General features: G+C 60.7%; 113 protein-coding genes, 1 other RNA gene, 3 pseudogenes and 1 riboswitch (1 of these 118 cut by a window edge). Of the genes and pseudogenes, 78 read left to right on the top strand and 39 right to left on the bottom strand.

Annotated features, from left to right (window positions below; translation table 11 throughout):
* From fliM to C3F12_12050, 15 genes are all read left to right on the top strand, one after another.
* Positions 1-222, top strand: the final stretch of a protein-coding gene (fliM, locus tag C3F12_12120; protein PWB43977.1) for a flagellar motor switch protein FliM. It extends 780 nt beyond the left edge of the window; only the last 222 of its 1,002 coding nucleotides appear in the window; the start codon falls outside the window, past its left edge; its stop codon occupies positions 220-222.
* A complete protein-coding gene (gene fliN, locus C3F12_12115; GenBank protein ID PWB43976.1) occupies positions 128-1,159 on the top strand; it encodes a flagellar motor switch protein FliN in 1,032 nt (343 codons plus the stop codon). Before fliM ends, fliN begins: the two co-directional genes overlap by 95 nt.
* A 17-nt stretch (positions 1,160-1,176) precedes the next feature.
* Positions 1,177-1,761, top strand: coding sequence for a flagellar biosynthetic protein FliO (locus C3F12_12110; protein ID PWB43975.1), 585 nt, complete (start codon positions 1,177-1,179; stop codon positions 1,759-1,761).
* Positions 1,761-2,492 carry a flagellar biosynthetic protein FliP gene (gene fliP, locus C3F12_12105; GenBank protein PWB43974.1) on the top strand — a complete coding sequence of 244 codons (732 nt, stop codon included), beginning with the start codon at positions 1,761-1,763 and terminating at the stop codon, positions 2,490-2,492. Before C3F12_12110 ends, fliP begins: the two co-directional genes overlap by 1 nt.
* 13 nt (positions 2,493-2,505) lie before the next feature.
* On the top strand, positions 2,506-2,775 hold the full coding sequence (fliQ, locus tag C3F12_12100) for a flagellar biosynthetic protein FliQ (GenBank protein PWB43973.1): 270 nt from the start codon (positions 2,506-2,508) through the stop codon (positions 2,773-2,775).
* 42 nt (positions 2,776-2,817) lie between these two features.
* Positions 2,818-3,624 carry a flagellar biosynthetic protein FliR gene (gene fliR, locus C3F12_12095; GenBank protein ID PWB43972.1) on the top strand — a complete coding sequence of 269 codons (807 nt, stop codon included), beginning with the start codon at positions 2,818-2,820 and terminating at the stop codon, positions 3,622-3,624.
* Positions 3,611-4,687 carry a flagellar biosynthesis protein FlhB gene (gene flhB, locus C3F12_12090; protein PWB43971.1) on the top strand — a complete coding sequence of 359 codons (1,077 nt, stop codon included), beginning with the start codon at positions 3,611-3,613 and terminating at the stop codon, positions 4,685-4,687. Before fliR ends, flhB begins: the two co-directional genes overlap by 14 nt.
* Positions 4,687-6,780: a flagellar biosynthesis protein FlhA gene (gene flhA, locus C3F12_12085; GenBank protein PWB43970.1), complete on the top strand. Its 2,094-nt coding sequence runs from the start codon at positions 4,687-4,689 to the stop codon at positions 6,778-6,780. The genes flhB and flhA overlap by 1 nt, the downstream gene beginning before the upstream one ends.
* Positions 6,770-7,942 (top strand): flagellar biosynthesis protein FlhF, encoded by a 1,173-nt coding sequence (gene flhF, locus C3F12_12080; GenBank protein PWB43969.1) that lies wholly within the window; start codon positions 6,770-6,772, stop codon positions 7,940-7,942. The genes flhA and flhF overlap by 11 nt, the downstream gene beginning before the upstream one ends.
* The gene (locus C3F12_12075; protein PWB43968.1) at positions 7,939-8,799 is read left to right on the top strand and encodes a hypothetical protein; all 861 of its coding nucleotides are present in this window, start codon (positions 7,939-7,941) and stop codon (positions 8,797-8,799) included. The genes flhF and C3F12_12075 overlap by 4 nt, the downstream gene beginning before the upstream one ends.
* A gap of 81 nt (positions 8,800-8,880) precedes the next feature.
* Positions 8,881-10,260, top strand: coding sequence for a hypothetical protein (locus C3F12_12070; protein PWB43967.1), 1,380 nt, complete (start codon positions 8,881-8,883; stop codon positions 10,258-10,260).
* A gap of 1 nt (position 10,261) precedes the next feature.
* Positions 10,262-10,558 (top strand): hypothetical protein, encoded by a 297-nt coding sequence (locus tag C3F12_12065; protein ID PWB43966.1) that lies wholly within the window; start codon positions 10,262-10,264, stop codon positions 10,556-10,558.
* A gap of 28 nt (positions 10,559-10,586) precedes the next feature.
* Positions 10,587-11,165 (top strand): hypothetical protein, encoded by a 579-nt coding sequence (locus tag C3F12_12060; protein PWB43965.1) that lies wholly within the window; start codon positions 10,587-10,589, stop codon positions 11,163-11,165.
* Positions 11,143-12,027, top strand: coding sequence for a hypothetical protein (locus tag C3F12_12055; GenBank protein ID PWB43964.1), 885 nt, complete (start codon positions 11,143-11,145; stop codon positions 12,025-12,027). Before C3F12_12060 ends, C3F12_12055 begins: the two co-directional genes overlap by 23 nt.
* Positions 12,008-12,649, top strand: a complete 642-nt coding sequence (locus tag C3F12_12050) for a hypothetical protein (GenBank protein PWB43963.1) — start codon at positions 12,008-12,010, stop codon at positions 12,647-12,649. The genes C3F12_12055 and C3F12_12050 overlap by 20 nt, the downstream gene beginning before the upstream one ends.
* Positions 12,650-12,746: 97 nt before the next feature.
* Here C3F12_12050 and C3F12_12045 read toward each other — a convergent pair whose 3' ends face one another.
* The 5 genes from C3F12_12045 to C3F12_12025 all read right to left on the bottom strand — a co-directional run bounded on the left by C3F12_12045 (position 12,747) and on the right by C3F12_12025 (position 21,776).
* Positions 12,747-13,046: an FhlB domain-containing protein gene (locus C3F12_12045; protein ID PWB44021.1), complete on the bottom strand. Its 300-nt coding sequence runs from the start codon at positions 13,044-13,046 to the stop codon at positions 12,747-12,749.
* Positions 13,047-13,176: 130 nt separating this feature from the next.
* Entirely contained in the window at positions 13,177-14,742 is a 1,566-nt protein-coding gene (locus C3F12_12040; protein ID PWB43962.1) for a hypothetical protein, read from the bottom strand.
* Between the two features lie 139 nt (positions 14,743-14,881).
* A complete protein-coding gene (locus C3F12_12035) occupies positions 14,882-15,475 on the bottom strand; it encodes a hypothetical protein (protein ID PWB44020.1) in 594 nt (197 codons plus the stop codon).
* A 291-nt stretch (positions 15,476-15,766) separates the two neighbouring features.
* A complete protein-coding gene (gltD, locus tag C3F12_12030) occupies positions 15,767-17,212 on the bottom strand; it encodes a glutamate synthase (GenBank protein PWB43961.1) in 1,446 nt (481 codons plus the stop codon).
* Positions 17,205-21,776, bottom strand: a complete 4,572-nt coding sequence (locus C3F12_12025; protein ID PWB44019.1) for a glutamate synthase large subunit — start codon at positions 21,774-21,776, stop codon at positions 17,205-17,207. Before C3F12_12025 ends, gltD begins: the two co-directional genes overlap by 8 nt.
* Before the next feature lie 249 nt (positions 21,777-22,025).
* On the opposite strand from C3F12_12025, the gene C3F12_12020 reads away from it, so the two are divergent.
* Positions 22,026-24,578, top strand: coding sequence for a hypothetical protein (locus C3F12_12020; GenBank protein ID PWB43960.1), 2,553 nt, complete (start codon positions 22,026-22,028; stop codon positions 24,576-24,578).
* A gap of 31 nt (positions 24,579-24,609) precedes the next feature.
* Positions 24,610-26,019: a hypothetical protein gene (locus tag C3F12_12015; protein ID PWB43959.1), complete on the top strand. Its 1,410-nt coding sequence runs from the start codon at positions 24,610-24,612 to the stop codon at positions 26,017-26,019.
* Positions 26,020-26,071: 52 nt separating this feature from the next.
* Here C3F12_12015 and pcaD read toward each other — a convergent pair whose 3' ends face one another.
* The 3 genes from pcaD to leuC all read right to left on the bottom strand — a co-directional run bounded on the left by pcaD (position 26,072) and on the right by leuC (position 28,979).
* Entirely contained in the window at positions 26,072-26,857 is a 786-nt protein-coding gene (gene pcaD, locus C3F12_12010) for a 3-oxoadipate enol-lactonase (GenBank protein PWB43958.1), read from the bottom strand.
* Positions 26,858-26,982: 125 nt separating this feature from the next.
* Positions 26,983-27,579: an isopropylmalate isomerase gene (locus C3F12_12005; GenBank protein ID PWB43957.1), complete on the bottom strand. Its 597-nt coding sequence runs from the start codon at positions 27,577-27,579 to the stop codon at positions 26,983-26,985.
* Positions 27,576-28,979 carry a 3-isopropylmalate dehydratase large subunit gene (gene leuC, locus C3F12_12000; GenBank protein PWB43956.1) on the bottom strand — a complete coding sequence of 468 codons (1,404 nt, stop codon included), beginning with the start codon at positions 28,977-28,979 and terminating at the stop codon, positions 27,576-27,578. Before leuC ends, C3F12_12005 begins: the two co-directional genes overlap by 4 nt.
* A 271-nt stretch (positions 28,980-29,250) precedes the next feature.
* Here leuC and C3F12_11995 point away from each other — a divergent pair, with 271 nt between their 5' ends.
* The 25 genes from C3F12_11995 to C3F12_11875 all read left to right on the top strand — a co-directional run bounded on the left by C3F12_11995 (position 29,251) and on the right by C3F12_11875 (position 54,830).
* Positions 29,251-29,568, top strand: a complete 318-nt coding sequence (locus C3F12_11995; protein PWB43955.1) for a nucleotidyltransferase domain-containing protein — start codon at positions 29,251-29,253, stop codon at positions 29,566-29,568.
* A gap of 155 nt (positions 29,569-29,723) precedes the next feature.
* Positions 29,724-29,984 (top strand): hypothetical protein, encoded by a 261-nt coding sequence (locus C3F12_11990; protein ID PWB43954.1) that lies wholly within the window; start codon positions 29,724-29,726, stop codon positions 29,982-29,984.
* Positions 29,965-30,378 (top strand): pilus assembly protein, encoded by a 414-nt coding sequence (locus C3F12_11985; protein ID PWB43953.1) that lies wholly within the window; start codon positions 29,965-29,967, stop codon positions 30,376-30,378. Before C3F12_11990 ends, C3F12_11985 begins: the two co-directional genes overlap by 20 nt.
* A 233-nt stretch (positions 30,379-30,611) precedes the next feature.
* On the top strand, positions 30,612-30,992 hold the full coding sequence (locus tag C3F12_11980) for a hypothetical protein (protein PWB43952.1): 381 nt from the start codon (positions 30,612-30,614) through the stop codon (positions 30,990-30,992).
* A gap of 181 nt (positions 30,993-31,173) precedes the next feature.
* Positions 31,174-31,674, top strand: coding sequence for a hypothetical protein (locus tag C3F12_11975; protein PWB43951.1), 501 nt, complete (start codon positions 31,174-31,176; stop codon positions 31,672-31,674).
* A 91-nt stretch (positions 31,675-31,765) separates the two neighbouring features.
* Positions 31,766-33,271, top strand: a complete 1,506-nt coding sequence (gene lysS, locus C3F12_11970) for a lysine--tRNA ligase (GenBank protein ID PWB43950.1) — start codon at positions 31,766-31,768, stop codon at positions 33,269-33,271.
* Positions 33,261-34,511 (top strand): lipoprotein-releasing system transmembrane subunit LolC, encoded by a 1,251-nt coding sequence (locus C3F12_11965; protein ID PWB43949.1) that lies wholly within the window; start codon positions 33,261-33,263, stop codon positions 34,509-34,511. Before lysS ends, C3F12_11965 begins: the two co-directional genes overlap by 11 nt.
* Positions 34,504-35,184 (top strand): lipoprotein-releasing system ATP-binding protein LolD, encoded by a 681-nt coding sequence (locus tag C3F12_11960; GenBank protein PWB43948.1) that lies wholly within the window; start codon positions 34,504-34,506, stop codon positions 35,182-35,184. The genes C3F12_11965 and C3F12_11960 overlap by 8 nt, the downstream gene beginning before the upstream one ends.
* 75 nt (positions 35,185-35,259) lie before the next feature.
* The gene (locus C3F12_11955; protein PWB43947.1) at positions 35,260-37,692 is read left to right on the top strand and encodes an ATP-dependent Clp protease ATP-binding subunit ClpC; all 2,433 of its coding nucleotides are present in this window, start codon (positions 35,260-35,262) and stop codon (positions 37,690-37,692) included.
* A gap of 147 nt (positions 37,693-37,839) precedes the next feature.
* The gene (bamA, locus tag C3F12_11950; GenBank protein ID PWB43946.1) at positions 37,840-40,125 is read left to right on the top strand and encodes an outer membrane protein assembly factor BamA; all 2,286 of its coding nucleotides are present in this window, start codon (positions 37,840-37,842) and stop codon (positions 40,123-40,125) included.
* A gap of 19 nt (positions 40,126-40,144) precedes the next feature.
* Positions 40,145-40,696: a hypothetical protein gene (locus C3F12_11945; GenBank protein ID PWB43945.1), complete on the top strand. Its 552-nt coding sequence runs from the start codon at positions 40,145-40,147 to the stop codon at positions 40,694-40,696.
* Between the two features lie 24 nt (positions 40,697-40,720).
* Positions 40,721-41,800: a UDP-3-O-(3-hydroxymyristoyl)glucosamine N-acyltransferase gene (gene lpxD / locus C3F12_11940; protein PWB43944.1), complete on the top strand. Its 1,080-nt coding sequence runs from the start codon at positions 40,721-40,723 to the stop codon at positions 41,798-41,800.
* Positions 41,797-42,279, top strand: a complete 483-nt coding sequence (gene fabZ, locus C3F12_11935) for a 3-hydroxyacyl-[acyl-carrier-protein] dehydratase FabZ (GenBank protein PWB43943.1) — start codon at positions 41,797-41,799, stop codon at positions 42,277-42,279. Before lpxD ends, fabZ begins: the two co-directional genes overlap by 4 nt.
* Positions 42,276-43,052: an acyl-[acyl-carrier-protein]--UDP-N-acetylglucosamine O-acyltransferase gene (locus C3F12_11930; protein PWB43942.1), complete on the top strand. Its 777-nt coding sequence runs from the start codon at positions 42,276-42,278 to the stop codon at positions 43,050-43,052. Before fabZ ends, C3F12_11930 begins: the two co-directional genes overlap by 4 nt.
* A 94-nt stretch (positions 43,053-43,146) precedes the next feature.
* On the top strand, positions 43,147-43,947 hold the full coding sequence (locus C3F12_11925; GenBank protein PWB43941.1) for a DUF1009 domain-containing protein: 801 nt from the start codon (positions 43,147-43,149) through the stop codon (positions 43,945-43,947).
* A 132-nt stretch (positions 43,948-44,079) separates the two neighbouring features.
* Positions 44,080-45,036 carry a UDP-N-acetyl-D-glucosamine dehydrogenase gene (locus tag C3F12_11920; protein PWB43940.1) on the top strand — a complete coding sequence of 319 codons (957 nt, stop codon included), beginning with the start codon at positions 44,080-44,082 and terminating at the stop codon, positions 45,034-45,036.
* Positions 45,037-45,041: 5 nt separating this feature from the next.
* Positions 45,042-46,214, top strand: a complete 1,173-nt coding sequence (locus C3F12_11915) for a lipid-A-disaccharide synthase (protein ID PWB43939.1) — start codon at positions 45,042-45,044, stop codon at positions 46,212-46,214.
* The gene (locus C3F12_11910; GenBank protein PWB43938.1) at positions 46,214-46,909 is read left to right on the top strand and encodes a hypothetical protein; all 696 of its coding nucleotides are present in this window, start codon (positions 46,214-46,216) and stop codon (positions 46,907-46,909) included. Before C3F12_11915 ends, C3F12_11910 begins: the two co-directional genes overlap by 1 nt.
* Positions 46,893-48,212, top strand: a complete 1,320-nt coding sequence (locus tag C3F12_11905) for a 3-deoxy-D-manno-octulosonic acid transferase (protein PWB43937.1) — start codon at positions 46,893-46,895, stop codon at positions 48,210-48,212. Before C3F12_11910 ends, C3F12_11905 begins: the two co-directional genes overlap by 17 nt.
* Positions 48,209-49,333 carry a tetraacyldisaccharide 4'-kinase gene (lpxK, locus tag C3F12_11900; protein ID PWB43936.1) on the top strand — a complete coding sequence of 375 codons (1,125 nt, stop codon included), beginning with the start codon at positions 48,209-48,211 and terminating at the stop codon, positions 49,331-49,333. The genes C3F12_11905 and lpxK overlap by 4 nt, the downstream gene beginning before the upstream one ends.
* Entirely contained in the window at positions 49,330-50,295 is a 966-nt protein-coding gene (locus C3F12_11895; GenBank protein PWB43935.1) for a lipid A biosynthesis acyltransferase, read from the top strand. The genes lpxK and C3F12_11895 overlap by 4 nt, the downstream gene beginning before the upstream one ends.
* The gene (waaF, locus tag C3F12_11890; GenBank protein ID PWB43934.1) at positions 50,214-51,944 is read left to right on the top strand and encodes a lipopolysaccharide heptosyltransferase II; all 1,731 of its coding nucleotides are present in this window, start codon (positions 50,214-50,216) and stop codon (positions 51,942-51,944) included. The genes C3F12_11895 and waaF overlap by 82 nt, the downstream gene beginning before the upstream one ends.
* Positions 51,941-53,080, top strand: coding sequence for a lipopolysaccharide heptosyltransferase I (locus C3F12_11885; GenBank protein ID PWB43933.1), 1,140 nt, complete (start codon positions 51,941-51,943; stop codon positions 53,078-53,080). The genes waaF and C3F12_11885 overlap by 4 nt, the downstream gene beginning before the upstream one ends.
* Before the next feature lie 36 nt (positions 53,081-53,116).
* On the top strand, positions 53,117-53,920 hold the full coding sequence (gene amrB / locus C3F12_11880) for an AmmeMemoRadiSam system protein B (protein ID PWB43932.1): 804 nt from the start codon (positions 53,117-53,119) through the stop codon (positions 53,918-53,920).
* Positions 53,921-54,047: 127 nt separating this feature from the next.
* A complete protein-coding gene (locus C3F12_11875) occupies positions 54,048-54,830 on the top strand; it encodes a hypothetical protein (protein PWB44018.1) in 783 nt (260 codons plus the stop codon).
* Positions 54,831-54,868: 38 nt separating this feature from the next.
* Here C3F12_11875 and C3F12_11870 read toward each other — a convergent pair.
* The 15 genes and pseudogenes from C3F12_11870 to C3F12_11800 all read right to left on the bottom strand — a co-directional run bounded on the left by C3F12_11870 (position 54,869) and on the right by C3F12_11800 (position 67,003).
* Positions 54,869-55,375: pseudogene (locus tag C3F12_11870) on the bottom strand (type III restriction endonuclease subunit R).
* Positions 55,263-55,616, bottom strand: coding sequence for a hypothetical protein (locus tag C3F12_11865; protein PWB43931.1), 354 nt, complete (start codon positions 55,614-55,616; stop codon positions 55,263-55,265). The pseudogene C3F12_11870 and the gene C3F12_11865 overlap by 113 nt, the downstream one beginning before the upstream one ends.
* On the bottom strand, positions 55,603-55,914 hold the full coding sequence (locus C3F12_11860; GenBank protein PWB43930.1) for a DNA polymerase subunit beta: 312 nt from the start codon (positions 55,912-55,914) through the stop codon (positions 55,603-55,605). The genes C3F12_11865 and C3F12_11860 overlap by 14 nt, the downstream gene beginning before the upstream one ends.
* Positions 55,915-56,027: 113 nt before the next feature.
* A pseudogene (locus tag C3F12_11855) lies at positions 56,028-56,270 on the bottom strand (hypothetical protein).
* Positions 56,271-56,428: 158 nt separating this feature from the next.
* Complete coding sequence (locus C3F12_11850) at positions 56,429-56,734, bottom strand: hypothetical protein (GenBank protein ID PWB43929.1); 306 nt, start codon at positions 56,732-56,734, stop codon at positions 56,429-56,431.
* A 551-nt stretch (positions 56,735-57,285) separates the two neighbouring features.
* Entirely contained in the window at positions 57,286-57,531 is a 246-nt protein-coding gene (locus tag C3F12_11845; protein PWB43928.1) for a hypothetical protein, read from the bottom strand.
* Between the two features lie 47 nt (positions 57,532-57,578).
* Positions 57,579-58,628, bottom strand: a complete 1,050-nt coding sequence (gene selD, locus C3F12_11840) for a selenide, water dikinase SelD (protein PWB43927.1) — start codon at positions 58,626-58,628, stop codon at positions 57,579-57,581.
* Positions 58,629-58,647: 19 nt separating this feature from the next.
* Positions 58,648-59,259, bottom strand: a complete 612-nt coding sequence (locus C3F12_11835; protein PWB43926.1) for a phosphatase PAP2 family protein — start codon at positions 59,257-59,259, stop codon at positions 58,648-58,650.
* 15 nt (positions 59,260-59,274) lie between these two features.
* Positions 59,275-60,321: a hypothetical protein gene (locus C3F12_11830; protein PWB43925.1), complete on the bottom strand. Its 1,047-nt coding sequence runs from the start codon at positions 60,319-60,321 to the stop codon at positions 59,275-59,277.
* Positions 60,233-61,258: a glycosyltransferase gene (locus tag C3F12_11825; protein ID PWB43924.1), complete on the bottom strand. Its 1,026-nt coding sequence runs from the start codon at positions 61,256-61,258 to the stop codon at positions 60,233-60,235. The genes C3F12_11830 and C3F12_11825 overlap by 89 nt, the downstream gene beginning before the upstream one ends.
* Positions 61,259-62,782: a hypothetical protein gene (locus C3F12_11820; protein PWB43923.1), complete on the bottom strand. Its 1,524-nt coding sequence runs from the start codon at positions 62,780-62,782 to the stop codon at positions 61,259-61,261.
* A gap of 76 nt (positions 62,783-62,858) precedes the next feature.
* Positions 62,859-63,335 carry a 5-(carboxyamino)imidazole ribonucleotide mutase gene (purE, locus tag C3F12_11815; GenBank protein ID PWB44017.1) on the bottom strand — a complete coding sequence of 159 codons (477 nt, stop codon included), beginning with the start codon at positions 63,333-63,335 and terminating at the stop codon, positions 62,859-62,861.
* 94 nt (positions 63,336-63,429) lie between these two features.
* Positions 63,430-64,707, bottom strand: a complete 1,278-nt coding sequence (locus C3F12_11810; protein PWB43922.1) for a phosphoribosylamine--glycine ligase — start codon at positions 64,705-64,707, stop codon at positions 63,430-63,432.
* A 23-nt stretch (positions 64,708-64,730) separates the two neighbouring features.
* Positions 64,731-66,299 carry a bifunctional phosphoribosylaminoimidazolecarboxamide formyltransferase/inosine monophosphate cyclohydrolase gene (purH, locus tag C3F12_11805; GenBank protein PWB44016.1) on the bottom strand — a complete coding sequence of 523 codons (1,569 nt, stop codon included), beginning with the start codon at positions 66,297-66,299 and terminating at the stop codon, positions 64,731-64,733.
* Positions 66,300-66,331: 32 nt separating this feature from the next.
* Positions 66,332-67,003: a phosphoribosylglycinamide formyltransferase gene (locus C3F12_11800; GenBank protein PWB43921.1), complete on the bottom strand. Its 672-nt coding sequence runs from the start codon at positions 67,001-67,003 to the stop codon at positions 66,332-66,334.
* 257 nt (positions 67,004-67,260) lie between these two features.
* Here C3F12_11800 and C3F12_11795 point away from each other — a divergent pair, with 257 nt between their 5' ends.
* The 13 genes from C3F12_11795 (at position 67,261) to sat (ending at position 79,277) form a co-directional block, all read left to right on the top strand.
* Positions 67,261-67,710 carry a transcriptional regulator gene (locus C3F12_11795; GenBank protein ID PWB43920.1) on the top strand — a complete coding sequence of 150 codons (450 nt, stop codon included), beginning with the start codon at positions 67,261-67,263 and terminating at the stop codon, positions 67,708-67,710.
* A 33-nt stretch (positions 67,711-67,743) separates the two neighbouring features.
* Positions 67,744-68,658: a cysteine synthase A gene (gene cysK, locus C3F12_11790; GenBank protein ID PWB43919.1), complete on the top strand. Its 915-nt coding sequence runs from the start codon at positions 67,744-67,746 to the stop codon at positions 68,656-68,658.
* Between the two features lie 18 nt (positions 68,659-68,676).
* A complete protein-coding gene (locus C3F12_11785; protein ID PWB43918.1) occupies positions 68,677-69,825 on the top strand; it encodes a thiamine biosynthesis protein ThiF in 1,149 nt (382 codons plus the stop codon).
* A gap of 17 nt (positions 69,826-69,842) precedes the next feature.
* Complete coding sequence (locus C3F12_11780; protein ID PWB43917.1) at positions 69,843-70,859, top strand: hypothetical protein; 1,017 nt, start codon at positions 69,843-69,845, stop codon at positions 70,857-70,859.
* A 48-nt stretch (positions 70,860-70,907) separates the two neighbouring features.
* Positions 70,908-71,135, top strand: coding sequence for a hypothetical protein (locus C3F12_11775; GenBank protein PWB43916.1), 228 nt, complete (start codon positions 70,908-70,910; stop codon positions 71,133-71,135).
* Positions 71,136-71,156: 21 nt separating this feature from the next.
* The gene (locus C3F12_11770) at positions 71,157-71,405 is read left to right on the top strand and encodes a hypothetical protein (protein ID PWB43915.1); all 249 of its coding nucleotides are present in this window, start codon (positions 71,157-71,159) and stop codon (positions 71,403-71,405) included.
* Between the two features lie 51 nt (positions 71,406-71,456).
* Entirely contained in the window at positions 71,457-72,392 is a 936-nt protein-coding gene (gene cysM, locus C3F12_11765; protein ID PWB43914.1) for a cysteine synthase B, read from the top strand.
* 25 nt (positions 72,393-72,417) lie between these two features.
* Positions 72,418-72,891 carry a hypothetical protein gene (locus C3F12_11760; protein PWB43913.1) on the top strand — a complete coding sequence of 158 codons (474 nt, stop codon included), beginning with the start codon at positions 72,418-72,420 and terminating at the stop codon, positions 72,889-72,891.
* Between the two features lie 240 nt (positions 72,892-73,131).
* Positions 73,132-74,073, top strand: a complete 942-nt coding sequence (locus C3F12_11755; protein PWB43912.1) for a hypothetical protein — start codon at positions 73,132-73,134, stop codon at positions 74,071-74,073.
* A 29-nt stretch (positions 74,074-74,102) separates the two neighbouring features.
* Entirely contained in the window at positions 74,103-75,950 is a 1,848-nt protein-coding gene (locus C3F12_11750) for a ferredoxin--nitrite reductase (GenBank protein ID PWB43911.1), read from the top strand.
* A gap of 68 nt (positions 75,951-76,018) precedes the next feature.
* Positions 76,019-77,002 (top strand): hypothetical protein, encoded by a 984-nt coding sequence (locus C3F12_11745; GenBank protein ID PWB43910.1) that lies wholly within the window; start codon positions 76,019-76,021, stop codon positions 77,000-77,002.
* A 263-nt stretch (positions 77,003-77,265) separates the two neighbouring features.
* Positions 77,266-78,051 carry a phosphoadenylyl-sulfate reductase gene (locus C3F12_11740; GenBank protein PWB43909.1) on the top strand — a complete coding sequence of 262 codons (786 nt, stop codon included), beginning with the start codon at positions 77,266-77,268 and terminating at the stop codon, positions 78,049-78,051.
* 32 nt (positions 78,052-78,083) lie between these two features.
* Entirely contained in the window at positions 78,084-79,277 is a 1,194-nt protein-coding gene (gene sat, locus C3F12_11735; GenBank protein PWB43908.1) for a sulfate adenylyltransferase, read from the top strand.
* A gap of 76 nt (positions 79,278-79,353) precedes the next feature.
* On the opposite strand, the gene C3F12_11730 is transcribed toward sat, so the two are convergent.
* Complete coding sequence (locus C3F12_11730) at positions 79,354-80,025, bottom strand: hypothetical protein (protein ID PWB43907.1); 672 nt, start codon at positions 80,023-80,025, stop codon at positions 79,354-79,356.
* 111 nt (positions 80,026-80,136) lie between these two features.
* Here C3F12_11730 and C3F12_11725 point away from each other — a divergent pair, with 111 nt between their 5' ends.
* The 4 genes from C3F12_11725 to C3F12_11710 all read left to right on the top strand — a co-directional run bounded on the left by C3F12_11725 (position 80,137) and on the right by C3F12_11710 (position 82,475).
* Positions 80,137-80,376 carry a FeS-binding protein gene (locus tag C3F12_11725; protein ID PWB43906.1) on the top strand — a complete coding sequence of 80 codons (240 nt, stop codon included), beginning with the start codon at positions 80,137-80,139 and terminating at the stop codon, positions 80,374-80,376.
* A gap of 59 nt (positions 80,377-80,435) precedes the next feature.
* A riboswitch (SAM riboswitch) is annotated at positions 80,436-80,558 on the top strand.
* A 75-nt stretch (positions 80,559-80,633) separates the two neighbouring features.
* Positions 80,634-80,870, top strand: coding sequence for a hypothetical protein (locus C3F12_11720; GenBank protein PWB43905.1), 237 nt, complete (start codon positions 80,634-80,636; stop codon positions 80,868-80,870).
* 1 nt (position 80,871) lies between these two features.
* Positions 80,872-82,125, top strand: a complete 1,254-nt coding sequence (locus C3F12_11715) for a threonine synthase (GenBank protein PWB43904.1) — start codon at positions 80,872-80,874, stop codon at positions 82,123-82,125.
* A gap of 71 nt (positions 82,126-82,196) precedes the next feature.
* The gene (locus tag C3F12_11710) at positions 82,197-82,475 is read left to right on the top strand and encodes a molybdopterin synthase sulfur carrier subunit (GenBank protein ID PWB43903.1); all 279 of its coding nucleotides are present in this window, start codon (positions 82,197-82,199) and stop codon (positions 82,473-82,475) included.
* A gap of 24 nt (positions 82,476-82,499) precedes the next feature.
* Here C3F12_11710 and C3F12_11705 read toward each other — a convergent pair whose 3' ends face one another.
* The 5 genes from C3F12_11705 to C3F12_11685 all read right to left on the bottom strand — a co-directional run bounded on the left by C3F12_11705 (position 82,500) and on the right by C3F12_11685 (position 85,832).
* On the bottom strand, positions 82,500-83,057 hold the full coding sequence (locus C3F12_11705; GenBank protein ID PWB43902.1) for a hypothetical protein: 558 nt from the start codon (positions 83,055-83,057) through the stop codon (positions 82,500-82,502).
* A 13-nt stretch (positions 83,058-83,070) separates the two neighbouring features.
* The gene (locus C3F12_11700) at positions 83,071-83,523 is read right to left on the bottom strand and encodes a hypothetical protein (GenBank protein PWB43901.1); all 453 of its coding nucleotides are present in this window, start codon (positions 83,521-83,523) and stop codon (positions 83,071-83,073) included.
* A gap of 120 nt (positions 83,524-83,643) precedes the next feature.
* Positions 83,644-84,600, bottom strand: coding sequence for a 4-hydroxy-3-methylbut-2-enyl diphosphate reductase (locus C3F12_11695; protein PWB44015.1), 957 nt, complete (start codon positions 84,598-84,600; stop codon positions 83,644-83,646).
* 240 nt (positions 84,601-84,840) lie between these two features.
* On the bottom strand, positions 84,841-85,089 hold the full coding sequence (locus C3F12_11690) for a transcriptional regulator/antitoxin, MazE (protein PWB43900.1): 249 nt from the start codon (positions 85,087-85,089) through the stop codon (positions 84,841-84,843).
* 332 nt (positions 85,090-85,421) lie between these two features.
* On the bottom strand, positions 85,422-85,832 hold the full coding sequence (locus C3F12_11685) for a hypothetical protein (protein ID PWB43899.1): 411 nt from the start codon (positions 85,830-85,832) through the stop codon (positions 85,422-85,424).
* 212 nt (positions 85,833-86,044) lie between these two features.
* Between C3F12_11685 and C3F12_11680 the strand changes: the two genes are divergently transcribed.
* The 16 genes from C3F12_11680 (at position 86,045) to C3F12_11605 (ending at position 103,081) form a co-directional block, all read left to right on the top strand.
* Positions 86,045-86,821, top strand: coding sequence for a LamB/YcsF family protein (locus C3F12_11680; GenBank protein PWB43898.1), 777 nt, complete (start codon positions 86,045-86,047; stop codon positions 86,819-86,821).
* Positions 86,709-87,488 (top strand): allophanate hydrolase, encoded by a 780-nt coding sequence (locus tag C3F12_11675; protein PWB43897.1) that lies wholly within the window; start codon positions 86,709-86,711, stop codon positions 87,486-87,488. Before C3F12_11680 ends, C3F12_11675 begins: the two co-directional genes overlap by 113 nt.
* Positions 87,475-88,563 carry an urea amidolyase gene (locus C3F12_11670; protein ID PWB44014.1) on the top strand — a complete coding sequence of 363 codons (1,089 nt, stop codon included), beginning with the start codon at positions 87,475-87,477 and terminating at the stop codon, positions 88,561-88,563. Before C3F12_11675 ends, C3F12_11670 begins: the two co-directional genes overlap by 14 nt.
* Complete coding sequence (locus C3F12_11665; protein ID PWB43896.1) at positions 88,547-89,005, top strand: hypothetical protein; 459 nt, start codon at positions 88,547-88,549, stop codon at positions 89,003-89,005. The genes C3F12_11670 and C3F12_11665 overlap by 17 nt, the downstream gene beginning before the upstream one ends.
* A 119-nt stretch (positions 89,006-89,124) precedes the next feature.
* Positions 89,125-90,123: a galactose-1-phosphate uridylyltransferase gene (galT, locus tag C3F12_11660; GenBank protein ID PWB43895.1), complete on the top strand. Its 999-nt coding sequence runs from the start codon at positions 89,125-89,127 to the stop codon at positions 90,121-90,123.
* 276 nt (positions 90,124-90,399) lie between these two features.
* A complete protein-coding gene (locus C3F12_11655) occupies positions 90,400-90,738 on the top strand; it encodes a transcriptional regulator (GenBank protein ID PWB43894.1) in 339 nt (112 codons plus the stop codon).
* Between the two features lie 84 nt (positions 90,739-90,822).
* Entirely contained in the window at positions 90,823-92,238 is a 1,416-nt protein-coding gene (glnA, locus tag C3F12_11650; protein ID PWB43893.1) for a type I glutamate--ammonia ligase, read from the top strand.
* 202 nt (positions 92,239-92,440) lie between these two features.
* Entirely contained in the window at positions 92,441-92,866 is a 426-nt protein-coding gene (locus C3F12_11645; GenBank protein PWB43892.1) for a hypothetical protein, read from the top strand.
* 98 nt (positions 92,867-92,964) lie between these two features.
* Positions 92,965-96,105 (top strand): bifunctional [glutamate--ammonia ligase]-adenylyl-L-tyrosine phosphorylase/[glutamate--ammonia-ligase] adenylyltransferase, encoded by a 3,141-nt coding sequence (locus C3F12_11640; GenBank protein PWB43891.1) that lies wholly within the window; start codon positions 92,965-92,967, stop codon positions 96,103-96,105.
* Positions 96,106-96,119: 14 nt separating this feature from the next.
* Complete coding sequence (locus C3F12_11635; GenBank protein ID PWB43890.1) at positions 96,120-97,313, top strand: arsenic-transporting ATPase; 1,194 nt, start codon at positions 96,120-96,122, stop codon at positions 97,311-97,313.
* Positions 97,306-97,551: a hypothetical protein gene (locus tag C3F12_11630; protein PWB43889.1), complete on the top strand. Its 246-nt coding sequence runs from the start codon at positions 97,306-97,308 to the stop codon at positions 97,549-97,551. The genes C3F12_11635 and C3F12_11630 overlap by 8 nt, the downstream gene beginning before the upstream one ends.
* A 48-nt stretch (positions 97,552-97,599) precedes the next feature.
* Positions 97,600-98,505: an NAD-dependent epimerase gene (locus C3F12_11625; protein ID PWB43888.1), complete on the top strand. Its 906-nt coding sequence runs from the start codon at positions 97,600-97,602 to the stop codon at positions 98,503-98,505.
* 90 nt (positions 98,506-98,595) lie between these two features.
* Positions 98,596-99,011: RNase P RNA component class A (gene rnpB / locus C3F12_11620), an RNA gene on the top strand.
* A 453-nt stretch (positions 99,012-99,464) separates the two neighbouring features.
* Positions 99,465-99,875, top strand: coding sequence for a hypothetical protein (locus C3F12_11615; GenBank protein PWB43887.1), 411 nt, complete (start codon positions 99,465-99,467; stop codon positions 99,873-99,875).
* Between the two features lie 77 nt (positions 99,876-99,952).
* Positions 99,953-102,772, top strand: coding sequence for an acyl-phosphate glycerol 3-phosphate acyltransferase (locus tag C3F12_11610; protein ID PWB43886.1), 2,820 nt, complete (start codon positions 99,953-99,955; stop codon positions 102,770-102,772).
* Positions 102,773-102,865: 93 nt separating this feature from the next.
* A complete protein-coding gene (locus C3F12_11605; protein ID PWB43885.1) occupies positions 102,866-103,081 on the top strand; it encodes a hypothetical protein in 216 nt (71 codons plus the stop codon).
* A gap of 58 nt (positions 103,082-103,139) precedes the next feature.
* Here the strand turns inward: C3F12_11605 and C3F12_11600 are convergent, their stop codons facing one another.
* Together C3F12_11600 and C3F12_11595 are read right to left on the bottom strand one after the other, a co-directional pair.
* Positions 103,140-104,231: a hypothetical protein gene (locus C3F12_11600; protein PWB43884.1), complete on the bottom strand. Its 1,092-nt coding sequence runs from the start codon at positions 104,229-104,231 to the stop codon at positions 103,140-103,142.
* A gap of 34 nt (positions 104,232-104,265) precedes the next feature.
* On the bottom strand, positions 104,266-104,742 hold the full coding sequence (locus C3F12_11595; GenBank protein PWB43883.1) for a hypothetical protein: 477 nt from the start codon (positions 104,740-104,742) through the stop codon (positions 104,266-104,268).
* A 223-nt stretch (positions 104,743-104,965) separates the two neighbouring features.
* Here C3F12_11595 and C3F12_11590 point away from each other — a divergent pair, with 223 nt between their 5' ends.
* The 3 genes from C3F12_11590 (at position 104,966) to C3F12_11580 (ending at position 106,660) form a co-directional block, all read left to right on the top strand.
* On the top strand, positions 104,966-105,517 hold the full coding sequence (locus C3F12_11590; protein ID PWB43882.1) for a hypothetical protein: 552 nt from the start codon (positions 104,966-104,968) through the stop codon (positions 105,515-105,517).
* On the top strand, positions 105,504-106,307 hold the full coding sequence (locus tag C3F12_11585; GenBank protein PWB43881.1) for a hypothetical protein: 804 nt from the start codon (positions 105,504-105,506) through the stop codon (positions 106,305-106,307). The genes C3F12_11590 and C3F12_11585 overlap by 14 nt, the downstream gene beginning before the upstream one ends.
* 137 nt (positions 106,308-106,444) lie before the next feature.
* Complete coding sequence (locus tag C3F12_11580) at positions 106,445-106,660, top strand: hypothetical protein (protein ID PWB43880.1); 216 nt, start codon at positions 106,445-106,447, stop codon at positions 106,658-106,660.
* A 335-nt stretch (positions 106,661-106,995) separates the two neighbouring features.
* On the opposite strand, the pseudogene C3F12_11575 reads toward C3F12_11580, so the two are convergent.
* From C3F12_11575 to C3F12_11540, 8 genes and pseudogenes are all read right to left on the bottom strand, one after another.
* Positions 106,996-107,466 (bottom strand): annotated as a pseudogene (locus C3F12_11575) (hypothetical protein).
* Positions 107,467-107,504: 38 nt separating this feature from the next.
* Entirely contained in the window at positions 107,505-110,150 is a 2,646-nt protein-coding gene (locus C3F12_11570; protein ID PWB43879.1) for a type III restriction endonuclease subunit R, read from the bottom strand.
* Positions 110,151-110,381: 231 nt separating this feature from the next.
* Complete coding sequence (locus C3F12_11565; GenBank protein PWB43878.1) at positions 110,382-110,684, bottom strand: hypothetical protein; 303 nt, start codon at positions 110,682-110,684, stop codon at positions 110,382-110,384.
* On the bottom strand, positions 110,671-110,955 hold the full coding sequence (locus C3F12_11560; GenBank protein PWB43877.1) for a hypothetical protein: 285 nt from the start codon (positions 110,953-110,955) through the stop codon (positions 110,671-110,673). The genes C3F12_11565 and C3F12_11560 overlap by 14 nt, the downstream gene beginning before the upstream one ends.
* Positions 110,956-110,976: 21 nt before the next feature.
* Positions 110,977-112,596: a site-specific DNA-methyltransferase gene (locus C3F12_11555; GenBank protein ID PWB43876.1), complete on the bottom strand. Its 1,620-nt coding sequence runs from the start codon at positions 112,594-112,596 to the stop codon at positions 110,977-110,979.
* 15 nt (positions 112,597-112,611) lie between these two features.
* Positions 112,612-113,280 carry a hypothetical protein gene (locus C3F12_11550; GenBank protein PWB43875.1) on the bottom strand — a complete coding sequence of 223 codons (669 nt, stop codon included), beginning with the start codon at positions 113,278-113,280 and terminating at the stop codon, positions 112,612-112,614.
* Positions 113,281-113,282: 2 nt separating this feature from the next.
* Positions 113,283-114,377 (bottom strand): chromosome segregation protein SMC, encoded by a 1,095-nt coding sequence (locus C3F12_11545; GenBank protein ID PWB43874.1) that lies wholly within the window; start codon positions 114,375-114,377, stop codon positions 113,283-113,285.
* A gap of 36 nt (positions 114,378-114,413) precedes the next feature.
* On the bottom strand, positions 114,414-114,631 hold a 218-nt coding region (locus C3F12_11540), incomplete at its 5' end, for a hypothetical protein (protein PWB43873.1).

Genomic DNA, 114,631 nt, shown 5'->3' with positions numbered 1-114,631 from the left:
CGAGCGTTGCTTGGATCGATCCCGTTGACGGTCCATGAACTCAGCCGTCTCAACGTCGGTGATATCGTACGCCTGGATATGGGAGCGTCGTCCCTCGGCGTCCTTGAGGTGGAGGGGGTCCCGAAATATGTCGTCAAGGTCGGGACCTCGCGCAGAAAGCGGGCTGTTCAGCTTGTCGCGGATATGTCAGAGGGGAGATCGACGAATGGCGTCCACCACTGACCAACACAATCAGGCGACGTCCTCGGCATTGGAGCGGCACGGGAAGCTCGTCTGTGAGGCCGCATCCAAGGTCTTCTCGGCCCTATGCGGTCGGCCGGTCCAGCTTACGGTGGATCGGATGGTTCCGGGATCGCCCTCGACGCTGAACCCGCTGCTGCCTGGACCGTGCATCGGCATGACGATACGGGCGACCCAGGGTCTTGTCGGGACGCAGCTCTTGATCTGGCGGGCGTCCGACGCCGTGACCCTGGCGCACCTGATTCTGGGAGAGGAGCCCGCATCGGGGGCGGAATTGTCTGCGGATTGCCGTGACGCGCTCTCGGAGGCCGTGAATCAGATCAGCGGAAGCCTGGGCACCGCGATGCGAAGCGCGTTAGGGAGACCGGTGACCTTCGAGGCGGAGGCTGTGGCGGACGGGGTCGAGGCCGGGGCCTGCCTTGCGGTATTCCGCGACGAGGCGCCCGCTCCGTGGCTCTGCGTGGCACGTATCATGCGTGACGGTTCAGTGTCGGGGGAGGCGGTGTTAGTCGTCTCCCCGTCTCTGCTGCCGGATGCGGAACAGGTTCAGACCGATAACGATAGCGTGACGGCGAAGGAGGGTGCGGTGTCTGCAACGTCTGCCTCAACTCACAGTCCGTTTGTTCCCCTGAGCGGGGGGGAGCAACGGGTCGGATCTACCAACGGAATCGATATGCTGCTCGACGTCAATCTTCAGGTCAGCGTGGAACTTGGCCGGACCCGGCTTCAGATCCGGGAGATCCTCCAGCTCGGGCCGGGATCGATTGTCGAACTGGATAAACAGGCCGGCGACGCGGTGGATATCCTGGTGAACGACAAGCCGATCGCGAAGGGCGAGGTCATCATCATCGACGAGAACTTCGGGGTCAGGCTGACCAGTATTACGAGCGTCGCCGATCGGATCAAGAACCTGCGATGAGACGGAAACGGGGTGTAATGTGGGTGGCGGTTGTACTCTGGTTGATAGCGGTGCCGTCATCCGCAGGGAGCGCCGAGTTGCCGCAAGGCGCACAGGTGAGCGAGCCGGCGTCGATTGTCGATCCCCAGCCGCTTGATCTGCCGAGCTATCGCGATCCAGAAAGTCCGCTGCCGGAGGCGGGGGTGACCTCGCAGGTCTTTACCGCGCTGGGGACCGTACTGGGTGTCCTGGCGCTCGGCGTCTACCTCTATAAACGGGTTGTGCTGCGCGGGCCGCGCGGCGCCAGTCGGGACGGGACGGTCCGGATCCTCGGTCGGACCTATCTGGGCCCGAAGGAATCGTTGTGTCTCGTACAGGTCGGAACCGACGTCTTGCTGTTGGGTCACACCGGTTCTGGGATTACGCTCTTGCATACGCTTCCGTCGAGCGTCCTAACTGCGCCGTCCGACGGCGGCGTCGATGAGGCATCCATCGGCCCGATGGAGGGAACCGAGCATCGCGCTCCGTCGGGATGGGCGCGAGAACGGAAGGGTGCGCTGGACGGGCTGGAGGGTCGGTTGAGACGACTGAACAGGCTGTGGGGATCCGGAGGTGCGAACTGATGGGGGCCGGACTGCTGGTTGCGGCGTCGCCGCTCGTTGCGGGATCCTCCTCGTTTGTTCCGCTCCCGCAACTGCCGTTGGTAACGGGCGACACGGGGGGTACGGAGCCGACGATGGCCGTACAGATCGTCATCCTGCTGACGCTGTTGTCCCTGGCGCCGGCCCTCGTGATCATGCTGACCTCGTTCTCCAGGATCATCATCGTCCTCTCCTTCCTGCGGACGGCCATGGGGACCCAGCAGATGCCGCCCAATCAGGTCCTGATCGGACTGACGCTGTTTCTGACGCTGTTCATTATGGCGCCGGTGGGCGAGCAGATCAATCGGGAGGCGCTGCAGCCCTATCTGAGTCGGCAGCTTTCTCAGGAGACGGCGCTCGAGCGCGCGATGCAGCCGCTTCGGGCGTTCATGTTCAAGCAGACGCGGGAACGGGACCTGGCCCTCATGGTCCATCTGGCGCGACTGGAGCGTCCAAAAGACCGCGCAGCCGTCCCTACGCGGGTGCTGGTGCCGGCCTATGCCATCAGTGAACTGCGGACCGCCTTTCAGATCGGATTCGTCCTGTTCATCCCCTTCCTCGTGATCGATATGGTGGTCTCGAGCGTGCTCATCTCAATGGGGATGCTGTTTCTTCCCCCTCCGGTGATCTCGTTTCCGTTTAAGTTGCTGTTGTTCGTCCTGGCCGACGGGTGGCATCTGGTGGTGCGCTCGCTGGTGATGGGATTCCAGTGAGGCGGAGGTCCGCATGAATCCACAGGTCGTCCTTGATCTGGGCACGCAGGCCTTGCAGCTTATCCTGCTGCTGTCGGCGCCCATTCTGGCTGCCGGCCTCATTATAGGGCTGCTGGTCAGCATCTTTCAGGCGGTGACCTCGATCCAGGAGGCCACGCTCGCCTTTGTTCCGAAGATTGTGGTGGTGTTCGTGGCGCTCATCCTCTTTTTGCCGTGGATGATGAAGACGATGCTGTCATTTACCGCATCGCTGCTCATCAATCTGCCGCTATACGGACGGTAGCGATCACATGGGGCTGACGATGCGGTACGGGGCCTTGGGAGTATGACGATGGATCCGATGGTGGTGTCCGCCTGGAGTTCGCCGTCGTTTCTGTTGGTCCTCTTCCGTCTCGGGGGTCTGTTCCTCTCCGCGCCGATCTTTGCAGGCAACCACCTTCCCATCTCCTTCAAGGCCGGTTTGGCCCTCTGCCTCGCCGTCAGTCTCTACCCGTTGCTCGGTCACGGCGTCCTCCCTGCGCGCGACGTGGAGCCGTTGTCGTTGCTGCTGAGCATCATGGGGGAGGTTGCGGTCGGGGTCGTGATCGGGCTGGCGGCGCGACTGCTGTTCGTGGGGATCAGTCTGGCGGGGGAGATGGCCGGGGTACAGATGGGCCTCGGCATCGCCAACGTCATTGATCCGCAGTTCCCGCAACAGGCCTCAGTGGTCGCACAATTCCTGGAACTGATGACGGTACTTACGTTTCTGACGCTCCATGGACACCACGCCTTTCTGGAGGCGATCTGGGCCAGCTTCGACTCGATCCCGCTCGGGATGTTTTCCGGGGCGGCGGCTGCTGGGGCCGCCTCGGTTCTGGTCGCGTTGTTCGGCAAGAGTCTGATCCTGGCGGTCAAACTCTCCTCCCCAATCATGGTGGCGGTGCTGATTACCAACGTCGCCATCGGGCTGTTGGCGCGGGTGGTGCCGCAACTGAATTTCTTCGCGTTCGGCCTCACGGTGACCTTTGTCATCGGTCTGCTGGTCCTGCTGGTCTCGTTCCCGCTCCTTATCCACCTGATCGGGATCAGCCCAGGCCAGGTTCGCCTCGAACTGTTTACACTGCTGCGGAGCCTCTCATATGCCACCAGATGACGGTAAGGAGCGGACTGAAGCGGCGACAGGTAAACGTCGCCAGGAGGCCAGGGCCCGCGGCCAGGTTGCGCGCAGCCAGGAGATCAACTCGGCGTTGCTGTTGCTCAGCGGCACACTGATCTTCTACCTGCTCAGTGACACGCTGGTGGCCAACCTGGTCGAGTTCATGCGCCATCACCTGGGACGAGACCTCGGCGGCGAACTGACCGTACCGCGGGTTCATCAGGCGATGCGCAGTACCTCGTTGCTGATGGCGGCGATGCTCGCGCCATTTATGGGCGCGTTGGTTGTGGTGGCCTGCGCCGCGAATGTTGCGCAGGTCGGCTTCATGGCGAATTCGACCGCCTTGTCGCTGAAGTGGGAGCGGTTGAACCCAACGGCAGGATTCGGACGACTCTTCGGGCCGGGGCGGATGCTTGCGGAGTTGGTCAAGTCCTCCCTGAAATTCCTCCTGGTCGGTTTTATCGTCTATCGGACGCTCAACGGCCATCTGTCGGAGATCCCGCTCCTCCTCGATATGACCCCGATGCAGACGCTGACCTGGTTGGGTCGGATCTGTTTTCAACTTGCGCTCCGCGTCAGCCTGGTGTTTCTGGCGCTGGCCGCCATGGATTACGGCTGGCAGCGGTGGCAGTTCGAGAAATCGATCCGGATGACGCGGGAAGAGGTGAAGGAGGAGGCGAAGCAGACCGAAGGTGATCCGGTCATCAAGGGACGAATCAAGAGTCTGCAACGGCAGGCGGCCATGCAGCGGATGATGGCGGATGTCCCGAAAGCGGACGTGGTCGTCGTGAACCCGATCCATTTTGCGGTGGCCATGCGGTACGATGCGACCTCGATGGAGGCCCCGACGGTGGTGGCGAAGGGCGCCAGACTGGTGGCCGAACGGATCGTCGAGACGGCCAGGGCTCACGGGGTTCCGATTGTGGAGGATCCCCCCCTGGCCCGCGCCCTGCACAAATACGTGGCTATCGGTCGACAGATTCCGATCCATCTGTATAAGGCGGTGGCGGAGATCCTGGCCTATGTCTATCGGATGAGCGGAACACGAAAGAGGGCGTGATGAAAGCGACCCACGCCGTACGTCTGACGCCGTTATTGCAGGGTGATGTCCTGGTCGCGCTGGCCAGTATCGGCATCCTCCTGACGATGCTGGTGCCTATCCCGCCGCTTCTCCTCGACCTCCTGCTTGCCGCCAACATTACGCTGGCGCTTCTGATCTTCGTCCTCTCGCTATATATCCTGCGCCCGCTCGATCTGTCCGTGTTTCCGTCGCTCTTGCTGGTGCTGACGTTGTTCCGTCTGTCGTTGAACGTCGCCTCAACACGCCTGGTCCTGTTACACGGCAATGAAGGCACGGCGGCGGCAGGCCGCATCATCAACGCGTTCGGGAGTTTCGTAGTGGGTGGCAGCTACATCGTAGGGGCGGTCGTCTTTGGGATCCTGGCCGTGATCCAGTTCATGGTCATCACCAAGGGCGCGGGGCGAATCGCCGAGGTCTCCGCCCGCTTCACCCTTGATGCCATGCCTGGGAAACAACTGTCGATCGATGCCGAGTTGAACGCCGGGCTGATCAACGAGCAGGAGGCTAGGGCGCGCAGGCTGGAGATCTCGAGGGAGGCCGACTTCTACGGCGCGATGGACGGCGCCAGCAAGTTCGTTCGAGGTGACGCGATCGCCGGGATGATCATTATCGCGATCAATATCCTGGGTGGTTTGGCCGTCGGCGTCCTGCAAAACGGGATGGATCTGATGGAGGCGCTGCAGACCTACACGCTGCTGACGGTCGGCGACGGTCTGGTGGCGCAGATTCCGGCCCTGGCGATCTCGACGGCGGCCGGTATCGTGATGACGAGGGCCGCCTCCGAAGCGGAGCTCAGTTCCACGCTGGGCCGCCAGATACTCTTTCACCCCAAGCCGCTCGGAATTACGGCGGGCGTCCTCCTGTTTGTCGGGCTGATTCCGGGCATGCCCTTCCTGCCGTTCTTCATGGTGGCGGGGCTTGTCGGCGCCGTTGCGTATTCCAGGGTCAAGACCCGGTCGTCAAAGGGTGGACGCGGCGACGGGGAGAGTGGAGAGGAGGGATCGGTGGCGCCATCGGGTCCGGAAAAGGTGGAGACGCTCCTGCCGCTCGACCTGTTGACGTTGGAGGTGGGGTACGGTCTGATCCCGCTGGTGGACGCAAGCCAGGGTGGAGACCTCCTGGATCGAATCAAACTGATCCGCCGCCAATTCGCCCTCGATATGGGGTTTGTGGTCCCGCCCGTCAGGATCCGCGACAACCTGTCGCTCAGACCCAACAGCTACAGTGTCAAGATCAAAGGGGTGGAGGTTGCGCAGGGCGAGGTCCTGGTCGGGCACTTCCTGGCCATGGACCCGGGGACAGCCCAGGAGGCGTTGGATGGGATCGAGACCCAGGAGCCGACCTTCGGGCTGCCGGCACGGTGGATCAGTGCGGCGCTCAAGGAGCGCGCTCAGGTCGTCGGCTATACCGTCGTCGATCCCTCGTCGGTTGTGGCTACCCACCTGTCGGAGATCATACGAAGGGAGGCGCGGGAGTTGGTTGGTCGGCAGGAGGTGCAGGCGCTTCTCGACCACATCAAGCAGACCCATCCCGCCCTGGTGGATGGGATCATTCCCGCTCAGCTTTCGTTGGGCGCCCTGCAGCGGGTGTTGCAGGGGCTGTTGATGGAGGGGGTGTCGATCCGGGATCTTCCGACGACCCTCGAGGCACTGGCCGATTACGCGCCGTACACCAAAGACCCGATCTTGCTGATCGAATATGCGCGACAGGCGCTGGCCAAATCGATCTGTCGATCGCTCATGGCGCCGGACGGCGGGTTGGCGGTGCTGACGCTCGGACCGTCCATCGAACAGGCGTTGGCCGATGCGGTCATACAAAATGAGCAGGAGAGCTATCTGGCGCTGGAACCCAGACTGGCGCAGAAGGTGGTCGAGGCCGTTGCCAAAGGGGTGGAACAGACTCTGCCGCTTTCCGGGCAGCCGGTCTTCCTCTGTACGGCCGCGGTCCGCCCGCACCTGCGACGCCTGATCGAACGGTATCTGCCGCAGGTGACGGTCCTGTCGTACAGCGAGATCGGACCGCGCGTATCGGTGAAGGTCCTCAAAATGGTGGAGTTGTCCGATGCATCTTAAGCGATTTCGCGCCGCAACGATGGATGAGGCGTTACGCCAAATCGGGGAAGAGTTGGGCCCGGAGGCGGTCATCCTGCACACCAAGAGCATTCCGCTCGCCGATGGTCTGTCGTTTACCCGACGACAGGGGGTGGAGGTCATGGCGGCGCTGGACGGTGATCCCCCCAAAGTGTCAAGTGTCAAGTGTCAAGTGTCAAGTATTGACTCAACACTCAACACTCAACACTCAACACTCAACACCCCAACTGCTGAAGCGACGGCGCCGACTCCACCTGAGCTTGAGATATTGCGACGCGAGCTTGAGCAGGTCAAAGGGATGATATCCGGTCTCTACGGCCGAGGGCCCCTGCCGCCCGATCTGTCGCCTGCGCTCGGCCGGATCTACTGGTCGTTGCTGGTCCAGGAGGTCGAGGAGGGAGTAGCCCGTCGGTGGGTCGCCTCCGTGAGGGATGGACTTCGAGAGGCGGCATCCTCCGACGCGGCGCCGGTGTCGTCCGTGCTTGCCGAGGTGTTGGCTCGAGAGGTCGTCAGGACGCCCATATCGTACGCGGGTTCCGGGCGTCGGGTCGTAGCGCTGGTGGGGCCGACGGGGGTCGGCAAGACCACAACGATCGCCAAGCTGGCGGCCGCGTGTCATTTCCGTGAAGGGAAACGGGTGGCGCTGATCACCACCGACACCTATCGGATTGCCGGCGCCCAGCAACTCAAGAGTTACGCCGAACTGATCGGACTGCCCTTCTGTGTGGCGCCGCTGCCGGCGGATCTGAGGCGGGCATTGACGAACGATCGAGATGCCGATGTGATCTTTATCGATACGGTTGGACGGAGCGCCAGGCGGCAGGACCAATTGGAGGAGTTGGCGACCTATGCCCGCCGCGACGACGGATACGAGGTCCACCTGGTCCTGAGCGCAACCACCAAGCGGGCCGACCTGCTGCAGGCCGTCGAGGGGTACAGGCCGCTTCATTTCAGTTCCATTATTGCCACCAAGATCGATGAAACCGCGACCGTAGGGCCGATGTGCGAGGCCGCACTGGCGGCGGCTGTTCCCATTTCGTATTTTACAACGGGTCAAGAGGTTCCGGACGATATCGAAGAGGCGCAGCCGTTACGGCTGGCGCGGCGTCTGGTCGGTGAGTCGGAGCGCAGGGAGGAGGGATGAGGCAGGTGCAGGATCAGGCATCGAAGCTTCGAGAGGGTATGACCGCCACCGAGGGCAGACTCCGAACGATTGCGATCACCAGCGGCAAGGGAGGCGTCGGCAAGACCTCCTTGGCCGTGAATCTGGGAATGCTGTTGGCCGGGGAAGGGCGCCGTGTAGCCCTGTTCGACGGCGATATGGGTCTTGCCAATGTCGACGTGCTGTTGGGGTTGACGCCGAAGTATACGCTGCGCCACGTCGTCGAAGGACACAGGGAGCTTCGCGACATCATGCTGCGTGGGCCGAATGACCTGTACGTCATTCCGGCGAGCCGGGGGGTCGAAGCGATGGCCAATCTCGCCCCCGCGGAGCAGGCCACGCTGTTGGGACGATTGGGACAACTGGAGGGGCTGGTCGACATCCTGTTGCTGGATACCGCAGCGGGCATCTCGCCCAACGTCCTCAGCCTGCTGCTTGCGGCCGACGAGACGATCGTCGTCACCGTTCCGGAACCCACCGCCATCACCGATGCCTACGCGGTGATCAAGGTCCTGTCGCGCCACCGCGCCGATCCGCGCGCGGGCATCCTGATGAACATGGTGGACGGGGCCTCGCAGGCCGAGGCGTTGTTTGAGCAGTTGCGGCGGGTCATCCGGCACTTCCTCAAGGTGGAGGTCCGCTTTGTGGGCCATGTCCTGCGGGATGAGTGCGTGGGCCGGGCCGTTTGCGAGCAGAAGCCGTTCTCGGTCTGTTTCCCCTATGCGAAGGCCTCGCGCTCGCTGGCCGAACTGGCGCGAACGTTGACGGCATCGGGCTGCCACGCGCCACAGACGGAGCCCTTCTGGGATCGAATGGTACATTGGGCCGCGCACCTGTAAAAAAGGTGGATAGACTGTAGGCTGTAGGGGTTGAGCCTAACAGGCTACAGTCTACAGCCTAAGCTCCTGTTCTGAGGAACCATGGACATTACGCGGGACGACTGGAGAACATATCGCCGGACCAAGGATCCCGGGCTGAGGGATCGGTTGATTACGGCGTATATCGGTCTGGTGCGCCAGGTCGCCGGGCGGCTCTCGCTGCAATTGCCGTCATGCGTCGAGCTGGACGATCTGGAAAGCGCCGGCGCGGTGGGCCTGATGACCGCTGTCGAACACTATGACCCCGACCAGCCGTCGGAGTTCGCCACCTATGCCCAGCACCGGATCCGCGGCGCGATTCTCGACGATCTCAGGGCGCAGGATTTCGCGCCCCGTTCGCTCCGCGCGAAGGCGCGGGAGATCCAGCAGACACTGCTGCGGTTGGAGGCCGACCTCGGACGGGAACCGGGCGATGACGAGGTGGCCGCGGCGCTTGAGATCGATCTGGAGAGTTACTGGCGTACCCTCGGAGAGATCCGGGGGATGGTGTTGATGTCGCTCGATGAGCCGGGCGTTGAGGCCGACGGTTCGGAGAGCGATCGGCCCATGTGGGAGCTGCCGGATACCGTGTCTCGCGATCCGTCCGTTATGACGGTCCGTAGGGAGCGTGTGCAGCTTCTGGGCCGCATCATCGAGGGGCTACCGACTCAGGAGCGGATGGTGCTTACCTTGTATTACGTCGAGGAACTCACGATGAAGGAGATCGGTCGTGTGCTCGAGGTCTCGGAATCGCGGGTCTCACAGATCCATACCTCTGCCATACTCCGGATGCGGGCGCGACTGCTTCAGATCAGGATCCGCCGGGAGGACCTGATGACCGAGGAGAGCGTGACCTTTACGCTTCGTGAGCTGGTATTGGCCGTGTTCTTGAGCGCGGGTCTGCTGGTTGGAGGATGCGCATCGTCGACCCCTCCGCCCGTACCTCAGCCGGTCGTCATCCCCAGGGAGGGTCGGACTGTGGTGCTGCCGGCGTTGGTGTCCGTCGAGGATCGACCGTTGGTCGAGGAGGTGGCCAGGCTCTTCGTTCTTGAGTTGTCGCGTGCCGGGATCGACGTCCGGGGACCGGACTGGCTGCGGGAGGAGGCCCGATTGCGAGGCTGGGAGTGGCGCATCGACCACTCGGTCTCAATCGACGACCCGACACCCGACACCCGACACCCGACACCCTTCGTCCCCGCAATCGACTGGGCTGCGCTCGGGGTCCGACGGGCCATCGTCGTCGATCTGTACGGTGTTGATCAGTATTGGGACGGAACGGCCAGGGTGACGAGGGTTGGGGTTGAGGCAAGACTTGTGGCGCTGCCGGCCGGCGCGTTGCTGTGGGCCGAAAAGATCGCACCGGGAAGCGCCGGGACGGCCGGCTGGTCGTTTGAACGTGCGACCCGCATCGCGGTGCGAAGGCTAGTGGAGAGTATCCGGTGATATGGTGTCGATGATGGACGGTCTGTCTCGGGTCAACGAGTCTGTGCCGGATGTCGGCGCGCTGCAGCGCGTATCGGAGTCGCGCGGGGATGGGAAGGACACGCCGCGAGGGACGCCCCGGCGCAGGCCGAAGCGGGGTGGGTCCGGTGCGGCGACGGCATCGGGTGACCGGCCGCTGCCGCCTGGGCCGGCTGAGGGGCAGTCTGTTGATCAGGAATGCTCAGAAGCCTGCTACAGTCGGGAGCAGACCATCACCTCGATCCCGCCCAAGGGTCGGCTCATCGATATCGCAATCTGAACAGCGACCGTGATGAGAGGAGTGGCACATGAGCAATTGGATCGCGTCGATCGTAAGGGACGTTGATACCTATTTCTTTACGCTTGGAGCGCAAGAGGCCGTCGTGCTCGGCCTGCTGACCGTCGCGTTGGTGAGCCTCTGTGCGGCGTTCGTTCTGGTGAGACGACGACTGCATGGGGCAACCCTGCACGCAGAGCCAGCGAGCGTTGAGACCTGCAGAGAGGCGACGCCTGCGGCCGCCGACCTGGCGGCGGCGCAGGCAGAACTGCGAGAGCTGGTTCGGGAGTTTTCGGCGCTGGCAGCGCAGGTGCTGCGAACGGCCGACCGGTATCAGGCGCTTCCGCAGCGACCGGAGGCGGGGGGGGCGGCCCTGCAACTCCTCGACCTGGGCCTCAGCCCTGCCGAAGCGGCTCGGGCGACCGGGATGACGATGGGGGAGGTGGCGCTGCTGATGAATCTTCGGAAGGCGAGGGCGTCGATGCTCCATCTCCCGGCGATGGCCTCGGTCGGGGCGGATGGTCCGACGGAGAACATGAGCCGCGGTCACGACACGAGCGACGGCGGTTCGGCAGAGGAGAACGGGAATGGACGTCAGGTGGGCTGCTGAGCGCCATGCGGGGGCGGAAGGTCCGATCGGGAATGCCGGTAGGCCCGACCGCGTCGAGCTGGAATCAAGCAGGTCACGGTTTCCGCATCTGCTGACCGAGGCCGGCGCCCGGATGGACGAGACAGCGAATGGGCGTGACGTTGCGACGGCGACCGACGCGCGAACCATTCGCATCGTCCGTCCCGGCGATACGCTATCCCACATGGTCCAGGCAGCGTTGCGTGAGAGCGGTGCCTCGGCGGATGTCGAGATCCTCTACCGCACCGTCGGTATCGTCGCCAGGGCCAATCGGCTGACCGATCCTGATCGCATCCGTCCCGGTCAGGCCATCGATTTCTCCGCGGTACTGTCCGGCACGAGGGGGAGCCGGCGCGATATCGGGCTCCATCGTCATGCAGCGGTTGCAGAGGCGAGTATACCCCCCGCCGGCATCCTGCACGGCCTGAGGGCCTTGATGCAATCGTTCGCGGGTCGATTGAGCTCCTCATTCGGTCCTCGAATCGATCCGGTTACCGGTGTGAGGGCCTTTCATGCGGGGGTCGATATCAGAATGCCGGCCGGATCGCTGGTCTATCCGGCGGCGCCTGGCCGGGTCATCTTCAGCGGGCGAACGGTCGGTTACGGTAATCTGATTGTCCTGGCGCACACGGGAGGGTTCACGACGTCGTATGGCCACAATGCGTCCAATCTGATTCCGGTCGGGGTTGTGGTGGATCGGGAAATGCCCATTGCCGTTGTCGGCGCAACGGGGAGGGCCACCGGACCGCACCTGCACTTTGAGCTTCGCAAGAACGGCTACCCCATCGACCCGATGGTCGGAAGTCCAGAATCGGAAGACAGACGTGAGCAGCAAGATCTGTAAGGATCTGAAGGTGAGGGTCGAATGGACCGATCCTCCCGCTTCGATGACGGGGACCATCCTGCGCGCCGATTCGCAGACACTGGTTGTGTCGCTGGCGCCTGAGGGGGTTGGGGATCGGCCGGCGACATCCTTGCGTGCGGCGAAAACGGTGCGGATCTCTGCGGCGGCCGACGATGCCCTGTATTGCTTTGACTCGACGCCGCTGCAATCATCCGGCCTCTTGCTGCATCTGACGCCCCCACGGGAGATTTGCAGGGTTCAACGTCGGGAGGATGTGAGGCAACCGTGCCTGTTGGACGTCGAGTTGGTCATACCGAGAGGCGGGCAGAAAACGGCCACGTCGCGCGCGACAGCGGTCAACATCAGTCGCGGCGGGTTACTCATTGTGTTCGACGGGCGCCTCGGGACAGGGGATACGGTTCAGCTCTCGATGACGCTGCCCGGCGGCGAGCCGCCCATCCGGGCCGACGCGATGGTCGTGCGGACCGAACCGTTTTTACGTCTTGGGCAACAGCGATTGAGGGTCGCACTCCGTATTACGGGTCTGCCGAGGCCGGACGAGCGACGGCTGTCCCAGTTTATTACGCGGTGCCAGGTCAAGGCGCGCAGCGGCGTCGCGTAAGGGCGTACGGGCGCCTTCCATTGAGCGCGTGTGGCAGCTATCCGGGCGATTGAACGTCTCTGGATGGATCGCGCAACGAGGACGGTGATACGTTGGATTACCGCTTCTGCGCGTTGACTCGATACACAAAAGCCAGGATCTCGGCGACGACCGCATACAGCTCCGGCGGGATGACCTCGCCGATGTCGAGTCTGGCGAGGACTTCCACCAGATCCGGATCCTCTTTGATGTACACGCCGTGCGTCCTGGCGAGCGCGATAATCTTTTCTGCGATGTGTCCGCGGCCGGAGGCGACGACCTCGGGCGCCGCGTATTCGGCAGCGTCGTACTTCAGGGCGACGGCCCGCTGCACGTCAGGTGAAGATCGTCGGCGTCTAGCCACGGGTCGGTTCTCCATCCTTCGCAAGATCTCTGTTTGGCTCGTCATTGCGAGCGACCAACGGGAGCGCGGCAATCTCAGCGTTCTTAAGATTGCAGAGAACGGTGGGATTGCTTCGTCGCTGCACTCCTCGCAATGACACAACTCGCTACGCCTGTACGTCGATCTTGAACAGACTAGGCGAGGACTCGCCTTCGACGGGCGCATCAGCCGAGCGAGTTGTGACGCTGCGTATCGAATCTACGGTATAGCCGATTTGTTGCAGACGCCCTTCCAGCTCATGCGACGACTCCTGGAATAGGTTTGTCGCGTCCTGGCGTGAGCACTCAATCCGGCACCGCAGATGCTTCCGGTACAAATCTACATGGATATCGACTGATCCTAAGGAGCTCATCTGAAGCAGAAACGCCAGGTGCGCATTATCGGGGTTCACCCGCTTGTGGCGGTCTTGCTGCTGGTAATAGAGTCGCACCTCGGCGGTATCGGTCGCGTCCTGGCCGGCGGCGGCGATCGGCAGATGGAACAGGTAGTAACCCTGGACCTGGTTAGGCGGAGGCATGCCGGCGTTCGTGAGTTGATCCGCTTCAATCACCGAGATGAGTTCGCGGATCGTCGTCTGAAGTGCATGGAGCGTCGGCACGGCCGCATGGTGGTGCGGCAACTCGGCGGCAGCGTGAGCCAGCGTATCGTCGAGACGGGCGAGCTGCAGCCGGAAGTCGTAGGTCGCCTCTTGAGGGCGGCGTTGCGTCGGCGATGGGAGCGTATGGCGTGTATCCGCTTGTGCAAGCTCCGGATGGTCCTCTGATGCCGGCAGTGGTGTGATGATGACGGCCTCTGTCTTTGTGGCGGGTAGCTGTATGCTTGTCCAATCGGTTGATCGGTCGGGAGGAGAGACGACCGTATCGGGTTCTGTGAGCAGCCGCGCGAGACGCGCTTCTGTAGGTGTGCCGGTCTGATCCAGCACCTGGCGGATCAGCGCGGCAGATGCCTGGCCGCCGGCATGGTCCGGCATGAGCAGCGGCAGATCCTGCAAGACCTGTTGTACCAGGGCGAACAGGGGCCGCGGTAGCGCCGCGAGCGTGCTGTCTTGCGCCGTCAGCAAGATCAGCTCAACCAGTTGAGTTGCGAGTGTTTGCACACCAGCGCCAAGGCCGTTCGGCTGCCGCAGAGCGGCCTGTGCCAGTTCCAGACTCTGGGGTGTAACGGGGAGATCCCTGACCATAAGAAAGATCGCCGCATCAGCCTCCTCGGCCGTAGGGGGCCGGATGAATGAGAGCGCGTTTCGTGCGGCGAGTACGATCCTATTGGTGACCGGGAGCGCTTGGCGGATCAGTGCGCGGGCGATCAGTAGGTTGATGGGATCTGCCGCCAATCGTTGCTCGGCGAGCAGTTGAGTCACGTCTTGGTCGGTGAACGCTTGATGGGCTCGCGTCGCGCTGTCGGTCTCTAAGGCGATCTGCAGGGTCATTCGATCCGGCTGGACCTTGCGTACGACCAGGTCCAGGACCTGTCCAACCTGGACCGGTAGCGGGCTCTCGGCCGCGATTTGCTCCCCCAACAGCGCGATCAGTATCTGGCTGCCTCGTACCGCAAGTACTCGACCACGAAGCACCTGACCCGGCTCGAGTCGCGGGAGCGGGACGCTCACCTCGCGCAGAGGCGCGGTGAGGGTCTGGAAACGGGCGAGTAGAGCCGAATCGATCCTTGCTGTCACAGAGGCTTCTCCCGCGCAGGCTATTCAGTGACGTAGATATGCGGCGATACAACGCCGGTCGGCGTAGATATCGCTCTACATCTATTATCGACGAGCTGTGGACACGACTTGATAGAACCGTGGGCCGCGTGCGAATATGTTAGAGATAAATCGTTCGTCGGGCCATCCCGCGCTCCCATTTGGTGTCTGTGTTGTCATCGAAGAGGAGCGCCTCGTCGGCTGAAACGATCTCCCAGGCTCCCGCCTCGATTTCGGCCTCAAGCTGACCTGACGCCCAACCCGCATAACCCAGCGCAAAGAGACTCCGGCGTGGTCCGGTTCCATCGCCTATGGCGCGGAGAATCTCCGCCCTTACCGTTACGGCAATGCCGTTCCCTACGACCTCTGTACCCTCGGACTTATAATCGGCCGTATGTAAGACGAATCCTCGTTGTGGCTCGACCGGCCCTCCAAAGTGTACGCGGATCTCTCCTGTGACCCCGGTGCCTTCTAACCCGGCTTGTTCCAGTAGTTCGGATAACGGTGCCTTCCCCATCGGTCTATTCACGATGAGGCCCATCGCTCCCCCTGCATCATGGTGAACCACATAGACGACGGAGTGAAAGAATCGCGGGTCTCGAAGTTCATCCCTGGCGACCAGAAGCTGACCGGTGAGCGGGGCGCGCTGGGCGGCAAAGGCTACCCCTGCAGAGGTGCCTGCATACGGGACATTCGATTGTGATGTCAGCAACATCACCATGGCGACTATGCCGGCAAGTCGCCACGACAGGGAGTCGGTCTTTGCGGAGCGAGACACGTCCTTCCGTCCCTTGGGCGGTTCTGAGGTGTTAGAACTCGGTGTAGGAAAAATAACCACTGGTATCGCTCCGAGCCGCCCGGTTCTCAATCTCCAACGCCCAACATTACAAGTATAGCAAAAGTCCGGCCGTCTACCGGAGATTTCCTCCGTAGCCGGGGTTGGGCCGGGTCGAAGAAGCCCCGAGGTCCGGATGAAGAATTGTGAGGAGGAGAAGGCCGGATGAGGTTATGGGAGCGGGGCGGGCAGGGCGGAACAGCCCATGAGGTAGTGGTCGATGCCGCGGGCGGCGCTGCGGCCTTCGGCGATGGCCCAGACGATGAGCGATTGGCCGCGCTGCATGTCGCCCGCCGTGAAGACGCCCGGCACGCTGGTCATCCAGTTCTCTTCCCGCCAGACGTTTCCGCGATCGGTCAGCCTTACACCAAGATCGCTGAGCAGTCCGGTCCGCTCTGGACCCAGGAAGCCCATGGCCAGCAGGATCAGATCGGCCTCTATTTCGAACTCGGTTCCCGGAATTGGCTTGAACGCCATCCGACCGTTTTCGTTCGTCATCTCGACCCGATGGGCGTGCAGTCGCTTCACCTGGCCGGCCTCTCCCGAGAAACTCGTCGTCGAGACCGAAAACTCACGGATGCCGCCCTCTTCGTGCGCGGACGAGGTCCTGAAGACGACGGGCCACTGGGGCCAGGGATTTTCGGGCGCACGTGTGTCCGGCGGGCATGGCAGCAACTCGAATTGGCGAATGGAGAGTGCGCCCTGGCGGATGGCGGTTCCCAGGCAGTCGGCGCCGGTATCGCCGCCGCCGATGATGATGACGCGCTTGCCGCTCGCGGTGATGAACGCGTCATCGGGAATGGTATCGCCTTGGCAGCGTCGGTTCTGAAGCGTGAGGTACTCCATGGCGAAGTAGATCCCGCGCAGTTCGCGTCCCGGGATCTTCAGGTCGCGTGGTGCCGTCGCGCCCCCGGCCAGCAGGATCGCATCAAATTCACGCCGCAGCTCATCAACGGGTACGTTGACGCCGACATTCGCATTGGCCCGGAACTGGATCTCTTCCTTCTGGAGCTGGTCCAGTCTCCTCTCCAGGACCCGTTTTTCGAGTTTGAACTCCGGGATCCCGTAGCGCAGCAGGCCCCCGATCCGGTCGGCCCGCTCAAAGACCGTCACCCAGTGGCCGGCTCGGTTGAGCTGCTGAGCTGCCGCCAGCCCTGCCGGGCCTGAACCGATCACAGCGACCTTCTTGCCGGTGCGGACGGCAGGCGGCTCCGGCCGGATCCATCCAGCCTCGAAGGCGTGTTCGACGATAGCCAACTCGATGGCCTTGATCGTCACCGGATCGTTGTTAATGCCCAGGACGCACGAACCCTCGCAGGGTGCGGGACAGGCCGTCCCGGTAAACTCCGGGAAGTTGTTGGTGGCGTGCAGACGCTCGATGGCGTCCAGCCACCGGTCGCGATAGACCAGGTCGTTCCAGTCTGGGATGATGTTGCCCAGCGGACACCCCTGATGACAGAAGGGGACACCACAGTCCATGCAGCGCGCCCCCTGTCGCTTCAGGGTCTCCGCCGGCCACGGCAGCATCACCTGTTGCCAGTCACGGACCCGCTCCGAGACAGGCCGGTACGGCTGCTTTTCGCGCTTGAATTCGATGAAACCGGTCGGCTTACCCATGGGCGCCCACCATGACCGCCTGCTCCCAGGGGATCCCTTCCAGTTCAGCCCGTTTGAGCGCCTTCATCGCCCGCTTGTAGTCCTTGGGAATCACCTTAACAAATCTCGCCTCCATCGCCTGCCAGTCCTTCAGGATTCGGTCGGCCACGGTACTACCGGTATAGTGGACGTGCCGGTGCAGCAGCGACCGGATCTCTTCGATGTCCTCAGCCGCTTCCAGCGGCTCGATATCGACCATGCTGACATTGCAGCGGTTCTTAAAATCGCCGGTCTCGTCCAGCACGTACGCGACACCGCCGGACATCCCGGCCGCAAAGTTACGCCCGGTCCCGCCGATCACGACCACGCGGCCGCCGGTCATATACTCACACCCGTGGTCGCCGACCCCTTCGACCACCGCATGGGCGCCGCTGTTGCGTACCGCGAATCGCTCGCCGGCGACCCCGCGAAGATAGACCTCACCCTTCGTGGCGCCGTACAGCACCACGTTGCCGACCAGGATGTTCGCCTCGGGAACGAAGGTGGCCCGGCGAGACGGGAAGACGATAATCTTTCCGCCGGACAGCCCCTTTCCGAGATAGTCGTTGGAGTCGCCCTCCAGGGTCAACGTGATCCCTCTTGGGGCAAAGGCGCCGAAGCTCTGTCCGGCCGAGCCCGTAAAGTGGATCCGGATCGTATCATCCGGCAGTCCCTCGCCCCCATAGCGGCGGGTCAGCTCTGAACCCAGGATGGTGCCCACGGTTCGGTTGACGTTGCGAATCGGCAGGTGGAGTTCTACCGGCTCACGCCGCTCCAGCGCCGGTCGGCAGCGCGGGACGAGCGTGGTCATGTCCAGCGACTGCCCCAGCCCGTGATCCTGCTCCCGCACCTTGCGCGTGGCGACCTCAGGACCGACCTCTGGCCGGTACAGGATCGATGAGTAGTCGAGCCCTCGAGCCTTCCAGTGATCCACGGCCTTCTTCATCTCCAGTCGATCCATCCGTCCGATCATCTCGTCTAAGGTGCGGAAGCCGAGCTGTGCCATCAGCTCGCGTACCTCTCGGGCGACAAAGCGGAAGAAATTTTCGACGTGCTCGGGCTCACCGGTGAAGTTCTTCCGCAACTGGGGATCTTGAGTTGCGATCCCCGTTGGACAGGTATTCAGATGGCAGACACGCATCATGATACATCCTATCACGACCAGCGGAGCTGTCGAGAAGCCGTACTCTTCAGCGCCCAGCAGAGCAGCGATGACGACGTCGCGTCCGGTTTTCATCTGCCCATCGACCTGGACGACGATCCGGTCGCGCAGCCTGTTCATCACCAGCACCTGCTGGGTCTCGGCCAGGCCCAGTTCCCAGGGGAGCCCCGCGTGCTTGATGGAGCCGAGCGGCGACGCGCCGGTGCCACCGTCGTGACCGGAGATGAGGACGACATCGGAGAACGCCTTGGCCACGCCGGCCGCGATGGTACCGACGCCGACTTCCGCAACAAGCTTCACATGGATTCGCGCGGTTGGGTTGCTGTTCTTCAGGTCGTGGATGAGCTGTTTCAGGTCCTCGATGGAGTAGATATCGTGGTGCGGCGGCGGCGAGATCAGCCCGACACCGGGCGTTGAGTATCGCACCTTCGCAATCCAAGGATAGACCTTGGCCCCGGGAAGTTGTCCGCCCTCGCCGGGCTTGCTCCCCTGCGCCATCTTGATCTGAATGTCGGTTGCATTGACCAGATACTCGCTGGTGACGCCGAAGCGGCCGGAGGCTACCTGCTTGATAGCGCTGCGACGCCAGTCGCCGTTGGGATCAGGGATAAAGCGGGCCGGGTCCTCTCCCCCCTCGCCGGTGTTCGATCGGGCGCCCAGCCGGTTCATGGCGATGGCAATGGTCTCGTGCGCCTCCTGGCTGATGGAGCCGTACGACATGGCCCCCGTCGCGAAGCGCTTGACGATCGATTCGACCGGCTCAACCTCGTCCAGCGGAATCGGCCGATCGGCCAACTTGAGCCCGAACAGTCCGCGGAGTGTACACAAATTGTGATCGTGATTGTTGATCTGCTCCGCATACTCTTTAAAGATCGCGTACTGGCCGGTACGGGTCGAGTATTGGAGTTTGGCGATCGTCTCAGGGTTCAACAGATGGGCCTCGCCGTCCCGCCGCCACTGGTACTGCCCGCCCCACTCCAGGTCGGGGTGGCCGACAGGGCGATCGGGGAAAGCGCGGCGGTGTCGAAGGATCACCTCGTCGGCCACCACATCGATCCCGATACCGCCGATCCGGGATGCGGTCCAGGTAAAGCATCGATCCACGAACGCCTTGTCGAGACCGATCGCTTCGAAGATCTGGGCGCCGCGATACGACTGGATCGTTGAGATCCCCATCTTGGAGATGACCTTCAGGACCCCCTTGTTCAGCGCCTTGATGTAGTGCTTGACGGCCTTCTTATGGTCCAGCCCGGGGAGCAGCCCCTCGTGGATCATGTCATCGAGGGTTTCGAAGGCGAGATAGGGATTGACCGCGCCGGCGCCGTAGCCGATCAGCAGCGCCGCATGGTGGACCTCGCGCGGCTCGCCGCTCTCGATGACGAGTCCAACCCTCGTCCGCGTCCCCTCCCGGACTAGATGGTGATGGACGCCGGCGGTGGCGAGGAGGGCCGGAATCGGTGCGAGATCTTTAGAGACGCCGCGATCTGAGAGGATGAGAAAGGTATAGCCGTCGGCAATGGCCTGGCTGGCCTTTCGGCACAGCTCTTCCAGCGCCCGCTCCAGGCCGCTGCCGCCGTTAGCTACCGGGAACAGCATCGGCAGCGTGATCGACTTGAACCCCGGCAGGTCGACGTAGCGGATCCGCGCCAGTTCCTCGTTATCCAGGACCGGGGTCTTCAGCTTGATCTGCCGGCAACTCTCGGGCTCCGGCTTCAGCGGGTTCCGCTCCGGGCCGATGGTCGTGGCCATCTGGGTGACCAGTTCCTCGCGGATGGCATCGAGCGGCGGGTTGGTCACCTGCGCGAAGAGCTGCTGGAAGTAGTCATACAAGAGGCGAGGGCGGTCGGAGAGGACGGCGAGTGCCGCATCGTTTCCCATCGAGCCGACCGGCTCCTCACCCTTGAGCGCCATCGGGCTCAGCAAGAGGCGCAGGTCCTCATGGGTGTATCCAAAGAGCTGCTGTCGTTGCAGCACCGTCTCGTGATCCGGCTCGTGGACGTGCGGGGGCGCCGGAAGCGCCTCCAGCGGGACCAGGTACTGTCGCAGCCACTCCTGGTAGGGGTGTTCGGCGGCAAAGGCGTGCTTCAGCTCCGCGTCGTCGATGATCCGACCCTGGGCGGTATCCACCAGGAAGATCCGGCCGGGGTGCAGGCGCTCCTTGATCAGGACATTCTCGGGTGCGATATCCAGCACCCCGACCTCGGAGGCCATCACGACGAGGCCGTCCTTGGTAACGTAGTAGCGGGACGGACGGAGGCCGTTGCGATCCAGCACCGCCCCGATCACGGTGCCGTCGGTAAAGGCAATGGAGGCCGGTCCGTCCCACGGCTCCATCAGGCAGCCATGGTACTCGTAGAAGGCCTTACGCTCCTCGCTCATCGATTCGTGGCCGCTCCAGGCCTCCGGAATCATCATGAGGATCGCATGGGGCAGGGGCCGACCGGCCATCACCAGAAACTCCAGGACGTTGTCGAAAACCGCCGAATCGCTGCCGCCCTCCAATACGATCGGGAAGATCTTTTTCAGATCCGGCAACAGGTCGGACTCGCACAGCGCCTCGCGGGCGCGCATCCAGTTGATGTTGCCCCGCAGTGTGTTGATCTCGCCGTTGTGCGCCATGTACCGGTACGGGTGGGCCAGCGGCCACGAGGGGAAGGTGTTGGTAGAGAAGCGCTGATGGACGAGTGCCAGCGCCGATTCGACCGCCGGGTCCGTGAGGTCCGGAAACGTGGCTTCGATCTGATCCCCTATCAGCATCCCCTTGTAGACCAGCGTATTGGAGGAGAGGCTCGGGATATAGAAGAGCCTTCGCTGCGGCAGGGTCGAGCCGTACACGATATGCTCGACCTGTTTCCGAATCACATACAGCGTCCGTTCGAACGCCCGGTCGTCTTGGATAGCCGGGTTGCGGCCGATAAAGATCTGCTTGAAGGTCGGCTTGGCGGCCTTGGCGCTGGGGCCGATCGGCATATCATCGGTCGGGACGTCCCGCCATCCCAGGAGCGTCTGTCCCTCATCCAGGATGATCTCCTCGAAGGCGGCCTGGCATTTGGCGGCCTGTGACGGATCGGTCGGCAGGAAGACCAATCCGGCACCGTAGTGCCGCGGGGCGGGCAGGGCCATGCCGATCCTGGCACACTCGCGGGCGAGAAAGGCGTGGGGCATCTGAATGAGGATGCCGGCGCCATCACCCGTGTTCGGCTCTGAGCCGGACGCGCCGCGGTGCAGGAGATTCTTCAGGACCGTTAATGTCTGCCGGATAATGGCGTGGGATTTGCGTCCCTTGATGTCCACCACAAAGCCGACACCGCAGGCATCATGCTCATAGGTCGGGTCGTACAGGCCCTGTTGGGGCGGGATACCGTATGGGGCTACAGACACCACATCTGTCTGGTCAGTCACGCAATTCTCCTTCTATCTTCCGGTACTCGATCAATGACCAATTGTCATCAATATAGCCGAAACTGCATGGTAAGTCACGTGAATTACAGCCATGCTGGGCAGTAGGACATGTACTCCTTCGCGGGTCCTTCCTGAGGATGAGAGTCAGACTGGCGGCGGAGATCCTCATACAGATGTAGCATAGTTTGATAGCGTTCTTCGATCCCGCTGTCAAGTGGAAAGTCTCACATCATGGTAGATCAAGAAAAAACGATCCATGCGGGCCGGCGAGAGCCCATCTTGCATCTCCGGGTGATGGGCGTTAGGGTTATAATAGATGCGATGAGTACGAAATGGCTTACAGCTGCGAGCAGCGGCATGAAAGCGGTGATTGCTCGGTTCACTATTGCCTTGCAACATCGGCGGGAGTGGGCCCACGAGCTCAAGAAGGCGGTCCAACCGGCTGCTCCGTTTCTGTCGGCCCTTTTGCTTCTGGCCGTTCCCATCCTGTCTGGTGGGTTGCTGGCCCTCTACCTGAACGGCTTCTTCACATGGCCGGACTTTTCGCGGATACAGGATCGCCGCGCAACAAGCATGGTGTATGCCGAGGACGGCGAGTTGCTGCGAGAGTACTGCACCTACTGCCGGGAGATCGCAACGCTGGACGAGATGGGATACGTCCCGAAGTTGGCGGTTCTGGTAGAGGATAGGTCGTTTGAGAAACGGCTGGGGCCGGTCAGCGGTTGGGGTATTCTGCGGGCGTTGTGGCAGGATCTAAAGACGCTTAGTTTCCAGCAGGGGGGATCAACGATCACTCAACAGGTCGCCCGCATCCTGTTTGCGGAAGAAGAGCTTCGTCGTGAGCAGGAGAGCGGGACCCTGAGTGCCAAATTATGGCGGAAGGGGAGAGAGCTCTGGTTTGCGATGCTGCTTGAAGGGCACGTGGATAGACGTACAATCCTCGAGTTATACCTCAATAATGTCTTTTGCGGACATGGGCGGTATGGGGTCAAGGCCTGCAGCCAGTATTATTTCCGCAAGGAGCCGGCCGAGTTATCGATTCCGGAGGCCGCGATGCTGATCGGGACATGGCGGACCCCGCAGGCCTCCCCATTCATCAATCCGGAAGAGGCGTTGAGGCTTCGTGGTCGGGTGCTGGACCAACTTGCGGGTGAACATCTTATCACTAAGGCGCAGGCAGCGGAGTGGCAAGCGCTTCCGCTTCCGCAGCGACACGAATACGACCAATGCCGGGCGCTCCACGCCGCCGAGTTCGTACGGCGACGGATCGTTCAGACGGCACGGCTGGTCGATCAGGGATTGAAGGTCCATACCAGCATTAACTGTAGCTGGCAGCGTGCAGCCGCCGACGCCCTTCGTGAGTCGATGGGGACGATGAAGGCCCGAAACCCCGCATTGACCGATTTATGGGGGGTGGCGGTTCTCATCGATGCGAGAACGGGGGCCATCAAGGTGTTTACGCAGGAGCCGACATTCCCGGCGAATGAATATCTGCTGAATCAGATGAGGCGTCACTGCGGATCGTCCTGCAAACCGTTTTTCTATGCGACCTGGATCCTGAAGGGCGGGAGGTTGTCGTGTCAGGACCAGGGCTCGGGACCCTGCCAACTGGACGATTCCTACGAGACTGCAGACGGGAAGTCGGCGCTCTCTCTCGCAATGGGTCGGGGCAGGGGAAGGCACCGTATTCAGAATTTTCCGTATGAATCGCTGGCGCGATATACCGGTATCAGCGAGCCGATTCGTTGCCTGGCCGAATCGCGAAATGCCTGCACCATGAGCGCAATTCGGGACGTTCGAAGCGCTGTCCGAGGTTCCCGGGTACCAAGACTCGTCTATAAAGAGGAGATCCTTGCGCTGATGGCCCGACTCGGCATCCAATTGCCGACGATGGATCCGGAGCGCGCCCGGCGAGAGGGGATCGCGCTGATTGCGTCGGAGGTCGCTCAGCGGTTCGGGCTGCCGGAGCACGTCATCGATCCGGGACTGACGGTTGCCATCGGCTCGATCGACGTTTCGCCCCTCGATATGGCCGTCGCCATGGCCGGACTCATGGGCAGCCGCGTGGAACCGTACGCCATCGAGGAGATCGAGGGGCCGTCCGGTGACGTAGTGTACGATACTACGCCGAAAGCGCCCGAGAATGCCTTTCAGAAAATTGTCGAAGAAAAACTGGCGGTGAAACTTCAATTGGAAAAGGTCCGGAACGGTGTCAGTGGCGAGTTAACCGTCGAGGAGAAAACAACGATCGAGGCTGATGCCAAACAGGAAGCCGAGAGGCTGGCCTTGGCCATCATTCGAGGGCTTCGTGCGCCCATCGAGCTTGCGCACGGCACCGGGAAGCTGGTGACGACGGGAGATCCGAGCCGCGGCATCCCCAGGCTGGACTTCCCGGTGATGGGCAAGACCGGGACGGCCACCAACGAGGCAGGGGAAACTACCGATAACTGGTTCTACGGCTGTTCGCCATCCTACTGTATGGCGGTATGGATCGGGCGGGAGAAAAAACTGCCCATGGAAACAGTCGTCGAGACGCCGAGCGGTCGGACGCTCAGAGTGCAGGAGACCGGAGGCCGCAACGCGCTCCCCGTATTTATCAAGACGATGCGGGCGGTCTATGCACATCGCCCCACAGAGCAGTTCCCCGAGGCGACGGATCCAAAAAAACCCTTCGTCTTCCCACTCCCGCTCTCCGGCTCTCCACTTACGATGCCGGAGGGAGAGACGGGCGTGCCGCACATTCAAGAAGACGAGACTGCCGAGGACGATCGAAATGGCTTCTAACAGATTGCATCGTGTGTCGCGGGGTAGTGGGATGGGGAAGTGCGAAGAAAGTCTCTCGCTCCAATTTGGGGAAGAGGACAACGGTGAGGATGGCCTCATCGGGTATGTTGGAGTCATTGTGGTGTGTATGGTTATCGTCCTCATCGGGTTGCTCGCACCCGGCGATCACGCGGCGGCCGAGCCGATGCTCCTGGAAAAGATCAGAGAGGCGCGAAATCGAGTGGATGGGCTGGAGTTAACCCATCAACTTACCACGGTCCAAGAGGTTGTGCCCGCGACAAGGCGACCGAAGAGATCGGGACGACAACCCGCCGTTCGGTATGCCGGATATCAAATGCTCAGGCGGGATGTGGCGCTTGTCGGGTTAAATCTCAACACCGGGGAGTTGAGGGATTTCATATTTGAGGAAACGGTACCGTTAGACCATAAGAAGCGTCTCCAGGCCAGGCCTCCGCAGGTCATCGCCCGCGACGACGCCTGCGAATTGATCTGGCGCGGCGGCAGCCGCTGGGGCTTTAACAGGGATCTGTTGCTCAACTGCAATGGTGAAGAGTTTGTCATTGTCAATCTGACGATGTGGACATCGCGTACGCTGCGTACGGTACTGACCGATCAAAAAACCGGCAAACGGAGATGCCGCCAGGGGTCGGCCGAATGGCAGATCAGCTCTTATGTCCCCTATTCTCCAGAACTGCACACACCGGCGGTGATAGAAGAGGGTTACAGGTATTTGGAGGGAGCCATCTTGCAAGCGCTTCAAGAGTTGGACGATCTCAACGTCACATCCAGGGCGTTTCCGGGGCAGAACTTGAGTGAAATAGCCCCAGTTGAGTTCATCCATGCGCTTCTCGTCAATGAGCATATGGATCCGGGCGAATTCAAGAAAAACGAGAGCAATGGGATGCTCTCTCGGCTTATCGAAAAATATTGGGTAGAGATCGCCGTCAACCGGGACTCGGCGTTCAGGATGAGCGTGTCTCCTGCCGGAGCAGTGGGCATCAGCCAGTTTATCTGCCCTACCTACGCCCGGATTCTTGACGAATTTCCCGAGGTCAAGCTTGACCCGGTGTTTGTGCGCGGCATGCAAGACCATGTCAACGCTGTCAAGGCCTCAATAACCCTTTTTGACTCTGACATGTCGCCCTGGTGGACTCCAACGACCAGAAAGATCTGTGCCGCTTCGGCTGAAGCACTCGAAGACTGCTGGGCCGCTTCCTATAACGGTGGCCCAAACCGATTAAACAGGGTGATTGCGAGGCGCGGCAAGGACTGGATCAAGAAAGAATCCAGGGTTGGGAATCCGCGCCGCAACCGTGCTTCCCGACTCAAAGAAGAAACCTACACCTATCTCGCCAAGCTTGGCAGCATACGAGCGTATCTCTCGGCGCTCGATATGAACAAGCATCCGGCTTCCGGCGAGCCTTCGAATGCGAATGAATGAGGCGCTCATGATCTTAGCGGTCTCCTCCGGAGAGGGTGGAAACCCCTCGCCTTCAGGCAACCTTGTTGAGGAACGTCAGTAGGGCGCAGTTGAACGCCTCCGACTGCTCCAGATTGCACAGGTGCGATGCCGAAGGGAGGATGGCCAACTCGCACGAGGGGATGGCCGCGTGAATTTCCTGTGCCATGGCGACGGGAGTGCCAGGATCCTGCTCGCCAGAAATAACAAGGGCTGGGCACCGAACCTCGCTGAGTCGATCGGTGACGTCGATGGTGGGAATCGCGTAGCAGCAGCCGATATAGCCTTGGGGCGGCGTACCCCGGATCATGGTACGCACCCCATCCATCACATCCTGATGATGCTCTCGAAACGGGGCCGTAAACCACCGTTCCAGTGCCGCCTCGACCATCGGTTTCATCCCGTTCGTTTCCACCGTGCGGATACGTTCCGTCCAGGCCGACCGGGCGGTCTCCGGATAGCGGCTGGTGGTGGAGCAGAGGACCAGGCTGCGAACCATCGACGGATATTTCAGTGCGAAGATTTGACCGATCATGCCGCCCATGGAGATCCCTACGAAGTGCGTTGCCGTAACGCCAAACTCGGTGAGTAGTCCGTGTAGATCATCGGCCATCTGTTCCAGGCTATACGGACCAGCGGGGGCGCTGGTTCCGCCATGCCCTCGGATGTCGTATCTGAGGACCCGAAAGTGTGCGCTGAGGACCTGAGCCTGCGCCTCCCAGAGGGTAAGATTGCATCCGAGGGCATGGCTCATCGTCACCACCGGACCCTCCCCCTCGATGATGTAATTGATATCGATGCCGTTGGCTGTGAGCTTCATCCTGTCTCCTGTTCACCCTCCCCTTCATTCCCTCCCATCAAGGGAGGGGAGATTTTTTTAAAGTCCCCTCTCCCCTTGCGGGAGAGGGATAGGGTGAGGGGTCTGTGTATCGACTTTATGCGCTCTCAGTAGCCGGTGACGTAGGGAAGAGATCGGGCGATCCGATCGATGGCCTCTTCCGCCTCCAACAGAACACCCGTCGCGTTCCAGGTTCCCGTGAGGAGCTGATTGCGGGGACCATCCGGGATCATGGCCGGGACGCCCCGATCCTCAAAGCGCACCAGCCGTTCTTCCAGGTCGAGTAGGACCTCCTGCGCAGGACACGTTGCGACGGCCTCTTTCAGTCCGGCGATGTGCTCTCTGTCCAGTGTCAGGCAGGCCAGCCCGATGGCCGTACAATTGCCGAAGAAGATCTCGGCGAACGACTCACCCACGATGCCCCGAATGCCCCAACGCCTGAGCGCCTCCGGCGCATGCTCTCGTGATGAGCCGCAGCCGAAGTTCTGGCCGACAATCAGGATTGTTGCGCCGCGGCAGCGATCCCGGTTGAACGGGTGATCCGGTATTTGGCGGCGGTCGTCTTCAAAGGCATGCGCTTCGAGTCCCTCAAAGGTGACGCATTTCAAAAAGCGGGCGGGAATAATCCGGTCGGTATCGATATCATTACCGGACAGCACAATTGCGCGGCCTGCGATCCGACGTCGAATGTCGTCCTGTCTCACGACAGCATCTCCCGGACGTCGACAATCTGCCCTCGGATGGCCGCGGCTGCCACCATGGCCGGGCTCATCAGGAGGGTGCGACCCGTCGGGCTTCCCATGCGTCCCTTGAAGTTCCGGTTACTGGACGCGGCACAGAGCTCCCGGCCGGTCAGCTTATCCTCATTCATCCCAAGGCAGAGCGAACAGCCGGCCTTCCGCCACGCGAACCCGGCAGCGAGAAAGATCTCGTGCAGCCCCTCGGCTTCAGCCGCCTGAGCCACCGCCTGAGACCCGGGCACGACGAGGGCTCGGATCCCCGTTGCCACCCTGCGCCCCCGGACCACCTCGGCCGCCACGCGCAGGTCGGAAAGGCGGCCGTTCGTGCAGGAGCCGATAAAGGCGACATCGATGGGAGTCCCCGCGATCGGCCGGCCCGGTGTGAGCGCCATGAAGGCCAGCGCCTCACTGGAGGCGGCTCGGTCTCCATCAGGCGCGTCGTTCGGATGGGGGATCGGTTCGGTTACCCCGATTGATTGTCCGGGATTGATCCCCCAGGTGAGCATAGGTTCCATCGAGGCGGCACCCAGGCGGACGACGTCATCGAAGGCGGCATCGGGATCGGTTGCCATATCCTTCCACCAGGCGACAGCCCGGTCAAACGCCCCGCCCTGCGGAGCGAACGGCCGCCCCTTCAGGTATGCGAAGGTCGTCGCATCGGGGTTCACGTAGCCGACGCGCGCCCCGCCCTCGATGCTCATATTACAGATGGTCAGGCGTTCCTCCATTGACATCGCCTCAATAGCGGATCCGGCATACTCATAGGCGTATCCCACCCCCCCATTCACACCCAGCCTCCGGATGATGCTGAGAATCACATCCTTGGCATAGACGCCCGGGGCTAGCTTCCCCTCTACGCGAATCTGACGGAGCTTTGGCTTGGCCATGGCGAGACACTGTGTGGCCAGGATGTCCCGCACCTGGCTGGTGCCGATACCGAAGGCGAGGGCACCCATGGCGCCGTGGGTGGAGGTGTGGCTGTCGCCGCAGGCGATCGTCATACCCGGCTGGGTGAGCCCCAGCTCAGGTCCCACGACATGGACGATCCCCTGACGCCCGCTGTCCAGGTCGAAGAACGGAACGCCGAACTCCTTGCAGTTTCCCGTCAAGTGGACCGCCATCACCTCGGCCATGGTGTCGGCAAAGGGTCTGGTCTGCGAGGCAGTAGGGACGATATGGTCGATGGTCGCGAAGGTTCGATCCGGATAGCGGACCGTGAGCCCCGCCTCCCGCAGCATCTGAAACGCCTGCGGGCTGGTTACTTCGTGGATCAGGTGCAGGCCGATGAAAAGCTGCGTTTGTCCCGTAGGCAGCGTCCGGACCGTATGCGCCCGCCAGACCTTGTCAAGTAGTGTCTCCGCCATAACGATCGTATTGTGCCAGATGAATCCGTTGCGCGCAAGTAGTGTGGGAATGAGACGAGACCGGCACCATCGCAGATATCCTCTCTGTGGGCCGACCGGCCAGATCGTTGACAATGCATTAGAAAGGCGAGACAATCACCGGCGTCCGAAAAAATGTTTTGAGTGCGCCGTAGACGGGGTTGAGAAACGAAACCCCGCTTAACCTGATACGTATAATACACTTTGCTGTATCGAGCACAGTTCTGGATGGTGAGGAGCAAGGAGGTAGCGTATGACGGCGGATGCGGCGATTCAGACGATGGTTGACCGGATCGTGCAGCGAGTTCATCCAGTGCGCGTCATTCTCTTTGGCTCGCATGCTCGAGGATCAGCCGTTCCGGAGAGCGATGTCGATCTGCTCGTCGTCCTGCGAGAAGTAGTGGACAAGCGGCGCACAACGGTGGAGATACGCCGTGCTCTCGGCGACCTTCCGGTCAGCAAGGACATCATTGTGACGACGCCAGAGGAAATCGCTCGTCGCGGCGATCTCGCCGGCAGCGTGCTGCGGCCCGCGTTACGCGATGGCAAGGTCGTTTATGAGCAGCAGTGAGCTGCTCGACGAGGTGCGCCGCTGGCTGCGTTTTACCTGGGGGGCTTTCGGATCTGCTGTAAAGCGGAAAACTCCAAAGAAGGTAATCTTGACAGATATATGGAAAGCTGTAAAAATATATTTGTGACATTCCATACGCGAGAAAGGGGAAAGCCATGAAAACTACCGTCGAGATTTCTGATGAGCTCTACCGGCACGCTAAAGCCGAGGCGGCCTTGCGCGGCCGCAAGCTCAGAGAGCTGGTGGAGGAGGGTTTGCGTTTGGTGATCCAAAGCCCACGCGATCGGGCCACCCGGCCCACGCTACAGGAGCTTACGCAGAAAGCCTGCGGAGTGGTAGATTCCGGCATTCCGGACCTCGCCTCCAACCCAAAACATCTCGCAGATTTTGGCCGCCATGCGCGCCGCCATCGCTGATACCGGCCCGATTGTGGCGTTACTCGACCGAGCCGAGCGGTATCATGCTTGGGTGGTGGAACGCCTGGCTGAACTGGAGGCGCCACTGTTGGTGTGCGAACCCGTGCTGGCGGAAGCAATGTTTCTGCTCGCCCGGTTACCGAAAGCACAGGATGCCGTGTGGGACATGCTGGAGAGTGGCGCGGTTCGAATCGCCTTGCACATTGAAGACGAGATTGGCGCGTTGCGGGCGCTTCACCGCAAGTATCGAGATCGGCCAATCTCTCTCGCTGATGCATGTATCGTGCGCATGGCCGAACTGCATAAAAACCACGCAGTGTTTACGCTGGACTCCGATTTTTCGGTCTATCGTAAACACGGACGCGAAGCACTTACGCTGATTTATCCGTCTTAAGGGGTACGTTGCGGTTGATTGAATGAAGGAGTAACATTCGGCTTCACCGGGTGCAATGCGAAAGCTGCGCCGTGGGCTGGACGGCGGAATGGTTCGGCGTTACATTATAACATCTACAGAATAGAGCGGCTGATCTCGGCCGATGGTGCTCAATGGCCGGGCGCGATCATCGAACGAGTTGCGATGGCGCGGGGTGTCGGGAATCACACAACCCACTGACGAGGAGGATAGCCGTGAAACACAGTACGCTTAAGTTAGGTTCCGTAGTGTCGCTACTGGCGTTGTCCGCCGGGTTGGCATTTGCGGCCGAAGAACAGCCGACTCAGACTGAGGGAGGCCCCGGAACCGCCAAGACGGTTCGGCAACAAGAGCGGATGTACGGCAGCCAATTGATGACGCGGGAAGAACGGATGGAGTATCGCAACAAGATGCGCGCAGCCAAGACTGCTGAGGAGCGGGAGCAGATCCGCAAGGAACATCATGAGCAGATGAAGGCGCGCGCCAAGGAGCGCGGCATGACGCTGCCGGATGAGCCGCCTGCGATGGGGAAAGGGAAGGGGCCCGGCGGTGGGATGGGGCCGGGTGGCGGTATGGGTTCCGGTCCGCGTCGCTGACCGACGCGTTGCCCGACGCCGCAGTCAATCGAATAATCGTGAGCGAGACGATATCTTCGGAGAGCGCCCTTTCGCGGTCGGTGGCGACCCTCGTCATGGGTGGCCTGTAACCTATTGAGAGAGAATAGGTCGCCAGAATTGGAGATGCCAACGGCACATCTGAATGATACGGACACAGTGTATGAGCTTTCAGCCCAACTCCCGCGCTGCCGCCAGAGCTATCTCGGATATCGCCGATTTGCTCTCCCTGCGGACCGACGTCTGCCCTGACTACTCTGCTGCCCTCAGTATCGCTTCAGAGTGGCACAGACTGGGCTTCCGCGCCGACCACGACCTCCCCGAGTGGCTTGCTGCCGGGTGGGTGAATCCGACCGTTGCCCACGCTGCCATGACCGCAGGGCTCACGCCACAACAGGCCGCGACAGCAGCGGAGTCAGCGCTGGCCGATGACTACCTTGCCTGGTGGGAGCGTGACGATAACCCCCACGCCCTGCACATCGCCGGTGAGATGGGTGAGGCGTGGGAGATCTACATCGACGACGAATATCCCTGTCTGGCACGCCATACCCGCTACGCATTCTACGACCGCACTATCTTTGCCGTCAGGGCCGCCTGCAGCGGCCTGCTGGCCGTAAATTTCCGTGCATACGCCTTACGCCCGGCGCATACGCGCATACCCTAGCCCGATTCTCGCGAGCCCTTCCGGAGCCTCCTTGACAGGTATCGGGGTGCTTCCTATAATCGGACGCATCTAACAACCAACTGGAGGCGCCGTGGAAGAACATAGTTCATTGATGGGCGAACGGATGCGGAAGCTGTCGGAGCTTGAGACGGCAGGGGTAGAGCCCTATCCGGCCCGCTTCGAGGTCCGACACCTTGCCGCTGACCTTCACCGGGCGTATGCCGGGCTGCCTGGCGATGACGACGCAGCGCCCGCCGTCGCCGTCGCCGGTCGTCTGATGTCGCTACGCCAGCACGGTAAGGTAACCTTTGCCCACCTGCAGGATGGCTCTGGCAAGATTCAGATCTATCTGTCCCACGACGCGCTGGGCGCGGCACACTACGACCTCTGCAAGAGACTGCTGGATGTCGGCGACTACCTCGGGGTCGAGGGACGGCTCTTTCGGACGCGTACCGGGGAACTCACGATACGAGCCGTGACGGTTCAGCTCCTGTCGAAGTCGCTGAGGCCGCTGCCGGAGAAGTGGCATGGCCTGACCGATGTGGAGACCCGCTTTCGGCAGCGCTACCTGGATCTCATCGTAAACCGACAGGTGGCTGACGCCTTCAGGAAACGGAGTCGCCTGATTGCAGAGATGCGTCGCTTCCTTGAGTCGCGGGGGTTCCTGGAGGTCGAGACACCCATGATGCAGCCGATGGCGGGCGGCGCCATGGCGCGCCCCTTTGTGACGCATCACAATGCCCTCGATATCAAGCTGTATCTCAGGATTGCGCCCGAGCTCTATCTGAAGCGGCTGGTAGTGGGCGGCTTTGACCGGGTCTTCGAGATTAACCGCAACTTCCGGAATGAGGGGATCTCCACCCAGCATAACCCCGAGTTTACGATGCTGGAATTTTATCAGGCCTATGCCGATTATCAGGATCTGATGGCGCTGACGGAAGAGATGCTTGCGTACCTGGCCAAGGAGATCACAGGCGATCCGCAGGTGACCTATCAGGGGCAGCAGATCTCCTTCGCGCCGCCCTGGCCGAGGCTGACGCTGGAGGAGTCGCTCGTCACGCTGGCCGGATTGGACGCAGAGGTCCTGGGGACCGAGGCGGGCATCCGCGAGACGGCGGGGCGCTGTGGGATCACGGTGTTGCCGGGCTGGGGTAAGGGGAAGATCATGGCCGAGCTGTTCGACGCCCTGGTGGAGCCGAAGCTCATCCAACCGACATTCATCATCGATTTTCCGACCGAGTTGTCACCCTTGGCCAAGGCGAAACAGGGCGAGCCGGCGATCGTCCAGCGATTTGAACTGTTCGTAGGCGGCATGGAACTCGCCAATGCCTACTCGGAGCTGAACGATCCGCGCGAACAACGCGCCCGCTTTCTTGATCAGTTGCGACAGCGCGATCAAGGCGATCTGGAGGCCCACGGCCTGGACGAGGATTTTCTCCGGGCATTGGAGTACGGGATGCCGCCGACAGCCGGCGAAGGGATTGGGATCGATCGGCTGGCGATGCTCTTGACCGACTCTCCCTCCATTCGTGACGTGATCCTCTTTCCGCTCCTGAAGCCCGCCCACGGCGAACAGGCCGGTCCCGATGCCGTTTGAGCTGTTCGTCGGATTGCGGTATCTGAAGGCGAGGCGAGGACAGGCGTTTATCTCCCTGATCACGCTGATCTCGATCGGCGGTGTCGCCCTCGGCGTCATGGCGCTCATTGTTGTGCTGGCGGTGATGAGCGGGTTTGAGCGCGACCTTCGTGGCAAGATCCTCGGAACGAATGCGCACCTCTGGATCATACGCCATGGGGATCGGGGGATCGAGGAGCCGGCGCAGACGCTTGCGCGGGTCCGCGAGGTCCCGCGCGTGGTGGCGGCCTCGCCCTTCACCTACCATCAGGTGATGTTAAGCACCGGTCGCGGGGCGGCAGGGGCGGTCCTGCGCGGCATCGACCTCGACTCCGCGCGGGAGGTCACAACGCTTACCGACAGCTTCGCCGAGGTCGATCCGGTACGGCTGAAAAAGCCGACCGAGGGGACCGGGTGGCGTCTCGACCCCGAGGGAATCATCATCGGGCGCGCCCTTGCTGCGAATCTCGGGGTGGGAATCGGCGGGCGCGTGAATGTCATCTCTCCCTTCGGCAATGTCCTGACGCCGTTCGGAATGGCGCCGCGTATGCGAAGTTTTGCCGTCGTCGGGATCTTCGAGATGGGAATGTACGAATACGACAGCGCATTAGCCTATATCACCATTGCAGCGGCACAGCAACTTTTCCAGATGGGACAATCGGTGACGGGGCTCGAGGTCAAGGTGGACGATCTGTACACGGCGAAAGAGGTGGGTGTCGAGATCCAGCGGCGCCTCGGGTTCCCCTATGTCGCGAGGGATTGGATGCAGTTGCACCGCAATCTCTTTGCCGCACTGAAGCTCGAGAAGATCGCCATGTTCATCATCCTGACGATGATCGTCCTGGTGGCCGCCTTTAACATCGTCAGCACCCTGATCATGAAGGTCATGGACAAGGGGGCGGAGATCGGCATCCTGAAGTCGATGGGCGCCAGTTCCAAGAGCATCATGTTGATCTTCATGGTAGAAGGCGTCGTCATCGGGCTGGTCGGTACGCTGCTGGGAACGGCGGGGGGCGCGATCATCTGTACGCTGCAGGAGACCTATAAAATCGTCAGACTCCAGGGCGATGTCTATCTGCTGGATGCCGTGCCGATTCTGATGAAAGGGACCGATCTGGCCCTGATCGCCTTCTCGACCCTGGCCTTAAGCTTCCTCGCGACGCTGTATCCCTCCTGGCGGGCGGCCAGACTCGACCCGGTTGTCGCCATCCGTTATGAGTGAGCTGATCAGGGCGGATGGCGTCTATAAGTCGTTCCAGGTTAACGGTGGAACCGTTGAGGTTCTGAAGGGTGTTGATCTCCGCATTGGAAAGGGAGAATTCATTGCCATTGTGGGACCGTCTGGCGCCGGCAAGAGTACATTCCTGCACCTGCTCGGCGCCCTGGACCGTCCGACCGCCGGCGAGATCGTCTATGAGCAGACCAGCCTCGCCCGGATGGACGACGGGCAACTGGCCGCCTTCCGCAACCGGACGGTCGGTTTCATCTTTCAGTTCCATCATCTTCTGCCGGAGTTCACGGCGCTGGAGAATGTCATGATGCCGCTTCTGGTGGCGCGCCGCACCCGGTTGGAGGCGCGTCAGATCGCCGCGTCCCTGCTGAAGGAGGTGGGGCTCGAACACCGGCATGTGCATCGTCCGTCCGAACTCTCCGGTGGAGAGCAGCAGCGGGTAGCCATCGCCAGGGCCCTGGGCGCCTCGCCCAAGGTCGTCCTTGCGGACGAGCCGACCGGAAACCTCGATACCAAGACGGGTGATGCGACCTTCGAGCTGCTGCATCGGTTGAACCGGGAACGCGGTCTCACCTTTGTGATGGTGACGCACAATGAGAAGCTGGCCCATCGATCGGATCGGATCGTGACGATATTGGACGGACGGATCGTAGAGGGGGCTTGAAATTCTGGAAGGATCGGCTATACTCAGCATGTCGGTGACGCAAGGGCGTTGAAGAGGATAAGAGGGAGCGAGAAGATGTTCGAGCGATTCACAGAGCGAGCCCGCAAGGTGATTATCCTGGCACGAGAGGAGGCGATTCGCCTCGGCCACAACTTCGTCGGCACCGAGCACCTGCTGCTCGGACTGATCCGCGAGGGTGATGGGCTGGCGGTGGCGATTCTCAAGAAGCTGAACGTGAATATCTCCGCGGTAAAGGGGGAGATCGAGAAGATCGTGTCGGTCGGCTCCGAGTTCAGCCCAGCCGGTGAGATCCCCTTTACGCCGCAGGCCAAGAAGGTCCTGGAATACGCCATCTCTGAAGCCAGATCGCTCGGCCACAATTATATCGGCACCGAGCACCTGCTGCTCGGGCTGATTCGCGAAGGGGAGGGGATCGCGTCGTTGGTCCTGCGGGACTTCGGCGTCAGCGTCGCCTCCGCCAAGGCGCAGGCCCAGGAGCTGCTCGGGGAGCAGGCCTCCAAACCGACAAGCTCCACAAGGACACCGGCGCTGGATGAGTTCGGCGTGGACCTGACCGCCATGGCGCGGCAGGACCGGCTGGATCCCGTCATCGGCCGCGAGACCGAGATCGAGCGGGTCATCCAGATTCTCTCGCGCCGGACGAAGAATAACCCGGTACTGATCGGGGAGGCGGGCGTCGGCAAGACCGCCATCGTGGAGGGACTGGCTCAGCGGATCGTGGCCAGCAACGTACCGGAGACCCTGCTGCGCAAGCGGGTGGTCCAACTTGACCTTGCCGGCATGGTGGCCGGGACCAAGTATCGCGGTCAGTTCGAGGAGCGGCTGAAGGCCGTCGTCAAGGAGATCCAGCAGTCGCAGAACATCATCCTGTTCATCGACGAGTTACATACATTGGTGGGCGCCGGCGCGGCGGAGGGCGCCATCGATGCCTCCAGCATGTTGAAGCCGGCGCTCGCGCGCGGTGAACTGCAGTGCATCGGGGCGACGACCCTCGACGAGTATCGCCGACACATCGAGAAGGATCGGGCATTGGAGCGGCGATTCCAGGCGGTCCAGGTCGGCCCGCCGAGTGTGGACGAGACGATCCGCATCCTCCGCGAGATCAAGGACCGCTACGAGGCGCATCACTCCGCGGTCATTACCGACGAGGCGGTGACGGCCGCGGCGCGTCTGTCGCAACGCTACATTGCCGATCGCTTTCTCCCGGATAAGGCCATCGACGTCATCGACGAGGCCGGCTCCCGGGCGCGGCTGAAGACCCTGATGCTGCCGCCGGAACTCCGCGAGATGGAAAACGAGGTTGAGCGGCTCAGGGCTCAGAAGGAGGACGCGATCCGGACCCAGGCCTTTGAGGTTGCGGCCAGACTTCGCGACTCGGAGCGCAAGCTCCGGACCGAGTTGGAAGAGAAAAAGGCCCGGTGGAAGGAGTCCCGGTCGAAGGAGAAGACCATGGTTACGGCCGAAGAGGTTGCCTATATCGTCTCCAAATGGACCGGTATTCCGCTCTATCAGATTGAGGAGGAGGAATCGGCCAAGCTGATGCGGATGGAGCAGGATCTGGCCAGGCGGGTGGTGGGGCAGACCGAGGCCATCGAGAGCGTCAGCCGCGCGATTCGCCGTTCGCGCGCCGGGATCAAGAGTCCGAGCCGTCCGGTCGGATCGTTTATCTTTCTAGGGCCGACCGGTGTCGGGAAGACCGAACTGGCCAAGGCGCTGGCGGAGTTTCTATTCGGGACGGAGGATGCGCTGATCCGCGTAGATATGTCGGAGTACATGGAGCGCTTCTCCACGTCCAGGCTGATCGGCGCCCCTCCCGGCTATATCGGGTATGACGATTCCGGTCAGCTTACTGAGAAGGTTCGGCGTCGGCCATTTTCGGTCATCCTGCTGGATGAGATCGAAAAGGCCCATCCCGAGGTCTTTAATCTGCTGCTGCAGATCTTTGAGGATGGTCGTCTCACCGACAGCTACGGCCGCGTCGTCGACTTCAAGAATACGATCCTGATCATGACCAGTAACATCGGCGCCCGTCAGATCGGCCTCCATACGACGATGGGCTTTGCCAAGGGTGGCGACGAGGCGGTCACGTACGACAAGATGAAAGAGACCGTCCTGGGCGAGCTGAAACGGGTCTTTAATCCGGAGCTGCTCAACCGACTTGATGAGGTGATCGTCTTCCACCAGTTGAGCAAGAATGAACTCTGCCAGATCGTCGATCTGATGCTCGCGCGCCTGCAGCTTCAACTCGCGGAGCGGCGGATCTCGCTGATGGTTGATGAGCGCGCCAAAGAGTTTCTCATCAATCGGGGATTTGACCCGACCCTCGGCGCCCGTCCGCTGCGCCGCGCCATCCAGCGCTACGTGGAGGATCGGTTGGCCGAAGAGGTCTTAAAGGGGCGTTTTGCCGAAGGGGGCACCCTGAGGGTGAAGGTGGAGGGGGACGCCCTGGCCTTCGAAGAGGCGAGCCTCCTTGAGGCCCAGAAATAACCGTACGTAACTCCAGCCCGTCGTACTCTCGCTGGCCCGTCCCGGCCAGTTTCTGCTTGCGTTATCGTGGCTACCGTGGTAACGTTTGCGCGTTTCGACTGAACGTAGGTATCCCGCGCATCCAGACTCGAGGAGTAAAAGCGTTCGGTGCACGCCTTCGCGAGCAGGGCCAGGTTTCTCGCCGCTTATTCTTTCGTCCTCTCCTTCTTCTTGGCATTGGTGTTCGGTCACGCATACGGCCAGGAACAGGCACAGATCAAACAGCTCGATATCAAGGGAAGCCGCAAGATCGACGAGACCACCATTAGGTTCAAGCTGAAGACCCGGGTGGGAGAGCCGTTCTCCCTGGAAAAGATCAGGGAGGACGTCAAGACGGTCTATCGGTTGGGCTTCTACGACGATGTCGCGGTGGATGCCGAGGTGTTTGAGGGGGGCCTGAAGATTACCTTCATTCTAACCGAGAAGCCGACCATCCGGGAGGTGAAGGTCCGAGGCAACAAGGGGATCGCGACCGACAAGATCAAAGAGAAACTGACGCTCACGGAGGGCGGGGTATACAATCCGCAGACCGTGGCGGCGAACACGGAAAAGGTGCGGCTGCTGTACGAAGAAGAGGGCTATTACCAGGCCAAGGTGGTTCCGCAGGCCGAGAAGACCCCGGAGGGGGATATCTCGCTCACCCTCGACATCACTGAGGGGGGAAAATTTGAGATCGCTACTATTCGGATCCCCGGTGCCAAAGGGCTCAGTGAGGATGAGATCAAGGCGCGGATGGCCACGAAGGAGCTGTTTCTCTTCTTCTTTTTCGGGACGCTGAAACGGGATGAGTTGCAACGTGATCTGGATCGGATCAAGGCGTACTATCTGGATAACGGCTACCTCGATGTGAAGGTGGCGGAGCCGGAGATCCGGGTACTCGAGGCCAAACAGAAGCTCGAGATCAACGTGCGGGTGGAGGAGGGGCCGCAGTACCGGGTTGGCGAACTGGCGGTAACCGGGAATACCGTCTTTCGCACCGAACAGGTGCTGAAGCCGCTCCAGATCGCCAGACAGGGGATTTTCAGCCGCGAGGTGCTGCAACGCGATATCCTGACGCTGACCGACCGCTATTCGGAGCGCGGCTATCTCTTTGCGGATGTCGCGCCGATCATCAACACCGATCGGGAGAGCCACATCGTCGACGTAGGGCTGGAGATCACGGAAGGCAAGCAGGCCTTCCTGGAGCGGATCGAGATCTCAGGCAATACGAAGACCCGCGACAAGGTCGTCCGTCGGGAGATCCCGCTGAACGAGGGCGACCTGTACAACAGCCGCCTGTTGGCGCGCGGGCGCCAGAATCTGACCAATCTTGGCTTCTTTGAGGAGGTCAAGATCGAGACGCGCCGGGGTACCGCCGAGGATCGGGTGGACATCGATGTCATGGTCAAGGAGAAACCGACCGGCTCCTTCAGCATCGGGGGCGGTTTCAGCTCCATCGACGGCATCCTGGGTTCGGGCTCTATCTCACAGGATAACTTTCTGGGGCTGGGGCAGCGGGTCTCGGCCTCGGCGCAGCTCGGCGTCAGGGCCAGTCGGTTTGCGCTGAACTTCTTTGATCCGCATATCCTGGATACGGGGACCTCGCTGGACGTGTCCGCCTTCAATCAGCGGATGCTCTTCGACCAGCAGATCGGCTTTGACCAGGACAGCAAGGGCGGCGCTATCGCCTTCGGCCGGCGACTCCATAAGGAGTTGTTCGGCACACTCGGGTATCGGTGGGAACGGGATAAGATCTTCAGTGTCGCCGAGGACGCGCCTGACCTTATCAGGCGACAGGAAGGAACAAGTACGACGGGGAGGGTCTCGCTCGGTCTGTCGATGAACCTGACGGATAGCCGCCTCGATCCGACCACCGGCTTTGTCGGGGCGGCAACCTATCAGCTTGCGGCAAGGTTTTTCGGCGGGAGCAACAAGTTTCAACGCTTCAACGTCGATCTCGGATACTACCACCCGCTGGTCTGGAAGCTGGTCGGGCATATCCGCGGCAACCTGATCGTAGCGGATGCCTACGGCGGGAAACGCCTACCGGTTCAGGAGCGGATCTATCTCGGCGGCACCACCACGGTGCGTGGGTTCAAGACCTTCCGCCTGAGCCCGATCGATGAGGATACCAACGAACGGATCGGCGGTACCAAGGCGCTCTACTTTAACAACGAGGTCATGTTTCCTATCTATGAGCCGTTGGGGCTCAAGGGCCTCATCTTTTTCGATGCAGGTAACGCCTTCAGAGGGGGCGACAGTATCTCCCTCACCGACCTGCGACCGACGGCAGGAGGCGGCGTCCGCGTGGCTACCCCTTTCGGTCTGGTACGGGTTGAGTGGGGTCTGAACCTGGATAGAAAGCCGGGAGAGGCCAAAAGTGCCGTACACCTGACCATGGGATCGATGTTCTAGGATCTGGAGGACACAACGTATGATGCGTGTGATAGTCGGTTGGCGACGATGGGTATTCTGGGGTACTGCGGCGATAGTCTTGACTGCATCGGTCGGGTGGGCGGCGGAGCCCACGTCACGGCTCGGGTTCGTCGATCTGCAGACGGTCATCACCCAATCTAAAGAGGGGCAGGCCGCTATGGACAAGGTCAAGGCAGAGGCGGCCGAAAAACAGAAAGAGATCAACGCCAAAGAGAACGAGATCAAGCAGATGGACGCGGACCTCCAGAAACAGACGTCGGTCCTGAGTGAGGCCGCAAAGAAGGATAGAGAGGAAGAGATTCGCCGGAAGCTTCGTGATCTGAAGCGGATCACAGAAGATGTCAATCGCGACCTCGCCAAACGGGAAGGGGAGATGGTCAATGATCTACTCCGCGATCTGACGATCGTCATCAGGGACTACGGCAAGGAGAAGGGGTATACCCTGATCGTCGAGAAGGGGCAGAGCGGCGTGATCTATGGCAATGACGCGGCCGACCTCACCAAAGAGATCCTTGAACGTTACAACGCCCGCCAAGCCAAGAAAAAATAAGCGTTAGTGTAAGAAGTTGTGGCTATGCAATTGAGGGAGCTGGCTGAAAGGCTGAAGTGCCGGCTGATTGGTGACGGTGAGATCGAGGTCACCCGCCTCGCGCCGCTGCACGAGGCGGGTGAGGGCGACCTGACCTTTGTGGCCCACAGCCGCGATCTGCCGAGGCTGGAGATGTGCAGGGCCTCTGCTGTCATTGTGCGCGAAGGGGGGCCGTCCTGCTCGAAGCCGGCGCTACTGACGAACGATCCGTATCTGACCGTCGTCGAGGCCTTGCGCCTCTTCTACACCCCAGACCGTCCAACGCCCGGCGTCCATTCATCGAGTATCATTCATGAAGGGGTACGCCTGGGGGCGGATGTTGCGATCGGACCGCTTTCGGTCGTTGAGGCGGGCGTGACGGTCGGTCGGCGGAGCATCATCGGGGCCCAGGTGTATATCGGGAAGGGCTCTCATATCGGCGTCGATTGCCGGCTCTACCCGCAGGTCATGATCCGGGAGGGTGTCGAGATCGGCGATCGGGTCGTCATCCACAGCGGATCCGTCATTGGAAGCGATGGTTTCGGGTATCTTAGGGACGACCGGGGGGGCCGCATCAAGGTCCCGCAGGCGGGGCGGGTGGTTCTGGAGGACGATGTGGAGATCGGCGCCAACGTGACCATCGACCGGGCCACCATGGGGGCGACGCGGGTCAAGCGGGGCACCAAGATCGACAATCTGGTTCAGATTGCGCACAATGTCGTCGTGGGCGCCGATACGGTGATTGCGGCCCTGAGCGGTATCTCCGGTAGTGTGACCATCGGGGATCGGGTGACGCTGGCCGGTCAGGTCGGGATCGTCGATCATATCGAGATTGGCGATGATGCCGTCGTTGGGGCGCAGGCCGGGGTGGCGAAGAGCCTGCCTGCCGGGGAAGTGGTCCTCGGTTCGCCCGCCGTCCCGCATCTGACGTTTAAGCGCAGCGTCGCTGCAGTCAATCGACTTCCCCATATTCTGAATACGCTTAAACGCATAGAGGCGCGTCTGGCATCGCTGGAGAGCGCCGCTGGAGCCGAGGGGCAGGCGGGACGGACGGCTTGGTCCACGTCCGAGAGGGGAGCCCAGTGATGGACATACGACAGATTCAAGAGATGCTTCCGCACCGGTATCCCTTCCTGCTGGTCGACAAGATCCTCGAGATCGAGCCGGGCAAGAGGGTGGTGGGGCTCAAGAACGTGACGATCAACGAGGCATTCTTTCAGGGCCATTTTCCTGGACAGCCGATCATGCCCGGTGTGCTGGTGATTGAGGCGATGGCGCAGATCGGGGGCGTCCTGCTGATGCGGACGCTGAATGTGAACGCTGAAAAGAAGCTCCTGTATTTCACCGGTATCGACCGCGCCAGATTTCGCAAGCCCGTACTCCCTGGGGATCAGGTCAAATTCGAGATCGAACTGCTCCAGCTCAGGAGCCGCAACTGCCGCATGCAGGCCATGGCCTTTGTAGAGGATAAGCTGGTTGCGGAGGCGGAATTATCGTGCATTGTCGTCGATCGGGAATTGCCGAACCTCCCGCCAGGGGTCCCTGTGGTGAAGGGAGAGGCATGACGCAGATTCATCCTTCAGCGGTGGTAGCGCCGGATGCAAAGCTGGCGCCCGACTGCAGCGTCGGCGCCTTTTCAATCATCGGTCCTGATATAACCGTGGGGTCCGGGACCGTCATCGGCTCGCACGTCCTCATCGAGGGGATCACGGAGATCGGGGAACGGTGCCAGATCTTTTCACACGTCGTACTGGGCGCCGCACCTCAGATCTCCCAGGACAGGGGCGAGCGGACCAGGCTGGTGATCGGTGACGAGACGGTGATCCGGGAGTTTGCCTCGGTGCATCGCGGCTCGGCGAAAGGCAGGGGCGTTACGGTCCTGGGTTGCCGGAACTATATCATGGCCTATGCCCATATCGCCCACGATTGCGTCGTGCACGACGATGTCGTCGTTGCCAGTCAGGCCGGGCTGGCCGGCCACGTCGAGGTGGGAGCGCGGGCGGTCATCGGGGGACAGACAGGCATCCATCAGTTCGTCCGCATCGGGCAGTACGCGATGGTCGGCGCCTGCTCTGCGGTCCTGCAGGATATCCCACCATTCCTCAAGGCACAGGGGAACCGGGCCAAGTGCTATGGGCTGAATACGGTCGGACTTCGTCGTCACGAGATCTCTGAGGAGGCGATCATTCGGCTGAAACAGGCCTATCGGTTGCTCTTCCTCTCCCATCTGAATACATCCCAGGCTCTGGAACGGATCGCATCAGAGGTGATCTCGTGTCGGGAGATCGATCAGTTGACGCACTTCATCAAGGTATCGGCGAGAGGGATCGCCCGTTGACCAACAGTGTCGAGTGGCGAGTGTAGGGTGTGGAGTTGCGGCGATTCTGTTCTTCACTGAACACTCAACACTTGGAACGGAACACAGGAGTTCAATGGAGCGTCTTGGAATAATAGCCGGCGGCGGTCCGCTCCCGATTGTGGCCGCGCGGGATGCCCGCATGCAGGGGTTGAAGGTTGTGGCGGTGGCCGTGGAGGAGGCGGCGTCTCCTGGTTTGGCTGACGAGGTCGACACGATCTGTTGGGTAGGGGCTGGGCAGCTTGGACGGTTGATCGCGACGCTGAAGCGTGAAAAGATCACCGATGCCGTTATGCTCGGAAAGATCCCGCTGGATCTGCTCTTTTCGCGTGCTAAGATCGATCTGGCCGGGCTGTTGTTCTATTGGAAGCTCAAAGATCGGCGCGGCGATACCATCCTTGCGGGCGTAGGCGACCAGTTAAGACAGGAGGGGATCACCGTCCACGATTGTCGGCGGTTTCTTTCTTCAATTGTATTGCAAAAGGGGGTATTGACCGCACGGCCGGCCACATCTGAGGAGCAGCACGATATCAGCTTTGGCAGAGAACTGGCCCGCTCGATGGCACAGTTGCGGATCGGTCAGACGGTCGTGGTGAAACGCCGCACGGTACTGGCCGTGGAAGCGATCGAGGGAACCGATGCCGCGATTCGTCGCGGCGGCAAACTCGGAAATGGGGGGGTCGTGGTCGTGAAGGTTGGGCGCCCTGATCAGGATATGCGTTTCGATCTCCCGGTTGTCGGGCCGGAGACGATGATAGCCCTCGAAGAGGCGGGAGCAACCGCGTTGGCCCTGGATGCCGATCATACCCTGATGCTTGAGCGAGACAAGGTCGTGGCAGCAGCCGACCGGCTTGGATTGGCGATTGTAACGGACTAGCAGCAGGGCGGCGATCAGCCTTCAGGGTAGGGGCAGGACTTGCCCTGCCCAAATAGGGCGCAGCAAGCGGCGCCCCTACGTGGCTAATGGCTGACAGCTTCCCTGCTGGTATTTCGGCGGGATAGATTACATATGAATAACGGGAAAAACGGTCATCCGGTACGAGTGGGCGTGGTCGGTGTGGGCTATGTGGGACATCACCACGCGCGCATCTACTCCGAACTGCCGAATGTTGAATTGGTCGGGGTCGTTGATATTGACGACAACCGCCTGCACGAGGTGGGGCAGCGTCATCAGGTCCGACTTTGCCGCGATTACCGCGAGCTCATGAAAAGGGTCGATGCCGTCAGTGTAGCCGTACCGACCCTGCTCCACTATCCGATTGCGAAGGAGTTCCTGGAATGTGGGGTCGACGTCCTGGTGGAGAAGCCGATTGCGCAGTACCCCGCCCAGGCCGACGAACTGGTCGAGATTGCCAGGGATGACGATCGAATCTTTCAGGTCGGCCACAGCGAGCGATTCAACGGCGCGGTCAAGGCGCTGCGCACTGTGGTCAGAAATCCAGGCTTCATCGAATGCCACCGACTCGGCCCGTTTGCCCACCGCAATATCGACGTTGATGTTGTCCTCGATCTGATGATTCACGACATCGATATCGTGTTGAACCTGATCAAGTCGCCTGTTACGGAGGTGACGGCTGTCGGCGTTCCGGTCATCTCCGATCAGGTGGACATCGCCAATGCGCGGCTGCAGTTCGAGTCCGGGTGCGTCGCCAACCTGACCGCCAGTCGAGTCAGCGTCGAGCGGGTCAGGCGGGTGCGGATCTTTCAGCGCGACACCGTCATCTCGCTCGACTACTCGCAGCAGGAGATCGCCATCTATCATCGGATTCCGGGGACAGGCGGTACGGCGATTGAGGCCGTTCGGACGATCGTGAGGGAAGATATCGTCATCGATAAGGCAGAGCCGCTCCGCGTTGAGCTCGAAAGTTTTATCGAGTGCGTTCGGACGAGAAAACGGCCTCTGGTCTCTGGAGAGGAGGGCCGGGACGCCCTGAAGGTCGCCTCTCAGATTGTGGAGCAGTTGTAGGCCTGATGCGAGGTGGTCGAATCCTGATCGTGGCAGGCGAGCCCTCGGGGGATCTGCATGCCGCCGGGGTCGTGACCGAGCTGCTTCGTCGCGCGCCCTCGCTGACGATAGAGGGGATCGGAGGAGACCGGATGCGCCAGGCGGGTGTCCGTCTCCATGTACATGCAGGTGACCTCGCCGTGGTGGGCCTCGTCGAGGTAGCCGCCAGGCTTCCTGCCATCTGGCGGGCGTACCGGGGTATGACCCGGTATCTGCGCGAGCAACGCCCGGATCTGGTCATCCTCGTCGATTTTCCCGATTTCAACCTGAGGCTCGCCCGTGCGGCGTCCCGACTCGGGATCCCTGTCGTCTACTTTATCGGGCCGCAGGTGTGGGCGTGGCGTGCGGGTCGGATACGGTTGATCGCACGATATGTTCGGCGTCTGCTGGTCATCTTTCCGTTCGAGGAGGAGTTCTATCGCGAAAGAGGGGTCGAGGCCCTCTACGTCGGTCATCCGATCCTGGATCGGTCCCTCTCGTTCCTGTCAACCGGTGAGGCGCGTCGCCGTCTGGAGCTGGATGGGGAGGCCCCGGTGCTGGGGCTGCTGCCAGGCAGCCGCGTCGGTGAGTTGACGCGGCACCTGCCCATCCTGCTTCGAACGGCAAAACAATTGATGACGGAGCATTCGGATCTGCGCGTCATGATCGCCGCGGCCGATGGGTTGCCCCTCGACCTCATCGGCGCCTGCCTGAAGCAGGAGGGGGTGTCGGCCAGGGTGACGCAGGGACGGAGCTGCGAGGTGATGGCTGCCTCCGATCTGATCCTGGTCGCATCGGGGACGGCCACACTGGAGGCGGCGGTCATTGGCACCCCGATGGTGATTGTGTATCGTCTCGCATTCCTCTCATGGCTGCTGGGCCATATGTTGATCAGGGTTCCGTACATCGGCATGGTGAATCTGGTGGCGAGACGTCGGGTGGCGCCCGAGTTGATTCAATTCGACGCGACGCCCAAGCGGATTGCCGATGAAGCGCGCCCGCTGCTTCTGTCGGCGGAATTCCGCAACCGGATGCGACGGGAGCTTCAGCAGATACGGGATCGTTTGGGGCCGCCTGGGGCATCGGGCCGGGCGGCGGAGGCGATCCTTGAGTGTATGCGGTCCGGCGTTCCGGAGGAGATGGCGGTCCAGAGAGGGTAATGGGGAGGTCGCCACTGTCCCGAGCGGTCGCAGTCCTGAAAGAAGATCGGCTGGTTCTGCAAATCGTCCCATGGCTTGCGGCAAGAGTGGTACAGTGCCTGTTTCGGTGCCTGCGGGTTGTTCATGTGGATCGCGCGCACCCCGAGGGCTGCTGGGCAAGGGGCGAGCGGATCATCGTGGCCTTCTGGCACGGCCGGCTCCTGATGATGCCGTTCGTCTATCCCGGACAGCCGGGCGCGATTCTCATCAGCCAGCATCGGGACGGCGAGTATATCAGTCGAATCGCCGCCCATTTCGAACTCGAGGTGATTCGCGGCTCGGCAACGCGGGGCGGGATGCGGGCCGCTAAACAGATGGTTCGCGCGATTCGAAATGGACTGAATCTGGTCATCACGCCGGACGGCCCAAGGGGACCGCGCGCGCAGGTCAAGTCGGGTATCATCGAGATGGCGAGACTGACGGGGGCGCCGATCGTCCCGGCCAGTTTCAGCGCGTCGCGCCGTCGGATCCTCGGAAGCTGGGACGGATTTCTCATGCCGATCCCGTTCTCTCGCGCCGTCTATATCTGGGGGGAACCGATGTACGTACCCAGGACGGCAACAACGGATGAGGTGGCCAAGCACCGGGAAGCCCTCGAGGAACGGCTCAATCTGCTCACCCTGAGAGCCGACACGTACTTTGGAACGGATCGATGACGACCGCCAGGTCAGGATGTATGCTGCCTACTCTTTTTTGCTGACCGTTGTTCTGCTGGCCTGGTTACCCTCCCTCTTACTGAGGATCGCTCGCAGCCGCCGCTACCGGGACGGTTGGTGGGAGCGTCTGGGTCATTATCCTGAGGCGCTGCGCTCGCGGCTTCACGGCGGACAGCCTGTCTGGATCCATGCCGTATCGGTAGGGGAGGTGGGCGCCGCCTCCATCCTGGTCAATCGGTGGATCGGCCGTCGGCCAACGTCCCCCTTTATCGTCTCCACAGTTACGGCAACCGGACGAGAGGTGGCCGGACGGATGCTCCCGCAGGCGGAGGCCGTCGTCTACTTTCCGATCGATCTTCCGAACGTCGTCCAGCGAGCTCTGACCAACGTCAGACCTCGTCTCGTCCTTCTCACCGAGACCGAAATCTGGCCGAATTTTCTTCGCGCCTGTACGATGTCACGGATTCCGGTCGCCGTTATCAACGGCAGACTGTCGGAACGTTCGTTGTCACGGTACCGCCTTGTCCGACCCCTCATCCGTCGGGTCCTGCAGGGTATTGATCTCTTCTGTATGCAAACCGACGCCGATGCGATGCGGATCCTTGCATTGGGCGCGAGCCCTGCACGTGTGCATGTCGTGGGCAATCTTAAGTTCGATGCCGCCCTTCACGGTGACGCCGCAACGCTCGCCGAACGGTGGCGTCGGGAGCTTCAGATCGACACGCAGCAACCGGTGCTGGTGGCGGGGAGCACCCATGCGGGTGAGGAGGAGACGCTGCTCCGGGCCTTTCGTCAACTCCAGGGCGAGTTTGCCGATCTGCTGCTTATTCTGGCGCCGCGCCATCCTGAGCGTGTGGCGCAGGTCGAATCAGCGGTCGCCGGCCATGGGCTGCGCGCGGTGAGACGGAGCACCTTGCCGCACGGGGCAAACGGCGCCAAAGAGGTGATCCTTGTAGATACGGTCGGCGAACTGTCGACACTCTATGCGGTGGGGAGCGTTGGCTTTGTCGGGGGAAGCCTGATCCCTCGCGGCGGCCACAACCTGCTTGAACCGGCCCTCTACGGTCGTCCGGTGCTGTTTGGCCCGCACATGGAGAACTTTCGGGAGATCAGCTCGTATTTTCTTGAACAACGAGCGGCGGTCCAGGTGAGTGGTCCGGAGGACCTTGTCACGCAGCTTGCCGGACTCCTGCGTGATCCCGCAGCCAGAGAGCAGATGGGCCAGGCGGCCGCGGCGGTCCTGTCGGCCCACCAGGGCGCGTGCGAACGGACCGTCGCCCTTCTTGAGCGATTGGCGACGTGAAAGGGATTGAGGCGCTGTCGACCTGGACGCTGCGCTGCATGGCGGCGCCCCCGGGACCATGGTCCGCGCAGGCCTGGCTTGCGTGCCTGCGTCCGGTATCGCGTGCGTATGGAGCCGCCGTCTCGCTTCGAACGGCACTGTATGCGCATGGTCTTGCCAGGACGCGCCGACTTCCGATTCCGGTATTGAGCGTCGGCAACCTGAGCGTCGGCGGTAGCGGAAAGACCCCGTGTGTTGAGATGCTGGCCGGCCGGTTGCGCGAACGAGGCCACCGGGTCGTCATTATCTTACGGGGGTATCGGGGCGGCTCAACGGCGCCGACGATCGTCAGCGACGGCAGCCGTGTCCGGTGCGAGCCGCCGATCGCGGCCGACGAGGCCTATCTGCTGGCCAGGCATCTGCCCGATGTTGCCGTCTTGACCGGTGCCGATCGCTATCGGGTCGGCAGGCTGGCGCTTGAGCAGGTCCAGTGCGGCGTCATTATTCTGGATGACGGGTTTCAGCATCTCGGGCTCCACCGCGATCTGGACATCGTGCTGATTGATGCGGCGAATCCCCTCGGATACGGCCGACTGTTGCCTTCCGGACTACTGCGGGAGCCGCCGGAGGCGCTCGGACGGGCCGATATGGTGATCCTGACGAACGCCGACGGCGGAGGCGAGCTGGGGCCCGCCATCCAGGTTGTTCGGCAGTACGCGCCGACCGTCCCGATCGCTGCGGCGACCCATCGCCCTGTGGGCCTGATCGACGTCAGGAGCGGACAGGCATTGGGCCTTGAGACGTTGACCGGACGGCGACTGCTGGCGGTGTCCGGTATCGCCAATCCGGACCGGTTTGAAACGACGCTGAAGCGGCTCGGGACGGTCGTTGCGGCGCACCACCGCCTTCCAGATCACCACCGCTACGTCGCCTCCGATCTGAGGCTGATCCGCGAAGCGGCCGAACAGGTCGGTGCCTCCATGATAGTGACGACGGAAAAGGATATGGTAAAATTGGCACGCCTGAACGTCGCGGAGCTGGGTGTTCCTCTGTACGCCGTATCGATCTCACTTGAATTGCTCGAGGGCGCTGAACTGTTGGATGCCATGTTGAGCCGCCTGGTATCGGCACGCGCGTCATGAAGTCCAAGGATCGTGGCGGGATTGCCGCCTATCTGGAGTATCTCCTTGTGGCCGGACTGGCCAGGGGTATGGTGTACCTGCCGTCATCCATGGCCTATTCTATCGGTGAGGGGCTTGGGGCGACACTGTACCGCCTCGACCACAAGCACCGGTCGATCGCCCAGGACAACCTGCGCCGGGCCTTTCATGGTGAGCTGTCATCTCGAGAGGTCGCCGAACTGACCCGTTCGACCTTCGTCAATTTGGGCCGAACCGTTGTGGAGACCTGCCGGATGCTCAAGATTGATCGGGACAATTTCCGACAATTCATCCGGATCGAAGGATATGAGCACTTTGAGGAAGCCAAGCGCCGGGGCAAGGGGATCATCTATATTACCGCCCACTTGGGATCATGGGAACTGCTGCCGCTTGCGTCCGCCCTGATGGGAGAGCCGCTGTCCATTGTGACGCGGCCCCTCGACAATCCCTATCTCGATCGCGCCGTCACACGGATGCGGACCGCCTGGGGAACGAGGGTGCTGCCGAAGAAGCGGGTGATGTCGACGCTGGTGCACACACTGCTGCGTGGAGAGAGTATCGGGATCCTGATGGACCAGAACATCACCTGGAAAGAGGGGGTGTTTGTCGATTTCTTCGGGATGCCGGCCTGTACGGCCTTGGCGCCCGCCCTTTTAGCCATGAGAACCGACGCATCGGTGCTTCCTGCCGCGATCGTCCGACACGGGCGGGATCGGCACACCGTCCTTGTGGAGCAAGCGGTCCCGTTGATCAGGACCGGGCATCTCAAGGCGGACGTGGTGGCCAACACGGCGTCCTTCACCAAGGCGATTGAGGGGTTGGTCCGGAAGGCGCCGTCCCAGTGGCTGTGGGTGCACCGTCGATGGAAGACCCAACCGCACGCCGACTACCCGACACCCTATACCCTCCATCCTACACCCGACCCCCTACACTCAGAGCCATGACTCCTGCGACGCTGCACGTTCGACGGACGTTCGAAGCTGACCGGGTGCGATCGATTCTGGTCGCAAGCCCGAATTGGTTGGGTGATGCGGTGCTCGCACTACCCGCCCTTGCCAACCTGCGGCACTCGTTTCCCGGCGCAAGGATCGCGCTCCTGGTGCGTCCATGGCTCAGTCCGCTGTTTCGATCCCTGCCATGTGTCGACGAACTTATTGAATTGCCCCCTCGCGGCGAGTTGTTGTGGGCGGCGACCGTGCTGCGACAGCGATCCTTTGATCTGGCCCTGCTGTTCCCAAACAGCTTCCGGTTTGCGCTGATCGGTTGGTTGGCACGGATCCCGCATCGTATCGGCTATATCGCCGACGGGCGGGGCCCGCTGTTGACGGTCGGGGTGCGGCCATCGAGCGGGGCCGTGCTCCATCAGGCTGAGGCCTACCTTGGATTGCTGCGGGCGCTCAAGTGGGATGCGTGGGTCCGGCCCGGCGGGTTCCTGCTGCCGCCGGAGAGCGACGCGGAGGCCGAGAAGCTGCTCACTGAATCGGGCCTTCCCCCTCACTCCCTGGTCATCGGCATCACACCGGGGGCCAGCTATGGGACGGCAAAGCGCTGGCCCATCGAGCGATTTGCGGCTGTCGCCGAGCGTCTGGCCGATCGGTTTGATGCGATTGCCTTGCTGTTCGGCTCATCGCGGGAGGCGTCACTAACGAAAATCCTTCGCGATCGGATCCGCGGGACGGTGATCGATTTCGGCGGCCGGACGGGTCTGACTGAGTTGGCCAGCCTGCTGAAGCGGTGTACGCTCTTACTAACGAACGATACGGGGACGATGCATCTGGCCTCCGCCTTGGGGATCCCTTGCGTCGCGCTATTCGGTCCTACGGATCCTCGCCACACAGCCCCTCTCGGTATCGGTCATCAGGTTGTTCAGAATCCACCGACCTGCAGCCCGTGCCGCTACCGCGACTGCCCGATCGATCATCGATGCATGCAGGGGCTGGACGTGGAACGGGTCGTGGCTGCGGCGGAGGCGCTGCTCACGCGTGTGCCCCTTTCCGTCGAGCAGACTATCCGGCGAGCCCCTGCGGTCTTTCTGGACAGGGACGGCACCATCAATGAGGAGATCGGGGCGATCCAACACCCCGAGCTGATGAGACCGATCCCCGGCGCAGCGGCGGCATTGAAACGCCTTGGCGAAGCAGGGTATCTGCGGATCGTCGTCAGTAACCAGGCGCGAGTCGCCAGGGGGGACGCCACTGAGAAGTCGGTCGAAGCGGTGCATCGACGGCTTCTGCAACTGCTCCAAGCGGATGGTGGAGAGACCGACGCCTTTTACTACTGTCCTCACCATCCTCGGGAAGGACGATTCCCGTACAGACGCGGCTGTCTGTGTCGGAAGCCTGAACCCGGATTGGTTCAGCAGGCGGCCGCTGAGCAACAGGTGGACCTGGAACGGTCGTATGTGGTTGGGGACAAGGTCAGCGACATGCGGCTGGCGGATCGGCTGGGTCTCCCTGCGGTGCTGGTGCTGACAGGCTACGGGCGGGAGTCGTTGGAGCGCCTGCGCGCAGCAGGGGGTCCGATGCCCGCCCATACGGCGAGCGATCTGCTGGAGGCTGCCGAGTGGATTGCGCAAAGGCGCCACCAGGGATGAGCGCCCCATCCCGACGTGACCCTGTACCGATGGACCGGGTACAGCGCATCCTCATCATCAAGCCGAGTTCGCTCGGCGATGTGGTCCATGCGCTGCCGTTTCTCAGCTCGCTCAGACGACGGTACCCCGATCGATATATCGCGTGGCTGATAGAGGAGGAGGCGGCAGGGCTGCTGCTGGGTCATCCCCTGCTGGATCGGGTCATCGTGTCAGGCCGCAGGCGGTGGGGAAGAGCGGTGCGATCGCCCCTTCACGGGTCGGGGACGCTGCGGGAGGTCGCGGCGCTGATCGCGGAACTCCGTCGCGGTCAGTACGACCTGGTGATTGATTTGCAGGGATTGCTGAAGAGCGCGCTGATGGTGCTCTGCGCCGGTGCACCATTCCGGGTCGGCCTCGCGGGGGGCCGCGAGGGGAGCGGGCGCGCGTTGACGCACGTGGTGCCGCTTCCGCCCGGGCCTGTGCATGCCGTAGACCGGTACCTGGAGGCTGCCAGGTTTCTGGGCGCAGAACCGCTGGTGAAGACCTTTGTATTCGCTTCCAGGCCAGACGACGGGGCGAGGGCGGAGGCGCTCCTGGCGGAGGCAGGGGTCGGGCCGAATATGCCGGTGATCGCCCTCAATCCTCAGGCGCGTTGGCGCACGAAACTCTGGGGAGAGGGGGAGTTCGCGCACGTGGGGGAGATACTGGCTCATCGGTATGGGGCCAGGATCATTTTTATCGGATCCTCCGCGGACCTTCCGATTGCCAGGCGTCTGGCGCGTCGCATGAACCCACCACCGTTCGTGGCCACCGGTCGGACCGACCTTAAGGATCTGATTGCACTCCTTCAGCGGATCGACCTTCTGGTAACGGTGGATTCCGGTCCTATGCACCTGGCAGCCGCCCTCGGTACGCCCCTGGTTGCGCTCTTTGGCCCGACCGATCCGCGACTTGTCGGTCCCTATGGGGGTGAAGGGGTCGTGCTGCGGGTGCCCTTGCCGTGCAGCCCCTGTTCAAAGCGACGGTGTCTGATCGAAACAGATCGTCTGTGTATGCAATCGATCTCGGTCGAGCAGGTCATCGAAGCGGCTGCAACGCTCCTCAGTGCGGGTCCGGCCTGTCGAGCCGGTGTGGATCGTTCGTTATCGACACGGTAGGATGTGGAGCGCTGAGCGGGCCGTGAGGAATCGACGATGATTCGACGGGCGGTCGTAGCCGGCTCGTTCTATCCGGGGATACCCGACCGGTTGCAAGCGCAGGCCGCCGACTTGATCGCAGGGGAGTCCCCCAGGGTCCGGGCGATCGGGGCCGTTGTCCCTCATGCCGGCTATATGTATTCCGGGAGGGTGGCCGGAGCCGTCTATGCCAGGCTCATCGTTCCGGATGTGGTGGTTCTTCTGGGGCCGAACCACACCGGCGTAGGAGCGGGGGTGGCGATTATGACCGAGGGCGCATGGGAAACGCCCCTGGGACAGGTGCCCGTTGATACAGAGTTGGCTCAAGCAATCCTACGATACTCCCAGACGATCGAGGAGGATGATCTTGGGCACCGGCGCGAGCACTCGATCGAGGTACAGCTCCCCCTGCTTCAGGCGTCCGGCCGGTCCTTCTCTTTCGTGCCGATCTGCCTCTTCAGCAGCGAATATGCCGTCTGCCGGGACGTTGGGTTGGCGGTGGCTCGGACCATCCAAGAGTCGGATCGATCGGTACTGATGGTGGCCAGCACCGACATGAGTCATTACGTCAGCCGGGAACAGGCTCAGGTAAAAGATCGCCACGCAATCGATGCGATCCTGGCGTGCGATCCAGAGCGCCTGCATCGAGTCGTACGACGCGAAGGTATCACCATGTGTGGATTTCATCCGACCACGGCCATGCTGATTGCGGCTAAAGAGCTTGGGGCTACCTCAACGGAACTGGTCCGCTACGCTCATTCAGGCGACATCACCAAAGATTACTCCAGCGTCGTCGGCTACGCCGGACTGATTGTCACATAAGCGGCGAACTAGCGAATTTCCTTGACAAACGTTGATCAGCTTGATTACTGTTCTTCAAGCTTGGGGCGACGTTGGGATCAGGAGATCGTGCACGAGACGGGTGGGGGTCCGGTCGTTACCGCGTGTGATGATAGAGGCATCTGCACTGATCAGATATAAGCAATTACAGACGTTGGGAAACGGTGCGCTGCGCCGGTGGGGCGTCATGGCGACCATCATCTGTCTGATGGTGGCGACGCTCTTGGGACTACAGGCTGCGGATGCGTCGGCTCTGTCGTATGTGACGAATTCCGGCTCGGCCAGTGTCTCGGTCATTGATACCGCAACACACTCCGTACTGACGACGATCTCAGTCGGGCCGACCCCTGAGCAGATTGCCGTGACCCCGAACGGCGCCTTCGCCTATGTCGCCAACTCCGGCTCCAACACCGTCTCGGTCATCGCCACCGCCACCAACACGGTCACGACCACGATCCCGGTGGGATCTAACCCGGCCGGCATCGCCATCACCCCGAACGGCGCCTTCGCCTATGTGGCCAACTTCGTATCTGACAATGTCTCGGTCATCGCCACCGCCACCAACACGGTCACAACCACGATCCCGGTGGGACAGAGACCTGACTTTCTTGCTGCGAGCCCGGACGGTCTGTCGGTCTACGTGCCGAATCAAGGCTCGAACACCGTCTCGGTCATCGCGACCGCCACCAACAGTGTGGTCGGCAGCCCGATCGTGGTGGGAACGGCTCCAACAGGGGTTGCGTTCAACTCCGCGAACGTCTCAGGCGTTCCGACGCTGTCGGACGGCGCCCTGTCGTTGTTCTTGGCCGCGATGGCTGCTGCGCTCGCCCTACGGATCTCCGGCCGGCGCATCCTGATCCGCCATCGTCGTCGTCCGCCGACGGTCCGATAACACGACGATGTCCGTGCGCTGTCGTCCGCTGCTGTAGTCCGCATCACAATATCTCGAATCTCGCCAGGCCGCGGGGCCACCGCCACGCGCCAGCGCCCAAACCCGCCGTGCGCGTTGACGGCCTGCGTCCACTCGTTCAGATAGCGCTGCTTGACCTGGTCCTGCTCCGTATCCTGCCCCTTAGTTTCCAGCACGAGCATCTCGCCGTTGGCGAGACGAACCAGGAAGTCGGGCCGGTACTTTCGCACCACGCCACGATAGACATACAACACCTCGAAGCCTAGGTGGTCGTTCTTTACCCAGGCAGAGACGTGATCGCTGTCGTCCAACACAAAGGCGTCGGAAGCTTCCCACGTACTGTCATAGACGCACACGTGGATGTGCGATCTGTGGGTGCGCTCATACGGCTTACCGGTATACCAGGCGCGCATCTCAGCCGTTGAGCGGATAGGATGGTCGCAGTCGAAGACCGGCGTGAGTCTCTCGCTGTTCTCCCACCGTATCGCGTCCCAGATATGCTGCACCACCCGCGACATGACGAAAATAGTCGTGGGCGATCCGATGTCGCATGGCAATCATTTGATCCCAGGGAATGGTCGGGTGGGCAGCCTTGGTTTCATCAGATACCTTCCTGGCGGCCTCGCCGATGTTCTCGAGGGCTTTTGCAATGGCATGCTGGTGCAAATGGCTTTGGCGAAACTGGTCCCAGGTGATCTCGCGAGTGAACTCTGAGGCGCGCCTGGCGGCGATCAGAATGTCCAGCAAATACGCGTCATCTCGCCACATAGAGCGGTTCCAAGTGTGTCAATATGTGCTTGCGTCGAATGTAATTCTCGCTTTGTTCCACCAACCGCTTCTCAACCAGATCGACCTTTCGGCCGCACAGGGCTTCCAATTCCTCTTCCATCGTCAGAAAATGCTCATACCGCCAATCTGCGTCTGGCCCAAATACGACGAGCACATCCACATCGCTTTCGGGACTGAAATCCTTCCGCAGGACCGATCCGAACAATGCCAGTTCGGTGATTCGCCATCGTCGGCAGAAATCCGCCAGGCGCTCCTGATCGATCGAGATGTGCGGCATTACTCCACCTCCGGAATCTTCAGGCGCTCGATGCCTCGGTCGTCCACGATCTTAACAGCAACGCGTTTGTGTTCGCCCACCTCGAAGGGCAGCGACTCCGTCCCCCGGTAGGCTTCGATCCGCTCGTGGACGGGGAGCGAGACGGTGGGGACTTCAAATGAGGTATGCTCAGCCTTCCCGGCCCATTGCAGTTGCGGTTCGAGATGTGGGTCGTAAGCGTAAGTCTTCTTCTGTCCGGCGTCCGGGTCAGTCTCCGGCGTCACCAACCCGACCGGCGGGTTGTTGATCCGCTCCTTGCCCTTGTGCTCGTACGACTCAATGGGGCGTTTCGATTCGCTCTTCTTTCCTCGTGCCATCGATCACCTACCTCGCATTTTCGCCACGCCCTGGGTAAGGAGGCCAACGCCCAGCATCAACGGCGAGCGGAGCGAGTCCGCCGTATGCCTACGTCAGGCATCAGAAGGTCTATAGACTATGGGCGGTTTGATGTCAGTGCACACAAAAGACTATGGTATTACGGGAAATTAAAAATAACGCCACCTGTATCCCAGTAAGTCTTGAAAGATGGATGATTCAAGTATGAGTAAAGCGCATTGATGCCTGTGTACGGAACTCCGAGAACCGCCATGGCGTTAAAAAAGGCGGGCCAGTCGTCGTGATGTTGGCCGAACTTGGCTCCGTTGGGATAAAAAACCCCCGCTCTATAACCGAACCCCACGTGCTGTCTCTTGGACATTTCATCGCCGTATCGAATCGTCCAGTTATACCAAAGGTCAATGAAGGCGTATGTTTTTGCGAGTTCAAGGAGTTTGGGGTCCATGCTATTTCTCCTTTGATGAGGCTCAACTATTACGTAGATTGGTCAGCCTATTCGCGCCAAAGACTTCTATAGTGATGGCGAATTGTAGAATCGGATCCAGCCGTTAGCAAGCGATTTGTGGACTCTACGCCCTCTTACAGATACGGCGGGTCTTGTCGGCTTATTTTCTGGATGCCGGCTCGCGCCCGCTTTGCGGGCTTGGCCGGAATGACGTCGAAAAATATGCGACGAATTTTAGAACAGGACACTATTACCGCTTGCACCTGTAGTCTGTCCGTGAGGATGAAGGTCCGGGGTAGAAAGCCAGACGCCGGATGGGATCGTTGCTCCGAAAAATCCCCCTCACCTTTATCCTCCCCCCCCCATTGGGGGAGAGGAGGTCTTTTTTGGTTCCCCTCGCCTCCTTTGGAGGAGAGGGCGGGGGTGAGGAGGGACTTTCTAACCAAAGACAATGAGATTGCCGCACTCCCTTCGGTCGCTCGCAATGACAGGGTCGGGGGGCTATTATGACCATGAGTCGGCTACTAGCGTATGGGTATTGGGTGGACGAACTACCTGTATTGAAGCAGTTCTTCGACAGTGAGACCGATGTCGGTGGGGATTTTCATGAGGGTCCGATGTACTGCCTCCAGCGCCTCGCGGCGATTGAACTCCAATGCTTCCCGAAGCGTTATCCGAAGGCTTTCAAGTAACTTGTCCCTTGTAGCCTCCTGGCAGTTTACGCCCGGAACCTCCTCAACCCATCCGATCCACCACTGACCTCTCTGCTTGATGACCGCTGTGTAGTGTTCCTTCATATGCGACTCCTCATCTCCTGACACTTCTTACCGAGAGGGAATCGAAGCTACGGCTCCACGCGGATCCGGCCCTCTTGGTCCTCGATGATTTCGCCGATGAGGGCCGCGACCGGTGTCTTGCGCTCATTCAGGCGCCGCACAAGGGCCGCCGTCCTGTCCTTCGGGACAGCGATCAGGAGGCCGCCGGAGGTCTGGGCGTCGCAGAGCATCAGTCGGGCCTCTTCATCAATCCCTGGATCCCATGTAACGGCGGATTGCAGCGAGTCATAATTGCGTTTTGTTCCACCAGGGCAGACCCCTTGTCTGACCAGATCCCAGGCCTCCGGCAGGACGGGGATCTTCGAAAGCCACACCCGCGCGCCCATCTTGCTCCCTGTCGTCATCTCATGCAGGTGGCCGAGCAGTCCGAAACCGGTCACATCCGTACAGGCGTGGGCGCCTACCGCGACCATGGCCTCCGATGCGTCTTTATTCAGCGTTGCCATCAATGCGACGGCCGCATCGATCGTTGATGGTGCGGCCTTGCCGCGCTTAATCGCCGTTGTGATAATCCCGATGCCGAGAGGTTTGGTCAACACCAGATCATCGCCGATCAGGGCAGTCGAGTTCTTATAGATTTTTGCAGGATGGATCAGTCCGGTGACAACGAGGCCGTATTTGGGCTCCGGATCGTCAATGCTGTGGCCTCCGATGATCGGGATCCCGGCCTCCCGAACCTTATCGGCGCCGCCGCGAAGGATCTCCGCCAGGATATCCAAGGATAGCGATCCCACGGGAAACCCGACAATGTTCAGGGCGAAGAGCGGGGTCGCACCCATCGCATAGATGTCGCTCAGCGAGTTGGCGGCGGCGATCTGACCGCAACTGTAGGGGTCGTCGACGACGGGAGTGATATAGTCGACGGTCTGGACGATGGCCTGTCCGCCGTCGAGTTGGTACACGGCGGCATCGTCGGAGGTCTCGGCCCCCACAAGAATGCGCGAGTCGTCAAATTGTGGAAGCTGGCCCAGCACCTGAGCCAGATCAGCAGGGCTGATTTTACAGGCTCAGCCGGCCCCGTGCGACAACGACGTCAGTCGAATCTGTTGGCCACTCATGGTTGCACTCCTTAGGCAACTACTGAAACGTATCGGGTTCGTAGGTCGGCTGGTTTTTGTTGTCTCTCGCGTTGCCCGTTGCGTCGATTCCGACGATCCGCATCACATACCGGACCACTGTGACGCCGAGAAGTCCGATCAGGATCCCCCAGAGCGCTCCACCCACGACATCAAACGGATAATGGGAGCCGACATAGACCCGGGAATAGCCCACGAGGACCGCCGCAGGGAAGCACAGCCATCCTGATCGTGAATAATTATAGGAGAGAAATGTAGCCAAAGCAAACGTGTTGCTGGCGTGGTTTGAGGGAAACGAGAACGAAACGGGACGCGTCAGGTCTCTGAGGGGATGAAAAGGCCTGGTCCGTTCAAAGAGATCCTTCAAGAGCTGGCTGGTTTCATCGGCAAGAAGAATGACGGCAATCGCGGCCAAGGCGATGATCCGATCACGCTTTGGTCGGAAGAGCAATACGTACCCGAGCAGCGCGGCCGCCGGCAGGACGAAGTTCCACTTATCAGTAATGAAGGGCATCAGAAGGTCGAAGATCGGATTCCGGAGGGTACGGGTAATCACGTAGAATCCCGCCTCGTCCCACTCGTGCAATCGTTCCAGCCATGATGTGGCAAGCATGATCGGATTCGGCGCTTACGTGTCTATTCGGTGCTCTGAGGGACCGACCAGAAACACGATTCCCCCCAACCCGCTGCAAAGAGCCGTGACGACGAACCAGAGCAGCGACAGGCTGATGGCGCCGGCGGCATCCAGACCGACCTTGGTGAAGAGATAGACGGCGCTCCCTTCTCGAAGCCCGAGGCCGGCAATCGAGATCGGCACCATCGAAATCACGCTCATCAACGGGACAAACAGAAAAAAATAGTGAAAGGGGACGGAGAGGTTGAGCGCCTGCGAGATCAGGTAGAAGATCGTGATGACCAGGGACTGCAAGACCAACGAGAGCCCCAGTGCGAGTAAGAGGGTTGCTCGGTGGGCCCAGTACTGTTGAACCGCTTCATACAGACGATGGAGGGTTTCGTGAAATCTGCCCAGACCGACGCCGTGAAGCAACCTGAAGAACAGCGCCTGAAGTCGATCGCTGAGCAATGATGCGACGAGGACGACCATCCCGACCGCCGAGCCGGCTGTCAACCACATAATCAACGGGTCGCTTAGGTGGGCATAGGCGGGGACCACGGCGATGCAGGCGATAATGGCCATCGCGACAAAACCGGAGAGTCGCTCAACAAGGATCGAGGCCAACGACGCCTCGCGTCGTTCGGTCAGCCGTGAGACCCGATAGCCTCTGACCACATCGCCGCCGATCGCCGTCGGCAGCATCAGGTTAAAGAACATCCCCTCATAGTACAGGAGAATGAGACGCCAGAACGGGAGATGGATCTGTTCGGCCTGAAGCAGACATCTCCAGCGAATAGTGCTGAGTAACTGAACCAGCAGATACAACAGTACAGATCCGAAAAAGATCGGAAAACGCAGGGAGCGAAAGAGGGTAGCGAGGGCCTGCAGATCGGTCCTGGATAAGAGTAAGGCCAGTAACGCGATGCTGACGGCGAGCTTCAGGCCGAACTGCCACATCTTTGTTGCTGTCCTATTGGTCGAGTTCAATGCCGTCTCCTGCAGTCTTGACCTCACGGATGATCCGGTGGACCATGTAGATCGGTTTGCGCTGTGTTTCATGATAGACGCGCGCGACCATCTCGCCGAGCAGGCCCATACCGACAAGCTGGACCCCCAGGATGAGGAGAAGGATCGCGAGCAGTAAGAGCGGCCTGCCGCCGATCGATTGGTTCATGAGGAGCTTGATGCCGGCCAGGTACAGAAGCAATCCTCCCCCGGCGGTGCCGATGGCGAGTCCCAACCCGCCGAAGATCTGGATCGGCGAGGTGCTGAAACGAAGGAGGAACTTGACGGCGATCAGATCCAGGAGGACCCGTACCGTTCGAACAATGGAGTACTTGGAACGTCCGAATCGTCTTGGATGGTGGTTGATTTTTACCTCAGCGATGGCAACGCCCATCCAACTGGCAATGGCCGGGATAAACCGATGCAACTCCCCGTACAGCCGGAGGTTCTCTACGACGACCCGTCGATACGCCTTCAGCGTACATCCGTAGTCGTGCAGCCGAACGCCGGTTGTGACGGAGATAAGCCAGTTCGCGATCATTGAGGGTAGTCGCCTTGACAGGAAAGGATCCTGACGATCGGCCCGCCAGCCGCTGACCACGTCATAATCCTGGATACGCTCCAAGAGCCTCGGAATGTCGGCCGGGTCGTTCTGGAGGTCTCCATCGAGGGTCACGATCACGTCGCCCGTCGCATGATCAAAGCCCGCGGAAAGGGCGGCCGTCTGGCCGAAGTTCCGCCGAAGTACCACAATCCTCCACCGCGGATCCTCTTTCACGATCGCCTCGAGAACGGCGGGCGTCCGATCGGTGCTGCCATCGTCGACGGCGACCACCTCGTACGCTCGTCCGAGCCCATCCAGGACCTCGGCGATTTGGTCATGAAGGGGACGGATGCTCTCTTCCTCGTTGTAAAAGGGGATCACGACGGACAGCCATGGTGCCTGTCGAAGATCGTCGCATGCGGCGCGATGGGGCGAGTCGTCCCGCATCTAGTATCCGATCTGCTCAGCCGGAGGGAATTGGTGGAAACCATAGCAGCGGAAGATGAACCACGGGTTGGGCTGGGTCGTCTGTCCGCCATCCGAGAGGTGGATCGGACGCTCCGGAGCCACCCTGTCGAAGGAACGGAGCACCGCATCGGGCGGCGCCGATCGATCCGTGACATAGATGGCGTTCCAGCCCTGTACTTCCTCGGTTCCGCCCCAGACGTCAAACTGATTCATTCGTCGGCCAAGTTGAATGTTGTACGTCTTCGGATGGGCGGGTACATAGAACTGTACCTCGCTCGCGACCTGATACCGGTCGCTGAAGAGGAACGTCGGGCCGGTTTGACTCATCTCTTCGTAGATCGTATTGACCCGCGCCCCGAGTTCTGCCCATCCCCTGAGCCGCCTGGTCAGATCGAGCTTGCGAGGGAGCGGCAGGCCCACTGAGGCCGGCGCATGCGGAAAATGGCCGATCGCGCCGACCAGGAAACCGGTCGCTAACGCGCAGGCGAGCAGGGCGCGGCTGCGCGTCCATCGCCAGGCCGGGATGTCGTCGGCGAGTGAGCCGTGTCGCCACCTGGCGACGGCGACGGCGGCCGCGATATAGGCCGGCGCGGCCCAGTTGGCTTGTACCTTCGTCCACAGACTGGTCATGAGACAGACCGCCAAGAGGGGTACTGAGGCGCACAAGAGAAACAGCGAGGTATCATCGGTCCGTCGAACGAGTCCGGCCCGACCGGCCTCCCGGAGTCCGAGCATCAGGAGTGCCAACAGGACAGGGGTCACGACGCCGACCTGAGATGCGACGAATTCCCCTGTGCTCTTCAGCGGCATCACCCCGTGTCCGCTTGCACCAAGCTGTTCCAGGAGGTGACGAAATGAGACAAAGTGATGCGTGGCGCTCCACAAGATAACCGGGGTAAAGATGAGCAGGCCGACGCCCAACATGAGGTAGGGACCCGGCCGCCGCATCCAGAACCGGTGGTGTCGGGATAATATGAGATAGAGGAACATCTGCGGTACCATGATGGCCATCGTGTACTTGCTGAGCAAACCAAGCCCGAGGCCGATCCCTGCGAGGAGCCACCAGGCGTGACCCTCTGCGGTGAGCGCGCGGTGGATGAGTAGCAGCGTGAGGGACCAGAAGAATGCGAGCGGGGCATCGATCGTCATTAAAATCGCACCCGCCTGCGCGAGCGGTATGGCGGCAAGCAGAAGCACCGCTTCCAGGCCGGCCCATCTGGAGCGGCAGAGTCGATTCGCCAGCAGGAACGTGAGGAAGAGCGTGCCGGTTGAGAGCACAACCGCCGGTAGCCGGACAAAAAATTCGGTATCGCCCCCAAACCATGTAGAAAGGGCAATCAGGTAGGCCACCATCGGCCCTTTACTGTAGTAGCTCCAGTCCAACCGCTTCGACCAGGTCCAATAGTGGGCCTCGTCCGGCGCCAGATCGAACCGTCCCGAGCTGATGAACCAGAGGTGAAAGGCGGTCACAAGACCGACGAAGAGCAGGCAGTACAGCGACACCCACCGAACACTCGCCCGGTGCGTCCCGGCCAGGAACGATCCCTCAAAGCGAGCGGTCTCGCGTGAGAGGGGGAGTTCAGGCGCGGCGCTTCTGGAGCGTGCGATCTTTTTCCTCCACTTCAGAGGCGAGCGCCTCCTTGAACGATTGCAGCTTGCGCTGGAGCCGCTCGTCCGACAGCGCCAGAATCCGCGCGGCCAGGATGGCGGCGTTCTTCGCGCCCGCCTCGCCGATCGCCATCGTGGCGACCGGCACACCGCCGGGCATCTGCACGATAGAGAGCAGCGCGTCCAGACCCTTCAGCGAGCTCGAGGCCAGCGGCACCCCGATGACCGGAAGCGTCGTCTGGCCCGCAATGACCCCGGCAAGGTGCGCTGCGGCCCCGGCGCCGGCGACGATCACCTTGATCCCTCGTGCCTCAGCCTTCCGGATATAGTCCAGTGTTGCGTCGAGGGAACGATGGGCAGAGCTGATTTTCAACTCGAACGGGATCTCAAATCGTTCCAGGGCCTTTGCGGTCAGTTCCATCACCGCCAGATCAGAGTCGCTGCCCATGATGATCCCGACCACGGGGTGCGTTGTCGTATTGTGGTGAGTGGTCACCTGTCGCTCCTTCCCATCCGGATTCTCATGGTACGTTGCTGTGCGCTTATGAGACTGTGCCGAGGGCGTGGGCGCCGATGTCGGTTCGGTAGTGCGCGCCCTCCCAATGGATCTGCTTCACCGCTCGGTAGGTGGTGGCGATGGCCGCCTGAATGTCTCGTCCGAGCCCGGTGACACCAAGGACCCGTCCGCCGCCGGTCACGATGTCTTCATTGACCCTGCTCGTCCCGGCATGGAAGATCATCACACCTGGTTCGGTAGCGGCCTCTGCGAGCCCATCGATCCGGGCGCCGTGATCGTACGGGCCGGGATAGCCTTTTGATGCCATGACCACGCAGACACTTGCGTCGGGTCTCCAGTCGATGATCTGATCCCGCAATCGGCCGTCCACGACTGCCTCCAGCAGCGGGACCAGATCGGACCGCAGTCGCAACAGCAGCGGTTGCGTCTCAGGGTCACCGAATCTGGCATTAAACTCGAGCACCTTGATCTCCCCCCTGTTGATCATTAACCCTGCGTACAGGACGCCCCTGTATGGCCGCCCTTCCGTCGCCATCCCTGCGACGGCCGGCATCATGACCCGTTCCATAATCTGCCGGTGGATAGACTCCGTAATGATCGGGGCCGGGGAGTAAGCGCCCATGCCTCCGGTGTTGGGCCCCTGATCCCCATTAAAGACGCGTTTATGATCCTGAGACGATGCCAGCGGTAGAACGGTTTCTCCGTCGGTCAACGCGTGAAACGAGGCCTCCTCCCCCTCCAGGTACTCCTCGATGACGATCCGCTGGCCGGCATCGCCGAAGAGCCGCTCTTCCATAATCTTCTTGACCGCATCCAGGGCCTCAGACAGTTCGCGGCAAATAATGACCCCCTTGCCTGCCGCCAGGCCATCAGCCTTAATGACCAGTGGGGTTCCAATCTCCCGGATGTATCGCTGCGCCTCCTCGGGCGACTCGAAGGTCTGAAAGAAGCCGGAGGGGATATGATGCCTCCGCATCAATCCCTTGGCGAAAACTTTACTTCCTTCGATGACGGCCGCCTCCTTGCGGGGTCCGAAGATCCGAAGTCCGCGACGCTCAAACTCGTCCACGATGCCAAGGGTCAGCGGCAGCTCGGGTCCCACGACGGTCAGATCGATCCGACTGCGTTCGGCGAAGTCGGCCAGGAGGCGGATATCGGAGGCGCTGATCGGTATACACTCGGCCACCTCACCGATCCCGGCGTTGCCCGGCGCCGCCCAGACCTTCGTCACCTTGGGACTCTGAGCGATCTTCCATGCGAGCGCATGTTCCCGGCCGCCCGATCCAATCACAAGAATCTGCATAAGGTCTCCTGGGGACGTTCGAATCAATGGCGAAAGTGCCGAATGCCGGTAAAGATCATGACCATGCCGGCCTCGTCCGCTGCAGCGATCGCCTCCGCGTCGCGAATGGAGCCGCCCGGCTGGATGATCGCCGTCACGCCGGCTGCGGCGGCGACATCAATCCCATCCCGAAACGGAAAGAAGGCGTCGGATGCCAGGACCGTCCCCTTGGTCGGTGAGGCTGCCTTCATAATCGCCAGTCGACAGGCGTCGACCCGGCTCATCTGCCCGGCGCCGATCCCTACCGTCGCGTGTTCGTTCGTCAGGACGATGGCATTGGACTTCACATGCTTCGCGACGCGCCACGCGAACCGAAGCGCCCGCATCTCAGCATCGCTGGGTGCGCGTTGCGTCATCACGCGGAGGGCGTCGGGATCGAGATCGATCTGATCGCGTTCCTGGACCAGCATCCCATGGGCGATCGGTCGGAACTCCAGAGTAGCCCGGTCGGCTGGCGTGGTTGCCGGCCACGGTTCAACCAGCAGGAGCCGAAGAGCCTTCTTATCTTTCAGGATGGCGAGTGCCGCCTCATGGCATCCCGGGGCAATGACTGCCTCCACAAAGGTTGCCGCCAGTTCCCGCGCGGTGTCGGCATCGACAGGGCGATTGAGCCCAACGACCCCGCCGAAGGCCGAGACCGGATCGGCGGCCATGGCGCGTTTATACGCCTCTTCCAGTCGGGACCCGATACCGACGCCGCAAGGATTGGTGTGCTTCACCACAACAGCGACCGGTTCATCGAACGCGACAACCATGGCGAAGGCGGCATCAAGATCCAGATAATTGTTGAAGGAAAGCTCCTTCCCCTGAAGCTGCGTTGCCCCCGCCACAGAGGGTTCGCGCGTGAGGCGGTCGCCATACAGGGCGGCATGCTGGTGCGGATTTTCGCCGTAACGGAGCGGCCTCAGCTTCATCAGGCGAAGATCGAGGCGATCGGGGAGTATCGATTGATCTCCGTTGCTGCACTGCCGCTCCAGATAGGCGGCGATCAGCGCGTCATAGCGGGCCACGTGCCCGAAGGCCTTCGCCGCCAAATGGAACCGACGGGTCCGGAATAACCCGCCTTGGTCCTGCCGCAGTTCTGCGCCGACCGTGGCGTAATCGGCCGGATCAACAACAACCGCGACATCCTCAAAGTTTTTTGCGGCAGCCCGGATGAGGCTTGGTCCGCCGATATCGATCTGTTCGACAGCCTCATCCAGCGTGGTGTCGGCCTTGGAGACCGTCGCTTCGAAGGGGTACAGGTTGACGACGACGAGGTCAATGGGTGAGATGTCCAGCTCTTGCAGCCGCTGCTGGTGGTCTGGGTCGCCTCGTTTCGCCAGGATGCCGGCATGGATCTTTGGATGGAGGGTTTTGACCCGCCCGTCCATCATCTCAGGAAAACCTGTGACGTCGGCGACATCTACTACCGGGATCCCGGCTTCCCGAAGGGCACGAGCCGTTCCGCCGGTCGAGATGATCCGAACGGACAGCCCATGCAGTATCGACGCCAGTTCAATCAGTCCCGTCTTATCGGAAACGCTGATCAGGGCCCGTCGAACACGCACCAACCCTTTGTGGCCTGTATCTGCGTGTGACACCGTCACGGGTTGATGACCCCCCAGGCTTGTTGTTCATGCGGCTGTCGGGTATCGGCACCATCGCACACTACCCGACGACCTTCGATTGTCAACCGCCCCTCGGCAAACAGTTGGATAGCTCGCGGGTAGATCCGATGTTCATAGGTGAGAATGCGGGCCGAGAGACTCTCTTCGGTGTCATCGTCCAGCACCGGGACGGCGGCCTGAATAATGATGGGGCCGGTATCGACCCCCTCATCGACAAAGTGCACCGTACAGCCGGAGACCTTTGCGCCGTACCGGAGCGCCTGGCGCTGGGCGTGCGGCCCTCGGAACGCCGGGAGGAGTGCCGGGTGAATATTCATGATCCTGTTCCGATACTCCCGAATGAAATGAGGGCTCAGCAGACGCATGAACCCGGCCAGGCAGACCAACTCAACCTCGCACTTCCGCAGCAGGTCAATGACCGTCGCGTCGAACGCCTCCCCCGTATCATGCAGGCGCGGATCGATGAAGCTTGTCTCAATGTCGTGCCGTCGAGCCAGCTCCAACGCACGGGCATCGGCTACGTCGCTGATGACGATGACGACGCGCGCGGCAATCATTCCGGTCTCACTGGCGTCGATGATCGCCTGCAGATTGCTCCCTCGACCGGAAATCAGTACGCCAAGACGTATCTTTTGTCGACTGTTCACCGTGAACCCGATGCCCCGCTCGTCTACCGTCTCCGTGGCTAAGGTTGATAATTCAAGATAACAAAAAGGCCGGTATGGGGCAAGCGGATTGCGGAGATACCGAGAACAGACGACGGGCGCTACGGGTCCTCGGAGTTCGTCGTATGTCACGCGGTTGGTTATTACGCCGAAAAAAATTCTTGACACGCCCAGTAAGAATTTGTATAAAAACACGACTAGGTCAATCGACTTACTCAATATTCTGCAGATGATTGAAAATGAAGATTTCGACAAAGGGTGATTACGCAACGCGGGCGATGCAGGATCTGGCCCTTCACTACGACCAGGGGCCGATCCAGATCGAGGATATCGCCCGGCGACAGCACCTTCCGACCCGGTATCTCGAGCAGATCCTTTTGAACCTCAAACGGGCGGGATTTCTCGAGAGCAAGCGTGGGATGAGCGGGGGGTACTACTTGGCCAAACATCCCCGGGAGATCACCGTCGGTGCCATCATTCGGGCCACAGAGGGTCCGATCGTGCCGATTTTCTGCGTTGGGAGCGGCCCACGGGAGGTCTGCATCGAGGAGTCCCTCTGCTCTCTGCGAGACATTTGGGCCGATGTGCGCGACGCCGTCAGTCGGATCGTCGATCATATGACCCTGGAAGACCTCTGCGGGAAGATCCGGTCGAAACAGGAGCGAGGGGGGGTCAGCTATCAGATCTGACGGGTCTGGACCGCCGAGAGGTTGAACGCATCGATGCCACGATTGGTTCGAAACATACTGGAGTTGATCGGCGATACGCCGCTGGTGCAGTTGCAGCGGATACCGCGTCGCGGTTCGGCTTGTATTCTCGCGAAGTTAGAGTCGTTGAATCCGGGTGGAAGCGTCAAGGACCGAATCGCGCTGGCGATGATCGAGGAGGCAGAGCGGAGCGGGTGCCTGAAGCCGGGCGACACGATTGTCGAGCCGACCTCGGGGAATACCGGGATCGGGCTGGCGATGGTGGCGGCCGTCAAGGGATACCGTCTGATTCTGACGATGCCGGAGGATATGAGCGCTGAACGGCGAAAGTTAGTCGGTCGACTGGGGGCCGAGGTCATCCTCACCCCGGCGATCGAGGGGATGAGCGGAGCGGTCTACGCGGCGGAATCGCTGGTGGCGCAACATCCGGGCTACTTCATGCCGCAACAGTTTGTCAATCCGACCAACCCGGAGGTCCATCGCCGGACAACGGCTCAAGAGCTCCTGAAGGCGACCGACGGTCAGATCGATGCCTTTGTGGCCGGTGTCGGGACCGGCGGGACGATTACCGGTGTGGGTGAAGTGCTGAAACGTGAGGTCCCGCACGTGCAAATCATTGCGGTAGAGCCGGCCAGATCGCCCGTATTGCAAGGAGGGAGAGCCAGGCCCCACGGCATTCAGGGGATCGGGGCAAGTTTTGTTCCCGGCGTGTTGAACATGCAGGTGATTGATGAGATTATCGGGGTCGAGGACGAGGACGCCTATCGGATGGCCGCTCGTCTGGGTAAGGAAGAGGGCTTGCTGGTGGGAATCTCAGCGGGCGCCAACGTCTTCGCCGCAGCCATCGTGGCCGAACGGCTGGACGCAAAAAAGGCCGTAGTGACGCTCCTCCCAGATACGGGAGAGCGATATCTGTCGGTTTCACTGTGACCTATAGGGAGCATACGTATGAATGGCTGGCCTGACATGAAGGTCTCTCAAGCCCATACATCGGCGGAGAGCAATCGCAATGCGGCGATCCGCGTGTATATCCCGACCCCCTATCGGGGACTGACCCGGAATCAGCCCCGTGTCGAAGGACGAGGGGACGATCTCGTGGAACTGCTGGAGGATCTGGAGCGGCGTTTTCCTGGGCTCCACCCGCTGGTGTTCGATCAGATGGGCGAGCTGCATCGTCATCTTAACGTCTATGTCAACAACGTAGCGGTCGAGGAGTTGGGCGGGAAGCGGACTGCGCTCAAGGATGGCGATGAGGTCGCGTTGATCCCGGCCATGGCAGGGGGAGCAGGACCGTTTAACGAGGAGCAGATCCGCCGCTACAGCCGCCATATCATCCTTCCTGAGGTGGGCGGGAGGGGACAGCGCAAGCTGCTGAACAGTTCCGCGCTGCTCGTGGGGGCCGGCGGTCTGGGCTCTCCTGCGGCGCTCTACCTGGCCGCGGCCGGTGTCGGGCGCCTCGGCATCATCGATGCCGATGTGGTCGATCTGAGCAATCTGCAGCGACAGATCCTGCACCACGTGGATGATGTGGGGCGGCCAAAGGTGGTCTCGGCGGTCGAGACGATCGGTCAGATCAATCCCGACGTGAAGGTGGAGCCGATTCAGGCCTTGCTCTCCTCGGAGAACGCGAAGGAGGTCATCAGCCAGTATGACGTAGTCGTGAACGGCTGCGACAACTTTCCGACCCGATACCTGGTCAACGATGCCTGCGTCCTGCTGAAGAAACCGCTTGTGGATGGAAGCATCTTTAAGTTCGAAGGGCAGGTGACGGTCTTTCTCCCCGGTCAGGGGTGTTATCGGTGTCTGTACCCGGCGCCCCCGCCACCGGGGCTCGTGCCGAGCTGTCAGGAGGCCGGGGTACTCGGGGTGCTGTGCGGTATCGTCGGCAGTCTACAGGCGATCGAGGCGATCAAGCTGCTGCTTGGGATCGGCGATTCGTTGGCCGGGCGGCTCCTCTTTTTCGACTCGTTGGGAATGGAGTTCAGGCAGGTCAAGGTGCGACGCGATGCCGACTGCCCGGTCTGCGGCGACCGTCCGACCATTACCGATCTGATCGATTACCACGAGTTCTGCGGAGTGCCTGGCGGTGGCCACTGAGGATGTGAGGCGCAACCATGATCCCCATGATCGGTCTGGGTCTGCCTGTGGGCGTTGCCTTCGGCTACGCCCTGCAGCGCGGTCGGTTCTGCATGAACTCGACGTTTCGCGATATCCTGTTGTCGCGGGATCTGACGCTGTTGCGGGCCTACCTGCTGGCGCTCTTGATTCAGATGGTCGGGGTGCGAGTCATGGCGACGCTGGGCCTGTTTGGGCTGGGTATGGCGCCCTTTTTCTGGATGGCGACGCTGTTCGGCGGATTCGTCTTCGGTCTCGGCATGGCCTTGTCGGGCGGCTGCGCCAGCGGAAGCACCTATCGGTCGGGTGAGGGGATGGTGGGCTCGATCATCGCATTAATCGGGTTTGTGTTCGGGATGACCATGACGAATGACGGCGTGTTGGAGCCGGTGCAGGCCGCGTTTCGGAGCCGGGTGATCGAGATTGACGGACAGCCGGCAACCTTGGATCGGCTGTTGGGCGTTAATCCCTGGGTCCTGGTTGTGGTCTGTGTGATGCTCGGCGGATGGTGGCTGCTGAGAAGCCCGTCCGGCGGGTATCAGCGAGGATGGAGTTGGGTGAGAAGCGGCATCACCATCGGTCTGATTGCGACAGCGGCCTGGCCGATGTCCGCCCTGACCGGACGGGAGTACGGGTTGTCGGTAACCGAACCGATCCGAACTATTTCGGGATACCTGTTTACGGGCGAGACCGATCGCCTGACCTGGGGTAGTTTCATGTGGCTGGGACTGATCGCGGGGGCGTACGCAGCCTCGCGGTCGCACGGCGAGTTCGCCTGGCGCGCCCCGGGTGCGCAGCGCCTGCTCCAGGCGCTCGGCGGTGGGCTGCTGATGGGGGTGGGGGCGGCCATCGCGGGCGGCTGTAACATCGGCCACGGACTGACCGGCGTGCCGCTGTTTGCGCTGAGCAGTCTGACCGCGACCTTCAGCGTGATAGTGGGCGTGTGGGCCGGCGTCTATCTCTTATTCGGTAGTGTGGCGTTTGAGCGTGGTGTACGCGGCGCCCAGCGGGCGTAGTGTCCCCGGGTGTGATGTTGATGGTAAGAGGGAGGGTGTGGAGGCGCGATGACAAAGTACTCCCTTGACGTGACCGGAGAGATCTGCCCGTATCCGTTGATGCTGACCAAGCAGAAGATGGGAACGCTTACGACCGGCGACCAGTTGGTGGTAATGGTCGATTACGCGAAATCGGTCGAGGATATCCCACGGTGGGCGAAGGAGGAAGGGCACTCGGTTGTGGCCATCTCCGAGGTCGGCGGAACCCAGTGGGAAATCGTCCTGGAGAAGGTCTGATGTGGAGGGGTGGAGGAGGGGATGATGAGTGGGGCGCCTGAGCAGGTGGTGGAGTCCCTTGATCTGAAGGGCGAGGTGTGCCCCTACACGTTTGTCAAGGCCAAATTGGCGTTAGAGGAGCTGGACAGCGGCCGGATGCTGAGGGTGATTGTAGATAACCCCGGCTCGGCGGCGAACGTTCCCCGGAGCCTGCGTAGTGAGGGACACGTCGTTCTTGACGTGACGCAACTGAACGATACCGACTGGGCGATTACGGTACAAAAGGCCTGACCCCACGTAAGGGCAGGCCGGAAACGAGCCAGCCGACAAATGAGGATATGAATGAAATCAGACGATATTCTTGACGCAATCGGGAACACACCGCTGGTAGAGCTGCCGCGAATGAGCCCCAAGAAGGGAATCCGGATCTTCGCCAAGCTGGAGGGAACCAACCCGACCGGCAGCCTGAAGGATCGAATCGTCAAGTACATGCTTGAACAGGCCGAGCGGAGCGGCGAATTGACGAAGGACAAGACGATCCTGGAGCCGACGAGCGGCAATACCGGTATCGCCTTGGCCATGATCGGGAAACGGAAGGGGTATAAGGTCAAGGTCGTCATCCCGGAAAACGCGACCCCGGAGCGACGCCAGCTTCTGGAGATTTTTGGCGCCGAGTTGATCTACTCGGATGGGACGAAAGGGAGTAACGGCGCCATCGAGTTGGCTCAGAAACTGGTGGCGCAGGACCCGACCCTCTATATGCCGTTTCAGTACGGCAATCCGGCCAACCCGATGGCCCACTATGAAACGACCGGTACGGAGATCTTGAACGTCCTTCCGGACGTCGATGTCTTTGTGGCCGGACTCGGCACCGGCGGCACGCTGATGGGCGTCGGTCGACGGCTGAAGGAACATAATCCTAAGACCAAGGTCATTGCCGTAGAGCCGCACCCGGGCGATCTGGTCCAGGGGCTTCGGAGCCTGGACGAGGGGTTCATTCCTCCGATTCTCGATACCAGTCTCCTGGACAGCAAGATCATGGTCGATTCCCGCTGCGCGTTTGCGGCGACCAAGGATCTGACCAACAAGGAAGGGATCTTCGCGGGGGTCTCATCGGGCGCAGTGGTTCATGTAGCGATCAGGACGGCGCACCGGATGGAGAAGGGCAACATCGTCGTGATCCTCTGCGATACCGGATGGAAGTATATCAGCCTGGGCGTGTGGCATAAGGAGTTTCCGGAGTTTGGCGAGAACATGTACAGCCACCTCTGGTGGTAGGCCTGCGGGGAGCGGCGTCGAATACATGGTCCTGACAGAACGAGAGCTGAAGGAAATATTTGCACACGCTGAAGAGGCGTATCCCGAGGAGGCCTGCGGGATCGTCATCGGAAAGCCGGACGATCAGGATACGCATGCGGTACGTCGATGCGGCAATCTTGCAAATCAGTTTCACCTGGATGACCCGATTCGGAATCCGAGAGACGCGAAGACTGCCTACATCATGGATCCGAAGGATCTGCTGCGGATTCAGAGCGACGCTGATGCGAAGGGTGTGGAGTTTGTTCTGCTCTATCATTCGCACCCGGATCACGAAGCCTACTTCTCCGAGACCGATCGAGAGCTGGCGCTGTTCGGCGACGAACCGGTATGGCCGCATCTACGCTATCTCGTGGTGTCGGTAAAAAACGGCAAGGTCGCCTATTCCAGGATCTTCAGTTGGGACAGTACCGAGAAACAGTTCAGAGAAGAAGCATCGACTGTCGGTGCAATCGACTAGTGTCTCATTGCGTGAGTACTCGTCTTACTCTAACAACCCTGTCGTCATTCCTGCGGAAGCAGGAATCCAGTGTTCATAAGTTTCTGGACCCCGGCTTTCGCCGGGGTGACGGCTCATAGTTGTATCGCTGACTTGTGCAATAGAGCGCTGACGCCTCGTTGAGGACGGCGTAGGGGACCGGACGTGGTGGGTGACGTTCGAAAGTGAGAGATGGTCGCACAATGAGCAGACGCCGAGGGCATGATGAACCTTGATATCGGGCAGATTACGCTCATCGGCATCACGGTCTTTGCGGCCGCTGTCAACGGGGCTTTGGGGTACGGATTTTCATCGTTGACCGTCCCCGTCGCACTGATCTTTTATGCCAACAGGATCTTGAACCCCGCCCTGGTATTGCTGGAGGTCGCGCTGAATAGCTATGTGTTGCTCGTCAACTGGAAGAGCATCCGAAAGATCTGGAAGCGGGTGCTGCCGATCGTGTGCGGCCTTATCCCCGGCATCATCGGGGGGAGCTATGCACTTTCGATGGTGGGACCGGAATGGCTTAAGCTGATCACGTATCTGATTGTGTTGCCCCTGATCCTGCTGCAGGCCGCGGGGGTCAGACGGCCGATTCGATCCGAACAGCTCATCGGTGTTCCGTTCGGTGTCGGCGTTGGTGTCCTCTACTCAACGACCACTATCTCCGGCCCTCCGCTGGCGCTTCTGTTCAACAACCAGGGCTTCGTCAAGGGCGAATTTCGGGCTGCGCTGGGGCTGATCAGGGTGATCGAGTCGACCGTGACGGCAACCGCATATTACTTTCTGGGAGTGTACACGGCGGAGAGCACGGGGCTCCTGTGGTTGATCGTTCCAAGTGTCGCCATCGGGATTCCGATAGGGGCCTACATCATCGGGCGGCTGAATGCCGAAACATTTCGACGGATTTGTATGAGCTTTGATGCCTGGGTGGTCGGTTTTGGTCTGTCCAAGGTCCTGATCGATCTCAGGTTGATGACCAGCCCGACCGGCTACCTGGTCTGGCTGGCTGTGATCCTGATCGATCTGACGTTGCTCTACGGATTTTTCATGCGGGGATCGGAGTCCGGGACGCCCGCCTTGGGCGTCAACGCCCCAGACGGAAGTGGGAGGCTGATTCCTCAGAAGTCGCCGGCTGTCACCCCGGATGATCTGTCTACGTAAGTCTTACCCCGACAGTTGGGGAGCGAGGAATGATGGAGAGGGCAATTATGCATGATACGAACGAACTGGAGGCTGTTGAGCAATCGCTGAATACCGCCACTCCCGCCGAGGGGCAGGTCAGTCAATCGAAGGTCTCGTCGATCAGTCGGTCGTCCTGGGCCAGCGAGGAGGACATCGACACCTTCGATCAGTTCGTCCAGCGGTTCTGGAAGGGCGAAATCGCGCCGGATGAATTCAAGCGGTTCCGATTGCAGAACGGGATCTATGGGCAGCGGCAAGAAGGGGAGCAGATGTTCCGGATCAAGATCCCGTGGGGCGGCTTGAGCGCGGCGCAACTGGAACTGCTCGCCGAACTTGCGGCGAAGGCGCCGAACGGCGTGGCCCACGTCACGACCCGCCAGAATATCCAACTTCACTTCATCAAACTTGATCAGGTGGCGGCACTGATGCGAGGTCTGGCCACGGTCGGCCTGACGACTCGAGAGGCCTGCGGCAATACCGTTCGTAACGTCGTGGTCGGGCACTGCGCGGGGGTCTGCCCGCGAGAACTGTTCGATGTGACCCCGTATGCCGAGACGGTTGCGCGATTTCTCTTGCGTAATCCGATGAACCAGAACCTGCCCAGGAAGTTCAAGATCGCCTTCTCCGGTTGTCCCGACGATCTCGGCCTGAGTCCGATGCAGGATATCGGCGCCCGCGCGGTCATCCGATCAGCGGCTGGCCGCGAGGAGCGGGGTTTCGAGCTCTATGTCGGGGGCGGCCTCGGTCCCATGCCGCGCCTCGCTGAACTGCTTGAGGAGTTTACGCCGGCGGATCGGTTACTGTCGACCGTTGCGGCCATTGTACGCGTCTTTGACCGCCTCGGCAACCGTGAGGACCGGCACAAGGCCAGGATGAAATTTGTCCTGAACAAGCTGGGGATCGAGGCGTTTCGGGTGCTGGTATTCCAGGAGCGGACCGGCCTCGAGTCGACGATGGCCGGCCGATTTCCCACGGTTGTTGAATGGGACGCCGTCCCGCTTCAGCGCACCCCGTCCGGGTCGCCAAGTACAGCAGCAGAGCCGGCCGATCCTGCCTATCGGCGGTGGCGGGCCACCAATGTGTCGCAACAGAAGCAGGTCGGGTACGTCATGGTCACGATCCGTCTCGATCTTGGGGATATCACCTCCGCGCAGATCCGAACCCTCGCGTTCGTGGCGCGTGAGTTTGGAGACGGCACGGTCCGAAGTACGAACCAGCAGAACTTTGCCCTCAGGTGGATTCCGGCAGAGCGCCTTCCGGCACTTTACCGGGTGCTGAGCGTAGTCGGCCTGGCCGCGCCCTCCGCTGAACGGCTGGCCGATATTACGGCCTGCCCAGGCGCCGAGACCTGCCAGCTCGGCATTACCTCGTCTCGCGGTTTAGGCGCGGCGATGGGCGCCCTGTTCGATGACGAGTTGAAAGATCTGGCGGATGAGACGGGGCTTCGGATCAAGATCTCCGCCTGCCCTAACTCGTGCGGCCAGCATCATCTTGCGGATATCGGATTATACGGCGGCGCGAAGAAGTTCAACGGTCGGCAGGTGCCGACCTACGAGATGTTGCTGGGCGCGCGGCTCACGCCGGGCCAGGCGAGTTACGCCAGACCGGTGGCGCGGATTCCGGCGAAAAATGTCCCTGATGCGGTGGAAACGGTCTTGCAACTTTATCAGAGGACGCGAGAGGATGGGGAATCGTTCAACGGCTTTCTGGACCGTGTTGGACTGGAATCGGTGAAGAAGGTCCTGGCGCCGTTTACGGACCTGCCGGCGGTCTCTGAGGCGCCGGATCAATATCTCGACTACAATGCCGAAGAGGCATTTTCGATTCATATCGGACCGGGCGAGTGCGCGTCGTAGCGGTCGGATTACCAGGTGGTGGAAACGATCGGAGCAGGCAGCATACAACAACAGTGAGGGGAGAAGGAATGAAGAGACAGATTGTCAGGCTGGTCCTGTTTGTTACCGGACTGGCCTTAGTCGTGGGCATCACATCATGGGTCAGTCAGGCGTGGGCGTACGAAGCGTGGGTGACGAATCAGGAGGATCATACCGTCATCGTGATCGATACCGAGACCAATAGGGTGATCGATACGATCACGCCGGGCGGTAAGAAGCCGCATAATATCGCCTTTTCGCCCGACGGCGCCTATGCCTTCATTGCGAATGCCGCGTCCAACGATGTGAGCATGGTCGACACCAGGTCGAGAAAGCCGGTTGCCACATTACCCGCTGGGATCAGAGCCCACGGTCCCGCCGTCACACCGGATGGCCGACAGCTTTGGGTGGCGAACCCGGGGTCCAATGATGTGACGGTCATCGATTTGGAGTCAAGGCAGACGGTCGATACGATCGCCGTCGGGAAGGCTCCAGCGCTTGTGGTCTTCGACCCGAAGGGTACGCGAGCCTATGTCAGTAACGGAGGATCGGGAGACCTGTCGGTGATCGATGTGAAAAGCCGTAAGATCATGACGACCATCGAGGCGGGCAAGGGCGCCATGGGAACGGACGTCACGTGGGACGGCAAGCTTTTGCTGGTGACCGCCGGCGATGTGGATCAGATCGATGTCATACATCTTATGAATCACCAGGTTGCCGCCAGGATTGCGCGCGAGGGCGAGCCGCATGGCCTGGTGATCTCGCCTGACGGCAAGCAGGCGTATGTGGCCAATCGTAAGGCCAATGTGGTATCGGTCATCGATTGTAAGGCGTTAAAGATCATTAAAGATATCCCGGCGGGTAAGCGGATCGACATCCTGACCATCACGCCGGATGGTCGTCGTCTGTACGTGACCAGTCGTGATACGAACAGCGTCATTGCTATCGATACGCTCACGGACAAGATTATCGCCGAGATCCCGGCTGGCAAAGATCCGCACGGGATCGCGGTACTTCCTGCGAGTCACCACTAAACCACGCGCGTATCCGTCACTTGCAATAGCGAATACACCGATGAGTATGAAAGTCCGAGGCGAGGACTCCCGCGTTACGGTCGTCATTGCGAGCGACCAACGGGAGTGCGGCAATCTCACCGTCGTTGTCCTGGAGGACTGTGAGATTGCTTCGGCTGCGCCTCGCAATGACATGGGAGACTTCGGGACAACGATATGGTTGTGATCTGGCGTATGAGTGCGTAAATGGCGCACACATTGGAGTATTCCAACAAGGAGGAATCATGGGAGGACAATCGGGAATTCAGGAGACAAGTCAACACAGTCGAAGGTGGTCTGCAGAGGACGTGGCGGAACTGAATCAACGGTTTCGGGGCGCGACACCCCAGACGATACTTCGATGGGCCATTGAGACCTTCGGCTCCAAGCTGGCGTTCGCCAACAGTTTTGGGGCTGAAGATATGGTGGTCACTGATATGCTGTCGAAGATCGAGCCGCCGGTTGCGATCTTTACGCTGGATACGGGCCGCCTGCATGAGGAGACGTACGATGTGATGGAGCGGACCAGAGAGCGGTACACGGTGGCGATCCAAAGCTACTTTCCGGGGCGAGATGCCGTGGAGGCGCTGGAGCGGGAGCGCGGATTCTACTCCTTCCGGCAGAGTGTCGAGGAGCGAAAGTTCTGCTGCTTCGTCCGAAAGGTCGAGCCGCTCGGCCGGGCGCTACAGGGTGTTGACGCGTGGATCACCGGATTGCGACGCGAGCAGGCAGCCACCCGCACCGGCATCGATATCGTGGAGATCGATGCGAGCCACGGCTCCATCGCCAAGATCAATCCCCTCGCGGATTGGACCGAGCCGCAGGTCTGGGCCTATATCCGCGAGCACGATGTGCCCTATAACACCCTTCATGACCAGGGATTTCCCAGCATCGGTTGCTCGCCCTGTACGCGGGCGATCAAGCCGGGCGAAGATGTACGGGCGGGCCGTTGGTGGTGGGAAAGCCCCGTGACGAAGGAGTGCGGATTGCATCTTGACAGCCGGAAGGGCGATCACGGTCAGAACAGCTAAGGCGAGCAGCCGAAATCGGGGGAGAAGAGATTATGGCGGAATCGATAGAAGTGTCGAGGAACGGAGCGTCGACGCCGATCGCGCCTCATGGTGGGCGGCTCGTCTCGCGGGTGCTGACGGGGGAGGCCAGGGCCGATGCGGTCGGCAGGGCGCGGGATCTGCCGGTCATCTCGCTGAATGCGAGAGCCATCTCTGATGTAGAGTGTCTGGCCACCGGTGTGTTCAGTCCGCTCGAAGGGTTCATGACTCGGGCCGACTATGAGGGGGTCGTTCATGACATGCGCCTGAAGAGCGGCATCCTGTGGACGCTCCCCATCACCCTGGCCGCGCCTCAGGATGAGGTGGCAACGCTCAAAGAGGGAGGCGAGGCGGCGCTGCTGGACTCGGACGGCGAGCTGCTGGGCCTGCTGTCGGTGGAGGAGATCTTTCCGTACGATAAGCGAGCGGAGGCGTGCCAGGTCTACCGCACTGAAGAGACCCGCCATCCCGGTGTGCAGTACCTCTACCAGCGTGGCGATCTTCTGATCGGCGGGACCGTCAGCCTGATCCGCCCGCCGTCGCTGCCGGGGTTTGAGGACTATTACGGCGTTCCGGCCGAGACGCGCCGACGATTCAAAGAGCGGGGATGGCAGACGATTGTTGGGTTTCAGACTCGGAACCCGATTCATCGGTCGCACGAGTACATTCAAAAGTGCGCCTTGGAGTTGATGGACGGACTGCTGATCCACCCGCTGGTCGGTCGGACCAAGCTCGACGATGTCCCTTCGGAAATCCGGCTTCGCTGCTATCGTGCGCTTGAGGAACGATATTTTCCGAAGGAGCGGGTGATGTTGAGCGTCTTCCCGGGCGCCATGCGATATGCGGGTCCGCGGGAGGCGGTCTTTCATGCCCTGGTCCGAAAGAACTATGGCTGTACCCACTTCATCGTCGGGCGGGACCCGGCCGGGGTCGGCGGCTACTATCATCCGTACGCGGCCCGCGACCTCTTTCTCAGTCTCACGCGCGACGAGCTGGATATCACCCCGCTCTTCTTTGACGAGGCATTCTTCTGCCGTCGCTGCGATGGCATGGCCTCGGCCAAGACCTGTCCGCATGACGCCTCCGAGCGGGTCACGTTGAGCGGTACGCGTGTTCGGGAACTTCTTCGAAGCGGCGAGCCGCTGCCGGAAGAGTTTACGCGTCCTGAGGTTTCCGAGATTCTGGCGGAGTGGATGCAGGGGGTGTGATGAGTGAAGGCAGTGTTAAGTGACTCGTGATCAGTAGCCGGCCCCGAGCCACTAACCACTAAACACTAGTCACTAATCACTCCCGGGTTGGTCGGACGGTCGGGTAGTCGGCGTCAAGCCAGCTACCCAGACCCCCGGTGACGTGACTGACCCTTGAAAAGTGGTGATGCAGCAGGATGCTGGCCGCGGTCGCGCTGCGTAAGCCTTCCTGGCAGATCAGGACGATCTGGTTGCCGGGATCGAGCGACGCGATGCGATGCCGGATTTCGCCAAGCGGGATAAGCAGTGAGCCGTTGATGTAGCCCAACTCCCATTCAAAGGGCTCGCGGACGTCGATCAGCGACAGCGTGGTATCTGGAGCGGTGAGGTGTTGCTGGAGCACGGCGACGGATATCCGTGGCAGCGTAGCGAGCGGAAGCCCTGTGCCATGCCACGGGGCGATGCCCGTTGTCGCGAGGCCAAGAAGAGGATTTCGTTGCACTCCATAAAGGGCGTCATGGGCTGCTTCGGCGATACCCGCATCGTCGGCGAACAGGATGATCGGAGGACCGGGCGGAATCGCGGTTGCGATACGCTGCGAGAGGCTCTTACGGCTGAAGACGACGCTGATGCTTCCCGGGATATGACCCGAGGCAAACTGCTCGTGCGGCCGCAGATCGATCAGCAGGGCGCCGGTCTTTAATGCGCCCATGATCTGATGTGGCGTAAAGGTCGGCCCGTCGATCCTCATGGTGCCGTTGCTCCTCATCAGTGCCGTTGCGGGAAGGATCGGGCTTTACGAGATGCTTACGATAATTTACATTGTACCATATACACGGGGAGTACGTAGAACCTATACGGTCGAGATGCGAGAGACGCAATGACAAAAAGGCGTGTGCACCTGACGTTTACCGGAAAGCTCACCGAGGAGCCGATTCTGTGGCAGTTGAGTCAGACGTTCGATCTGGTCTTCAATATTCGTCAGGCCGATTTCACCGAGGGGATCGGATGGATCATGGCCGAACTCGAGGGAGATCAGCAGTCGCTTGAGAATGGGATCAGGTGGCTGGAGGATCGCGGGGTCCATGTGGCGCCGATCGAGCAGGACGTCGTTTCGTGAGGTGCTTCATTTGTGCTTGACAGCGGAAAGCGGGTTTGATTATATAAGCGCCGTTGGCCTTTTCATCCAGAGTGGCTGAGGGACTGGCCCTGCGAAGCCACGGCAACCGGTTTGCAGCTTGTATTCGCAAACAGTGGTGCCAACTCCTACATCCCTACACAGGGCGGGATGAGAGATGAGAAGGAAGCCGTCGATTTCGACAGCCCCTTCTCGCAACAGTGAGAAGGGGTTTTTCATTTGAGCGAAGGGGACACGAGATGCCAAAACGGATGATTACGCTCATCTACCCGCAGGCACTCATCAAAGAGCCGGTCATCTATCGCCTGTCGAGGCAATTCAAACTCATCCCGACGGTCCGTCGGGCACGGGTGACCGAGCAGACGGGCGAGGTGATGCTGGAACTGGACGGCGAGGAGGATGCATTGAATAAGGGGATTGCCTACCTGGCCGGTTTGGGGATCAGGGTAGAGCCGACTCCGGGGAAGGGATGCTGAGATGGCGCTGGTAAAAGGATTGAAGTGCAGGGAGTGCGGCAGGCCGTACCCCGCGGATCCCCTGCACGTCTGTGAGTACTGTTTCGGGCCGCTCGAGGTGGACTACGATTATGACGCGCTGCGGGGCAGACTGACCAGAAAGGCAATTGAGGCGGGACCGCCCAGCATCTGGCGCTACAAGGCGCTGCTGCCGATCGAGGGGGAACCGGCAGTCGGACGGTATTGCGGGATGACGCCCCTGGTACGAGCCGACAACCTGGCGCGCGCGCTGGGGATGCGGGAGGTCTATGTCAAGAACGACACCGTCAGCCATCCCACCTTCTCATTCAAGGATCGGGTGGTGGCGGTCGCCGTCACCAAGGCTGTAGAATTCGATTTCAAGGTGATCGCCTGCGCCTCGACCGGCAATCTGGCCAACTCGGTGGCGGCTCATGCCGCCGAAGGCGGACTGCCAAGTTTTGTCTTTGTGCCGGCCGATCTTGAACAGGGCAAGGTATTGGGGACCTTGATCTACAATCCGAAGCTGGTAGCCGTCGACGGCAACTACGACGAGGTCAATCGGCTGTGCAGCGAGATTGCCGACAAATACGGGTGGGCATTCGTGAATATCAACATCCGGCCCTACTACGCCGAGGGTTCCAAGACCTTTGGCTACGAGGTGGCTGAGCAACTCGGCTGGCGGGCGCCTCAGCATATTGTGGTGCCGGCGGCCGGAGGGTCGCTGGTCACCAAGATCTTGAAGGGGCTGAAAGAGTTCGATCGGCTGGGTCTCCTGGATGGCGGGTGCCATACGCGGATGTACGTGGCTCAGGCTGAAGGGTGCGGCCCCATTGTGACCGCCATCAAGGCCAAGAGCGAGATCATCAAGCCTGTTAAGCCGCGGACCATCGCCAAGTCGCTGGCCATTGGCAACCCTGCGGACGGCTATTACGCCTATAAGGCCGTCACGGAGAGCGGCGGGTATGGCGAACATGCCACGGATGAGGAGATCGTAGAGGGAATGAAGCTGTTGGCCCGCACCGAAGGGATCTTTGCGGAGACGGCGGGCGGGGTGACCGTTGCGGCAGCTAAGCGGCTGATCGAGCAGGGACGGATTCCCCGGGACGAGAGCCTGGTGCTCTGTATTACGGGTAACGGGCTGAAGACCCAGGAGGCGGTAGCCTCATCATTGAAGGTTCGACTGCACATCAAACCGACCCTTCGATCATTCGACGAAGCGATGGCGTCTCACGATCTTGACGTGACGCCACGATAGCGTATGGAAAGAGCTCGGCACTGCGAAATCACAGGTATCGTGGCAAGGGATCATGGAAAGGAGCCGAATCGATGAGTGTCAAGGTGCGCATTCCAACCCCATTGCGTGGTCTGACCAGCGGACAGGGGGAGGTTGAGGGACAGGGTAATTCCATCAATGAGCTGATTGAAAATCTGGAGCAGTCGTATGTCGGTTTACGGGAGCGGATCTGTGACGATTCCGGCAGCATTCGCCGCTTCATCAATATCTATGTGAACGAGGAAGATATCCGATTTCTGCAGGGTGTCTCAACGCCGCTCAAGCCGGGTGATCTCGTCTCCATTGTGCCGGCTATTGCCGGCGGTTACTGAGGGTGCGGAGATCGGGGGGATTGGTCATTTCGGCGAGGTTCGATCGAACCGCTTAATCACCTCGGAGCTGATGTCGAGGTTCTTGTCGAAATACAGAATACCGGGGCGCTGCGCCTCCAGAATGACGGTAAAGCCTTTTTCAGCGGCGTAGGCTTTCAGGATCCCATCGAAGCGGTTGGCCAGATCCTGGATGCTCTCCGTCTCGGCGTTTTTCAACTCCTCCGTCTTATCCTCGAGGAGACGCTGAAAGGTTGCGCCGTCACGCTCCAGCGACGCGGTGCGGTCCTCTCGTTCTGCAACCGTGAGCCGAGGCAGCGCCGCGTCAAGCTCCTTCTGGCGCGCGGTCAGCTTGGCCTGCTCGGCCTTCATCTCCTTTTGCAGCTTTTCCGCCAGCTTTTCCAAACGGGCCTTGGCGGCCTTTCCGGCTTTGGAGCCAAGGGCGACCTCCCGAAAGTCCACGACGCCAAGCTTGAGAGCCTGCTGACCGGATACCGTCTTCTGGGCTGCAAAGGCGAGGTTCGGTACCGCGCAGGCGATGGCGCATCCGGCGAATATGCCGGCAGCACGCGATCTCATCTTCATCGGTTCGGTTCCATCAGAGGGCTAAGCGGTCGGGCAGGGGCGGGGGTGGTGTGGGCGCCGCCTGTGGCGGCAGGGTAGCCCGAATCCGACGATCGGTCTGCTCGAAGATCAGGGGCGGCCACCAGACAGACCAGGTCCAGACCCCCGAAAGATCGCCCCTCGTCAGGACCTCCACTTGCGATTGCGCAGGTCCCATATCCCGGACAGCGACATACACGATTTCTCCGAGGCTCTGTTCCCGATAGGCCGTAGAGACGTACGTCAGGCGGGGATTGGAGTGGCTTGGCAGCAGATCGGTCGGAAAAAAGTGAAGATCGCGAAGCGCCAGGTTGACGGCCACAAGCGTCTCCTTCGCAGGGCGCGGGTACGACTTGACGACTCGACCGGTTCCGGCAAGGGTCGCGCAGCCGGTTATCGCCAGCAGCAGTGACAGCATCAGGATTGATCGGCGGTTTCGAGGGCGCATGTGACTGTTTTCACCTCTCTTCTTCCCCTGGTGCGTCATCTCGTCGGTTGGCCATCCACCAAGCCAGCACGACCGTCAGCCCCATTAATGCCGGCGTGATGCCGTATGCGAGGGTAATGATCAGGATCTGCCGCACGCTTGTCGTTCCATAATGAGTTCTTGAGGCAGGCCGAAATTGACCTCCTCCTTGATTGGTTCGATCTCTTCGATATTAGTTACGCCCAGTTCTTTGAAATAGCTGACGACACCCTGGACCAGGTGTTCGGGGGCTGATGCTCCGGCTGTCACCCCAATGACCCGCGTTCCCTTGAGCCAGGCCGGGTTGATCTCGCTGACATCGTCGATCAGGTAGGCCTGAACCCCGACCCCTTTGGCGACCTCGATCAACCGTTTGGAGTTCGAGCTGTTCTGTGAGCCCAGGGCCAGGATCAGATCGACACGCGAGGCCAGCTCCTTCAGCGCGGTCTGACGATTCTGGGTAGCATAACAGATATCGTCCTTGGGCGGTGCGGCCAACGCCGGGAACTTGTGTTTGAGGGCGTCAATAATCCCTCTGGTGTCGTCCAGGCTGAGCGTAGTTTGCGTAATCACCGCGACCTTGGTAGGATCGGGAACGTTCAACTCCTCCAACTGCTCCACCGACCCGATGACGGTGATGGCGTCCAGGGCCTCGCCGGTTGTCCCGATTACCTCATCGTGTCCCTTGTGGCCGACCAGGATGATCGAACGACCCTCCTGGGCAAACTTGATCGCCTCATTATGGACCTTTGTGACCAACGGGCAGGTCGCATCGATGACCTTCAACTGTTTGGCGGCCGCCTGCGCGCGGACCTCCGGAGAGACGCCGTGGGCGCTATAGATGACCAGCGCCCCATCGGGAACCTCGTCCAGGTCATCGACGAAGATGGCGCCCTTTTTCCGAAGCTCATCAACGACGTGGCGGTTGTGTACGATCTCCTTCCGGACGTAGACCTGTTCGTCGTACAGTTCGAGGGCGATCTTCACCACATCGATGGCGCGGTCCACCCCGGCACAGAATCCTCTCGGCGTGGCCAGGATCAACTTTTCAACGGTCACCGACATACCCCCGTAGCAACTCATGGCTCCATTCAGACTCAGTGAACGCGGATCACGAACATCGCAGGCATCATAGCAAGGGCGGACGAGACTGTCAAAACCCCTCAGAGCTCCATTTCCTGATACAGATTCTCCGCCAGAATCGCAACGCGCTTGCCGGTGAGCCTCACGGCATCCTCCCTGCGACTTTGCGCTCAATAGAGACACGCGATCCCCCTTTCGGGGGACATACTCCGCCATCTACCAGATCTCTCGACCGACGGGATACCTCCAGTCGAGTTCTTTCGCCTTGTAATCCTTTGGGATGCGCCGGACCAGTTCGCGCAAGTTGTGTCCGCCTCGCACTCGGCGCAGCGCGGTCACAACGAGAGTACTGTTACGCACTGCGACATCTACTGCATCGCCGATCTTAATTTCGACCTCCGAGAGCAGTTGCTTGCTCAAGCGGATCCCTTGACTGTTGCCCCACTTCTGAACTCTCGTGATCAACGCACTCCTTCCTGTGGCGATCCGTAGTATAGTTCCGAAAGTCTCCCGTGTCATTGCGAGGGAGCGTAGCGACCGAAGCAATCTCACCGTTTTTCACAGCATCAAAAACGGTGAGATTGCCGCGCTCCCGTTGGTCGCTCGCAATGACCAGCCAGTGACGGGATAGGCTTGCAACAAACTGTCATCCCCGTGGGCTCACCAGTGGCGCATGCGGTATTTCCGCGAAATGAGGAATCCAACACAGGAAGACTGGGTTCCGGCTCACGCCCGCGTGCGCAGGCGTGAGCCGGAATGACGTCCGGATTTCTGCGACGGATGTCAGACCCGCGACACTAGACGCCGAGGACCTTGGCCGCGCGCCGGAGGTCCGGTTGCTTGACCCAGAGGATGGCGCCGTACCGGCCCGCGCCGGCGCTGACGGCCGTGGCGGCGGTGACGTTGATCTTGGCATCGGCGAGCTTGGTCAGAACGTCGGCGACGGCGCCGATCCGATTCTCGCCCTGAATAAGAAAGCCGCTCTTCTTCTTACTCAACTTGCACCCGGCCTTTCGAGCGCACTTCGTAAAGGCCGCCGAATCGGCGGGGATGAAATCGAGTTGGGCTCGCCGTCCCTTGGGAAACCCTGAGAAGGCCAGCAGATTGATCCCCGACTCCTTGATGGCATTCAGCGCACGCGCCGCCTCGCCGGGCTTGTTGGGGGTCTCAATGTAGAAGTAATCGACACGGGTAATCGTTTCAGCCATGGTCGTCTCCTTTCAGTAGGTGTTGTGTTGGACGGTACTGTTCCATCATGGAACACCCGGCGCTCTGATCGCCCGGCACGCTTCTGCTCAAAGAGCTTTAATTGATTGCCACGATATTGTAAAATTCACCCTATGTCAACTGCTTCAAGGCGTGAAACGGGGTGCAGTGGTGGCAGAAGGTAGCTACGGGAGCCATCCATACTGAGGCGGCGGTGCGACTTGATCTGAATAGCGACGTCGGAGAGAGCTTTGGCGTCTGGACAACAGGGAATGACGAGGCGCTGATGCCCTATCTGACATCGGCGAGCATTGCCTGCGGATGGCACGGCGGGGATCCGCGGGTGATGCGACAGAGTATCAGGCTTGCAAAGGCTCATGATGTCAAGGTGGGAGCGCATCCGGGGCTTCCGGATCTGATTGGTTTTGGTCGGCGGTCGATGCAGCTTTCTCCGGAGGAGGCAAGAGACTATCTGGTCTACCAGGTCGGGGCGCTCCGGGCCTTTGTACAGGCGGAGGGGATGCATCTTCAGCATGTCAAGCCTCATGGTGCGTTCTATCATATGGCAGCTCATAATCGGCACCTGTCCGAGGCTATTTCGCAAGCGGTCGCCGAGGTTGACCCCGCCTTGATCCTGATAGGGCCTCCAGACTCCGAACTTGTGAAGGCCGGACAGGCGGCTGGACTACGGGTAGCGCGGGAAGGGTTCGGCGACCGCGCGTATAACGAAGACGGGAGCCTGGTATCTCGATCGGTGCCCGGCGCCCTGCTTACCGATCCTAATGCGGTCGCCGATCAGGTATTGATGATGGCCGAGGGAAAGGTCCGGGCCATTACCGGTCGCATGATCCCTATAGCGGTGGATACCGTCTGCCTGCATGGAGACACCCCCGGGGCGCCCGCTATTGCGAAGAGACTCCGCGAGCGGCTCGCATCGGCGGGGGTCCAAACCATGGCGTTGGAGGAGCTTCTTGTCGGTCAGGTTTCTTGACGGCGGAGAGAGCTGTCTGGTGGCGGAGTTGGGCGACACCATTGACATCGCCTTGAACCGGCGGGTTCGGGCACTGGGCCTGGCGCTCGAACAGGCAAGGGTAAAAGGGGTCGTGGAAGCGGTGCCTACCTATCGATCGCTTGCGATCTATTACAATCCGCTCGTGATCAGCCGCGAGGCCTTGAGACAATGGATCGGCCGGCTCGACGATTCGGTCGAGAGCCTGGTTGAGCAGCCGCCCAGGTTGATGGAGATCCCGACGATCTATGGTGGGGCATATGGCCCCGACCTCGAATTTGTGGCTTGCCGTAACGGCCTTTCACCGGACGAGGTCGTCCGTCTCCACGCGGATCCGACCTACCATGTGTACATGCTGGGCTTCATGGCGGGGTTTCCCTATCTTGGCGACCTTCCGGCACGACTTGCGGCCCCTCGACTCTCCACGCCGCGGCTGAAGGTGCCGGCCGGCTCCGTGGGGATCGGCGGGGGACAGACCGGCATCTACCCGATCGAGAGCCCGGGGGGCTGGCGCATCATCGGTCGGACACCCCTTCGTCTCTTCGACCCGTCTGCGGCGAAGCCGACACTGCTGCTGCCGGGCGACCGGGTCAGATTCGTCCCGATTACGCAGTGGCCCTGTGCAGGGGGCGAGCCTGGACGCCTTTGAGGTGATGGAGCCGGGGGTGCTGACGACGGTCCAGGATCTCGGTCGGACCGGCTATCAGCAATACGGCGTACCGACCTCCGGCGCGATGGACCGGACTGCGTTGCGGGCCGCCAATCTCCTGCTTGGGAATGAGGAGGGATGCGCAGGGTTAGAGGCGACGATGGAGGGGCCGACGCTTCGCGTGCTGACCGATGTAACGGTGGCGATCGTGGGGGCCGACATGCAGCCGCGTGTGGACGGAAGTCAGGTTGAGTACGGAGCGGCTGTCGGGATCCATGGCGGGCAGATCCTGCAACTTCAGCGCGCCCGGCACGGGTTACGCGCCTATCTCGCTGTTGCCGGGGGGATCGATGTGCCGGTTGTGCTCGGCAGCCGTTCCACCTGCCTTCCCGCCGCATTCGGCGGTTTCCAGGGCCGGGCGCTGCGTCGGGGTGATCGCCTTGCGATCGGCCCGGCGGGACGGCAACCTTGGACGGTCGGTGACCGGCGGCTGCCTCAGGGGTGGCTGAAGCCGACAGGTCAGCCCCTGACGGTGCGTGTAGTCCTTGGGTTGCAAGACGATCACGTTACCCCGGAGGGGATTCGCGCCTTTTTAGATGGATCCTATCGTTGTACCTCGCAGATGGACCGTATGGGCGCCAGGCTTCAGGGACCGCCGATCGCCCATCGATCGAGTGCGGATATTGTCTCCGACTCGACCCCGCTGGGGGCGGTGCAGGTGGCGGCCGACGGTCAGCCGATGATCCTCTTGGCAGATCGACAAACGACCGGCGGTTACACCAAGATCGCAGTGGTGATTCAGGAAGACATCTATCGGCTGGGCCAGGCGAGACCGGGCCAGGTTGTCCGGTTCCGCCGGATCTCCCTGGCCGAGGCATGCGTCGCTCTCAGACGCTACGAGGAACGATTTGAGACATTGGGCCGGACATGGCGAGGTCTGTCGAGACCACGGAGCAGCTACAGGTTATCCCTTGGGGCCGGATCGTATCAGGTTGGCGTCGAGAACGAGGGCAGGACGTACCGAGTCAGTCTAGGGGGGGTGGAGAGGACATCCGAGGATGCAGAAGAGCTATAACGGGTTGATGGGATGCAGTGTGATGAAGCGGCTCATGCCGGCGGGCGTCGGCGTGTTAATGTTGTCGGCATGCGCAAGCTGGCGAATACAGCCCACCGCGGCGGGACCGGGCGTACCGATTATTTCGAACCTCCAGGTCGAACCGGCGAAGGCGAGGGTTGGAGAGACGGTGAGGGTTACCTTCGACTTTGAGGATACCGATGCCGATGTGGTAGAGGCTCATATCTTTCCGTCCGAGGTTCGTGAGTGGGTCTACAGGCCGGCGTTTGCGCCGAAAGTCGTGAGTCTCAAAACCGACACGTACGGCCTGGCCGTCGGGAAGGTCGAAACAACCCTCAAGTGGGACACGGAGGGGATCAAGATCGTCGAGGTATTCGTGATGGATGAACGAAGTCACACGAGCAACGCGTTGCGGGTGCGGATCCCGGTGACGCGCCGATAGATGGTGACGCGCCGACGGTATGCATTCAGCGCCTTTCCATTGACATTCCCGAGGCCGTGATTTAGTGTAATACGGTTTGTCGGCCAGGAGATCTCGAGCGAGAGGAGACGTAGAACCGGATGCCGCAGCTCCGTAAGGATCCTATTACGTCACGATGGGTGATCATTTCGACCGAACGGGGAAAGCGCCCGTTGGACTTTCCGGTTCCGCCGCCGTCCAGACAGGTGGGATTTTGCCCGTTTTGTCCGGGCAATGAAGACAAGACACCCCCCGAGGTCCTGGCGTATCGGAAGAACGGGAACGCCTTGGATCGTACGGGCTGGAGTCTGCGGGTTGTCCCCAACAAGTTTCCTGCACTCCAGATCGAGGGGGAGCTGGATCGGGCCGGTGACGGGATCTACGATAAGATGCACGGGTTAGGGGCTCACGAGGTGATCATCGAGTCCCCTAACCACAATGACGTCCTCTCCGCCATGCCGGAGCAACAGGTGGAAGATGTCCTCTGGGCCTACCGGGATCGGATACTCGATCTGAAAAAGGACGATCGTTTTCAGTACATCTTGATCTTCAAGAACCACGGCGAACAGGCCGGTGCCTCCCTGGAACATCCTCACTCGCAGCTTATTGCCACCCCTATCGTTCCAAAGCGGGCGAGAGAGGAGGTGGATGGCGCCAAGGCCTACTTTGAGTATAAGGACCGATGTATCTTCTGCGACATGATTCGCCAGGAATTGAAACAAGCGCTGAGGGTGATCGCCAGAAATGACGAGTTTGTGGCCATTGCGCCGTTTGCCTCGCGCTTCCCGTTTGAAACGTGGATTCTTCCCAGAAGGCATGAGCCGTTCTTTCATGATGCGCAGAAATACGATATGGTGAGCTGCTCACGAATCCTGAAGGAGGTTCTTGGAAGAATGAATCAGGTGCTCGGGAATCCACCGTACAATTACCTGATTCACAGCACACCGCTTCAGGAGACCGCTACGAATCACTACCACTGGCACATCGAGATTATGCCGACGCTTGTCAAGGTCGCAGGTTTTGAGTGGGGGACAGGCTTTTACATTAATCCTGTTCTTCCGGAGGATGCGGCCAAACATCTTCGTGAGGCGCGACTCTGATTGCCTGATAAGTGAGCAGATCGACGAATGAGTGCCAAACCATTAGGCACGATCGGAGGTTCAATAAGCGGGAACATTACCGGTGAGGCGTCAAATAGAGTATTTTAGTGGGTCGCAGTGCGATCCCGCAGCGTGGAGTAGATCGAGAAGTAGATCAAGAGGTATGGCATACGATTTGCTGATTTGACCGGGTGGATGTCCAGGGCGAGGGAGTCGTGTCGGGGACGTGAAATCCCCGACGGGGAGGCAAACGCCTTCAGAGACGGAGGATGGCGGATGAAGAAGATTGAGGCGATCATCAAGCCCTTTAAATTGGACGAGGTAAAAAGCGCGCTCGCCGAAGTTGGTATACAGGGCCTTACTGTAAGCGAGGTCAAAGGTTTTGGTCGACAGAAAGGACACACCGAACTGTACAGAGGGAGTGAGTACACCATTGACTTTCTGCCCAAGGTGAAGATCGAGGTGGTCGTCCCGGACGATAAGTGCGATAGAGTTGTGGATACGATCCTCTCTTCAGCGAAGACCGGTCGAATCGGAGACGGCAAGATCTTCATCGTATCGATTGATGAGGTGGTCCGGATTCGGACCGGCGAGCGGGGTGAGGCGGCTATCTAAGGGGGAGCAGCGGAGTGGACCTGACCGCTCCATGAACTGTTCAACGGTGAACTGTTCGATCCGAGAAGGAGGAAAGGCAATCCTATGACACCGAAGGATGTCGTCAAGCTGGCGAACGAGCGTGGAGCGAAGATCGTTGATTTCAGGTTCATTGACCTGCCGGGTCTGTGGCAGCATTTTTCTATGTCCGCTCAGGAGCTGACGGAGGATCTGTTTACGGATGGGATCGGGTTCGACGGCTCCTCGATCCGTGGTTTCCAGCAGATCCACGAGTCGGATATGCTCCTGATTCCCGATCCGGCCACGGCGATGATGGACCCCTTTGCTGGCGTTCCTACCCTGGTTCTGATCTGCAATGTCATGGATCCGGTGACGCGGCAGCTCTACAGCCGGGACCCGCGGTATATTGCGCAAAAGGCCGAGGCCTACCTCAAGTCAACGGCTATAGCGGATACCTCCTACTTCGGCCCGGAGTTGGAGTTCTTCGTCTTTGACGATGTCCGATTCGATCAGAGCTTCCAGCACGGCTACTACTTCATCGACTCGGAGGAAGGGTTTTGGAACGCGGGGAAGGACGAAAAGCCGAACTTGGCCTACAAGCCCCGCTATAAGCAAGGCTATTTCCCCGTACCCCCGATGGATAAGCTCCAGGACCTTCGCTCGGAGATGATGCTGGCGCTCGAGTCGGTCGGGATACCGATTGAGGTCCACCACCATGAGGTGGCGACTGCCGGCCAGTGCGAGATCGACATGCGGTTCGATACGCTCACCAGGATGGCGGACAAGGTCCTGTGGTATAAGTATTGCGTCAAGAATACCGCCCGCAAACACGGCAAGACCGTGACCTTCATGCCGAAGCCGATCTTTCAGGATAATGGCTCCGGCATGCACGTCCACCAGAGTCTCTGGAAGGGGGGCAGGAATACCTTCTGGGAGCTTGGAGGGTACGGTGATCTCTCGGCGACCGCCCGCTACTACATCGGGGGACTGCTGAAGCATGCGCCCGCGCTCTGCGCCTTCATCGCCCCGACGACGAATTCGTACCGACGGTTGGTCCCCGGCTATGAGGCGCCGATCAACCTGGTGTATAGCCAGCGCAACCGATCGGCCGCCGCCAGGATCCCCCTCTATTCCAAGAGCGAGAAGGCCAAGCGGATTGAGTTTCGGACGCCGGACCCAAGTTGCAACGCCTATCTGGCCTTCAGCGCGCTGCTGATGGCGGGTATCGACGGTATTCAAAATAAGATCGACCCCGGCCAGCCGATCGATAAGGACCTGTATGAGTTGGAACCGGAAGAGGCCATGGAGATCAAGCAGTTGCCGGGGAGCCTCGGCGAGGTCCTGGATGTGCTGGAGACCGATCATGAGTTCCTCCTGAAGGGCGACGTCTTCACCTCGGACCTGATCGATACGTGGATCGACTACAAGCGGAAGAACGAGGTCGATCCGATCCGGCTTCGCCCTCACCCCTGGGAGTTCGCCCTCTACTTCGATATCTGACCGCCGCTGCCTCTGCTCGCCGCTAAACGGTCCCGGATAGACCATCCTGGACCGTTTTGCTTTTTCCGGGTGTAAGGACCAATGCCGGTCATCGCATTCCCGGACCATCGACGCGACTTGTGAGACCCGGAGTCGCCGTGATAATATGAGGCTGTCTGGGGGTAGCCGACGTTCGGCCTCAATCCGAAGAGGAGGAGCAAAGATGAAGCGTGCAGGTGTATGGCTGGTTCTGCTGACCTTCGGGATCTCGGTTGCGGGTTGCGCCACAACGGAGCGGCCCGGCTATTATGCCTATCCCCAGAAAGGGCAGACCGCCGAGCAGATCAGCCGCGATCAATACGAGTGCCAGGAGTGGGCGAAACAACAGAGCGGGTTTGATCCATCCGGCGCGGAGACGGCGAAGGGCGCGGGGGTAGGTGCGGTGGTCGGCGCAGTTGTGGGTACGGCGGCAGGCGCCGCCATCGGTGCGGCGACCGGGAGTGCGGGTCGAGGTGCGGCGATCGGCGCGGCGACCGGCGGGATCGGCGGCGCCCTGAGCGGTGGGAGCGGCGCCTACGCGCGGAACAAGGATGGGTACGATCGGGCCTACGCGGCCTGCATGACCGCACGAGGGTACGTAGTACGATAACCTTGGTCTTTGAGCGGACCTGTGGCTTTTTACGAGCGGAGACAGTCGCGCTGTTTCCGCTCGTTGTTTTTGAGTTATGACATGGCCGGAGGTATCCGATGAATACGCCGGTGGTACCAGGCGTTGAGGTGCTGGCGGCCGCCGGTTGCCGACATCCCGAACAGGCCAGCCAGAATCTGCAGCGCCTGGCCGGCCCGTTGCACCTGGCGTCGCTTCAATCGATTCTTCCGCTGCTGCTGGATCGTCTGGCCAATCTGGCCGATCCGGATATGGCGCTGAATAACCTGGAACGTTACGCCGACGCGGTCATCGACCGGGGATTTCTCTTTTCGCTCTTCCGCGACAGTCCAAAGTCACTCGATCTGTTGCTCACGCTCTTCGGCAGTTCGCAGCATCTCTCCGACGGCCTGATCCGCTATCCCCAAGACCTGCACTGGTTGTTGGAGCCCGGGCTGCTCCGGCGGGCGAGGTCTAAAGAGGAGCTGATCGACGAACTGGATGGGCTACTCTCGCGGGCGACCAGCCGGGCGCGGGTGTGGATGGCGCTTCGGCGATTCAAGATGCGGGAGACCCTGCGGATCGGGCTGCAGGATCTCCTCGGCAACCTGAATCTTACGGGCGTCACGCAGCAACTGTCGCTCGTGGCCGACGTAGCCTTGCAGCGCGCCTATGAACTCTGTCGCGCCGAACTTGTGCGCCGGCATGGTGAGCCGCGGTGCGAGGGCTCTTCTGGGAATGAGGGCTGCGGATTTACGATTATCGGGATGGGGAAGCTGGGCGGCGAGGAGCTGAACTTCAGTTCGGACATCGATCTGATGTTCATCTATGAGGCAGAGGGGGAGACCGCGGGGGTCATCGGCCCATCAGGCGCGCTCATCGGCAGGGTAAGCAACCACGAGTTCTTCGCTCGCCTGGGGGAGGGCGTGATTCAAGCGATCGGCGACCTGACGGGGGAGGGACGCGTCTTCAGGGTCGATATGCGGCTTCGACCAGAGGGGCGGTCGGGTCCGTTGGTCTATTCGCTCAGGGGGTATGAACTCTATTACGAATCATGGGGACAGACGTGGGAACGTATGGCCCTGATCAAGGCCAGACCGGTGGCCGGCGATCCGCTGCTGGGAGACGCGTTCGTCAAGCTCGTCGCACCGTTTATCTATCGTCGGTCGCTGGATTACAGCGCCATTGGAGAGATCCGGGCGATGAAGGACCGGATCGATACCAAGATCGGACGGGGTCAGGAGACCTTCCGTCACGTCAAGTTGGGCTATGGCGGGATCCGTGAGGTCGAATTTATTGTTCAGACCTTTCAACTTCTGTATGGTGGCGGAGACCCATGGATCCGTGAGCCCAATACACTCCGCGCGCTGCAGCGACTGGCTGATCGCGGGCACATTACGACCGACCAGCATGCGACGTTGGCGGAGGCCTATACCTTTCTTCGGACGGTCGAGCATCGTCTCCAGATCCTCCACCATCTGCAAACCCATACCCTGCCGACCGATCAGGATGGGGTTGTCAAACTGGCTCGGCGCCTCGGGTACTCCCCTGATCGGACGCCTGACCCGGTGTCGGCCTTCCGGCAGGATTATCAGCGGCATATCCAGGGGGTCCGACGGGCCTACGACTGCCTGTTGCGGGAGCCCACTCCGGGTGAAGAGGCGATCCCCTCCCATCCGCTCGCTGATTTTCTGGATGGACGGGCGGATGAGGGGGTTGTACGTGAGCCGTTGGCGGCATCCGGGGTGGCGGATATTGATCGCGCGCTTCGAACGCTCCTCATCTTGCGCGACGGTCCGCCCTTCAAGCATACGACAGCCGGCGTCCGCCGAACCCTGGCCGCGTTGGCCCCTACGCTGATGGAGGGCCTGAGCCTGGCGCCGGATCCGGACCTGGCCCTTCTGCAGTGCGAGCGGTTTATTGAAGGGGTTGGGTCCAGCGCCGGTCTGTACGACCTCTTCAAGCAGGCGCCGCCCGCGCTCGTCGACCTGATGCGTATCTTCGGCTCGAGTGAGTTTCTGTCGCAGATTCTGATTCGACACCCGGCGCTGATGGACCTGCTGCTCCTCCCTGAACAGGCCGACCACAATCGATCCGGTCGGGTGGCCGAGGAATGCCTGAACATGGTCGCTGCTGCGCCGCCGGGGAGCGCCCGATTGGACGCGTTGCGGCGATTGAAGCAGGCTGAGGAGTTTCGAATCGGCGTCCTGGACCTGCTGGGAAAGGCCGATCTGGCTGATGTCAGCCGCGCCCTGACCCGTCTGTCCGATGCGTGTGTGCTGACAGCCTGTTGGTTGGCCCGGGAAGATCTGCAGTCACAGTACGGGCTTCCGTCCTCCGGCGGGTTCGTGGTGTTGGGCCTGGGTAAATGCGGGGCCGAGGAGATGGGGTATGGGTCCGATCTTGATCTTGCCTTTGCCTACGCACAAGAGGGCACGACGACAGGCGGATCTCGGGATGTGACCCATGCCGACTATTACGAGCGCCTGGCCGACCGGATCTGCAAGACGCTGACGACCATTACCAAGGAGGGTACGGCCTACCGGGTTGATATCCGATTGCGACCGGGCGGATCGGCCGGCAGGATGGCGCAGTCGTTCGCCGCGTTTGAAACGCACTTCACCCATACGGCCGAGGTGTGGGAGCGTCAGGCGTATTTGCGGGCACGGCCGATCGCGGGCGATCCCGACATCGCAGGGCCGTTGATCGCTGCGTTATCCGATCTGATCTATCGACCGATTCAGGCGGAGAGCCTCGCGGCCTACATCACGGCAATGCGGCGCCGGATGGAACTGGAGCTCACCAGAGAGAAGAGCGGCGAGCGCCATGTCAAGTTGGGGAGTGGCGGGATCGTTGACATTGAGTTCATTGCCCAGTTTTTCCAGCTTGCGTACGGGTCGACCCACCCAGCCCTACGGACACACAACACGCTCGTTGCCCTGGAAGCGGCGCGTCAAGGGGGTCTGCTGGCCGACGCGGATGTCTCGCAGCTCCGCGATGCCTACCGATTCCTTCGGACGGTGCAGAATCGTCTTCGGATCGCCGCCGATCGGGAAACCTCCGTGCTGCCGCAGGACCCGGGTCGAGTGAATCGTCTGGCGCGACGTCTTGGATATCGCGCAGGTGGGGATGAAAGTCCGGGACAACGGCTGTTGACCGACTACCAGCGTTATACGGAACAGGTGCGGGGGATTTACGAGGCGACCTTCCGTCGGTATAATAGCGGTGAACCGGGACACTGACGCACGGGCCGATCATGCGCATCATTCTGTACACCGGCAAAGGGGGGGTCGGGAAGACCACCGTCTCGGCGGCCACGGCGCTGATGGCGGCCGAGCGAGGCCACCGCACCCTGGTGATCAGCACCGATCCGGCCCACAGTCTGGCGGATGCCTTCGATCGATCGCTTGGACCTGAGCCGACCCGGATTACCGACCGTCTCTGGGGCCAGGAGATCAATGTCCTGGAGGAGATCCGGACCCACTGGGGCGAGGTCAAGGACTATCTGACGGTCCTGTTTGCCACACGCGGCGTCGAAGAGGTGATCGCCGAGGAGATGGCGGTCTTCCCTGGACTGGAGGAGCTGTGCAGTCTCCTGCAGATCCGGCTGCGGGGCGAGGAGGGGCGCTTCGACTGTCTCATCGTCGACTGCGCGCCGACCGGGGAGACGATGCGCCTGTTGAGTTTTCCCGATGTGGCGCGCTGGTATATGGAGAAGCTCTTTCCATGGGAGCGTCGGATCGTCACCGCCATGGGGCCCATCGTCCAGCCCTTCGTCCCGGTCCCCCTTCCCAAAGATAATGTGTATGCGGCCATCGAGGTCCTCTTTACCCGTATCGACGGGATGAAAGAGGTGCTGTGCGATCCGAAACGTTCCAGCATCCGACTGGTCCTCAATCCGGAGAAGATGGTCATCAAGGAGGCGCAGCGGGCGCTGACCTATCTCAACCTCTACGGCTACGTCACCGATGCCGTCATCTGTAATCGCGTCTTCCCCCGACAACTTGAGCACGGCTATTTTGCCGAGTGGAGTCACATCCAGGGTCGGTACCGGGAGATGATCCAGCGCGGTTTTTCGCCGATCCCGATCTGGGAGATCCCGTTCTTTGACCGCGAGGTGGTCGGTCTCCCCATGCTGGAGCGCATGGGCAGGAGCATCTTCGCCGATCAGGATCCGCTGCAGATCTGGATGTCGGGTCCGATCCAGACGGTTCGCAAGAAAGGGGGTCACTACTATCTCCGGTTGCGGCTTCCCTTCCTTCAGAAGGAGGAGTTGTCGCTTTTGAAGCGGGGCGATGAACTGGTGGTCTCGGTCGGCAACTTTCGAAGAGACCTGGTGCTGCCCAGGGCGCTGGCCGACCTGACGGTGAAGCGAGCGAGACTTGAGGAGGGCTATCTGGTGGTACGGTTTGGCCAGGATGGGAGCCCCAAGGAGGAAAAAGATGGCTAAGAAGGAAAAGGCGCATTGCCCGCATCGCTGTCCGTTGTGTGCGCTGTACGAGGCGCAGGAGGGATTGCAGCGAGGCATCAAGCAGTGCATACCCTCTGAGGTGAGCGAACACGTCAATCAGGCGGGGCATGAACTGCTTCTCGCGGTTCAGGCATTGTGTGACAAGGGGCTGTGGACGGCAGCGTCCGAGTCAAGACCGGGCCCACGCCGGAAGGCCCAGCGAATTACCGTCGAATAGAGGTAGAGAGATCAAACCGACCATCGACAACAGATACAGGGAGGGAGAATGAAGGTATTTGTGACTGGCGCCAACGGCTATATCGGTTTTCAGGTCGCCTCAGCCTTTCGTCGGGCCGGCCATCAGGTGTGGGGGCTGGTTCGGAGCGAAAAGAAGGCGCACTTCATCGCAATGCACGAGATCCGTCCGATCATCGGAAGTATGCAACATCCGGAGAGTTACCAGCAGATTGCCGAACAATGCGCCATACTGATCCACGCTGCAGTGGATTACCAGGCTGATACCTTTTCCCTGGACCGGCGCACGATGGAGGTCTTGCTGGCGTCCGGCGCACGTGGATTGCAACCGAAAACCGTGGTGTACACAAGTGGGTCGTGGGTATATGGCGATACCTGCGGTACGGCCGTTGATGAGGGTGCACCCCTGAAGCCGGCGCCGTTGGTGGCCGCCCGTCCCGATATCGAACAGATGGTGCTGGGTGTATCCGACGTTCGTGGAGTTGTTGTGCGACCCGGCTGTGTCTATGGTCGGCAAGGCGGCCTGACCGGGATGTGGTTCGACGGTCCCGACAAAGGCAGACCGCTGCAGGTGATCGGCGACGGCCACAATCATTGGGCGATGGTGCATGTCGACGATCTGGCCGAAGGGTATCTACGGGCGGCGGAGCGGGGACTCGGCGGCGAGATCTTCAATCTCACGGATCACTCAAGTGCCACGGTGCGGGAGATGGCCGATGCTGTCGCACGGGTCACCGGATATACCGGGCAGACGCAATTCGTTCCGGCAGACGAGGCCTCGTATACCCTTGATGGTTTCGCCGAATGTCTGGCCCTGGATCAGCGTGTAGATTCGGGCAAGGCCGGGCGCCTGTTGGGATGGCAACCGAAACATCACGGGTTTACTGATGGGGTGGAGGCCTATTTCCAGTCGTGGAAAGCGACGCAGTACGCCTGACCTCGAGGGTGACATTGTGCGGCGCACCGTTATGTGTGGCGAGGAACCCCGTTGCAAATTGCGCCGGTATACGGTAGGGTGGTGGTGGTCGAAGTCGGTCGGATGGCCGCCGGTTCGCCTTTGGCGGACGGGAGGAAAGTCCGGACTCCGCAGGGTAGGGTGCTGGGTAACGCCCAGGGAGGGTGACCTTACGGACAGTGCCACAGAAAAGATACCGCCCACGTTGTCGTATCGGCCGCGAGGCCCCGTGGGTAAGGGTGAAAAGGTGCGGTAAGAGCGCACCAGCGGCGTGGCGACATGTCGGCTTGGCAAACCCCACCCGGAGCAAGGCCAAATAGATCCCGCCGCATTATGCAGAGGGCGGCCCGCGCTCGTGTCTCTTTTGGGGCAGGCGGGACGGGTAGGCTGCTTGAGCCCGGCGGCAACGTCGGGCCTAGAGGAATGGTCATCCGGCCGGGCTGCACGGCCCGGCCGTACAGGATCCGGCTTATAGACCGACTTCGGCCATATCAATATACAGGGCGTCATAAATCGCAACAATAGCCGTCATTCCCGCGAAAGCGGGAATCCATAAAGGCCCTGGATTCCGGGTCAAGCACGGAATGACAAACTGTCTGAGATTTGTGGCGTCATGTATAGATTGAACTGGCGATTAGGATTTGACAGGACGGCAGGTGCGGGCAACATCATCTTGGTCGGTAATCTCACACCACGAGAGGCGCATTGATGGATATAGACTACATTATTTGGGGGGTTGTGATCGGCGTCTTAGTGATCGGATACACCGTGTGGTGGATTGTCATACGAATTCTTTCCAAGAAGTAAGGGCTACTTTACAGATACCGATGGGGGTGAAGGGACTATGGTCCGCTCCCCGTCACACACGCGACCACAGACGAAGGCCAAGCGTACCATCCGCGCGCGAGACCTTGGGATTGACCTCGAGTCCGGGGCGGAGGGTGAGCGCTTCAAATGGTTTTTGGCCGGCCTCTTGTTCGGCAAACCGATTCAACAGGAGGTGGGGAGGCGGCGCCTATCCGGAATTCGTCGGCGAGGGGCTGGTGACCCCGGAAGCGATCCTCGAAGCGGGGTGGGATCGACTGGTCAGTGTGTTGGACCGCGGCCATTATGTTCGCTTCGATTTTTCGACGGCCACGAAACTCCTTGATATCTCACGCCTCCTCATTGATCGCTATGGCTCCCTCGCGAACCTGTTCAGGCAATCACGCAACAGGAAAGATCTCGCCACGCGCCTCCAGGAATTCAAGGGCATAGGTCCTGTCACCACCCGCATCTTCCTCCGCGATCTGAAGCCCCTTTCGGTACAACTCCTTAGAACCGGACTTGCAGAATCCTGTAAAAGGCAGTAGGGTGAAGCAGAGGGGTGCGCGGCAGAAAAGCTCCAGCCTCAATAGGACTTCGTCGTGTAATTGTCGGACAGTGAAAAGTGGATACTGCGTCTGCGAAGCCGACCGGATACGACGCGATCGAGCGCCGAGTGCTCACCATCGTCGAGGAACTCGTTGCTGAACTCGGTGGACCGGCGTTCCGCGGGCCCATAACCGCAGACAGCATACTTGACCGTGATCTCAGCATCGGCAGTCTCGAGCGTGTGGAGTTACTGGTCCGGCTCGAAGAGGCCTTCGGCGTCCTGCTGCCGGATGCCGTGATGGCCGAGGCCGAAAGCCCACGCGACCTCGCTGAGGCGATCCGAGTTGCCGTACCCACGAAGCCGGAGAGCGTCCGCGACACCCATCCACCAGTTGGTCCTGGCGTAGCCGCCCCGTCGGACGCGCGAACGCTTGTCGAGGTCCTCCGCTGGCATGCCGAGACCCATCCTGAGCGGATACACATCTTCCTCCGGCAAGAAGACGGAACCGAGCAGCCGATTCGTTATGGGGCACTGTGGAATCGGGCGGCGGCGGTTGCGGCGGGACTGCGTCAACGGGGACTTGGCCTCGGACACTCGGTGGCGCTGATGCTCAGGACCGAGGCGGCCTTCTTTGAGGCGTTTTTCGGTACGTTGCTGGCCGGGGCGGTACCTGTCCCGATCTATCCGCCGTTTCGGCTTGATCGTCTCGAAGAATACGCGAGACGTCAGATCCGGATTCTGCATAACGCCGAAGCCAGCCTCCTCATCGCCTTCGGAGAGGTCAAGCGTGTGGCGCGGCTGTTGCGTGGCCGCGTACCCTCACTGAAAGAGGTCACCGCGATTGAACAGATCGCGACGCCGGAGACAGGGGTATCGGCGCGCGGTCATCGGGGCGACAATCCGGCGCTTGTCCAGTATACGTCCGGTAGTACGGGCGATCCGAAGGGCGTACGCCTCTCCCACGCGAACATCCTGGCGAATATTCGGGCCATCGGCAAGGCAATCGCCATCAGTCCGAACGACATCGGCGTAAGCTGGCTGCCGCTCTACCACGATATGGGGTTGATCGGATCCTGGCTCACCTCGCTGTACTTTGGGTTTCCGATTGCCATCCTGTCGCCTATCGCCTTCCTTGCACGGCCGTCGCGATGGCTCTGGGCGATTCACAGTCACCGGGCAACCCTGTCGGCGGCGCCGAACTTCGCCTTTGATCTCTGCGTCCGAAAGGTGAGCGACGCCGAACTTGAGGGCCTCGACCTGAGCTCATGGCGGTTGGCCTTTAATGGCTCTGAGCCGGTCAGCCCGGAGACGATCGAGCGCTTCACCCGGCGATTTGCTCCGTATGGCTTCAAGGCGGAGACGATGTGTCCGGTCTACGGCCTGGCCGAGTGTGCCGTGTCCCTCACCGTCCCGCCTCTCGGCTATCCGCCACGGGTCGATCGGGTGACCAGGGACGCCTTTGAGCGCGTGCGGGAGGCGCGTCCCGCCCTGCCGGAGGACTCGACCCCGCTTCGCTTCGTCTCATGCGGACGTCCACTGCCTGGACATGAGGTCCGCATCGTAGACGGAGCCGGTCGCCTCGTCGCCGAACGGATCGAAGGCCGTATTGAATTCCGCGGTCCCTCGGTGATGAGCGGCTACTTTCGGAACCCTGAAGCGACACGAACGGTCCTGCACGACGAGTGGCTGGACTCCGGCGACCGCGGCTATCGGGCGGAGGGGGAGCTATTCATCACGGGTCGAGAAAAGGACATCATTATCAAGGCCGGGCGCAACCTGTATCCGCAGGAGGTGGAAGAGGTCGTAGGGGATGTTCCCGGCATTCGGAAGGGGTGTGTGGCCGCCTTCGGGGTCGGCGACCCGGAAGGCGGTACGGAACGGCTCGTCGTCGTCGCTGAGAGCCGGGAAAACGCGCCGGAGCGTCTCGAAGAGATCCGAACGCGTGTACTCGACCAGATTGTCACGATGATCGGCCTTCCGCCGGACACGCTCGTCATTACCCGGCCTGGGGCCGTTCTGAAGACGTCGAGCGGAAAGGTCCGGCGGTACGCCACGCGCGAGGCCTATCTGCGAGGGCAGATCGAGCGTCGGCGCCCATCTCTGACGACGCAGTGGGCGCGGCTGCACCTCCAGGTTGCGGCTGCTCGCCTTCGACGGTTCAGCGGCCGACTCGCAGCGCTGGCTTACGGTTCGTACATCTGGGCGCTTGCGATGGCACCGCTACCGTTCCTGTGGACGCTCCTGCTTATCGTGCCGAGGGGGAAAGCAGTGAACCGACTTGTAAGAGGCTACCTGCGCCTGGCACTGGCCCTGTCGGGCTGCCCACTGCGCGTCGAAGGGATTGAGCACCTCCGCGGAACGGCCCCTGCGGTCTTCGTTGTGAACCACGCCAGTTATGTGGATGCGGGTATCGTCCTCGCGGCCCTTCCCGGAGAGTTTCGCTTCGTCGCCAAGGCCGGACTCACCGCCTATCCGTTTATCGGAACGGTAATTCGGAGAGGGGGCCACCTGACCGTCGAGCGGGTCGATCCCGCCCAACGCGTGGCCGTCGTTGAGCGCACTACGGCCATCCTCCGCGACGGGACCTCCCTCGTCTTCTTCCCGGAAGGCACCTTCTTTCGGTCTCCCGGGCTGCTGCCGTTTCGACCTGGGGCGTTTAAAGCGGCGGCTGAGGCAGGATGTCCTGTCATTCCCGTCGGACTGAAGGGGACCCGCGAGTTTCTGTCTGACGGCACGTGGCTGCCCACGCGCAGCCCAATTACGATGACGATCGGGGCGCCGATCGTGCCCCAAGGCAGTGAGTGGCAAGAGATCTTGCGACTCCGGGACCTCACCCGAACCGCGATCGCGCGTCTGACGGGTGAAGAACCCGTACTGAGCAAAAGGCTTGTGTAAGTAACGGGGAGGTGCGTGTAGAACCTTGAGCCGATTCTCTGGAACCTTTCACCGCCCTTCACGATTTATCTCAGTGAAGGAGGTGATGGCACAATGCCGGCTGATTTTGGGCAGTATTTGTGGGACGCGTTCATCGCCAATGAGCGTACGTATACGATGCTCTTGACGATACTGGTGCTCGGCGCTCTCAGCTTCAGCTTTTCTGTGCTGCCGCGATGGCAGGAGGCAGAGAGGGCGCAGGCTCGAGAGGAAGAGGCCGCGCGAGCCGTGAAGCCGACGCGGGTTGTGGGACTTCCGAAGGCGGCCTAACTACCTCGGGTTGTGGGGGAAGACGGGCCGATCCCTTGAGTGACGGGGTCGGCCCGATCTATTTGCGTGGGGGAACCTCTCTCCACGACCGATGCCGGTCTCGTCGGTCCGCCATCACGGAACCGGCGACCCCGGCTGCCAGGATCGCGAGCACTACCACGAGCAAGAAGAGGTTGAAGTGCTTGCCGAGAACGAGCTTCAGCGATTCGGCAAGCAGCATCTTGACGCCCACGACCAGCAGGACCAGGGCAAGCGCGGCCTTGAGACAGCGGAACTGCGTCACCATACCGGCCAATGCAAAGTAGAGCGACCGCAGACCGAGGATCGCGAACACGTTGCTGGTGAAAACCAGGAACGGGTCGCCCGTAATGGCAAAGATCGCCGGAATCGAGTCCACCGCGAAGATCAGGTCGGTCGTCTCGACCATGACGAGTGCCAGCGCCAGAGGCGTGAGCAGCAGCGTGCCCGGGCGGGCGTGCTCCACGACCTCGTCCGGCATCGCGGGCGCACCCGGGATCTCGCTTTCATATGATGCCGGTGCCCCGGCGCGCACGATGAAATGCTCGCCGTGAAATCGAGCCGTCACTGGGAACAACCGCCGCGTCAACCGAACGACGACGTTCTTGTTCGGATCGGTGTGTTCCGTCTTGAGAAACAGCATCTTGATCGCGGTCACAATGAGGAAGACGGCGAAGAGGTACAGAACCCAGTGGAACTCGGCGATCAACCTCGCTCCGAGGGCGATCATCACGCCGCGCAGGACCAGCGCGCCCAGGATGCCCCAGAACAGCACGCGATGCTGGTAGATCGGCGGTACTGCGAAGAAGGTGAAGATCATGGCGATGACGAAGATGTTGTCCACGCTGAGCGACTTCTCGACGACGTAGCCGGTCAGGTACTTCTCGGTTGCCGTGGAACCGTCGTTGGGCCATCCATCGACGGGGTCGGCGACGGTGCCAAGGCCGAACCACTGACCCTCGTACGTGACGTACACGAACACGGCAAAGGCCAACCCCATGGTAAGCCATACCGCGGACCAGGCGATGGCCTCCTTGACAGTGACGACATGGGCCTTGCGGTGGAAGACGCCCAGGTCCAGTGCCAGCATGAGCAGGACAAATGCGATGAATCCCAGCCACACCCAGATCATGGTACGAGTAGCTCCGTCCAGACTGCGAGCGGTCTCATGTGGCGATGGACTGCGTCTTAGGCTGTCTTGGCCCTAACGCCGTCCGGATCGAGATGAATTCGCCGAGATTATCCATCGTTACCAGGCCTACCAGCCGGCCGTCGTGCGTCACCGGGAGGGTGTGACAGTCGCGGCCTTGGAGGCGTGTAAACGCTGTCTCCAACATCCCAGACGAGTCGACAAGTTGGAAATTCCGGCGCATCACCTCAGCGACCGCCACCGCCTGCCCCCGGGAGGCGAGGGCCGCCAGCAGATCACTCCGCAGCAGCATCCCCTCCACGCGATCACCCTCGACGACAGGGAAGTCCTGTTGTGAGCCGGCCAGGATGAACCCGCCGCCTGCCAGCGCGGCGGCCACACTTCTCTCGGTCAGCCAATGGCTGATGGCTACCCAGCCGACCAGGAGCAGGAAGGTGACGTGGACATAGACGGCGATGCCCGCCACTTCGCCTAATCGCCAGGACCATCGCATTGTTGTCTCTCCTTGTCGAGGCACCGCTCTTAAATTCAATATGGTACAATAACCTCGCCAGGGTTGAAAGCGCTGACTGTGCGTGATGCCATTACCCGACAGTAGCCGCCTGAGGACAAGCGGGACGTGATGATGCGAGCCTCGAGCCTCTACAGGTTCTCCGTGGCCCCGCTACCGGGTCCCTCCGTACTTGTTCCGGTCTGATGACCTAGCGGTGTCCGCAATGGAGCGTGTATCGCTGTCAAAGGACGAAAAGGACCGATTCGCCCGTTCCTTGCTTGCGCACTTGGATGCGCTCTATAGCTTCGCCTGGTGGCTGACGCATCGACGGGAAGAGATCGAGGATCTGGTGCAAGAGACCTGCCTTCGCGCCCTGCGATCCGCTCACCAATTCGAACCTGGAACCAATCTGAAGGCCTGGCTCTTTAGTATATTGAAACATGAGTGGTTTCGGCGCGCAGGGCTGGCCCAGCGTGAAGTCTTAGCCGACTCGTTCTCGGGCAATCCAGAGGCTTCGGGTCGGGAATGGGCGGCCGAGGTCGATCTCATTCGAGCGGTGTTACAAAAGGACCTGGACGAAGGGCTCCGTGCGCTGCCGGAGGCATATCGGAGTGCGGTGTTGCTCTTTGATCTGTACGGGTTTTCCCTCAAGGAGACGGCTGAGATTCTGGCGGTCCCCGACGGTACGGTAAAATCCCGATTGGCCAGAGGTCGTCAGATGCTACGTAGTCGGTTGCGGGCCTATAGTAGAGTATCGGGCAATGATGCGATGTGAGGCGGTGAAAGATTTATTGGATGCCCTGCGGGATGACAGCCTCGGCCGGCCGGAGGCGGCCGAGGTACGCGAGCACCTCGCTGTCTGTAGTGCCTGCGCGAGGGAGTGGGAGATAACGCAGGTACTGCGGGCCGCAGTTCGAGAGCGCGTGAGCGTGCCGGGCGCCCCTGCGGCCTTCCGGGAGGCGATGGCGTGCCTGTTGGAGCCCAAAACGGCGCGTATGGGTTGGTTGGCGCGCTTGCCGGCCGCCTTCCATCAACAGCCCGTAGCGGCGATGGCGTTCGGAGCGGTCATGGTGCTGCTCGTTCTGGTGCCCCTGAATCTCTGGATGATGTCCGCGCGACAGGTGGTTGTGCCGTTGATTGAGGAGTCGATCAACGAGCACATTCGACTCGGTCTGCGAGAGGCGCCACCCGAGATCCCGGGTGGTGAACTACAACCGCTGTTGATCAGGCATCAGAGACGATTGGAATTCCCCAGGTCGCTTTCATTTCCCGACGATCAGGAGCATCATCTGATCGGTGGACAGGTGAGCTACCTGCTGCATCGGAAGGTATTGGCTGTGACCTACCACCAGCAGCCCAATCAGCCGATTACCCTGCTGGTCTTTCCTGGCGCAGGGATCTGGTTTCCGGAGCGGCCGATGAGCCTGACGGGTAAGGTCTATTGGGCCATCCATCGGGGTTTTCGAACGGTGGAGTGGCAGGACGGCCCGTACATCTATTCGCTCGTCTCCGATTCCGATGAAGACGATCTGTTTCCGCTGATCAAAAAACTCCACCGTCACTGACGTCAGGCCACAGGATTTCCGATATGTCAAAGGGGTTTTGGGCAACTGTATCCTCCTGCATCGGATTCCCCCTGGCGATTCTTTGGAACCTTTCACCGCCCTTCGTGATTTATCTCAGTGAAGGAGGTGATGGCACAATGCCGGCTGATTTTGGGCAGTATTTGTGGGACGCGTTCATCGCCAATGAGCGTACGTATACGATGCTCTTGACGATACTGGTGCTCGGCGCTCTCAGCTTCAGCTTTTCTGTGCTGCCGCGATGGCAGGAGGCAGAGAGGGCGCAGGCTCGAGAGGAAGAGGCCGCGCGAGCCGTGAAGCCGACACCGGCTGAGGAGCTCCGTAAGGCGGCGTAAACGTCTCGGGTTCTGAAGTGGATCGGGCCGATGCCGCGACCTGCGGGGTCGGCCTAATCTGCGAGAAAGGGGCAATTCTTACACCGGATGTTTCAGAACCTTTCATCCCCTTTTGTGGTGTACACAGAGAGAAAGGAAGGCTTAGTATGATGGAGTTTCTGCTTAATCCCTATGCAGCCGCAGCGGTAGTCGGTACCCTGGCCATCATCGGGGTCGGCTATACGTTGTGGCGGCGCCGGACGCATCATTCACAATAAGGTAATGCGCGGGCTGTGATCAAGGGGACGACCCTGCGACGTGTGGGATCGTCCCCTTGTTTTCGACGAATGCCGCCAGAACCAGGCGTACAGCAGTATCAGGAGGAGGACGTTGGGGATAAAGATCGCCGACTGCCCCCACGGCCAGCCGTTAACGGTGACTGACGAAATCGGCCAGAGAAACGGCGTAGGGAAAAATCGCGTGGAGTGCGTGAAGATGTCCATGCCGACGTGCAGTCCCCAGGCGCACATCTCCCAGACCGGCCGTCGGCATACGATTCCGATAGCGGCGAACAGGACAAGGAAGACGACCAGGCTGTGCGTCACGTTGTATAGGTGATTGACGTACGCCGGGATCAGGGCGGGATCCGGCGGCTCCCACCCATTTCGCGGCAGCCGCTGTGCCAGGCCAAGGAGCATCGTGACGTGCCAGGGGCCGAACGGGATCAGATCGGGGAGTACACCCCACATCACGGCCAGACCAAAGCGCCGCCGGTTGGCGCGTCCGAAGGCAATACCACCCCACAGCCCATGCGACACGATGTCCATAGCACTTCGAGTGTAGCATAGATGGTATAGACCGCTTCTCAGCCGGTATCCAAATCTGGCGCCGTGGCGAACTGACTGACGAATCCGCCAAGGGTCATGTTCTCGGTGATCGCGTCGTGCGGGATGAGGAGATAGGCCCACGGCTTACCGCCGTTGTTGAGAGCGTGGGTCGTGGCGTGGCTGCACCAGAGGATCGCTGCATCTTTCTTCGCCAGGACGTCGGCATCGGTCATCTCGTTTCGCGCCTTGGCCTCCAGCATGTAGATCGCCGCTGCCGTTTCGGCCACAAAGTCCGGGACATAGTCGTGGTATTCCACATCCACCTTGTAGGTAATTGGGAACTGCCCCTGTACCGGCTTGAACCACTTGTGCGTTTCGCGGTCGAGGATCACCGCGAGCCTCCGTTCGGTATCGGACTGGAACTTCTGAAGGGCGTACAGGCATCGCGTGAAGCCCCCGAATACCATCCGTGAGATTCGGCTCTTGTCTTCGATGGTCTGCCGGAAGTCATGAGGGGGCTCGTCGGCATTCGCCGTACACGCACTGTTCTTGAGTTCCATAAATCCCTTGTTCACCCTCACCTCATATCCTGCCGCTTGTTCCCACTGGTGCGCCTGCATTTGCGCGTATACGGACGCTGCGAGCTCTTTCTGGCGATAGATCAGCACATTCCGCGCATCCTCCTCCGAAAGATACGAACGCAGATGTCTGACCACCTGCCCGGCCAGGTCGTAGAGCAGGTCGGCGTGCTCGTCATACGCGATGTCGTCGAAATCGATCAGCCCGCGTACCAGGTAATCCTCCAGCCGCTGTTCCGGGTGCCGGCCCTCGCTCACGCCGAGCGTATCCTGCTCATGCGTACGCAGATGCTGGATCAGCAGATCCCGTTCGACCGGCTGGTAACGGATGCTGGAGCAATCCAGCGTGAAGGGGTGAAAGCCGGTCACCTCGTCCTTCGGGACCACAAGAATTCGCGGAATATCAATAGTCTGCCGGACCACGAGTTCGGTCGTCTTCGCCACCGCCGCCGCAATATCCGGCTGCTCCGTCACACCCGGCAACGCCTGCTGCGCCGACCGGACGTATTCGGTGACCTCCTGGACGATCTGCTCCCGAATCTCCGGCTTCAGCAGATCGGCCGACGCGGGCAGGTGCTCGTATCGTCGGATTACCTCGCGGGTCGCTTGCGCAATCCGACGTTCCGATTCGTCAGCCATGGTATCGATCTGCTCCGCAAGATTGGACTGGATCACAATCGTTGTCGTCTTCTGGAGATCTGTGTTCGGATCGAGCACGACCTGCGCGAGGCGGATGATCGAGTCGGGCCGATTGGCCTCATCGATAATCTCCTGAAACCGATCGTGAGCGACGATGCTCAGCCGGTCCACAACACTCACCCCCGTACGTGTGCCGTACGGAAGGCGGAGCCCTCGACCGATCGACTGCTCGATCAGGGTCCGGGCGTTGGCGGCCCGAAGAGGGACGATGGTGTAGAGGTTGGTCACGTCCCAGCCTTCCTTGAGCATGTTGACGTGGATGACGATTTCGGTCGGCTCCTCCGGGCTTTCCACGGCCAGGAGGCGCTGCACCATCTCGTCCTCTTCCGCGCCGGTCCTGCTGGAATCCACCTGAATCACCTTGTCTGCGTAGCGCCCCTCAAAGAACTGCTCCGACCGAATGATCTGCATAAGCTGCCCGGCGTGCGTAGTATCGCGGGCGATGATCAATACGAACGGTTTGACGACCCGCTGTCCGGTCTGACGGGCGTAGGTGTCCAGCTCGACCTTCGTGTTCTCGTGTAGCCGTATCCCGTCTTGGAGCTTGATCTCCTCGAGCTGGGCCTGAGTAAATTGGCTGGGATCGAAATTCTTCTGCGTCACGACGGCCGGCTCTTTCACAAATCCGTCCGCCATCGCCTTGGCCAGCGGGTAGTCGTAGATGACGTTTTTGAAGGCGACAGCGCCGCGGCTGTTCTCTACAAAGGGGGTCGCCGTCAGTTCCAGCCCCAGCACCGGCTTCAGCTCATTGATCGCCCGCACACCGGCCGACGCTCGGTAGCGGTGAGATTCGTCCATCAGCAGCACCAGGTCGTCGAGACCGGCGAGGTAGTCAAAGTAGCTCTCGCCGATATACTCGGACAGTCGCTTGATGCGTGGCGACTTGCCGCCTCGGACCTCGGAGTTGATCTTGGAGATGTTGAAGATGTTGACGTGGATCTCGCGCTCGAACCCCGGCAGCAACGAACGCCGCACGCCCACGCCCGACTCGTAGTTGTCGCCGGTGATGATCTCGGGCGGCTCGGCGGTAAACTCTGCGATTCCCTTGAAGACATACTTGGGCGTGTTGGGCGTAAAGTCGGTGATGAGTTTGTTGTAGATCGTGAGGTTCGGCGCCAGGACGAAAAAGTGTCTGACGCCATGGGCGAGATGCAGGTAGCTGATAAAGGCGCCCATCAGCCGGGTCTTGCCGACCCCGGTGGCAAGGGCGAAGCAGAGCGAGGGAAACTCACGCTCAAAATCGGTGACGGTCGGACACTCGCTCCGGATCGCGGCGAGCGCCGCATTAAGATCAACGCCTTTCTGGGGCGGCACGATCTCCGTCACCCGATCGAGGATCTCCAGCGACCGGCGCTGAGGCGCCCGCAAGCTCAACCGACCGGCAATAGCATTGACGTGCCGGTTCACAGAGCGAGAACCTCAAAGATCGCCAAGAACACGAAGGCCTCTTCCATATATTCTCGCTTCTTTGAATCCATAGGAGGCTCATTCCCCGTAGTGTGCTACGCCCCTTGCGATAACTAATCGGATGTCCGTCATTCCCGCATGTTGTAAGCGGGAATCTAGGCGAATCCGACAACCTGGACCCCCGATACAAACATTCGGGGGTGACGCCCTATTGCATCGTGCCGGGATGTCCTATGCGTTCTTTGCGATTAATTTTCTCGCCGCTCTACTTGACGCCCCTTGCTCCCTGATTTTCTGCTCAAGCCAAAGATTAACAAGGGTATCGGAAGAAAGCCCCTGCTTACGAGCCAGCATCTGGATCTTCTTGGACAAGTTCTGTTCCACGGGGTAGTAGATCGCCTCAGATTCGATGTGGACCTCGAACCTCGCTCTTCTCGTCTTCGCCCAGAAATCGCTGAGGTCATGCGTGTCCCAGAATTCGCCGATATCCGTGTACGAGCGGGCTTCAGAGATCGAGCTCTTACTTCTTTTCATAGCGTTTCCTCTCTTTGTCGGTCATCTGCCGAGCCGACAGAATGAGGGCCTCGTGGCTCTTCTTGTGCACAAAGAAGACAATGAGGTGGCGACCCGCGTGCGTCTGCCCCATCGCCGCATACACATTCTCATCTTTTTGATGTCCCTTTTCAACAAACCGAAAGTGAGAAGAACCCTTGAGAATCTCCCTCACTTCGTCCTGGGCAACACCATGTTTACGATCGATCTTGTCCAGAATCTCCGGCAGCCAGATAATCCCTGAAATCTTCAAGCATGGTCTCCTGTATGGTCCTTACGGTGAAATCAACTCCATCTGCCTCGGCGGGGGCGGGGCCTTGGGCAGGTTCTCTACGCGCAGGCTGTAGTCATCCTTGCCCCACTCGCAGCGGGTCATGACGGTCTTGGGGATCTTCTTGATCGTCAGGTTCGGGTAGCGATCCGGCTTGCCGCGGAAGGCGGTGCACATCACCAGCAGTGACCGCGATTCGCCCACCTCATCGCTCAACGCCTGTAACTGATCGTGGCTCAGGTTCTGAGTGGTGACATAGATGAAGTCGCGCTCGGTGGAACGGCCGTGCTGCCAATAGATCGTGTCGCTCGGCGCATAGGTAAAGCCCTCCAGCTTGCAAACGGCCTCGGCCAGCATCGTGGGGTTATATGCTTTGTTGATCACCCAGTTGCCCCACTTGTCCTTTTCGAGCAACGACGGCGCAAGCCGATAGTACTGGAATCCGCCGCCCCCGTTCCAGCCGACCGCCTCGGTGATCCCGCCAGTGTCCTCACCATCGATGACCTTCTTCAGTCGCGGGATGATGTGCGTGTGGCAATGCTCGCCAAGTTCGACCATGATCCATCGCCGCCCCATCTTGTGCGCCACAGCCCCCGTTGTACCTGAACCGCCGAAGGAGTCAAGCACCCAGTCATCGGGATTGGTGGCGATATCGAGTACACGCTTGATGAGACGTTCTGGTTTGGGGGTTTGAAAAATATCGTCAACGCTTGTTGCGTAGGGAAGAGCTTCTTTCTTTGCCTCTTGTGTATTCCCAACCTCATTGTGAAGCCATATTGTTTGCGGAACCACGCCTTGCTGTACTTCGGAGAGAAACCGTTTTAAGCGGGGCATATTGTCACCGTCGGAACCCCACCAGATTCGATTATCACGGTCCATCTCATCAAACTTTTCTTTTGAGACTCGCCAATAGGTTCCTTTAGGCGGACCTTCAATCACTCTCCCTGATGGGCATTTCACAGCGTATAGTCCAAGGCTGTAGTAGTTACGAGCGGTGAGGTTATCGGATGCCCATACACCGCGAGAATCGTTGTCCGGATTCTTATAACGAATGTCGTGCGCTTCAGACCTTGGCTGTAGGTTGCGTTCCCATTTGTCGGCGTCCTTCGCAAACACCAAGACATGATCGTGACTCGCCGAGAGGTGCCTCGCGCTGCTCTTGGGCGCAAAGATCTTTTGCCACACTACATTTGCTATGAAGTTGGCCCGTCCGAATACCTCGTCACATACAATCTTGAGATAGTGCGCTTCGTTATCGTCGATGGTGATCCACAGCGAGCCATCCTCTGACAGCAGCCGATGGATGATCTCCAAACGGTCACGCATAAGCGACAGCCAGAGAGAGTGCTCTACGCCGTCATCGTAGTGCTCGAAGGCAGATCCAGTGTTGTATGGTGGGTCGATGAAGACGCACTTGACCTTTCCGGTGAACTCCTGTTCGAGCGCTTTTAAGGCCAGCAGGTTGTCGCCGAAGATCAGGCGGTTGTCGAACAGATCGTGATCGGTGACCCGGTGCGGGGCATGGTAGGACCTCTCCGGGTCCTCCAGCAGGATACGCGGCTCCAGCTTCGGCCGGTTCTCCTTCCCGATCCATGTCAATTCGAGTTTTTGTTTGCCAGTCATGTTCCCGCTCACGTTTCACGAGCCGCTAAGACTCTCAAGTCGGCTCACCCACCGATTGAAATGAGGACATTCCCGGCGCATGATGTCCAAACCAATCCGCCCCGACGTGATCGGACCGTGCAAACGCTTACGATAGGCGGGAAAGAGTGTGTGCACACGAGCTGACGGCCTGGTGTGTGGGTCATCATTGATGTCTTCCGGCGTCGGGAAACCGTTTCGGATGTCCTGGAGGCGTGTTCGTGTTTCAGGTAGATTCATGACTTCGGCCAACACCTTGGGATCGGAGAACAGGAGCGCCTCGAATTCATGGATCATGAAATAGGCCAGAAACCTGGGGCCGGCATTCAAATGCTCTTCCAATGCCGCTTCCAGCTCCCTCACGCGTTCACGCGAGTTTTGTCCTTGGAGACTTCGCTTCCCCGGAAAGTCGTTAGGCAGCCCGTAATAATCGATCATGGTCGTGATCAGAGCCGCATCGGTGTCTCCAAGTAAACGTCGCAGGTCGTCCTTCACCTTGCCAAAGTCGGTAATCCCTCCCTTGAAGTCAGCGCCGTGCTTCACGCGCTTGGTCGTGGCCAGCTTCGGCACCGGATAAACACCGGCACTACTCAGGTGTGGCTCTAAGACGTCTTTGATGAAGCGTTCCTCGGTTTGACCCTCAACCAGAATTAGCACCTTGCGCATGATCAGGGTCTGCCACCAAGGATATTCTTCTCCCACAGTTCACCGAGGGCGTAGTTCTCCAGCCATGCGGACATATCAGCAGATTCGAGATGCTTGAAGACCGACTCTCGATTCTGGCGCTCCACGACCCAGACGGATTCTGGAGTAAATTGGTTGACCAATGTAACAGACTGCGTCGCCACCAGGACCTGGGTTTGTTGAGAAGCCGACTCCAGCATATCCGCCAACAGACTGATCGCTGCGGGGTGCAAGCCGAGTTCCGGTTCATCGAGCAGCACGACTGCCGGCAAGACCGGCTGTAGGAGTAGTGTGGCCAAACACATAAATCTCAACGTGCCATCGGACAAAGCTGAGGCGTTGAAATACGTATCGCTACCCTTCTCCTTCCACTCCAGACGAATCTTATCCGGATTCAAGCGAGAGGGCTCGAGTTGGAAGCCTTCGAAGAATGGAGCGATTTGTCTAACCGTATCTTCGATGTTCTTGAAATGACCCGGATGTGTTCGCTGCAGACGATACAAAAACGCCGCCAAGTTCCCGGCATCAGGATGCAATCGGCGGTTGTCATCTACATTGCCCGTCTGCTTGACTCGGGCTGAGCTGCTTGTGTCGTGAAAGTGGTAGATACGGTAACTGTCAAGATCGTCACGCACGTAACCGGCGATACCTCGAGGAATCGATTGCTTTATACAAGTTTCAGCATGGCCTGCGCCTAGAGTAATCTTGTATGGTTTCAGATATTGGCTTCGATCGTGATACCAGATGGTTTCGCTGGAAAAGATAAACCGGTCCTCCGCCGTAGGACGCAACTCGAAACCATAACCGTTCGCATCGTTTCCCTGGACAAATTCCAATTCTAACGATAAGGAAGGAGACTGTTTCCGTCCGAAGTACAAGATGCTGTCTGCCCCGCCCGCTTCACCGGTGTAGTTTTGAAGTTCGCCGGCAACGACGCGATTGAGAAAATGAAATACGCCGATGAGGTTGGACTTGCCAGATCCATTCCCGCCAATAAACACGTTGAGGCGACCCAGCCTCAACGTCTGGTCGCGAATGGACTTGAAATTCCTAACGGTTAGCTGTTCCAGTGTCCGCATGGGCGTATTGTTGCATGGCTGCAACCAAAAATAAAGCTACCCTACCGGAATGGTCATGTCAGCCTCCACCGGATCGAAAACAGCGCCGTCTGCGAGACGTGCTGCTGCTTGCCCTCGATCTCGGAGATGGGCGGTTGGGGCAATGATCAGTATCGTTCTGTGCGGCTCCAGCTTCGGCCGGTTCTCCTTCCCGATCCAGGTGAGCTCGAGTTTAGTCTTGTGATTGGCCATATGATCTTCCCCCGGCAGCGCGG

The sequence above is a fragment of the Candidatus Methylomirabilota bacterium genome (genome assembly GCA_003104975.1).
Taxonomy (GTDB): domain Bacteria; phylum Methylomirabilota; class Methylomirabilia; order Methylomirabilales; family Methylomirabilaceae; genus Methylomirabilis.
This window is presented reverse-complemented; position numbering and strand designations above follow the sequence as displayed.

What these genes read in the sequence shown, in the direction of transcription:
- fliN (PWB43976.1), top strand. Translation starts at nt 128, where the DNA reads ATGTCGTCAAGGTCGGGACCTCGCGCAGAAAGCGGGCTGTTCAGCTTG.
- C3F12_12110 (PWB43975.1), top strand. Translation starts at nt 1,177, where the DNA reads ATGTGGGTGGCGGTTGTACTCTGGTTGATAGCGGTGCCGTCATCCGCA.
- fliP (PWB43974.1), top strand. Translation starts at nt 1,761, where the DNA reads ATGGGGGCCGGACTGCTGGTTGCGGCGTCGCCGCTCGTTGCGGGATCC.
- fliQ (PWB43973.1), top strand. Translation starts at nt 2,506, where the DNA reads ATGAATCCACAGGTCGTCCTTGATCTGGGCACGCAGGCCTTGCAGCTT.
- fliR (PWB43972.1), top strand. Translation starts at nt 2,818, where the DNA reads ATGACGATGGATCCGATGGTGGTGTCCGCCTGGAGTTCGCCGTCGTTT.
- flhB (PWB43971.1), top strand. Translation starts at nt 3,611, where the DNA reads ATGCCACCAGATGACGGTAAGGAGCGGACTGAAGCGGCGACAGGTAAA.
- flhA (PWB43970.1), top strand. Translation starts at nt 4,687, where the DNA reads ATGAAAGCGACCCACGCCGTACGTCTGACGCCGTTATTGCAGGGTGAT.
- flhF (PWB43969.1), top strand. Translation starts at nt 6,770, where the DNA reads ATGCATCTTAAGCGATTTCGCGCCGCAACGATGGATGAGGCGTTACGC.
- C3F12_12075 (PWB43968.1), top strand. Translation starts at nt 7,939, where the DNA reads ATGAGGCAGGTGCAGGATCAGGCATCGAAGCTTCGAGAGGGTATGACC.
- C3F12_12070 (PWB43967.1), top strand. Translation starts at nt 8,881, where the DNA reads ATGGACATTACGCGGGACGACTGGAGAACATATCGCCGGACCAAGGAT.
- C3F12_12065 (PWB43966.1), top strand. Translation starts at nt 10,262, where the DNA reads ATGGTGTCGATGATGGACGGTCTGTCTCGGGTCAACGAGTCTGTGCCG.
- C3F12_12060 (PWB43965.1), top strand. Translation starts at nt 10,587, where the DNA reads ATGAGCAATTGGATCGCGTCGATCGTAAGGGACGTTGATACCTATTTC.
- C3F12_12055 (PWB43964.1), top strand. Translation starts at nt 11,143, where the DNA reads ATGGACGTCAGGTGGGCTGCTGAGCGCCATGCGGGGGCGGAAGGTCCG.
- C3F12_12045 (PWB44021.1), bottom strand. Translation starts at nt 13,046, where the DNA reads ATGGAGAACCGACCCGTGGCTAGACGCCGACGATCTTCACCTGACGTG.
- C3F12_12035 (PWB44020.1), bottom strand. Translation starts at nt 15,475, where the DNA reads ATGTTGCTGACATCACAATCGAATGTCCCGTATGCAGGCACCTCTGCA.
- gltD (PWB43961.1), bottom strand. Translation starts at nt 17,212, where the DNA reads ATGGGTAAGCCGACCGGTTTCATCGAATTCAAGCGCGAAAAGCAGCCG.
- C3F12_12020 (PWB43960.1), top strand. Translation starts at nt 22,026, where the DNA reads ATGGTAGATCAAGAAAAAACGATCCATGCGGGCCGGCGAGAGCCCATC.
- C3F12_12015 (PWB43959.1), top strand. Translation starts at nt 24,610, where the DNA reads ATGGGGAAGTGCGAAGAAAGTCTCTCGCTCCAATTTGGGGAAGAGGAC.
- pcaD (PWB43958.1), bottom strand. Translation starts at nt 26,857, where the DNA reads ATGAAGCTCACAGCCAACGGCATCGATATCAATTACATCATCGAGGGG.
- leuC (PWB43956.1), bottom strand. Translation starts at nt 28,979, where the DNA reads ATGGCGGAGACACTACTTGACAAGGTCTGGCGGGCGCATACGGTCCGG.
- C3F12_11995 (PWB43955.1), top strand. Translation starts at nt 29,251, where the DNA reads ATGACGGCGGATGCGGCGATTCAGACGATGGTTGACCGGATCGTGCAG.
- C3F12_11990 (PWB43954.1), top strand. Translation starts at nt 29,724, where the DNA reads ATGAAAACTACCGTCGAGATTTCTGATGAGCTCTACCGGCACGCTAAA.
- C3F12_11985 (PWB43953.1), top strand. Translation starts at nt 29,965, where the DNA reads ATGCGCGCCGCCATCGCTGATACCGGCCCGATTGTGGCGTTACTCGAC.
- C3F12_11975 (PWB43951.1), top strand. Translation starts at nt 31,174, where the DNA reads ATGAGCTTTCAGCCCAACTCCCGCGCTGCCGCCAGAGCTATCTCGGAT.
- C3F12_11965 (PWB43949.1), top strand. Translation starts at nt 33,261, where the DNA reads ATGCCGTTTGAGCTGTTCGTCGGATTGCGGTATCTGAAGGCGAGGCGA.
- C3F12_11960 (PWB43948.1), top strand. Translation starts at nt 34,504, where the DNA reads ATGAGTGAGCTGATCAGGGCGGATGGCGTCTATAAGTCGTTCCAGGTT.
- C3F12_11955 (PWB43947.1), top strand. Translation starts at nt 35,260, where the DNA reads ATGTTCGAGCGATTCACAGAGCGAGCCCGCAAGGTGATTATCCTGGCA.
- C3F12_11945 (PWB43945.1), top strand. Translation starts at nt 40,145, where the DNA reads ATGATGCGTGTGATAGTCGGTTGGCGACGATGGGTATTCTGGGGTACT.
- lpxD (PWB43944.1), top strand. Translation starts at nt 40,721, where the DNA reads ATGCAATTGAGGGAGCTGGCTGAAAGGCTGAAGTGCCGGCTGATTGGT.
- C3F12_11930 (PWB43942.1), top strand. Translation starts at nt 42,276, where the DNA reads ATGACGCAGATTCATCCTTCAGCGGTGGTAGCGCCGGATGCAAAGCTG.
- C3F12_11925 (PWB43941.1), top strand. Translation starts at nt 43,147, where the DNA reads ATGGAGCGTCTTGGAATAATAGCCGGCGGCGGTCCGCTCCCGATTGTG.
- C3F12_11920 (PWB43940.1), top strand. Translation starts at nt 44,080, where the DNA reads ATGAATAACGGGAAAAACGGTCATCCGGTACGAGTGGGCGTGGTCGGT.
- C3F12_11915 (PWB43939.1), top strand. Translation starts at nt 45,042, where the DNA reads ATGCGAGGTGGTCGAATCCTGATCGTGGCAGGCGAGCCCTCGGGGGAT.
- C3F12_11910 (PWB43938.1), top strand. Translation starts at nt 46,214, where the DNA reads ATGGGGAGGTCGCCACTGTCCCGAGCGGTCGCAGTCCTGAAAGAAGAT.
- C3F12_11895 (PWB43935.1), top strand. Translation starts at nt 49,330, where the DNA reads ATGAAGTCCAAGGATCGTGGCGGGATTGCCGCCTATCTGGAGTATCTC.
- waaF (PWB43934.1), top strand. Translation starts at nt 50,214, where the DNA reads ATGGAAGACCCAACCGCACGCCGACTACCCGACACCCTATACCCTCCA.
- C3F12_11885 (PWB43933.1), top strand. Translation starts at nt 51,941, where the DNA reads ATGAGCGCCCCATCCCGACGTGACCCTGTACCGATGGACCGGGTACAG.
- amrB (PWB43932.1), top strand. Translation starts at nt 53,117, where the DNA reads ATGATTCGACGGGCGGTCGTAGCCGGCTCGTTCTATCCGGGGATACCC.
- C3F12_11875 (PWB44018.1), top strand. Translation starts at nt 54,048, where the DNA reads ATGATAGAGGCATCTGCACTGATCAGATATAAGCAATTACAGACGTTG.
- C3F12_11865 (PWB43931.1), bottom strand. Translation starts at nt 55,616, where the DNA reads ATGTGGCGAGATGACGCGTATTTGCTGGACATTCTGATCGCCGCCAGG.
- C3F12_11860 (PWB43930.1), bottom strand. Translation starts at nt 55,914, where the DNA reads ATGCCGCACATCTCGATCGATCAGGAGCGCCTGGCGGATTTCTGCCGA.
- C3F12_11850 (PWB43929.1), bottom strand. Translation starts at nt 56,734, where the DNA reads ATGGACCCCAAACTCCTTGAACTCGCAAAAACATACGCCTTCATTGAC.
- C3F12_11845 (PWB43928.1), bottom strand. Translation starts at nt 57,531, where the DNA reads ATGAAGGAACACTACACAGCGGTCATCAAGCAGAGAGGTCAGTGGTGG.
- C3F12_11835 (PWB43926.1), bottom strand. Translation starts at nt 59,259, where the DNA reads ATGCTTGCCACATCATGGCTGGAACGATTGCACGAGTGGGACGAGGCG.
- C3F12_11830 (PWB43925.1), bottom strand. Translation starts at nt 60,321, where the DNA reads ATGAAACACAGCGCAAACCGATCTACATGGTCCACCGGATCATCCGTG.
- C3F12_11825 (PWB43924.1), bottom strand. Translation starts at nt 61,258, where the DNA reads ATGCGGGACGACTCGCCCCATCGCGCCGCATGCGACGATCTTCGACAG.
- purE (PWB44017.1), bottom strand. Translation starts at nt 63,335, where the DNA reads ATGGGCAGCGACTCTGATCTGGCGGTGATGGAACTGACCGCAAAGGCC.
- C3F12_11810 (PWB43922.1), bottom strand. Translation starts at nt 64,707, where the DNA reads ATGCAGATTCTTGTGATTGGATCGGGCGGCCGGGAACATGCGCTCGCA.
- C3F12_11795 (PWB43920.1), top strand. Translation starts at nt 67,261, where the DNA reads ATGAAGATTTCGACAAAGGGTGATTACGCAACGCGGGCGATGCAGGAT.
- cysK (PWB43919.1), top strand. Translation starts at nt 67,744, where the DNA reads ATGCCACGATTGGTTCGAAACATACTGGAGTTGATCGGCGATACGCCG.
- C3F12_11785 (PWB43918.1), top strand. Translation starts at nt 68,677, where the DNA reads ATGAATGGCTGGCCTGACATGAAGGTCTCTCAAGCCCATACATCGGCG.
- C3F12_11780 (PWB43917.1), top strand. Translation starts at nt 69,843, where the DNA reads ATGATCCCCATGATCGGTCTGGGTCTGCCTGTGGGCGTTGCCTTCGGC.
- C3F12_11775 (PWB43916.1), top strand. Translation starts at nt 70,908, where the DNA reads ATGACAAAGTACTCCCTTGACGTGACCGGAGAGATCTGCCCGTATCCG.
- C3F12_11770 (PWB43915.1), top strand. Translation starts at nt 71,157, where the DNA reads ATGATGAGTGGGGCGCCTGAGCAGGTGGTGGAGTCCCTTGATCTGAAG.
- cysM (PWB43914.1), top strand. Translation starts at nt 71,457, where the DNA reads ATGAAATCAGACGATATTCTTGACGCAATCGGGAACACACCGCTGGTA.
- C3F12_11760 (PWB43913.1), top strand. Translation starts at nt 72,418, where the DNA reads ATGGTCCTGACAGAACGAGAGCTGAAGGAAATATTTGCACACGCTGAA.
- C3F12_11755 (PWB43912.1), top strand. Translation starts at nt 73,132, where the DNA reads ATGATGAACCTTGATATCGGGCAGATTACGCTCATCGGCATCACGGTC.
- C3F12_11750 (PWB43911.1), top strand. Translation starts at nt 74,103, where the DNA reads ATGATGGAGAGGGCAATTATGCATGATACGAACGAACTGGAGGCTGTT.
- C3F12_11745 (PWB43910.1), top strand. Translation starts at nt 76,019, where the DNA reads ATGAAGAGACAGATTGTCAGGCTGGTCCTGTTTGTTACCGGACTGGCC.
- C3F12_11740 (PWB43909.1), top strand. Translation starts at nt 77,266, where the DNA reads ATGGGAGGACAATCGGGAATTCAGGAGACAAGTCAACACAGTCGAAGG.
- sat (PWB43908.1), top strand. Translation starts at nt 78,084, where the DNA reads ATGGCGGAATCGATAGAAGTGTCGAGGAACGGAGCGTCGACGCCGATC.
- C3F12_11730 (PWB43907.1), bottom strand. Translation starts at nt 80,025, where the DNA reads ATGAGGAGCAACGGCACCATGAGGATCGACGGGCCGACCTTTACGCCA.
- C3F12_11725 (PWB43906.1), top strand. Translation starts at nt 80,137, where the DNA reads ATGACAAAAAGGCGTGTGCACCTGACGTTTACCGGAAAGCTCACCGAG.
- C3F12_11720 (PWB43905.1), top strand. Translation starts at nt 80,634, where the DNA reads ATGCCAAAACGGATGATTACGCTCATCTACCCGCAGGCACTCATCAAA.
- C3F12_11715 (PWB43904.1), top strand. Translation starts at nt 80,872, where the DNA reads ATGGCGCTGGTAAAAGGATTGAAGTGCAGGGAGTGCGGCAGGCCGTAC.
- C3F12_11710 (PWB43903.1), top strand. Translation starts at nt 82,197, where the DNA reads ATGAGTGTCAAGGTGCGCATTCCAACCCCATTGCGTGGTCTGACCAGC.
- C3F12_11705 (PWB43902.1), bottom strand. Translation starts at nt 83,057, where the DNA reads ATGAAGATGAGATCGCGTGCTGCCGGCATATTCGCCGGATGCGCCATC.
- C3F12_11700 (PWB43901.1), bottom strand. Translation starts at nt 83,523, where the DNA reads ATGCGCCCTCGAAACCGCCGATCAATCCTGATGCTGTCACTGCTGCTG.
- C3F12_11685 (PWB43899.1), bottom strand. Translation starts at nt 85,832, where the DNA reads ATGGCTGAAACGATTACCCGTGTCGATTACTTCTACATTGAGACCCCC.
- C3F12_11675 (PWB43897.1), top strand. Translation starts at nt 86,709, where the DNA reads ATGGAGACACCCCCGGGGCGCCCGCTATTGCGAAGAGACTCCGCGAGC.
- C3F12_11665 (PWB43896.1), top strand. Translation starts at nt 88,547, where the DNA reads ATGCAGAAGAGCTATAACGGGTTGATGGGATGCAGTGTGATGAAGCGG.
- galT (PWB43895.1), top strand. Translation starts at nt 89,125, where the DNA reads ATGCCGCAGCTCCGTAAGGATCCTATTACGTCACGATGGGTGATCATT.
- C3F12_11655 (PWB43894.1), top strand. Translation starts at nt 90,400, where the DNA reads ATGAAGAAGATTGAGGCGATCATCAAGCCCTTTAAATTGGACGAGGTA.
- glnA (PWB43893.1), top strand. Translation starts at nt 90,823, where the DNA reads ATGACACCGAAGGATGTCGTCAAGCTGGCGAACGAGCGTGGAGCGAAG.
- C3F12_11645 (PWB43892.1), top strand. Translation starts at nt 92,441, where the DNA reads ATGAAGCGTGCAGGTGTATGGCTGGTTCTGCTGACCTTCGGGATCTCG.
- C3F12_11640 (PWB43891.1), top strand. Translation starts at nt 92,965, where the DNA reads ATGAATACGCCGGTGGTACCAGGCGTTGAGGTGCTGGCGGCCGCCGGT.
- C3F12_11635 (PWB43890.1), top strand. Translation starts at nt 96,120, where the DNA reads ATGCGCATCATTCTGTACACCGGCAAAGGGGGGGTCGGGAAGACCACC.
- C3F12_11630 (PWB43889.1), top strand. Translation starts at nt 97,306, where the DNA reads ATGGCTAAGAAGGAAAAGGCGCATTGCCCGCATCGCTGTCCGTTGTGT.
- C3F12_11625 (PWB43888.1), top strand. Translation starts at nt 97,600, where the DNA reads ATGAAGGTATTTGTGACTGGCGCCAACGGCTATATCGGTTTTCAGGTC.
- C3F12_11605 (PWB43885.1), top strand. Translation starts at nt 102,866, where the DNA reads ATGCCGGCTGATTTTGGGCAGTATTTGTGGGACGCGTTCATCGCCAAT.
- C3F12_11600 (PWB43884.1), bottom strand. Translation starts at nt 104,231, where the DNA reads ATGATCTGGGTGTGGCTGGGATTCATCGCATTTGTCCTGCTCATGCTG.
- C3F12_11595 (PWB43883.1), bottom strand. Translation starts at nt 104,742, where the DNA reads ATGCGATGGTCCTGGCGATTAGGCGAAGTGGCGGGCATCGCCGTCTAT.
- C3F12_11590 (PWB43882.1), top strand. Translation starts at nt 104,966, where the DNA reads ATGGAGCGTGTATCGCTGTCAAAGGACGAAAAGGACCGATTCGCCCGT.
- C3F12_11585 (PWB43881.1), top strand. Translation starts at nt 105,504, where the DNA reads ATGATGCGATGTGAGGCGGTGAAAGATTTATTGGATGCCCTGCGGGAT.
- C3F12_11580 (PWB43880.1), top strand. Translation starts at nt 106,445, where the DNA reads ATGCCGGCTGATTTTGGGCAGTATTTGTGGGACGCGTTCATCGCCAAT.
- C3F12_11565 (PWB43878.1), bottom strand. Translation starts at nt 110,684, where the DNA reads ATGAAAAGAAGTAAGAGCTCGATCTCTGAAGCCCGCTCGTACACGGAT.
- C3F12_11555 (PWB43876.1), bottom strand. Translation starts at nt 112,596, where the DNA reads ATGACTGGCAAACAAAAACTCGAATTGACATGGATCGGGAAGGAGAAC.
- C3F12_11550 (PWB43875.1), bottom strand. Translation starts at nt 113,280, where the DNA reads ATGCGCAAGGTGCTAATTCTGGTTGAGGGTCAAACCGAGGAACGCTTC.
- C3F12_11545 (PWB43874.1), bottom strand. Translation starts at nt 114,377, where the DNA reads ATGCGGACACTGGAACAGCTAACCGTTAGGAATTTCAAGTCCATTCGC.